We start from the raw sequence: 113,061 nt of genomic DNA, 5'->3' as shown, positions 1-113,061 counted from the left end.
TGCGATGGTTTCGGGAGCGTCCTCGACATCTCCGAGGAACACGCTGACGATCGGTTCGGTAAAGGAGACCGCGACCACGGCGACGAGGATCATCACCCCCGCGCCGGTCGTGGCCGCGAGGCGAACGGCACGCGCGGCGCGGTCCGCCCTGTCGGCACCCAGGTTCTGCCCGACGACGGTATCGATCGCTCGTCCGAGACCCATTGCCGGGAGAAAGACCAGCGAGATGAGCCGGTTGCCGAGCCCGTAGGCGGCGACCACGGGCGGCGAGAACGTGACGACCATCGCCGTCAGGGAGATCATCGCCAGTGCGCTCGTCGACTGCTCGACCATGCTCGGAACGCCGAGGCGAACGATATCCTCGATGAACTCGAAGTCGGGTCGAAGGTGATCGATCGAGACGGCGGGGCCGCGCGTCGTCGCGAACAGGATCCAGAGGCCGACGACGGTGGCCGCGCCGCGAGCGCCGATCGTTGCCAACGCGGCACCCTCGATTCCCCAACCGCTGAAGCCGGTCGCGGCGTAGAAAAAGGCCTCAGTACCGGCAAAGTCGAACGCCCCGATGATTGGCGTGGCCTCGAGCCAACCCGTGAGCGGGTTATCGTCGAACCCGAAGATGAACAGCGGGTCGAGGACAACGTTGACGACGACGGAGATGACCATCACGAGCATCGGCGTCCGGGTGTCGCCGTAGCCTCGCATGAGCGCCGAGAAGACGAAGAAGCCGAACATCAGCGGCATACCGAGGAAGATGATTTCCATGTAGTCGGCGGCCAGCGGCACGACCGACGCCGCGGTGTCGGGATCGCTGGGCAAAATCTCGAGCGCCGGTCGGGTGTAGAAGTAGCCGACGACGCCGATCACGACCGAAAGGAGGGAAACGAACGAGACCGTCTGGCCCGCGACCAGCCCAGCTGAACGACTCCCTTTCGCACCGATGTACTGGGCGACGAGGATCGCACCCGCGGTCGTGAACCCGCCGGCGACCGCGATCAGGAGGAAGATGAGCGGGAACGCGAGGCTGATAGCCCCGACCGCCTCCGCAGAGAGTCGACCGAGATAGAGCGTATCGACGACGTTGTAGGTGACCTGCAACAGCTGAATAACGACGATCGGCCAGGCCAGGTGAAACAGCGGCCCGATGAGCGACCCCTCCGTGATCGAACTAGACGGACTGAACGACACGCCCGAGTCGTCTTCGTCCGACTCCGAACTCGAGTCCGTCTCGCCTGAATCTACATCCGAGTCCTCGAGTGAATCATCTGCCGGGCCCGATGGAGGATCGTCCGACGGCGTCGAATCGCCAGTAGAAGCGTCATCGGGCGGAGGAGAGGCGCTATCTTCTCGCCGAGACGGACTATCGTCCGGCTCGCGGGGATCGTCAGACACTGTCCCGACCAAAGAGTGGCGAGGTGATCAATATTTTGAAGGGTCTTCGACGAGCAGAAAAAGAGAGCGGTTACTCCCGCCGCGGGACCTCGTGGCGGCCGAATCCGTACCGTAGTCGGCTCGCGAGCCGGCGCGAAAATCGACCGTCGTCAGCTCGGGAGCCGAACCGTTCGGAGAGCGCGGTGTAGATCAGCGGAACGGGCACTTCCTGCTCGAGTCCTTCCTGAACCGTCCACGTTCCCGTCGAGCCGCCCTCGACGCGGTCCGCCACGTCGCCCAGATCCGCTCCCTCCTCGCGGAACGCTTCCTCGCAGAGCTCGAGGAGCCACGAACGGATCACCGCGCCGTTGTTCCAGACCCGAGAGACTTCCTCGAGATCGAGGTCGTACCGGCCCTCGTGGAGGAGTTCGAATCCTTCTCCATAGGCCTGCATCAGTGCGTATTCGACGCCGTTGTGGACCATCTTGACGTAGTGGCCCGAGCCCGCTTGACCCATGTGCCCGTGGCCGTCGGGACCGGTCGCGACCGCGTCGAAGATCGGCTCGAGTTCCGCGTAGGCCTCGGTCGGGCCGCCGATCATTAGCGAGAAACCCAGTTCCGCACCCGCAGGGCCGCCGGAGGTGCCACAGTCGAGGTACGCGGCGGGACAGGATTCGGCGCGTCGAACCGAATCCTGAAACTTCGAGTTCCCGCCGTCGACGACGATATCGTCGCCGTCGAGGTTCGGCTCGAGTTCCTCGAGCGTTACGTCGACAGCTTCGCCCGCGGGAACCATCAGCCAGATTCGTTTCGTCTCGCCGAGTTGCTCGAGAAAGTCTGCGATCGAGTCGGCGGGCTCGGCACCCACATTGGCGGCCGCCGCGACCGCTTCCTCGTCGAGGTCGAAGGCCACGACATCGTGTCCGGCCTCAAGCACGCGGTCAACGACGATCTGTCCCATCCGTCCGAGTCCGATTACGCCCAGTTGCATACCAGTGGCTGGGCGGGCGGGTGAGGTAGTGGTTGTGATTCGCCGATGGCTCTCGAACGTGAGATTCTGGATACGGAAATCGGCCGGGAGAACTACCTTCGTCGGTAAATCGGGTTCAGCGAGCTACTGAATCGGTTCCTCGAGACGGGCCCAGCCGATCGCGTCGAGCACGACGATACGGCCCTTGTAGCGGACGTAGACGCCGTTGTATCCGCCGCGTCGTCCCTCGTGGTAGGGAAGCGACCCCCGGATCGCGTCGACGATCGACCAGGCGCCATCGCGTTCTAACGTGACGTGCTCCCATTCTTCGCGGGCATCGTTTCGAATCGCTCGGCGGATAGCCTTTCTCGCGCCCGGAATTTCGTGGAGCGATCGACTCGAGGCGTCGATAACGGTCGCATCGACGGGGACGTCCTCGACGACGCGCGCGCCGAGGTCGGCCTTCGAGCGCGCGCCGGTGGTTCTCGTCCGACCCGACCGAAATACGTAGCCTGCGACCGCAGCTGAGCCGACGACGAGTGCGGACAGTGCCACGTCTTTCCCCCTGATCATCATGAACCTACGTTATAGCAATCAACTAAGTATCTTTCGTCAAAATATCTCCGTTTGATACGTCTTCGGTCCGGAAAGCAGACATACGTCAGACAATAGTTAGCTCCCCGACCAATTTCGTGCTTATACGAGACCGACGAGGCCGCCGGAAAGCGCTCCGGCGACGACCAGAAGCGCCACGCCGACGACCGCCGCCCCGCGGAACAGCGGAAGCGCGTCTCGAGCGGGTTCTCGGAGTTTCTTCCCGTTGAGTCCCGCTTCGAATCGCTTGGTTGCGACTTCGACGAGCGCGGTCAGTACGAGCCAGAGCGCGACCATCAGCAGTACTAGCCGGCCGTTGAAGCTCGAAAAGAGGCTCTCGGAGGTGTAGGAAGTTCCCGCGAGGTGGCCACCCGACGCTAAAAGCACGAGCGAGCTCACGCGGGAGATCGTCGTCAGCTTGCCGGAAATCGTTTCCAGCGGCGACGTGGAGTTGAACGCGCCGTCTCGAGCCAGCGGAACGACGACGAACGCGACGAAAAAGACGCTTCCGGCCCAGAGTGCGGCGAAGATGAGATGGACCGTCGTCGCGACGAGATAATCGACCATACGAGAACGGTTAGACAGTGACCCTATCAGCGTTCCGACTCGCGTCTAGCCGTCGCAAGTAGATCACGGCTCACACGAGTTTCGAGAACGAGTTGATTTGATGGGCATCGGTTCTGTAGGAAGCAGTCTGTACCCTAACAGAGCTATAGTCACACACAGTGTACTGCCGACATGACACGAACTCCATCGTTCGAGGTACACACGAAAGACGACGCCGACGCCGGAACCGTGCTCCTCGGTGGTATCGCCGACATCGGTGCTGCGGGACTCACGGGAATCGATTACCTCGTCGATCACCTCGAGACCACGCAGATCGGGTGGGTCAGCACGCGCAACCTTCCCGTCGTCGCCCCGGTCTCGGACGGAGAACCGCGCCATCCGATCCGACTGTACTCCGTCAACGACACGGGGATCACGATCCTTCTCAGCGAACTATTCGTCCCCGTTCCGGTCGCGGCCCCGTTCGTCGACGCAGTCCTCGAGTGGACGAATGCCAACGGAATCGGCGAAATAACGCTAGTGCAAGGAACACCGTTTCCACACAGTGAGGATGAACACCTGGTCTTTCACGTCGGCACCGAAGCATATCGCCGGACACACTTCACAAACGAGAGCACTGCCGATATCGAGGCGCTTCCGGGCGGTGTCCTCGACGGAGTCCACGCCCAGATTCTCGTTCGCAGTCTCGAGGAAACTGACCCGTCGGTCGGCGTACTCACCACACCCTCGCATCCACCGGGACCCGACATCGACGCTGCGCTCAGACTTTTAGACGCATTGGCGCGGCTGTACGAAATCGACGTCGACGAGCAGGAACTACAGGCACGCTCCGAAGAGATGCACCGCTACTACGAAGAACTCGCCGCTCGATTGAACGTCCTTCAACAGAACGAACAGTCAGTCGAAAACCGAGATTTCCCGGAAAATCGGATGTACATGTAAAACCCATGTAAGCTTCTCGAGACGGAATCAAACGATCCGTCAGTCACCGAACAAAAAAGCGTCGTGTCGAGTACCTCGTGGTCGACAGTCGCTTCGGTCGTCCTCGTTAGGGCTCTTTGCTCACCTTCGATGGGTCCCCGTCGGGCCGGTCGGATGGCGTCGGATCAGATGTCGTTGGATCGGATTCACCGTCCGTGTACTCCCGAAGACGCGACTGCCGGCTGGGAGGTCGATTGCCAGAGAGCACGTACGGAAGGAGGACGTGTGCGGCGTTGATCACGAGGATAAGCAGGATTGGGAGCAAAAAGAGACCGTAGAAGCCGAACACGACCGGTCCGACGATGTAGGAAACCAGCAACATCCCGGTGTGGGTCTGGTCGCCGCTGATATGCGCCCTGATGAAGAAATCGGGGATAAAGTCGACGAGAACGGCGCTGACGACGAGCAACACGCCGACGGGAACCAAAAGCGAGAGACCACCAGTGAGCCACGCGGTAACCGCCAGTAAGGCGGTTACCGGGAGGTAGACGAGTTTGATGCCGACGACCGGAATGAGACTGCCGATTCCGGCCAGCGCACCGATCAGTGCCGGAAACGGAACCTGAACGGCGGCGGGCGCGAACAGATTGTACGTGTAAAACGTCGCGATGCCGACAATAGCCGTGACGAACACGTTGACGATATTTCCAAAGAGTGTCATCGACAGTTCGGGATCTACGGCCCGAACGTACTCGTCCATCACCCCGGACTCGTCGAATGTTTCGAGGAGCCACGAGACGAACCGCGGTCCGTCGACGAGCATGTAGTAGGTCAGGACAACGAGGATCAGCAACTGAACGAACATACTGCTGAGTAGATTGATCGTTCCGAGGAGGGTCACCCCGAGGACGCCGAGCGATGCCTGTGAGACCGCTCCGGAGAGAAGATTCTGGAATTCCTCGAAATCGGCGATGCCGGCTTCATCAAGGATCTGATCGATCATCTGTCCCTGAACGTCGTAAGCTTCGAGAAGCGTCTGCGTTTCCAGCGCGATGATCGCGATGGTGTACGCGACCAGGATGATGAAGGGCACCCCGAAGAGCACCAGCGCGAGTCCCGCTCTGACTCGCCGCGGGAGCCCGAACCGCTCGAGAAACCTGTGGATAGGCCGAACCGCGTAGTACAGAAAGACCGCAAAGACGAGCACTGCGATGAACCGAACGGCGACGTACGCGACGAGCGCGAAGAGCGCGAGGACTACCAACCCGACGACGAACCGGCGGGCAAAGGTGCGGTCGTACTCCATCTACCCATTGATAGACAGGTGAACTATTTCACTCTCCCGACCGCTCCTCGAGTTGGACAGTCGATAGAACGTGATTCGAAACGAAAGAGAACAGCTACCGATTCGCTCACGACCGTGTGCGAACACGCTCGAGATCCAGTCGACCGTAATGCCAGAGCGTTCCCGTGAGCCCCGACTCGGCGATCCTTCGGCCGGAACTCTCGACGAGCACCTGCGAGCAGTAGCCCGTGGGATAGGAGCGAGCGAGTCGACGACTGAACGCCGTATCCTCGTTGGCTACGTCGGGGAACCCGCCAACGTCGTGGAAGGCCCGTCGGTGGACGAAACAGTTGAATCCGGGAAGAATTGGATACTCGAGTCTGGGAAAGACGTGGTTGATCGTCGCTTCCATCAGCTTCGCCCGTAGGGGACCCGTGATTCGACAGGCGGAACTCGCCCCGGCCAGCCCGTTCGCCTCGACGACTCCGAGCATCGCCGTGAGGTAGTTCGCCCGGACTCTCGTGTCGGCGTCGATAAACGCCAGCCACTCGCCGTCGGCGTGTTCAGCGCCCAGCGTCCGCGCGGCACCGATTCCGGCTCCGCCGTCGGAAACAACCGTTGTGTCGTAGTCGCGTGCGATGTCGACCGTTCCATCGGTCGAGCCGCCGTCGACGACGATCACCTCGTACTCGTAGGCGGTATCCAACGCGGCGATACTCGAGAGGGTGCCTCGAAGGTAGTCGGCCTCGTTTCGCGCCGGGATAACGAAACTGGCGACCGGAGCTCCCAACCCGTTTGGGGAATCCGAACCGACAGTCGACTCGCTCGCAGTCATTCGGTCGACAGTTTAGCGGCACGCGTTGTAACTATGACGACCTGACTAGTGCCTTATGACGAGTTGAACTAGTGGCTCGCTCGAGGTGGCGACACTGCGATCGAAGAAACGGAACGGCCGGTCGCTCGAAACGACCGTGTGCATTGTTTTCACGCCACTTCGCGGCCAGAATTGGTTTATCATGAACTTTTATGGTGGTCGACTCTGTAGGGGTGAGTACAGATGTCGGTCGTACACGTAGCACGGTGAAAACGCCGCCCCCAGACGATTCTCGAGCCAACGTATCGATTCCCGCAGGGTTTCACCGACTGAAGCCGCGGACACCATCCATCACCCGACCGACATGAGCACACAAAATCTACACTCCCAGACGACGCGAACGCCGAACCGAACGCCAACCACACCTGATTATCAGCCGACTCGAGATCGACGGAATCCATCCCAGCGCGTTCAACAGACGTTTTCGACACAGCAGACGAACCGACTCGAGAACCTGATCGACGAGTGTAACTCCGCGTTCGTCACCGGCAATTCGAAGCCATCGTCCGACTGAATCTCCGGAATCCTGTCGTCGTCTGTGACCCGAACGGACGACCGACCTCGCTGGCTGGCGATCCGAACTGACTTTTCGACGGAGGCTGTAGGCTCGAGTGGCCGATGACGATGCCTCCGCTCCGAGCCGGTCTCGGCAACCGGTTGTGACGAGCCCTATGAGTGCCGAGGCCATCGATTTACATGTACCAACCAGACAGTGATCTCTCGAGAGAAAGAAGCTCACTCAGAAGTAAAGGGATGCTCTTTCCCGTGGCACGATACACAAAGCGATTCCAGATTATCGATCGAGTCCGCTTCCTCTGGTTCTTCAAACTCGGCTACATCGTCGATGTGATGGACGTTTAATCCAACACCGAACTGCTCTTGATGTGTCCCCTCATCCATTCCGCAGCGCTGGCATTGATAGCCATCTCTTTCGAGAGCTTTTTTCCGTAATTGCTGCCATCTCGAGCTCGCATAGTGTCGATTCTTTGGATCTCGTGTTGATGGTATCGAGGGGTCCTGACCGTTGATGTGAGCTTTTTTTAGGGCAGCAGACCAGCTTCCGAACCGATATTGGTACGCCTGTAGGCTGAAATCTCCATATTGATCCATCATTCGGGATGATGGTTTTCCGGTCAGTTCGTATAGCCTCCAGATACCATTGATGAGTTCCCATTCACTGTACTGATTTGAGCCATCTGCCTCATGATTGTACTCCTCTGGATCAATCGAAGATACACCAGCAAGTACGGCAGCACCCATCAAAGAGCCAAATTCATCAACATAATCCTCTTCATCGTAGTGCTCTAATTTGTCAAGCTCTGCTCGGTATGGTAAATACCCGAGATTGTTGTAGAGGTTTTGATACTGGTTTAACATCCATTGTCGCTTCGGAATATCGGTTGGTATAGAGTCTGACTCTTCGGAGATCTCACCGGTTCTAGAGCTATTAGAGTCTATTTGGTTAGATCCATCCATTGTCCCTTGTACAATCCTTTTTCTGGCCTCAATTCTTGAGAGGCCATGTTGGTCAGATAAGTGAGTTACAAGTCCATCCGATCCTGAGAACTGGTCTGAACATTCAGGACACCCGATCATTATGTAATTCCTTATTTCGCATCTATGTTAACTCTCCGCCTAGTTCCTCCCAAAATACAGTATAGGAGTTCTGTGACACCAATAAATCACAATACGGCTTTCAATACCAAATGTAACCATGTTTTATACTTCACCCGATATTTGATTTCATATGGGAGACGGAAGACGTCTCACGACAGACCGTTATTTTGGGGACCTTGATACTCGTCTCAGCAACCTAGAAGTCGCTCTCGAGTACATTGGGGACAATTACCCATCTGAAAAGGAGCTAACAGAGTGGATTTTGGAGACAACAAACGCTCAGAACCAAACCGGTGTAGAGCGTCGATTGCGTTTTCTCGAGACGATCGATCTCTTGGAAAGGGTTTCTGAACACTATTCGCTAACCACACGGGCTGAAGAGTTCCTCCAAACAAGTGATACGCGAGTCATTTTCGAAGGGCTTCAAGAGAACGTCAAGGGGTTCAAACAGCTTCTCAATGCCCTCCTCGAGCAGCCACTTTCTGAAGAAGAATTTCGGGAAGTCCTCGCTCGGAACGAAGAATTTGAAGGGGGTACAGGGGTTGCTGGCCGCCACCGTGAGTGGTTACAGATGCTCGGCTTCGTAACAGAGGCTGAAGACGATCGCTATCAGCTAACCGAGCAGGGCTATGAATTAGCCGCTGAAATCGTCGGTGATGAAGATGATTCCGCCCTTAAAGAGTCAAATAACCCTCAAACCAACCTCACCTCTTCTGCCAGTAGTTGGCGTGATGTTATTCGAGGGGAAATTGTTCGATACTGTGATGAAAACGAGACAACGAAATTCGACCTGAAACATTTTTTAGAGTTTTCTAACGAAAGCCTCACGAATAAATTCCCTGAAAACGATACTAGAGAGGCATCTACTCGACGAACACTCCAAGAACTACGGGACAATAGTGAAATAGAGTTCCTTGGTGACGGTCGTTACCGAAGAAAAGCACTGAATTTCAGCAATAGACCGATCGATTTGCCAGTTCCTCATTCCACACTTAATGAGAAGATTCGATACGCGCTAACTCACTACGAGGAAGCAAAATCTGAGAGCAATTGGGATCATCCCGTTGTGTCCCTGATCAATTCCGAACTACCAGAGGAACTCCGACCCCGATTAGACCATAAAAATACAGACTCTTACGGGATTCAGCCTGAGCATTTGAATATCCAAGGGTCGACCGGGAAAGGTCGAATGGCGAATATCCCCTGGATTGGTGTTTTTGACACTCGAATTGCTAATAACCCACAAGATGGACTGTATGTTGTATATCTATTCGACACGGTTGAGGATCGGCTTTTCCTGACACTCAATCAGGGGATGACCGAACTCAAGGAGAACTATGGTCTTGAGCGTACGAAGGAAATTCTCTCAAGACGGGCAAAGATACTTAGAACGCAAATTGACCTCAAACGTTTTGAAATGGAGGCGATCGACCTCCCAAGCCGACTATTGACAGGGAGAAGCAAGTACTACGGCGACTCAACAATTTGTTATCGTTCCTATGATGCTAGCCAATTCCCCGGTGAAAACGACCTTATTACCGACCTCAGTGAGCTCGTAGCAGCCTATCAAAATATTGTGGACACCGGATTCTACGATTTAATGCTGTCTGCCTTCGATGACGAGAACATTGTCCAACGAGACCCTGATTCAGCCCATGCCGGGGACGATTCTGACGAATTCGAAGCTAATAGAGAGGATAGAGAGAAGATTAGCTCTAATCCAACAGTTTGGATCGAGAAAACGCAGACGCAAAATCGCCCCTATAAACAGGAGGGTGAATTTAGGTTGGGGAAAGCACTCATGTCGCCCAGTCGGGATCAGGGTGGTAGGAAGCGGTATGAGACGATGCGTGAAGCAGAGGTTGGAGATATTGTCATCCACCTCCTACAGGATCAGCACCAATTTGCCAGCGTCTCGGTAATCGACTCAGAGCTGCACGAGGATTTTGAGGGGCCGCCAGATGATCGCTGGACTGAGGAACAACAAGAGCAGGGGGGATACCTACGATGGCTCAGAGAGTACGAAGGCATCGAGCCCCAGATACATGTCTATGATGACCTTCTCGAAAAACCGGAGTACCAGGAGCGACTACGCCAGAGTCGTGAAGACAGCGAGAAGATCTTCTACGATAAGCGGCTATCGCTCAATCAAGGACACTACTTCACTCAGTGTCCCGACAAACTCGTAGAAATCCTGGCTGAGGAGTCTCCATATCTTGCTGAACTACTGGAGGAACGTGGGTACGAATTCGAATCATCGATCGGGCTACCACCTGCAGACACCTACGATGGTATTGAGGAAGCCACGGAAGACATTCAGGCCCGGCTCGAGCAAACTGATGAGGTCGACACGTGGCCCACGATAGACGTAGCGAGGTCGATTATTCGAGATTGGACCAGAGCTCTTGACCGGGCCGATCTCATAGAGGGGGATGTCTCCTCTACGGATCGAGTAAAATTCGATCAGATCGTCCAGCTTTACGAAGAGAACGCTGATCGACTCGAGGAGATCGCTGATTCAGTCGAGTCGGGGACAATCGAGAATTCGGATCTCACAGCCGGACAGATTGTATTCGTCGCATCACTCCGAGGACTACAGGAAGAGAGTGGTGTCACTCCGAATCTCGACCATGGGAAGTTCAGACAGCTACTGAGAGGAGTCCACAATGGGCGAGGTGGCGATGAACTGGTAACACCCGATGAGCGACCAAGAGATGCTGAGACGATCGAACGACAGCTCCAAAACACGGGCCAACTCGTGTTTTACGGCCCGCCAGGAACCGGGAAGACGTATACTGCTCAGCGTTTCGCCCGTTGGTGGCTTAACCAACAACCGGGATACACACCCTCATCGAATCAGCTCGAGACTGTTACGTTCCACCCTTCGTTCTCGTACGAAGACTTCCTCGAGGGATTGACCGCCGAAGCTGAGGACGGGGCAGTCGAATACAATATCAAAGACGGCGTATTCAAGCGGATCTGCACTCGGGCGGAGCGAGCATATCACCACGCCCAACAAAACGAGGACGTCGATGAGCCGCCTCGCTTCGTACTGATAATCGACGAGATCAACCGCGGGAACCTCGCTCAGATCTTCGGAGAAACGATTACGCTACTCGAGAGCGATAAACGGCTCGGAGAAGAAGACGAAGTCGAAATTACGTTAGCGCACTCCGGAGAGTCGTTTTCCGTTCCACCGAACCTCTACGTTATCGGAACGATGAACACGGCAGACCGATCGATCGCGCTCGTAGATGCGGCTCTCCGACGCCGATTCCGATTCGTTTCGTTCCCGCCGAACTACACAGCTCTCATCGACTATTATGATGACTTCGAGGACCTCGAGGATGTACGCGAAACAGCTCGAACTGAACCGGATCTTCACCGAAGCTTAGTCGCCCTCTCGATTTTGGCCCTTCGCGAACTCAATGACCAGATCGTAGATACGCCAGACCTCGGAAAAGGGAAGCAGATCGGCCATTCGTACCTAATGGGTCTCGAGGACGTCCCAGATGTTCTGGATGCCTGGAAGTACGAGATCCTTCCGCTACTCGAGGAGTACTACTTCGGGCAGTTCGATCGGATTCGAGAGGAACTCTTCAGGGGCAGCGGTGATCGCCTGTTCCACTGGGATATGGAAGAGATCGCAGATTTCACAGCTGACGATCTCCGTCGAACTCTCGCAAATCTCGAGGGGATCTCACTCGCAGAGCCTGAAACAGAAACGGAAGAAGACACACAGAACACGCTCAATCTACTCCTAGACAAAAAAGTAGTAGATCCCGGTGATCAGCTCGTTTTCGACGAATCGAAGGTACCGGCTGAGGCGGATCAGCCATACGATTCATCCGAACGCTTCTGGCGGTGTGAGATTACGGGTAAGACCGGTCAAAGCGATGGTGTCAGATGGCTCTATAATGATGAGGAGTATTCGTTCTCGGGCCTTGCTCAAACGATTCTCGAGCAGGTCTCAGAGCACACTGGACCCGTAAATGGGCCCGATTATTGGTGCCATCCCGACTTCGGTGATAAGCGATTAGCAGACCTACGAACCGAGATCCAAACAGGGGAACTTGCATTCGAGGAACAGACTACGGACTAATGAGTCAGTCTATACCATCTCCGCTGTTCGATTCCGACCGCTCGAACAGTGTCGATCTGACTCTGAACGAGTACGAGTCAACCGATCCGTTGGACCTCAGCGAACTGGATCTTCGGATGATCAAGTCGGAGGTGAACGAGGGAGCGGAACGACTAGACCTGACCTTCGATCGGAATGGAATGGCGACCCTTCGAGCGACACAGTATGTCGGGATCATCTCACTCCCAGACGGGCCAACACTCCAGATCCGACCGAAAGCTGGACAGACCAACCTCCTCACTCTCCTCCGATATGCTCAGGGCGTACAGTCTGAGACGATCGAAGAGGAAACATCAATCTCCGCCGGCAGAACGTTTATCGAGGCGCTCGCAGCGCTGTTTGAAGCCGAACTCGAGGCAGTAATTCGTCAGGGACTCCATCGCGACTATCGGCGAGTAGAGGAAGTCGAGAACAATCTGCGGGGCCGGCTGAACGTACAAAAACAGATCCAGCGCCAGGGAATTACACCTACTCAGTTTGAATGCACCTATGACGAACTCACCTACGACACAATTCCTAACAAAGCCGCCCTCTTCGCAGCAACACATCTTACTCGGTTTGTTCGAGATCAAACCCTCGAGCGGGCACTCGAGAAGCATTGCCATCGATTACGTCAACGAGTATCCCTCGAGCCAGTACGACCGGCAGAATTAGATCAGGTTGAGCTAACACGGCTCAACGATCACTACTCGGACTTGATACGGCTGACAAAGCTCGTTCTGAGAAGTATCTACGTCCGTGAGTTCACTACCGGTACTCAGCGTTCCTTCGCTCTTCTTATCGACATGAATCAGATTTTTGAACGAACAGTTGAACGGGCAGTCACTGAAGTATTTGACGACTATGGATCCTGTACCGTTAAATCTCAAACAACAACTCGAAATCTTGTCACTGATGGAAAGCATACGATTTCGATCCGACCGGATATCCTGGTGCGAAACGAAGAGCGAAATCCGATACTCGTTGGAGATGCAAAATGGAAGCTTGGACGCCCAGCTAATGCGGATTTCTATCAAATGACCTCATACCAATTCGCTCACGATGTACCGGGAGTTCTGATTTACCCAGAGCAGCGAGAAGAGATAGCTAGTCAGTATACCGTCGTTGATCAGCATCCTCTTAGCCTGATTGAACTGCCGACTCCGAAGCCGACGGAGAAATTCCACAGCTATACTCGGAGACTTCGTAGTGAGCTAGAAGAGAAGTTGTTCTCTCTATTAGGCCATGGCCTCATCGGCACTGTCTAGTTTAGCACCTCGTCAGCTGGCGTCTTTCCATCGAGCGATTGATGCGGTCTCTGATGGTTGTAGTAATGCACAAACTTGCTCAATCCATTTGCGGGCACTCCGCCGACTGCCCACCCACGAGTTATGGAAACAGTCAACTCGCATTTTGAAGGTGTGAAACCACTTTTCGATCAGGTTTCGATCGGTATAGTCAACCCGGCCGTTCAATCCTAATCGAGCAAGTGCAGTCCGGTACCCAAATTGATCGACGAGAAACACTGCTTCGGAGAAATCGTGTTTCTCGCGGAGTCCATGCAGGAACGCAGCCGCCGGATCAGTGCCGTGGCGTCCGAACAACTGGGCGTCGAGAATTAACTTTGTATCGAGGTCTATTGCAGCGTACAACCAAGACCATTTGACGTTGATTTTGACAGCGGTCTCGTCAACCGCGACCCGCGAGGGCTTCGCCCTCGGCGGGTCGGGAACGCTGTCAGCCAGCCGATGTACCCAATTCCAAACCGCTCCATGAGAGCGTTCAACGCCTAATTCAGCGAGAATCGTTGTTGTCTCCCGAAGCGAACAACCGGTGGCGTGGAGCCGGACGGCGAACGCCCTGGCGGGCGTCGCCGTCCGCTCGTTCTCCCAAGCTTCTTCTAAATCCGCGTCGTAGCTCTTGCTAAGCAGGTCTGCGAGCTTCATTCCAAATTAACTCAACGGCCTGCTCACTTCTCAAACTGACTCAACTAGACAGTGCCTTCTCACTCTATTGGATCGAAGAGACATCAGGTAGCCGTTCAGTCAGCCTGTGGTTTCGATCTCGATCAGTTCAGTAGTATTCTGATTGGTCCCCGCGGAAGACATGATATACCGATTTAGACGGTTCTGGTGTAAGTATTATTCAGCTAAGTTTATAATAGAATGTACATCGTCAGTGCTCGTCCGCGTATATGGCCTCGGAGATCCCCATATGATAAATAGAGAAGAACGTCTTCTTACCAAAATATTTAATATCTTAAATAGAATTCTCTAAGGGGTATAGATGGGATGGGCTAATGACAAATATCCCTCAAATTGGAATTCTATCCGAAAACGAGTTCTCAAACGGGACGGATATCAGTGTACAGACTGTGGCACGAGTAACAGACAGCTACACGTCCACCACATCAAACCAATTTCTAAAGGCGGATCACATCATCTAAGGAATTTGCGAACGGTGTGTCATCCATGTCATGAAAAAATACATGGACATCCAATACCAACTACGGGATCATCCCGCTCTTCAAGCAGGTCTGGTGTTTCGTGGACTGCTCTCGGATTGCAAAATCTCGAGAATTATATTGATGAAGATAACATCGAGAATGATGGGGACGAATTCTTTAAGCGGGAAAATTGTGAGTCTCCTGGGGACTGGATAGGTCGGATAATTGGTGGGATTGCGGGTGGATTAGTTCTCTTTTCACCAATGATATGGATGATCCATCAAGAAGGTTTATCCGGCATCTTTCCTGGGATAATGGGACAAGCAATCCTGTTGATGATTCTTGGGATTCCAATGTTTATTTTGTCAATGATTGCAGGGGGGATCGTATGGATTGCCGCTTGGATGATCACAGATGGAATATTCTTGGTCTGGAAAAGAATTCATAGGAAAAGTTATGAATCAACCTTTGGAGAGGAAGTTGAGGTGGCTTTGGACCGGAAACAGCCGAGAGCTGACGAAAAAGGTTCGACCGATCGAACTAGAGGAGTGAAAGTCAACCGCTCGGCCGAGAAGGAATCAGTCGATCGAACTAAGCGAGCGAAAATCGATCACTCAGCTGAAAAAGAGAAAGAAACGTTTCAGGGAAAGGAATCGACAGAGTTGGGTGCTGATGTTGACGATCTTGTAAAACGATTATAACTAAAGCAGATCACTGTTCGTGAAGCAGGTAGATTGATCTCTGAACTGGAATAGCAAGTACTACTCGACTTGATTGAGGCGTATTGTTTCCGTTCTTCTGCATCAAGGCTCTATCGCTTCTGGACGTGATCGATCAAATCATCTAACGAGTTCATTACAATGCTCCCGCCCAAGTTAGATATACTAAGCCAGCAACTGGGAGGGAAGAGTAAGCCCATGCCAACGTATAGTACCAACTAAGAAGTGACTCCTCCGTAGCGTACGTGAAAAATGCGAGGAGTGCGACGACAATTCCGATATTCGCATACCAGACGAGCAATTTTCGACTGCGAGATAGTCAAAGAGATGGACGTTTACTGCTGCGACATTTGCCCAGATTGCAGGTCTGCTGATGTACCTTTTTTCTACTAACAGCCCAAGCGCGATGAGGGCAATCACTTCCAGGTTTTCGATCACTACTGCCGGAAGGACTTCGATCCACATTATAGGGAGGATATGATAACAGTATTAAAAATTGTTCACCATCCAAAGTGAAAGTGAAGATGAGAACGTAAGCAATACTCGAAGTCAGTACTCTACACTAACCGGGATTTCACCATCATTTCGATGCCATCGAGCTTCTTGGATTAGATCGTAGATATACTGGCTGAGACTGCAGCCCTGTTCTTCAGCCTCTTTCATCCATTCGCCCTTGTGCTGACGATGGCAATACACCTCGAGACTGGTCGTGTCTTCGGCTGAATTTCTGACCTCGTCACTTGCTCGCCGTGGTGCCGGTGGGACTTCGGACATACGAAAACACCATATAGATAGGCGCTATATCAGATAATAATGATACCGACAAGTGGATTACTGCTATCGGTTCTTTTTAGATAATATCGTGTACTGGTAAGTCGTTCCTGTTCGAGTGCCGAGGCCATCGATTTACCCGTACTGAACTCTGCGTCCACAATACGATACCGTCCGGTAATGCCAGTAAATAGTCTCAGAAATTCGATGAATATGGCATTTGATCGATCGAGTCCTGTGTGAGAAAGACAGAAGCAGCGCCCAGTTAGTGTGCTCTGTACTAGGTTTATCTCTCCTGGCGTAGTGGGATTTGTATCTCAGATAGTGGAAATTTTTCGCGGGAGTACAAGATCATCAGACCGGAGCGAGGCGTCGCGCTGAAAGAGGCCGGGGATCCGGAAATGACGTTGAACGAATTTGGAACGCACGGGTGGAAGCTTACCGAAACAATCGACTACGTCGGCGGTGGGACGAAGTATCTGGTATTCAAGCGTCGACGGGGTGTGACGAGTGAGTGATCGCTCGAGAGAGACAGCTGATACGATGCGTGATCGGGCCAACGAAAGTTCGCTGAAAATATGGCTTCTGTTGGTCGCAAACCGACTACTCGTCACGATGTTCCTCGCGGGCATCGTCTTCGCCGTGTTCGTACTGATCGGCTCGATTAACCCGGCCGTCGCCGTGCTTCTCGGGGAGCGCAGCGTTATCGAAAGCATCTTCGGAACGATGATCAGCGCGTTGATCTTGGGGGTGACGCTCGTCGTCGCAATCAATCAGCTGATCATCTCGCAGGAAAACGGACCGCTCGGGGACCAACACGAACGAATGAGTAACGCGATGACCGTCCGGGGATTCGTCTCGGAACTCACTGGGAAACCGTTGCCGGCAGAACCGGCCGAATTTTCTCGCGATATCATCATCGCGACCGAATCGAGGGCGGAGACGGTTCGTCGAACGATCGACGCGACCAACGAGCCGGAGCTCGAGTCGGCGGTCGAAGACTTTCTCGACAGTGTACTCGAGAACACCGAACACGTGAAACAAAAACTAGACGGCGCAGAGTTCGGAACGTTCGAAGTGGTGTCTGCGCTCCTGGATTACAACTATTCCTGGAAGATCGTCCAGACCGAACATCTCAAGCACGAATACGCCGATGTATTGAACGACGACCAGCTCACGGCATTGGACGAGTTGAAACAGGCGTTCGTTATATTCGGGCCCGTGCGCGAACATATTAAGACGCTGTACTTCCAGTGGCAGTTAATCAACCTGTCACGGCTCATCCTCTACACTGCAGTCCCCGGAATCGTCATATCCACGGTAACGCTGGCGTTCGTCGATTCGACGACGGTTACCGGACAGACGATGATGGTCGAAAATCTCGTCTGGGTCATCGGAGCCGCTTTTACACTTTCGCTCGTCCCGTTCCTGCTGTTGACCGTATACATCCTCCGGATCGCCACGGTCGCGAAGCGAACGCTGGCGATCGATCCGCTCATCCTCCGAAACGTCTAGGACGGGACACCAGTCGTTCCTGTTCGAGTGCCGAGGCCATTGATTTAGAACACAACTGACGACGCACCAGCAGTCGTGGTTGGGGCCAAACATCGCGGATATCATCACCGCAGTGTTTGAGCGGGCAGCGCAATCGCGAGCCCTAGACAGTTACTCCGGCAGTTCGTACGTTCGCGTATGGAAATCGGGATCATCGGCGCGGGTGCGGCAAGCGCGGCCGCGGCGTATGCCATCCAGCAGGACGCACCGAACGCGCAGTGTACGGTACTCGAGAAGTCAGGTGGCGTCTGCGGGCGGGCGGCGACGCGACGCACGGACGGTCGGTACTACGACTACGGGGCGAACTACCTGAAAGACGACGACGAGCGTGTGCTCTCGCTCGTAACTGAGCACCTCGAGACCGACGGGCTCGTGTCCGTTTCGGGGCCGATACACGTCTTCGACGAGGACGGCACGGTCAGCGAAGGGCGCTCAGAGACCGAACGGAAGTTGACCTATCGGACGGGTATCACACAGCTCGCGAAGCGACTGTTCGGAGCGACGGACGCGACGGTACACCGGAACACACGAATCACGGCGATACGCCGTGACGGCGAGCACTGGAACCTAACCGACGGCGACGGCGACCGGTGGGGACCGTACGATCGGCTCCTTTGCAATCCGCCGGCACCGCAGACTGCGAACCTCCTCCGCGAGGCCGACTGGGAGAGCGAGCGTCGCGACGCGCTCCTCGAGGCCGCTCGAGCGGTCGAGTACCGAACCGTCCTGACCGCCGTCCTCGGCTACGAGTTCGAACTCGAGGTCCCCTACTACGCGCTCGTCAATACCGACAAGCACCACGAGGTCGGCTGGATCGCGCGAGAGGAGTGCAAACCCGGTCACGTTCCCGACGGCGAGTCGGTCCTGATCGTTCAGGCGAACGATTCGTGGTCGGTCGAACGGGACGACGACGATCCGACCGAGACCGTCGCGGAACTGGCTCGACTGACTGCCAACGTCGTCGGCGACGACCGCCTCAAGGAGCCGGCGTGGACGGATTACCACGGATGGCGCTACGCACAACCGGAACGCGGTGTCGACCGGAGCGCGGTCGAATCGGCCGAACGCGAGGGACTGTACTGTCTCGGTGACTGGGTCGCTGGCGAGGGACGGCTCCACGCCGCGCTCCGTAACGGACTCGAAACCGGCGAACGGGTCGCTGGCTCAGTTTCGAACGGTAACTGAACGACACCCGCTACGAGACGGACCACCCGAGCGGCAATCGTGGCCTACTCGTCACCACGAGCCGCCTCGAACATGTCGATAGCCGCCTCGCGACGCTTCGCGTGGTCGACGATCGGGTCCGGATACTCCGGTGCGACGCTCGCTCGCTCATCGGGCTCGAGGGCAACCCAATCGTGGATCGTTTCGGCGGGGACTTCCTCGAGTTCCGGGACGTAGTTTCGGATGTACTCGGCGTCGGGGTCGTGGCGCTCGCCCTGGGTCATCGGGTTGAATATCCGGAAGTACGGTTGTGCGTCGGTGCCGGTTCCGGACGCCCACTGCCAGCCGCCGACGTCGCTTGCGGTGTCGTGATCGGCGAGTTTCTCGCGGAACCAGGCGTACCCTTCACGCCAGTCGAACAGGAGGTCCTTCGTCAGGAACGACGCGACGATCATTCGCAGGCGATTGTGCATGAACGCCTCGGCTCGAAGCTGGCGCATTCCGGCGTCGACGATCGGATATCCCGTCTTCCCATCCTTCCAGGCCTGGAGTGCAACAGAATCGGTTCGCCACTGAATCGGGTTCTCGTAGGACCGGTAGTTTGTCCTGACGGTGTTCGGATTCGTGGCGAGCACGTGGGCGTAGAACTCTCTCCAGGCGAGTTGAGATTCGAACTCCTCGCAGGATTCAGCCGCCGCTTCGTCCGGTGTCTCCGTTTTCGCACGCTCTACCGCCTCGTACACCGTTCGGATGCCGACGGTCCCCCATTTGAGATGCGGCGAGAGACCGGAGGTGACGTCGGCCGCGGGGTCGTCCCGTTGGTCCGCGTACCGATAGATGGGATCAGCACAGAACGTCTCGAGCCGGCGGCGTGCGGCCTCCATCCCGCCGTCGGGAATATCCGCCTCGGGGTCGTCGAAGCCGAGGGCTTCCTGAGACGGAAGCGAGTCGCCGGAGACTGACGCCAGTTGCTCGCCGTTCGGTGCCGGGACGGGCGAATCCTTCTCGCGATCGCGCCACTTGCGCCAGAAGTACGAGTAGACGGCGTACGTCTCGCCTTGCTGGGTGGTGATCGAGCCGGGTTCGAACAGGATCGCATCGTCGGTAGACGTGGCCTCGAGTCCGGCGTCGGTCAGCGCCTCGCGGACCGCCTCGTCTCGCTCGCTGGCGAGCCCGGAGTAGTCTCGGTTCCACGACACGCGCTCTGTGCCGTACTCGCGGGCGATCCGCGGCAGTTCGTCTCGGGGATCGCCGATGGCGACGAGGAGGTCGCCGCCGCGCTCGCGATACCAGGCCCGGAGTTTCGACAGTGATTCGAGCATGAACGCCACCCTGGGCGGCGAGGCGAACTCGAGGACCGCCGGGTCGAAGACGAACGCGGGTATCACCGAACCCGTTTCCGCCGCGGCGTGAAGCGAGCGATTGTCCGCGGGTCGAAGGTCTCGGCGGTGCCAATGAACGTTCATGGCGCGGTGGGCTCGCCACGCGGAGTAGTAGTCATCTCGATGACCGTCTCGAGAGGGCCCGGTCGTGTTCCCTCGGACCGAGCTGTGCGTCTGTGGCTCATAGTGTGGCGTCTCCCGCTCGAGAGTTATCGATTGCCCCTAACAACCCAATTCACTAACGGGCCGACGCCGGTTCCATCACCGAGCCCGATCGACCTCGAGGAGCCCTGCTCGAAACTCCACAGGAGCGACTCGCCGATAATTCCGGAATCCGAAAATAGTGAGGTCGTTCGGGAGCAAATCCAGGTCGTTCCTGTTCGAGTACCGAGTCCGTCGACTCCCGCAATAGACCATGTATCGACACGGATTCGCGCTACTCACTTATCTCGAGATTTCCATGGGAACCTCAACCAGCGTTCCATGGAGCCGTCGAGACCGTTTCCCCACCGATCTACATCAAGCGAGACCAGATCGAGTTCTGCTCGACATCGTTTAGAACCGAGCGCATCTCCTCGAGAGTGACTTCTTCGAAATCTACAGACTCAGCTCCCGATTCTCGGTGCGGAGCGTGTCTGTCGTCTAACGCGACGAACGGCTCGAGCTCGAGTTCTTCGACCAGTTTCGGCGAAGCGATCGAAGCGATAAGCCTCAGGATCGACCTGTTGACGCCTTTCATGGCCCGTCTCATCTGTCGGAGGTCCGCTAACCGCTGTCTGGTCTCTTCGGAGAGATCCGCCTCGGTAACGGTCGCTCCCGGATCGACGTCGAGTTCCGAGGGATCGATAACGATGTGGACGTTGCCGACGTCATCGAAGTGAATCCGCTCTCTGTGGCGGCGCAACCGATTGACGCGGTCGATTGTATCGTACAATTCGAACAGGGAACGGCGGGTTTCGGGCGGGAGTCGAAGAAACATTCCGGAGTGTTTCAGCTGTTCGAACGCCGTCGTCGAAAGGGCGCTGGGAAAGGAGACGACGTACCGGATCTCGAGTTTCGTTCCGGGAGGGACCTCGAGGGGGAGGTCTACCTGCTGGCGCTGCAGGTCGCCAGTAAGTAGTTCGGCGAGGTCGCGCATCCGCTCGGTATTCTGCTCGAGTTCCGTCTGCATCGCTCGAAGCGATTGGATCTCTTGCCACTGATTGCGCAGATAGAACGTGAGAAAGACGGCGAACAGAGCAGTGACAGCTCCGGCGAAAATCGATACGACAGCACCCGTCTCAACCATGGGATAGTCGACGAGACCGAGGAACAAAGGCTTCGAGCCGTCGAGAAAGGGTCCGTCCGCAACAGCTATATTGTGCTTGGTTCTCTCTAGCAGGTATGGTCACGGAACGATATCGCTTCGAGTGTCACGATGTCGCAGACTGTGACGTCGTCGTCTACAGCGAGTTCGAGGAGTCGATATACGAGGCCGCGCGCTCTCACCTGCGGGACGTCCACGGACGAACCGTCTCCGATACGGACATCGCACCGTATATCGAAACGCTCGAGGTTACGTAGACGGCCACGGATCGGAGGGCCCCAATCAGCCCGGAAATCGTCCCGATTTTCCGATGTTCGAAACAGCCACTCAGATCCATATACGGGTGATGCTCGGCCGGATATCCCCATCTCGTATCCGGTTACGGGATTGTACCTGACAACCGCAATACTAGCTTAATACCGTCTGTCGCCTACTCGCATTCGAGGAAGAGACAATGACTATCGACGAAATGCGACACACTGCCGAGTCTCGAAAAGGGGAGCGAGCACACGGTCTCGACGCCGGCGAACACCTCGAGTTTATCGACTGGCTTGAGGCCAACCCGAAATCGGGAATGCTCGAATTTCGCGCCTCCGGCGTCACCGAAGAGGTCGCCAACCGCACGACCGCAACGATCGGCGACTGGGCGCTCGGCGGCAAAAAAATGGGGGCGGACCGTGAACACTCCCTCGAGTTCGGGCTTCCGCCGGAGCTAGAGGAGGCGATGGGGTACGTCGAACCGACCGACCGCTACGAGGCCATCGAAGGCGCGCTCGCTGGACTCACCGCGTGTATCAACGGAACGATCGTCTACAACGCGATTCGCGAGGGAATCGACGTCGAGGAGGTGACGACGACGGTTCGTGCGCCCGTCGACCTTCGAGTGCTGTTCGGCATCCACGACATGGATCGGGTACAGGACATGTACGGAGAACTCGAGATCGACGTCGCTGTAACCGGCGACCTGACCGCTGGGGAGCGGTCGATGGTTCGTGAGTTCCCGAGGCGGTCCCCGGTCTACAATCTCGTCACGTTCGAACACCCGAACAGACCCAGGGTCGAAATCAACTCGGCGGCCTAGCCGCCGGAACAAGCAAGATTTGTTTTCACAATCCGGAAACGGACGCGGACGCACAATATTTAGTCGCCACAGTCGGTGGGATAAGACATGGGAATCGATCGGACGGAGTTACGAAAGGGACTCTCGAGGACCTGGCCGTACCTCCTTTCGCACCATCACCCGTCCGAATGGTATCGATGTTACTCGCCGGTGATCTTCGGAAGACGAATCCACGTCTGTGCGCGATGTTTGGGTATTTATCCCGGAATACTCGCGGCGCTCGTCGTCTCCCTGTTCGCGGGTGGTCTCGCGCCTTCGTCGACAGCCGCCCTCGGTATCGTCCTCGTCTTTCCGCTCCCCGCACTCCTCGACTGGACGGCGACCACGTTTACCGGTCGCCGAGGTCACAACGGAGTGCGAACGGTGACCGGCTTTCTGCTCGGATACGGCTACGGCGTCGGTTTGGTGCGTCTCTTTTTCGCGTTTGATCTCCGCGTTGCGCTCGTGGGAATCGCCTACGGGGCGGTCGCCGGCGCACTCGTGTACGTGTCACAGAACGTGTCGGAATCATAGATACTAATTTAAGGCCGCTGTGTCAAGCATTGGTCAGCTTTCGCATGACTCATACCAATACCAGTGGGGAACAACGCAACGGCGATGCAGAAACCGACTCCGTTAGAGGGGCGATCGAACGACAGCGTTCGGGTGAGAGGAGATGAGTCACTCCGAGAACAGCAAATTCTGTCAGGAGTGTGGCGAACAAATAAACAAGAAAGCAGAAATCTGCCCAGAATGCGGCGTGAGACAGCCTTCCGCCGAGGGCGACACCAACTCGGATAAGATCGTCGCCGGTATTCTGGCTATTCTACTCGGGGGACTGGGCGCACACAAGTTCTACCAGGGGAACATCAAGTACGGCGTCCTCTACTTGTGTTTCTTCTGGACCGGCATTCCCGCCCTTTTCGGAATCATCGAGGGGATCATCATGCTGGTCTCGGACGATTCGGAGTACGAACGGAAATACGCGGACGGGAGCATTTTCGGGAAATTCTAAAGGACTCAGCGCGAGTTCCACGGGTCACCCGACCGGGGTCGTTTACCCCGGCCCGACCTGACCTTAGGAAGCACACTTCCATCGGCCGATATCCGTTCGTGATCGCACGCTCGAGAACGGTTTTTTACGGGTGTCTTCCGTGGCTTGATTGTACAGTTGTCGTTCCTTTTGAGCAGTGAGGCTATCGATTCGGCAGTTCCCTCGCATGCTTGCTCCCGCGACCTGCCGGAAACCCTACGATAGCGCCGGTGTCCGGGACCCCCCAATCCCGGCTCGAGACACTGCTCGAGTCCCAGCGTGGCACTCTCGAACTCCCTGTGACTTGAGTCTCCACGTGACAAGCCTCCACGCGTGACTTCAGTCGGCCCCACGCGTAGCTTCAGTCGGATCCCCGCTCGGCCTCCTCAACAACTATCCGATCGTGGAGTTGTTTATTCCCAAACGGGAACTAATCGTCGATTTTCTGAATCGAACGCCCTCTCTGTCGATATCAGTTTCGTCGATCGACGAAATCTCGATTGAAAGAATATGAGTTATCCGTGTGGAGTGCAGTCACGAAACTAGCTACTTCCAAAACCATGTCTGGCAAATACGACCTCGTCATCGTCGGCGGCGGTATCAGCGGTGCTTCCTTACTGTACACGACAGCGAAGTTCACCGACATCGATTCCATCGCACTGATCGAGAAAGAGCCCGAAATTGCCGCGATCAACTCACACGTCACGAACAACTCCCAGACGCTCCACTTCGGAGATATCGAGACGAACTACACGCTCGAGAAAGCCGAGGACGTCAAGGAGGGCGCGGAACTACTCGCGGGCTACCTCGAGGAGAACGATCCGGACCGTGAGATGCACTCGAAGCGTTCGAAGATGGTGCTTGCCGTCGGCGACGACGAGGTCGAGCAACTCGAGTACCGATACGACGAGGAAGGCTTCGGCGAACTCTTCCCGAAACTGCGCGCGATCGGCCGCGAGGAGATTGCCGAGATCGAACCGGCAGTCGTCGAGGGCCGCGATCCGTCGACGGAGATGCTCGCGCTCCAGACGCCGGACGGCTACGTCGTCGACTACGGCGAGACGACGAAGTCGTTCGTCGAAGACGCGAAAGAAGAGGCGAACGTCGATGTCTACACCGGAACGGAAGTCGAAGACATCACGGAGACGCTCGACGGGTACACCATCGGGACGAGCAACGGTCGATTCGACTGCGAGGCCACCGTCGTCGCCGCCGGCTCGCACAGTCTCCAGATCGCGAAGGAACTCGGCTACGGCGAGGACAAGGTCTTGCTCCCCATCGCCGGGAGCTTCTTCCTCGCGGACGACCTCCTCAACGGGAAGGTGTACACCCTCCAGATGAAGAAGTTACCCTTCGCCGCAGTCCACGGCGACGCTGACGTCCACGACGACAGCATCACGCGCTTCGGACCGACCGCGAAACTCGTCCCGACGCTCGAGCGTGGCCGAATCTCGACCGTGAAAGATTTCCTCGACGTGTTCGGCCTGAACGCGGCGGCGTTTCTCAGCTACGCCAACATCCTCTCGGATCGCGTCTTGCTTCCGTACGTGCTCCGAAACCTCGTCTACGATCTGCCCGAGGTCGGCCCTCGACAGTTCCTTCCCCACGTCCAGAAGGTCGTCCCGAGCGCCGAACTCGAGGATATCGAACGCGCCAAAGGCTACGGCGGCGTCCGGCCCCAGATCGTCGACACGAAAAACAAGTCCCTAGACATGGGCGAGGCGAAAATCGTCGGCGACGACATCGTCTTCAACATCACCCCCTCGCCGGGCGCATCGACCTGTCTGAAAAACGCCGTGCAGGACACCGAACGGGTGCTCGAGTTCCTCGACGGCGAGTACGAGTTCGACGAGACCGCACTCCGCGAGGAGACGATCGGGAACTTCCCGCGCATTGACGAATCCGATTCAGACGCAGCACCCGAAGCGCGTGCCGATGCGGTTGCAACCGCCGCCGACGACGACGACTAATCGGCTCGATAAACGGGGTTGACAACAGCCGTTCGGACGCCGAAGCTGATCGACCGAAGGTGATCTACTTATGATCGATCGCTCGGGTGGCGACGTGGCAAGTCAAAATCGGAACCGTACTCCACCGCTGACCAGCGCATCGACGATTTCTGCTCTCGGATACCCGCTCCCGTCCAAGCACCGATCACGCGGATACTGAACCCAGTCATCTCACCAGCGTTAAATGAGCGCACCATCAGTAGACGAAACATGCGAGAGAATCAGACTACCGACCGGGCGCTCAGGACCCACCCGGCGGCGGATATCGAGACGGTCGTCGCCGATCCCGAGGATATCATCGAGGCGTTCACACGAAACCACGAGGAGGAGAGGCTTCGAACACACGTCCTTCGACTCACGCCGCCGTTCGAGGGAGAAGTTCAGGCGGAGCCGTACGGACAGGAGGGGCCAAAGCGGTATCCGCCGGACAGGGAGCCGGAACCGATCCACCTCGATCCAGCAACGTTCGTCCGAAACGAAGCCGGCGTTCACCCGAACGAAACTCACCTCACGGTCCCGACGCGTAAAGCGGTCCGCGAGCGAGCGACAACAGATCACGGCGACGAACTCGACGAGGACGTTCTCGAGGAGGAGTACGAAGCGGCGCTCGAGGAGTGGGAGAGTCAGGTGCGAGACTCGTTGATCACCAGCATCCGGATCTACTTCGATCACAGGGATGCCGACGAAATCTGGACGAACGCCCGGTACGTCACGTCAGACGAGTGATACGGTTCCGGACAATTTGTTGTCGAGGCCGCGAAGAGGGATTCGGACTCAGTGGCTTTCGACCGCTCGAGGGAAGCTCGCGTCTCACGAAACGCCGATCTCGAATCGTGTACCGTCGAGATTTTACTGTTCGCGATTTCGATTTCCCAGTCGTGGGCCAACACGATCTGCTCGAGGGTCGTCGTTCCTAATCCGGTTCCGTTGTGTCTCTTTCGTCGAAAAGTATGCGTAAACGGCTGGGATCCGATCGATCAGTTACCAGTTTTCGCTCGCCTCTATCGTCCCGTCATCGATTATCTCGTAGCCGTCCCGCGTTATCCGAATCTGGTATCCGACGTACTCGAAGGTCAGTTCGAACGCTGAACCGGAGCCGTTGATCAGACTCTCTATCGGTTCAGGATCGATCGTCTCGTAAATTGGAGGGAGCTGGCTGGGTTCGACTCCCTTCGATTCCGCGACCGCATCGATGAGATCCCAGATACAGTTTGATGTCGTTGTTTGAGTGGAGCGTATCAAATCCATCTATCTACCGAACTCGTGGCCACTGGTCTAAAACTGTCGAAAATTCGCTAAACTTGATCGTTGAGTTAAAGTGTCATCAAATTATACCGAGATCAGTACCAAAATAGCATAATATATTGACATTCTCATTGACAGAGAGAACTGTAGTTTGTCGAAACGGCAACCGAATTCGGTCACTCCTATCCCTGAAAATCGACGTCGATGATTCCGAATCGGTACCTGAACAATCGCCGTCGGTGATGAACAGTCGCCGTCGGTGAATTCGATCGACCGGTCGCGAGCACGAGCGGTCCTCTCGAGGAATGACAACCCCACAGACACTCCCACCGCTCGAGGGTATCGTGCTGAATATGTACCGCTAGAGACGGTGAGACGGACAAAACACGGACCCTGTCGTTATGGTAATCCAATACGTTCATATGCTGTCAGGAAGACACGAAGATATGAAAGACAGGCCGGACCTCTTCATGGTGGCAGAGGCGTTCGTTTTGGGACTACTCGCCACGGCCGGAATTCTCTACGCGACGTTGGGTAGCCCGCTCGCGGAGTCTTTTCCAGCAATTTCCGGGATGGGAGTAGTGGCCTGGGCGGTCGGTCTCATCGGTGGAACGATACTGCTCGCCGAGTGGCGGCATCTCACAACGGGAGCGCTGCTCGGCGGCGAACTACTGGGACTTTTCGCCGGCCTCTGGGTGTTCGCGATGGTGGTTGGCTGGAGTTTCGTCATGTTCGCAATCGTTCCCATCGGGATCACAGCGGTCGTAACCGGCTCGTGGGTCGCCTACGAACGGGAACAACAGTACGGCAACCCTCGAGAACCGCCGGTCGGGACCTGGCGACATGTGTTCGCGATCCTGATCCTCCTCCCGTCGGTCTTTCTGGGTTTGTTGCTGTTCGCCTGATCAGTTGGTGCTATCCGGCCGACTCGGCGAAACTTCTGAGGGGCATTTCCGGCGTCAGTCATCACCAGCGATCGCCCCGTTCGATCGACCGGTAGGCGGGCCTCGAGCGGTTTCGACCGCTCCCTCGAATCCGTCCGCACACACCGAGAGCGTCAGCGTGTCTAGTGCGTTAGCATACACCGTACAGTGATTCCCGTCGGCGACGGGACGAATTTCGGCGGTGACGAGCCCGGCGTCCTCGAGCCGATTTAGCCGACGATAGGCGGTCACTCGAGAGATATCACAGCGGTCGACGACCTCGGCCGCGGAACGTTTCGTCTCGTCGAGCGACTGGAGAATCTCTCGGGCGTGGTCATCGGCCAGTAACTCGATCGTCTCGGTGAGGTCGATCGGTTGGGTCGCCGTCGGATCGCCGCGACACGATGTCCGTTGCATGTGCTCCCGGCTGATACTGGAACAGTGATAAACCCCTCCGGGATTTTGGCGGCCGCAAAACGGGAGGAAGAGGGGGCGAGCGGTCGCCTCGAGACTCAAAGGGGGTTGCGGATCCATTCGAACCGGAGGTTCTCGAGGACATGGTTCGATCAAGCCAAGACGCGGTGTATCGCCGTGTCTCAAAACCGTCCCATCCGAAGCGTTCGGCGCTATCGGAGAGGGAACGTCCGAAACCTATTATACGATTTATACGTCAATACAACACGATGATTTCCCGCCGAAATCGTGCGATTCTCGAGTTGCTCGCGAGCCTGTTCGCACTCACGATATCGATCCGTCCCCTGCTGGAGCGTCGCGAAAACGGCGACCGAATCGGGCCGACCCCAGGGACGAGCGACGCGGCGATGCAACCACGGGACTCGAATGTGCCGACTCGAGACCCGGACCACCAACGGCCGGGAAACGCGTTCGTGGCAGGCGTCGCGGAGGGAACCCCCGACGATCCCCTCTCACCCCGATGGTTTCTGTGCGGGTTCGCAACTGCAGTCGGCTATCGACACCGCTACGATCACGACGTGGGGTCGATCCGACAGTCTCGAGCCCGACGGATCGGGTTCGGGGCGCTCGAGGTGCTTTCCGGTCTTCTCCTGGCGCGCTACGACGAAAACGCGTCCCACAGCTTCGGCGTCGGTAGCTGTGCTGGAGCGGTCGTCTATCGCGTGAAATACGGACTTCTCAACGAACCGCCTGGGGAGTAAGGGGTGCTCGAGAAGATCGAAGAGCGGTCAGGTCCGCAACAATCCATAGAAGAGCAGACATTAGTTTGAGAGTATCTTCCGGAGAATCCCCTCGAGTTCCTTCTCCAGTTCCGCTGCTTGCAAGATTGTTACCGGGTTTTCGGCCTGTTCCTCGAGCGATGCCGTTTCATCATCGAGATCTTGGACGACCAAGAGACCGTTCCAGCCCGAACCGAAGTAATCCTCGGCCATTTCGTCACGGCCGAAGACGAACTCCTCGTTAACCCGAAGGAAAGCGAGATACTCCAGCGTTTCTTTGATTCCACGGCGGATCGTATCCACCTTAGTGCTGTTTTTGACTTCCACGATTAGGTACTCGTGTTGGTCTTGCTCCGGCGAAATAATCTCGAGAACGATGACATCGGGACGGCCAGTGTGGTTTCGAAAGTCTTGACCGAAGTAGTCACTCGCAACGTCTTGAGCCGTCCGCTGGACCTCGTCAGTTCGTGAGAGGTTTTCTTCTTCGTCGGGGACCGCGACAAACGACAGGTTTCGATCGGGTGCAGAATTGTCGTGATAGAGAACGATCTCCTTGTCGTCTTCGAATCTGGCCACTTCCTGTCGCCCGGTTGCGATCGTCTTGAACTCCGGCTGTGTCTCACGCAATCGTTCGAGCGTTGAGACGAATCGGAAAAGAACGAATAATTCGAAGAGTGTGTCCTGATCATCGGGGGCAATTGCCGTTTCCTCAAGGAGTGCACGGATTTCGTCAGCTTCGCCACGAATCAGTCGTTCTCGAGACCGAAGAAGCGAAGCGGCTTTACGATACACTTCGTGGCGCGAGTTCTCTGCCGTCGTCAGCATCCGTTCGGTTGGTTCGTACGTATCGGGGTCGCGAATTCGGCGAACGTGGACGTTTCGCTCGACGATATGCTGTAATTCGTCGATCAGGTTTTCACTGCCCTTCCACGTTTCTTGGACCCACTCGTACTCGCCCCGAAGATACTGTTCGGCCTCACGGATAGTCGTGTGGATAACGGATATCAACCGTTTGAGGACGATGTTTTCGGGGATATCGTAATCCTCTGACCGGTTCTCGCACACGAATATCGACGAGTCCCGAGGATGTTCGCTGTATCGAGTTTTGATCGTCTCTCCCCAGTTGATCCGTCCGTCGACGGTTCCACGACGCTTCCGTGTGGTCGTTCGCGTTTCAGTTCGTACGCTCCGCAAGTGGTTCGGTAGCTCTCGGACAAAGTCGACGACATCCGATTTGAGGATGAAGTGAAGATCGAGCAGTAGTTCGTACTCTTCGAACCGCTCGTCGAGTTGCTCTGGTTTGATTGATTGTGCTAGCTCACGTTCGGGAAACGACCCTCGCATTACATGAGCGAGGACGTCCTCGGTCAGTTGATCGAGGAGTTGGTCTCTATTCATGCTCGGCGATGGTTATCTGAAGCATCTCTCGAGATGCATCCTCGAGCAAGGATTCGTCAATTTCTCGGACGGCCGCTATCTCGCGGACGATCTGACGGCGTTTCGGAACACCCTCTAACTGTGGAAGAACGTAGCTAACCACCGCTTGCGTGAGGTGGTACTCGAGTTCGTCTTCGGGATGATGAGTGACGTATCGAAGAACATCCTCGACTATCGCTGGTCCGATCGAGCGTTCCTCGACGGCGTGGTTGGTTTCTCGCCAGACGCGACCGACTGCCATCGCTACGTCACGATCGAGGTCGAGCCCCCATGCATCTGCATAGTTGTGGACGATCTCCTCGAGGCGCTCTTCCTCCGCTCGAGAATCGGGAAGTGAAGGCGCTGGAACGCGAACAAACGCGAACCGACGCATGAACGCGTAGCTCATCTCGTAGAGCGACGTTTTGTCGTAGGTATTCATCGTCGCGAAGATTCGCCACGAGTCCGGAACGAGGTACTGGTGTTCGGCGACCCGCCCCGAGTGATCGCCAGTCGTCGTAATCTCGACCTCGTGGCCATCTCTGGTATATGGGAGCTGAACCGACTGTCCCGAAAGCAGTGTAAAAAGTTGGCCGAAGGCTTTGTCGATGTCAGCGCGGTTCAGTTCGTCGATAATCAGCAATTCGTTGGACTGTGACCCCGTTTGCGTCTGTTTAAGGCGGTTGAGAACGAGACCGGGTTTGAACGAGAGATTATCCCCGTTCTCGCTCGATTCGTTCGGCATGTATCCACCAACGGTGTCGAACGTCGACCAGTCAGCAGTCGCCGTCGTCGTCTCGAAGCCCGAATACAGGTGCGGCGAGGTTTCGGCGAGATGCGCACAGACCTGGCGAGCGATTTCCGTCTTTCCGGTGCCCGGTGGTCCCGTCAGGAGAACGTGTTTGTCCGCCTGAAGCGCCGTCGAAATCTGTTCGATAATCCGCTCACCGCCGTCATCCGGGAAGTAGAGCCCGTCGAGGACGCCAGACTGGATCGAGCCCTGATACGAAGTCGAGACACTAACCGACGGTGCCTCACGAAGATCGTCCACGAAGGCATCAATAAGTACAACTGGTCGATCATAATCCACTGAGCCGTCTGTGGATCGAAACGTTGCGAACCGGGACTGCACTGGAAACTCCGTTCCCGATATCTCAGCACAAATTTCGTTGGCATCCGAGATCGGAAGACGGTTCGCCGTGAGGGCGTCACACTCTCGGTCGATTTCGCTCGCTGTCTTCTCGGTGATCGATTTTGAGGAGTCAATCTCCTCGAGTCTTCCAGAAACGAAGAGGCGATCAAACGTTGCAACCAGTGGGTACGACTCACCCTTCTCGTGTTCGTCTCGCCACCACGGCTCAGCCTTCTCGAATGTCTGCCCGAGGATACCGACGCCGATAAGTCCGGCCGGTTGCTCAGTGAACGCGTCATCGGAAGGTTGTGTACGCGAGTGAAATAGCACTACGTCGCCCTTCGCGAGCCCTTCCCAGTCCTCTCGGTCTTCGCTCTCAAAGCAAATCGAGTTGTACTCGAGGCTCGTTATCCAGAAATCCGGCGGTGCAGTGAACTTGTAGACCGTAGACGTTGTCGATTGAATATGTTCGACCACCGGATGTTCGATATCGGATGCCAATCGTAGCTTCTCAGTGGTCGTGTCCGTCTCGATTGTATAGGAGTCGTGGAGAATACTATTGAGTCGGGGCTGACTGAGCACGCCGCCGGAGAGACTCAGTCGATCTTGAACGAGACGAACCCAACACAGAAAGAGCGTCTTGGCTGGAGAAAACGCTCCGAGCGAGCCGATATCCAGTTCGGAGGCTGTTCGCTCGAGTTCTGGTTCGAGTCGTTCGTAGATATCCCGTAGTTGATCGAACTGGTTGGCGGTGTCCGCCGAAACATCGTCGGACGGACGGAAACCATCGAGAGCACTCGTCCAATCGGCGATGAGCGCTTCCCCGAACCGTTCGGTGAGCCACTCCGTTTCCGTCGACGAGTCGGTGAGTCGTCGCCGAACGTCGTCTCTCGCCGCCTCGAGGCCGTCGTAATCGTTGTTGCTATCCGTTCGAGAGATTGGCTGTCCCGTAATCTGGTCGATAAACGCGCTAACAGAATCGTACTCGTCAAAAAAGCTCGAGCCGTCTCGTTCGAAATTGATTCGACTGTAGGTATCGTTCGGCCAGCCTTTGAACCCGATCGTCTCCCAGAATTGCCCGCGGTCGAGCGTCGTCTCGTAGATGGGGGCGAGGAACATCACGTGCTGATACGATTTATCCGATCCATCTCCCCAGCCCACTCGCTGGGTGAATTTCGAAGCGGTGTCGTCGTCGAGAACGATCGCGTGAGCGATCCGTGCCAACAGCGTATACTCCCCGCCGCGGCGACCATCGCGATCAGCGAACAGGAGGAAATCACCTTCGTCCGCGGACTCGTCGGCTGTATTTCCCCAGACAGATAGCGTCTCGTGGTCGAGAGGGATATTACAGGGGTCTTCCAATCGGTCTCGAGAAACGCCTTCGATGACGGTTCGATCAAAGTTCGTGCGGATCGGCCCGTCGCCAGTTTTCACGGGAACCTGATATACGGTCGGATCGTCCGTGCTTGAATCCGTGTCCTCCCCGATCACGTCGTCCCCATCTGGTCCCGTCTTCATTGGTGAGAAGCAGACAGTATCAGCCTATAAAACCTGTCACAAACGGAGGTTGATAATGTCTACGGACCAAGAGAAACTCGAGAGAGGCACTGAATACACAGACCAACGAACTATTCAGGGCGCAGCAGCGTCGACACCGCCGCTCGAATCCGCGAACGGGATATCGATCTCGATGCCGTCGTACCCGAGCGGCGGTGTCTTCGCCTGTTCGGATCCGCCGCCGTCGAACTCGAGAACGCCGATATCCTCGAGTTCGGAGAGGTCCCGGTGGACCTGCTTGTAGTCTCGGTCGACGAGGTCAGCGGCTTCCCGGATACTCTCGGGTTCGTGTTCGGCGATCGTCTCGAGCAACTCGAGGATCCGGGTTACGAAGCAGACTGAGCTTCGCGTACGAATCGCCGTTCAGAAGCGTCCTCGAGTTCGCCGCGCTCCCGAGTACGACCGGCAAATCAGTACATATTGCAGTTACCGCGCATGTACCCGTGCAGTCGGATCGAGCAGGAGAGGGTGCTGAGACGGAGCACTCAAGAGACTCTCGGCCATAGGCGAGAGCAGTGAGTCAGGACGCTCTCGCGGTACTGTTCGGCGATCCGTTCGCCGTTATGAACACGATCGGTCTGGTTGCGTTCGCACTCGTCGGGTCGTCGAAGGCGATCCACGAGGAGTTCGACTTGTTCGGAATTGCCATCGTCGGATTGGCGATGGCGTTTGCCGGTGGCGCAACGCGCGATCTCCTCGTGACGCGAGTGCCATTAGCGCTCCAGTCACCGATCGAAATCAGTCTGGGGCTCCTCGGAGTCGGCTTGGCGATCGCGCTGAGCATCGTTCTGTCGTCTCCAGAAAGACATCCGGTCACGCTCGTCTCCGACGCTATCGGACTCGCCGCCTTTACGACGACCGGTGCGATCGTCGCGACTGAAGCGGGCGTTTCGGCGTTCGGTATCGTTGCTATTGCGACGATCAACGCCGTCGGGGGCGGTGCGTTCGCAGATATTCTTCTCGACCGCTCCCCGTTCATCCTCTTCGAGGATTTCTACGCGAGTTGTGCGGTCCTCGGCGGAAGCGCGTACTGGCTGGTTGGTACGGTCGGAGGTGGCGGGAGTACGGCCGCTGTGGTGTGTGCGGCAGTGACCGTGGTGACTCGGCTCGCTGCAGTTACTTACGGGTGGAATCTTCCGACGGTACAGCATTTGGATTATTAAGAGGTGTGCCTTGGTATCCGTTCGGTCGCGCAGGTACTCGAGGATGGCTCTATCGACCGGCGTCATCCACTCGGCTAACCGCGGTCGCATTTCGTCGAGATAAAACGGGCCGTGGTTCACGAGGACTGTCATCACGTCGTCGCCAGAATATGTTCGCTTCGACATCTCGAGATCGGGCCTACTGAAATTCCTCTGGCAGTGATTTTCCAGGGACGTTCGTTTCGGGATCGATGCCGAGTTCCCGGAGTTCTGCGTCTGTTGGCTCTCGACCCTCGCCGTTGTAGCCAGCGACCGCTTCGTCGAGGTTTTCGAGCGCCTCGGTTCGCGTCTTCCCCTGACTAGTGACGCCGATCGCTTCGTCCGTTGCGACCTACCACCCGCTTTCCTCGGTGAGCGTGATTGTCGTCTCGGACTCAGGGGTACCGTTCGAGCCAGTATCAGTGCTCATGTGCTGTGATATGCTCGGTAGGTGGTTAGGCGTTCGGCACGTGCGAGTCGTTCAGTGCCTCGAGAACCACTCGCCACTAACTAACAAGTTCGGGAGGATCATTCGAACTGTTGGGTAATAGTTGACAGTAGCGCCTTTCTTTATTCAGGAGGTCACGCAAAACTCACGTTCAGACAATCTCGTTTGGCTCACGAGCGCGGGGTTCGTGGTCGGCATTTCCCCGTTCGTCGTCTTCATCGCGTACGTACTCCGGCCGCGACCGTCGCGAAGCAGGCGCTGGCGATAGGGCCGTTCATCCTTCATAGGGTCGGTTGTAACTGTTTACCGGTCATTCGCCAGAGCGGGGTGGCGAATAACCGGAAATGACTTACAACCGACCCTATCAGGAGACCGAACGTGGGATCGATCTGGGGGGAATGAAACAGTCAGCTGAAAGTCATTTCCGGAGCAACCCCGAACCGTCTTGTGGTTGCTCCGTACACAGTTACTCCGACCCCTCGTTCTTTCGTACTTCGGTGACGATCACGTCCCAGTCCGGATGGTCGGCACCGTTCCGACAGTTCCACCCACCTTCGACGTCAACCCCGTTGCTGTACGCCCGACGAAGGAGCGCTTTCAGTTCGTCATTTAATTCCGCTCGAGTCGTGAGCGTCGTCTTTTCGGAGGTCATTTGTGAGGGACGCCCTCGTTCAGGTCGTCGATTCGATTGTGTCCTGGTGGATCGATTGCGATCACACCGTAGCTGTAGACGGTTATCTCGTACTCCGCGACGGTAAACGTGACCGAGATATCTCCGTTCGTCGCGACCTGAAGGGAGACGAGCTCATCGAGCGCACCAGTGTCGACGGACGCGTGGAGCGGTTCCAGTTCGGTCGGATCGCTGTCCACCACGTCCGACAGCGCCGCAATGACGGCCATGCTTGCGGAGGTCTCATCTCGATCGTACTGGGCTCGGCACGTTTCTGACTCGCGATGGTACTCGATCGACTCCAACTCGGTACTGGCTAAGCTGGCTGCCATACTGTTCTACACCAATATAGCGGCCTGAACCGGTTGAACAGCTATACTGATTATACAGAAGGTATAAATAGGGGAACCGAGCGGTTCGGGCGAGCTTACGAAGTGATGAGCGTCCCGCCAATGAGCCGTCGGTGCCCGCGTCTGAGTCGAGACGAAAGCGACTGCTGGGTGATTCCGAGCTCCTCGGCAACATCTTCGAGCGACGCCTCGCGTGGGGAATCGAAGTAGCCGTGTTCGTAGGCCAATACCAGTGCCTCTCGCTGGGTGTCAGTCAACTCGTAGCCGTCTTCCTGTATCGCGAGCAATGCGTGCACAGCGGTAATTTCGATCGAAATATCGTACTCCTGAACGGTGGAGCGAAATTCGCTGATCTTCTTGTGACTCTCACCCCGGACCTCGAAGTCCCACCCGTCGTTCGTCCCGACCGCGGAGAGAACGACGACGTTGTCCTCGGCGAGGGCGTTCAAGATGCCAGCGTACTCCTGATCCCACTCCGCACGCATGAGATACTCGTCCTCGACGCTATCGATGAGATCGATACTGTTCACGCCAGGGTGGGCTTCGAAACAGGATTCGATATCCGCGGGTTGCCCGCCACGGACCCAGAAGTACGGGATTATCAGGCTCTCCTGTGGAAGAAGTCGCTCCATTTCGATCGTCACCTCCGGTAAATTTTCGAAAACCGTCCCCAGTGGAAACTCGGCTGCCGGCATCGTGAACTCCATCACGGTGGCCATATCGACTGATTGGTCACGAAGGCGGATAACCGACGTGGATGGTGTACAAGGGCTGATTACGATTGGCCCACACGCGGTGGATGGCGGGCCTGGTACGGGATAGCGGACGGGAATCGGCGTCAATTTCGCGCAGGCATGGTGTACCAAGCCGCTCCGTTTTGTACGGGCAGGGCCAACCATGGTGGCAAGAGCGAGTAATGAGCGTTATTGCTGAAGTTCGCATTCCATCCGCTGACTTCGAACTCGGACGGATTCTCCGCGTCGAGGGGGTAACGTCCATCGAACTCGAAAACCTCGTCCCGGTTGGTGATGCCACCGTTCCGCTTTTCTGGATCCACAACTCGACACGACAGTCGTTTCTCGAAATCGTCCAACGCCACCCGGCTGTCACCAATGCATCGGCGGTGGACGTGTTCGACGACCGGACACTCTTCACGCTCGATTGGGATGCGAACCAGGACCACGTCTTCCGCGGAATCAGCGAGAGCGAGGGGCAGCTACTGAGCGCCGTCGGTACACCCGACGCGTGGGACTTCGAGTTGCGATTTCCCAGCCACGGCGCTCTCAGCGAGTTCACGACGCACTGTGAGGATGCACAGGTCTCGGTCGAGACGACTCGTGTGTATAATCCAACGGAACCGGACGACGGTCCGTGGTACGGCTTGAGCGAGCCCCAGCGCGAAGCGATTCGTCTCGCCGTCCAGAAGGGGTACTACGATATCCCGAGAGGCTGTACAACCAAGGATCTCGCGGACGAACTCGGAATTTCCGATCAGGCCGTGACGGAACGACTCCGTCGTGCTATCGTGGCGCTCGTCACGCATACACTCATTCCCGCCGAGTCAGGGACGTGAACCGTGTACCCTTGTACACCATGCTAAAGGTTCACAGATCTTGCACGTTATTTAGTGAGTATGCACCGTAATCTGAGAGTGGAACGATTGGCCACCCGGGAAACCACATGACGGTCAGTGCCTTCGAGAGTGGGAAATCGATCCCACTCGATGTGGTTCTCTCGGCAGTCGCCAACGAACACCGACGGGCTGTCCTTCGATCACTGAACCAGACCGAGGGGGAGGCGATGCAGGTTAGCGCGCTCGTAGATCAGGTTGCCGAACGCATTCGAGATGAAGAACCACCGGACGACGACCATCGACAACGCGTCCACACTGCACTTCACCATATTCATCTTCCACAGCTGGAAGACTGCGGCATGATCGTCCACAATACCGAAACGAATCAGGTCCGGAACAGTACCGATGAACTGGACCAACAACCACTAGCGCTGATTGATATGTATGAAGCGTGCTGAACAATTGGAGCAGTGTCAAGACCCTCTCACGGGTGAGTGCTCGTGTCGAAGGTAGATGAGCGAACGAAAGTGGCTGCGAGGTGCTGTGAGTGTGGTGCGGTCTACTCAGCGTGGGTGCTTTCTGACAGTTCAATCCATGTTATTGGGCGGAAAGATGGGTGTCGGTGTGGGGAATCAGCGTTTCAAGCGATAGCAACGGGCGACGGTAGCGGTCCCTCATAGACGAGTGTTCTGTGCGGATGAATTCTCGTTGGAAGCGCTGGTCACCGTTGTCGTGGGCGTGCTTTTCGCCACAGAGCGCCTCGACGCGGGCTGCATCGAGGATCTCGACCACCGATTCGAGAAGTACCGATTCAATGTTCTTCTCGGGGACGAACTCAGCGAGAGGGCAGCGAGCAGTACAGGACAAGGAGTTATCGGAATCACCAAGATGAAACCCAATAACTGACAGAAATATGCTTCGAGATGTATAGAGCCACCAATATGACGAATGTAAAATATGTTGGAGAATACACATGGGGATTGGTGTGGTATATTGTAGCGTGAAAATCCAAGAACTCATCCACCTTCACGCGTTGCTCCTCGAAACACGTGAGTGCTTCGAACGGGAAGGAAACGTGCCATACGGGCCATTTAATCCCGACGATGCTCAACCGATTCGCCCATCACATATCCATCGCCAGAAAGACGCACACATGAACGCGATTGACCTGCTACTCGACGGCTTCGAACAAGCCGTTCAAACGCACCCTCCACCAGACAACGCACTACCGTTCTAAATACGAGATACTCCCTAAATATGACACCCACTATTGAAGAGGCATCTGACCGTTGTGATTTGGACGCTGTTGTAATAGACAACCCCCGCTCGGCCAACGAGTGCGTACTCTATCCATCGGACGCGACCGACGACGAACTCGAAACGATGTGGATTCTCGCCGCGGAGGGTGATTATACCCCTCTGGCGGATAGTCAATGATGAGTCCGCATCGAAGCACCACTCTTTGAAGTTCTACGTCGATTGGCAGTTCTCTCAGCGGTCAATACGCACCTGTAGTGTGCAAAACCTCCACGAGAATAAGTTTTTAAAATAGGATTCAACAGGACCGGGTACTACTCACTCACCTTCCTCGAGCGAATCCGCATCGAGATCCCCCTCGAGATACTGCCTTCCATCTTCTGCAATTTCGTAGTATTCACGCTCGACTCTGACAATAAATCCATAGTCGACGAGAATAGTAAGTCGACGATTCACGTGTACACGTGACTTGTCGATGTTCTTCGCGATCACTTGTGGCGAGAGAATCAGTCCTGACTCGAGGATCTCGAGAATCCGTTCATCAGTGGGCAATTGCATCCACTCGCCTGGTTTTCTCATCAATTTGTAGATTTCATTCGTCTACTCGTGTCGATTCAGTCGTTACTCGTGGTCAACGTCTAGCTCCCCGGGCTCGAGGTCCTCATCCAGATATCGGCGTCCAAGTTCAGTAAGCGAATAGTAGCCGTCGCTTCCGCGATCTAGTAGGCCGTGTTCAGCGAGGAGCCTGCAACGTTGTCCAGCGTAGTTTGGGTGAGAGTCAATGTTGCGTCCGATAACTGCTGGTGGAACTTCGCCTGCATCTCGCACGTATTCCAGAATAGCGTCGTCGGTTGGAACCATCCAGTCAGCGCGTTCTCGCATAGTAGAGATACCGTTTTATCGAAGAGATATCGGTCATACATACCGCGTAGCTACGTGATAGTATATGAAATCTCACTCGAGTTTGGGCGGATGGCTGTAGTATCCGTCCCGAAGCAAGAACGTCCAGCCACTCCAAAGCGCTCACTGTCGAATTTTGAAGCGGATCCACGGAGGGATTTATTCATTTGCCTCGAGCGAATCTGCGTCGAGATCACCCTCTAGATACCGCACACTATCCGTATCGATTTCGTAGTATCCCCGTTCAACTTGCACAGCAAGTCCGTATTCGACAAGAACCGAAAGCCGTCGGTTGATCTGTTCGCGGCTTTTATCGATGTTCTTTCCAATGACTGAGGGAGACAGAATGAGGCCCGACGAATGGAGGATCTCGAGAATCCGTTCATCAGTTGGTAATTGCATCCACTCGCCGGGTCGTCTCATGGCACACTCGAGTAAGCAATATGGCTATCGGTCACTCTGGGACTATTGATTATCATTTGCCTCATCAGACTCGAGTTCTTCCACATCCAGTTCACAAACTAAATACGCTCGGCCTCGATCAGGTAGCTGGTAAATGCCACCAGTTTCGTCGTAGTACTCGACAAGTCCGCGATCACGAAGTGTCATCAAGTGTTCTCTGACGGTCTGTCGGCTCCAGTCGCTGTTTTCTGCGAGCAATCGTGGTGAGAGCACGAGTTCGTGGGGACCACCCTCGTTGTGTAGTAACTCGAGGATGGCTCTATCGACCGGCGTCATCCACTCGGCTAACCGCGGTTGCATTTCCTCAGAGGACGAACGCTTCTTGTTTGACTATTTCCATCGGTGCCGAAAGAACGGCCGCCTTTTCAAGAGAATTTGGGTAGTGCGAGCCCACAGTTCGGCTGGTATCGGATATCCCGCTTTGTTGGAATCTGCAATCGCTGATAGACCTGATACAGTAAGCGATCAGTACCGGGAACTCACATGCTATTCGAGCTATGGGCTTATCTCACCAGAAGTCGAAGGAGAGCACCGTGTCTAACGAAGGAAACGACCAGATAGATTCGACTTGATTTGCGAAGATAGTGATCGCTCAATATGGTCGAAGTATGTAGCGAATCTTTCATCACCGTTCTTGCAGACCTTCCATGAACAAGTGATAAATCCAATAGACTGCGATTCCAGCAACTACGATTCCAATGAGACCAAATAATAGGTGTCCTCCGGTGAGAGCTTCCATTACCCCGGCAAGCCCCACAATCCCGGCTATTGCGAGTAGTGCACCAAGTATCGAGCGATGGATTGAAGCAATGAACTTCCCACCATCAGATTTGTTCTGGGTCATATGTAAAAGTTCTAACTCTATCTCCAATAAGTTTCCTGTCGTTCAGTACGCAGTTGTAGTGTGCGAAACCTCCACGAGAATAAGTGTCCAAAATAGATTCCAGTAGGACCGGATATCTCTCACTCGCCTTCCTCGATCGAATCCGCGTCGAGATCACCCTCGAGATACCGCACACCATCCGCATCGATTTCGTAATAACCGCGCTCAATCCTGACAACAAGTCCATACTCGACAAGAACAGAAAGACGTCGATTCACCTGTTCTCGGCTTTTGTCAATATTCTTTCCGATAACAGCAGGGGACAGAATCAGATCCGACGAATGAAGGACTTCGAGGATCCGCTCGTCAGTCGGCAATTGCATCCAGTTACCGGGCTTTCGCATTGATCGATTATCTTCGATTAGATGCTTACGCCTGTCGATACATCAGAATTGGGTCACTAATAACCAATCTATTGATCACTTTACAGTGATTAGATTTATCACAGATGACGACAGTGAGGTTACACAACGGGATGAACTGCTGGCTCTGATTACGCGTTGGATCCACCAGAAAGCAAACGGACCGGTGTTTGGCCACCGATCCGCGACAGCTCCCGTAAGACAGTACGGAAGCCATGTACGACGACGATTCACGGGGACTTGAAAGCCCCGACCGACCGCATGCACCGACGACGAACGCCGGGACTCGAGCCCTCCGCACCGACGGCGGCTCCACCCATCCGAGCGCCTTCGACCGTCTCGAGTTGATCGACAGACAGGCCGAAATCCTCCTCGAGCAACTCGAAGGCGACCAACCCGACACCCCAACCAACGAAGCCACGCGCCACGTCCGCGAAATTCGGGCGGAAGCCGAGTGGGCGCACCGACTCCTTCGCGAGCCCGGTTCCGAAACGGGCGAGGAGTCCACAGCGGGAGATTCCGAGATGGATGACGAATCCGCGACGAACGATGACGACTCAAGCGATAGCACCGCCGACGACGTCCCCATGCTCGTCGAACGCGGGGGCGGCGTGACGAGCGTGCTCGGCCCCGACCCGGTCGCCTACGATCGCTGGAGACGTGAAAACGAAAACCCGGAACGAGCAGATGACTCGAGACGAGCAGACGACACCGACTCGAACGAACCGGATTCCGGCCGGGAGACCACGTCCGAGGACGAATCCAGTGCCGACAGCCACGGCGAACCTGCCGACGACAACCACGGAGACGAAACCGATCAGCAACGAGGCGGTCGAGATGACTAGCGCTCCCTCCAACCAACTCAAGACGCAGGATCTCGCTCGAGCGCTCGAAACCCTCCGAACCCGAGTCGGCGAACTCACCGACCGCGTCGAGGACCTCGAATCCGATAACGAACGACTCGAATCCGAGAGCGCACAGCTCGAGTCCCAGAACCAACGGCTCGAGGCCGAAAACGAATCCCTCAGCGAACGGGTTCAGGAACTCGAACACAAGACCACACAACTCGAGGACGATACGACCACGCTCGAGGACGAAACGGACCACCTCGAGCAAGCGACCACCCGACTCGAGAACCGAACCACCGCCGCGATCAACCGCTCGGGAACGAACAAAGACCGCATCGCCGAACTCCAGGCTCGTGAACTCGAGAAGGGGGCCCACCTGCTCGAGATGACCGTCTCCCCGCGGGAGCTCGAGATCGAAGCCGATCACCTCGAGAAGATCCGCAAGGACGACGACCGAAGCTACTACCGACTGCCCGACTCCGAGGATCCCCTCGAGCGCGGCGGGAGCGTGTCGCTGGCCCACGCCGACCTGCTCCCGATTCAGCAACTCGCCCGCATGGACGAACCGATGCTTCGCTCGACGACGAGCACGCTCCCCTCGAGACTCGCGGCCGAGCTTTGGAAGGCTCGAGTCGATCCCGCGGTCGGGGATGATCCCTGGAAATCGGGGTGTAAGGGCGTTCGATCGTACGTCAAAGCCTCCGATCTGAAACATTGGATCCGCAGGCAGGAAGCGGGCGTCTCTGATTCCTACGCAAAGAAACTCGTCTCGAGAACCATCGACGCCCTGCTCGAGCTCTCGAAGAACCGACTGGCGGTCCGCAAGAAACGCCAGCGAAAGAACGGCCTCGAGTACACCGAACGTCGGGTCCTGCTGACAGCTGACGCCGAGATTCCGGGCGAGCGAAGCGGCGGGACTCGAGACCAGGCTCGGGATGGAACTCGAGGCGCGACGGAGGATACAGCCGCCTCGAGCACCGACGCCCCAGAGACAGCTGCCGTCACCGGCTCGCAGTGAATACGGGGACCGAGTGAGCCTCGAGTGCGGCTCTCTCGAGGAATCCCTCGAGAGAGCCGCCGATCACGACCCGAAGGAGACGATCCGCACGGACGGCTACAGAAATGTCCATCCTCACTCGGTCATCATCGGTCGTGCTCGAGAGCCACCTTGTCCGTATCGGCCGCGGACACCAGTTGTCCACGGCGGCTCGAGTCGCTTCCCAATCGTGGCACTGACACACCCTCTTGCACTGGCCGGTCATACGCTTTAGTCACCATGAGTAATGGTAACTCACATGCTCGTCCATCTTCAGCAGTACAAACACGAGGAAGTCCAGTTCGACGACAACAGAACGACTGGAGAGTCACAGACGGCGGACTCGATCGACAGGGAGTCCGAGGAATACTTCGGCGAAGATATCGACGAGTTCGACATCGCGACGTGGGAGACCGTCGAGCACGAGGGCGACCCGATCCAGCGCCGGGACGTTACGATTACGGAGGCGACCGCCGTCTCCGTTCCGGAACAGTCGACCGACGATGACGATCCCGACCTCCCGGGACGAACGCTCCAAATCCGGACGGGCGGAGACATCGAGCACCTCGAGCAGGCCGTGATCGTCGAGGTACAGGATGCGAACCCTGAGGAGTCAGCGTCCGGCGGTTAGTCCGAAAGCGCCGAGTTTCGTAGGAATTACGTTAAAGTGTCAAACTTCAACGTATCATAGTTGGCCGTGGACATGTATTACTCCCGAGAGTCGACAGTTCCTGTGAATCCTCGCGATAAGCCCGAAGAGGAGAACTCGAAAGCGGACCAGTCCACGGCAAGACTCGATGGACGAGGAATTATCGTCTCTCCGGAAAGTAGCGACTGGGAGTGTATCCCGGATTATTATACGAGGGGGCGCAGAAAATTCGACTCACCGGTGATCGTGGAGTTCGGATTTTGGACTCGAAACGGAAGGGGGATAGAGTACCACCTCTCCGTCACTGTAGATGAATACGGTGAACCCACAGCAGGTGAACCAGAGCCCCCCTCCGCACCGTTCAACCCCGTTTGACCGTTTAGCGAATAGTTCGTCCAATGCATCCGGATGAATACAGTCGTGTAACACTTCCCTCTCTTCCGGACTCCTATTCGATAGTTCCTCGATTACAAGCGGGAGAACGACGCTGAACGGCACTGATTGCTCCCAATCGTGATTCAGGTGAAACCCGCCTGTCTCAGAATTATAGGTAATTGTCGGAATCAATTTCCATCAGTATCCGTTACATATGGTAATTTTGTACGGTAATGTAATAGAGTTAGTGGTAAAGCCGTCAAAATGTCGAACATATCTTGTCAGTATACTATACACCGATACGAAGTTCGACGGGAGCTCCACACTCTAGTTCTCGAGTCGCTCTCGAGCCGCCGCGATAACCAGCGGCAGCGAAATCGTCGCGTCACCGTAAACGGACACGTTGCGAGCGTCCTTCTCGAGTTTGCCCCACGAGCGGGCTTCCTCGAGGGTCGCGCCCGAGAGCCCGCCAGTCTGTTTGGGGTCCATCGTTAGCTGGACGCCGTAGTCGTACGCCCCCGGCGTCACCAACATCGTCTGGAGGGTGAAGTTCTTCGGGACGCCGCCGCCGACGACGAACGCGCCGGCTTCCTCAGCGTCGTAAGCGATGTCGGTCAGCGCGGTCATGTCCGCGAGCGCGTCCAGCGAGAAGTCGCTCGTCTGGGAGTACATCCACGCCTGCAGCCCCAACACGGAGTCCTGAACCGCGGGGCAGTAGATTGGCACGTCGTTCTCGTAGGCCGCCGCGGCGATGCCGGGACCCTCCGCGATATCCTCTCGCTCGTTAATCTCCGAATTCGCCCGTCCGAGTTCTTCGGTGAGCCGTTCGATGGGGACAACGCCTTCGTCCTCGAGCGTTGGGAACACCTCCTCCCGGAGATGGGACTCGAACGTCGCGAAGAACTCCTGTGGCAGGTAGACGTTGTAGATCCGGTCGACGCCCTCGTCGCGCAGCGTTTCGTCGTGCTCGCGCTCGGTTTTCCCTTCGGCGGTCACGCAGCCGTGGTGGTGTTTCCCGCCGATGGCCTCGATGCTGTCGTGGGTCAGGTTCGCCCCCGTCGTCACGAGCGCGTCGATGTAGCCGTCACGAATGAGGTCGGCGACGATGCGGCGCATTCCCGTCGGAACCATCGCACCCGCGAGGCCGAAGAAAACGGTCACGTCGTCGTCGAACATCGCCTCCGTGATCGAGACTGCCTCGTGGATGTTCGCCGCGCCGACGCCCGCGTTGCCGTACTCGTCGGCCAGCTCGCCCACGGTCATCCCGGCTCGAGCCTCGGCGTGGCCGATCGGGTCATGGGAGAACGTCTCCCGGCCCTCGTCGGAACCGTGGGCGTGTTGGTCCGCATCGTCATGATCGTTCCCGCTTTCGTCCTCGTGTCCGTGATCGCTCTCGTGCTCGTCGGTCATACTCGCGGATGGGGTTCGAGGGTGTTCAACGCCGCGGTTCGTTTCTCGAGCGCTCGAACGAGCCAGTCGGTGCAGTCTTGTTGTGCAAGATCGTCCCAAACTGGTCTCCCGAAACCCCTCCATCTCCCGGTGGACTCTCTCCAACGAATCGTTCTCGGAGAGAGCGACTAGTGAATTCGGTTCCAGCGACAGATCGAGGAATTCGACACAAATGAGGATTCGGCGATTTCAGCGCCAGGATTCCGACGAACGCGGCAGCGATACTCGTCCTGGCAACACGGATTTCCACGTCATTCACGGGTCACTCCGTTCCCCGTTCGTGTTCCGAGATCCTCACTTCGTTCGGATCTCGCGCTCCCCGGTCGATTCGCTCGCTCTCTCATCCCTCGCGCATGATGGTGTCACGGTTAGGCGCTGACCGTGACACGGCGCGCGCCACCGCAGCGGTAGATCGACCAGCGGTAAGTCGGTGACTTCCCCGGCGGGAGGTCGGCTAGTCTCTCGGTGGGGGATGGCCAGATAGCAAGTCCGACTACAGCCCGGTCGGCACGTCCAGAGACGTCGTTTCGAGTCCCCAGTCCTCAACTAGTTCCTGCAACGAACGCACGCCAAAGGTCTCGGTCGCGTAGTGGCCCGCCAGCACGACGTGAACGCCGGCCTCCTGGGCTTCGTGGTAGACCTTCTGTTTCCCTTCGCCGGTGACGAGCGCGTCGACGCCCGCGTCGACGGCCTCCCCGAGCCAGTCGGTGCCGCTCCCGGTCACGATCGCGATCTCCGAAATCTCCTCGGGACCGAACTCGAGGCCCCGAACCTCCCGCCCACCCGTATCCAGTTCGGACTCGAGGCGATCACAGAGCGACTCGAGCGTGTAAGACTCGAGCGCGGTGCCTCGCTGACCGATGTACTCCGGCCCGAGTTCGCCGAACGGCGAGCGGTTCTCGAGTTCGAGCACGTCGGCGACGCCCGCCGCATTGCCGTGGTCCTGGTGGCCGTCCAGGGGAAGGTGGGAAACGTACAGCGCGAGGTCGTTCTCGATCAACGGCGCGATGCGGTCGTACTTTCGGCCCGTCACGCGATCGAAGCCGCCCCAGGAGATCCCGTGGTGGGTGACCAGCGCGTCGGCTCCCGCGTCGATCGCCCGCTCGAACGTCTCTGCGACGCCGTCGACGGCGAAGGCGACGTGCTCGAGTTCCCCTTCGTCGGGGCCGATCTGCAGTCCGTTCGCACTCGCATCCAGCTCTGCGTAGGCGTCGTGTCGAAGCTCCTCGTCGAGTCGAGTCGCGAATTCCGCGAGTTCCATACCGACTGATTCGAACTCCTGGGGCTTGTATCTGTACCACTCCTCGAGTGTCCCCCACCGCAGGAGCGACGACCTCCGCGGGAGCGACGGGCCACACCTGCCCGACTCTTGAGCGCCGAAACCGGTCCGATATTCCGATAGTCGGCTATTTACGTGCTCTCGCGTCGAATCGTGACGTATGGAACGACGCGCTGTTTCTGCGACCGACGGTGTCATCTACGATTTCACGCCAGATCTCGAGGCGATCCACAGCGTCGACGCCGACGCCGCGCTCACGATCGAGACGCTCGACAGCCTCGAGGGGGCGGTCCAGTCCGAAGACGACGTGGTCGAGTCGATCCCCGAGGAGGTAAACGCCGCGACGGGACCGATCGAAGTCGAAGCGGCTTCGCCGGGAGACGTACTTGCCGTCGAAATCGAGGAGATCCGAATCGTCGAAGACGCGGGCCGCGTGATCACGATCGAGGGGTTCGGCCTGCTCGCCGACGACGAGGACATCGAGGCCCCGCGATCGAAAATGACGCCCCTCGAGGAGTCGGGAACGGCGATCACCTTCGAGGGACTCGAGATCCCCGTCGATCCCGTCATCGGAACGATCGGCGTCGCCCCCGCCGAGGGATCCTACGACACGCTCGTCCCCCACGACCACGGCGGGAATCTGGATACGACGGACGTGACGGCCGGCAACACGATCTACTTCCCGGTGTTCCAAGAGGGCGCGATGCTCGCGATGGGCGACTGCAAAATCGCGATGGCCGACGGGGAGATGTGCGGCACCGGCGCGGAGGTCGCCACCGAAATCGACGTCTCCCTCGAGGTGATCGAAGAGCCCGCGTTCGACCTCGAGCGGCCACTGATCGAAACGCCCGACGCCTGGAAACCCATCGCCAGCGCGGAGTCAATGCTCGAGGCGTGCAAGATCGCGAACAAGGATGCCGTGGAACTGCTCGCGGCCGAACACGAGTTCGACGCCACCGAAGCCCACATGCTCTCGAGTCTCGTCGGCGGCCTCGAGATCAGCCAGGTCGTCGATCCGCTCGTGACGGTTCGGAACGCGATTCCGAAGGACTACCTCTCGGATCCGTTCGATCTCGAGTAACGGAGCGAGGGTTCGATCGGGCAGGTTCTGACGTCTCTTCTGCGAACCACTTGCGTATAGCTTCGTACCGAACTACATTTCGCTCCCAGAAAGCCTCCGACCCGCTTGCGTTGGCTGGCGAAGCGCGCTGCTCACGGTGGTTATCGACCGTCAGCGGCCGAAAAGACGAACTCCCGAAGGAGCTTTCCGGCCAGGGCCGCCGCCTGCCCGTCGTCGCGGTCGTTGACCTCGACCACGTCGAACCCGCTCGCCGCGGGCCCAACGGTTCGGACCACCGATCGGAGTTCCCGTGGCTCGAGGCCGAAGGGCTCCATCGTTCCCGTCCCCGGCGCGTAGGCGGGATCGGCACTATCGATGTCGACGCTCAGGTACGCATCCCGCCCGTCGAGCGTCGACTCGAGGGTTGGAGCGACTCCCTCGTCGCCCGAGCCGGGTCGCTCGAGCGCTTCGGGTCGAATCACGGTCACGTCGTCGGCCTCCGCCCGCTCCCACTCCTCTTCGCTTCCGGTTCTGGCACCGATAATTATCGCTTCCTCGACCGAATCGACGCTCTCGAGGATGTGCCGTGTCACGCAGGCGTGAGAAAGCTCGTTCCCGTCGTACTCCTCGCGCAGATCGAGGTGGGCGTCGAGACAGACGAACACCTCGGGTTCGACGGCACGGGCTCCCGCCAGCGAAACGGTGTGTTCGCCGCCGAGTACGAGCGGAACGGCGTCGTCCCAGACGACCTCCCGAATCGAACTCTCGAGGAACTCGAGGTACTCGGGCACGTCGTCCCAGGCGCGGACGTCGCCGTCGTCGAAGACGCGGAGCTCGGAAAAATGGTGGTTGGTCCGATTGTCGTAATCGTCGTAACTTTCGGAAAACGTTCGAATGCGTCGGGGACCGAATCGGGTCCCCGGCTGAAAGGTCGTCGAGGCGTCCAGGGGCGCGCCGACGACCACGAAGTCCGCGTCGGGCGCTCTGTCTGGCCCGTGCGTGTCGGCTCGTCGGTAGTCGGCCGCCCCGGGAAACATTAGACGATCTTTCGCTCGTCTTCCATCTCGAGGTATTCGATGTTCTCGTCGGGCGAGACGTCCTGATCCTCGGGGACGCGCATCGTGATGGTTTCGTAGGTTTCTAAGTCCATTACCTGCATATCGTTGCCGTCGACGGAGACGATCTGTCCCTGCTTTCGCTCAATAATCGGGACCCAGATCTTCGCGTCGACGGGCTGGGAGAGCGATCGCTTCTTCCCATCGAAGACCCCCTCGGCCTCGATACGGGCCTTGGCGCTGCCGTGTTTACCGGGCTTTGCCGTGCTGTAGGAGTTAATGTTACACGCCACATCGTCGATAACGACGTAGCTACCTTCCTGGAGATCGCGAACTTCTTGCTGCTTTTTCGCCATACGCCGGGATAATCAACCGAACGGCATAAACCGTTTGGATCGGCGGAGCACCCTGTCAGCGGTTCTGACGGGAAGTGATTTCTGCCGCGGAGACAGTTCGACGAAACGACTTTGCAAACTCCGGTCGATCTCGCGTCTATGGACGTGATCGGACCACTGGTTGCACTCGCCATCACGATACTCCTGCTGACACTATTCTGGCGACGGCGCGGCGGCTCGAGTACCGACGGTTCGACGGATGTCAGCAAAACCAATCGGCTCGCTCACCAACTCGAGAACGCCCTCGAGGACGACCACCCCGAAACCCGAACGCACCTCGAGTCGCCGCCGACGGTTCGGGACCTCTCCGTCGTCGGCGCGGGGGAGGAGGGCGAGCCGGTCTCCGTTCCGACCGTTCGGATCGATCTCGGAACGATCGACGCGCCGAAACTGAATTTCGTCTTCGAGTACGTCGCGAGCGTCCTCGAGACGATCCATCCGATACTCGAGGACGAGGAGGTCCGCGTTCGTCGATACGACGTCCAGTTTACGTTCGGTCCGGATGGCTTGCTCGTCTCCGGCGAGTGCCGAGAGGTGTCAGTTCCACCGTCGATGGCGACGCGGCTGCTCGAGGAGGACGGCTATCGAGCGCTCGAACTCCGGCGGGATGTCGAACGCGGCGACGACGGCACCGATCGCCACGGAGAGAACGACGGCTCGAGACCGGTGCTGTGGGGGGAATGCTAACGTTCGACGACTCACCACCCGAACCCGGCCCCCTCGCTCGGAATCTCAAGCGGACTCGCCGGCAACTGGTCTGCAATTTCGGGGACGTTGTACGCCCGCGGCGCGACATCGTTGGGCGTCTCCGGGTAGAACAACGAGGCTAGTGTCTGTATCTGCGTTCGGCCGACGCCGAGTTCGAACTGCCCGCCGCCGTACATCCGAATCTCCCGATCCTCGCAGAACGCGATCGTCTCGAGTACGGACTCGAGCGAGCCGAACCGTGAGGGCTTGATGTTGAGCCAATCTGGTTCCCACGGGAGGGCCTCGACGTCCTCGAGGCCGTGAATCGGGGCGTCCCAGGAGACTCGAGACCGGATAGCCGGATCCGCGAAGATGCCGTCGGTCTCCTCGGTCAGTGCGGGATCCTCGATCACCGCATCGGGGAACGCCTCGAGAACGCGTCGGTACAGCTCCGGATCCGCGGGTACGTCGACGTCGGTTCCCTCGTACTGTCCCTTCAGATCCAGGATCCGGACCGGGACCGTTTCTGCGACCGCCTCCACGACCGCATCGTCCCACTCCGGCGTCGGATCGAGTTTGAACTCGACGCCGGGAACGCGCTCTCGCAGTTTCTCGAGTCGGTCCGTCGACGGCGGATCGCCGAGTCTGGTGCTCGTGACGAATCGAACCGGATCGAACGAGCGCCCGAGTGCGCTCGCCAGATCCGTCTCCGCCTGTTGGAGCGCGAGATCGAGCGCGGCGCTCTCGAGGCCCCACTGTCGGTAGTTTCGAAACTCCTCGCGGTCGGGAGCCCCCGCGGGGAAGAGATCAACGTCGCCGAGTCGCGCCGAAAACGAATCGATCGTGTACTCGCCGGAAAGGGCTGGCAGTTCCGCGTCGACCAGCGCGCGGTGTTCCTCGGTTTCGTAGGTGACGTCTTCACCCTCTCCCGTACGAACCTGCCCGTTCTCGCCGGGCCCCGACAGCGAGAACAGCGTCGTCACGCGGGCGAAGTCACTCGTGGTATCGGCCTCGAGTTGACTCGTCGAAACCGATTCGATGGTGACCGGAAGGTCGGCGATTCGTTCGTAGTCCATAGACCCTACGTTGGGTCCCAACGAGTTATCGGTTTACCCCGATCGCCTCTCGAGCGGGTCGAAACCGAGTCCCAACCGACTGTCGAACCACCGGACGCAATCTTACGCTACGGGGTCCAGTTCTCGTGCCACAGGAGCCAGTTCTCGCGTACAGGGGATTTCTCTCGCCACGGGGTCAATATAGGCTCTTTCATAATTCTCTCCCGACGTAGATACTCCATCGCCGGTTTCGTCCCCCGAACCTCGTTCTCTGCTCAGGCGGGCTGAAAATAGGTATGAACGGCCCTATCAGTCGTCGCGCTGGCGCTGGCGAAGCCGCTTCTGTGCGAACTGCGGCTCCGCTCTGAGGCCGCGTCGCTTTCGGAAGGACCGATACAGTTGGATCGACATGGCCGCCGCGAAGACCACGGCAACGACTGACGCCTCCGGCGCATCCAGCGCGTAGAGGACCCCCATCGAAAAGAGCGACATCGTGAGCAACATCCCGTAGATGAGGCGTTTTGCCAGTGCGGCGAAGACGTCCTTTTCGTCCTCGACGCCGATTCGGACGTAGAGGTCGTCCCGCTCGAGACGGTCCAGCGTCCGCTCGACTTTCGGTGCCATCCGCGTCAGGGACTCGCCCGAGCGCCTGATCTGTTGGCCGGATTCGGCGAGGTACTTGCGGATCGACTCCTCGCGGTAGCCCTCTTCGGTGAGGTAGCCCGTCGCCGTCGAGATGAAGTCGAACTCGGAATCGAGGGTAAGACAGACCCCCTCGACGACCGTCGCCACTCGGAGGACGAGCGCGAGGTTTTTCGGCAACCGGAACGGGAACTCATAGATCGAATCCTCGATCTGGCCGACGATCTGCTGGACGCGATACTGTTCGACGGCCTCCCCGCGAGCGTTCTGGATCGCGAGTTCCATCACGTCGGCCATCACCGCGCGGTCAGCATCCGGACTCAGGGTTCCGATTTCGATCAGCGCGTCGAGTATCGCGTCGATATCCTGATTTGCGACCGCGATATAGAACTCGACGATCTTCTCCTGGACGAACTCGTCGACCTGACCCGACATCCCGAAGTCGTAGAAGACGACCCGTCCGTCGTCGGTCACCGCCAGATTCCCCGGATGCGGGTCGGCGTGGAACACGCCGTCGTCGATGATCATCTTGAGGTAGGCCCGCTGAAGGGTCTCCGCGACCTCGCTTCGATCGATTCCCTTCCGGTCGAGCTCTTCGACATCGTTGATCTTCGTTCCCTCGACGTGTTCCATCGTGAGCACGCGCGATCCCGAGTGACTCTCGAGCACCGCGGGCATTCGGATCTCCTCGTCGTCCGCGAAGTTCGACTTGATCTCGGTCAGCATCCGCGCCTCGCGTTCGTAGTCCATCTCCTCGCGAATCGTCTTCGAGAACTCCTCGGCTAAGTTCTCGAGAGAAAAGGATCGGGAGTCGTCGACAAAGTACAACAAGAACGGCATCGACCACCGGATCACCCGAAGGTCCGCCTCGACGAGTTCCTCGATTCCGGGGCGGCGAATCTTCACCGCGACATCCGTGTCGTCAGCCTTGGCGCGATAGACCTGCCCCAGACTCGCGCCGCTGATCGGGTCGGTGTCGAACTCCTCGTATCGCTCGTCGAGCGGCCCCAACTCCTCCTCGAGAACGACCTTCGCCTCGTCCCAGTCGGCCGGCGGGACCTCGTCCTGTAACGCCGAGAGGACGTCGATGTACTCCGGCGGAAGGACGTCTGGACGGGTCGACAACAGTTGCCCGAGTTTGATGAACGTCGGCCCGAGGGTTAGTAGCGACTCGAGCAAGACCTCCGCTCGGTGCCGGTGAGTTTCCGGATCGACTCGTCTCGAGCGACCGAACAGGAAGAACCGCCGTCGGTCGCGAGCGTAGGCGACCAACAGCGGAAGGAACTGCCACGCGACGACGACGAACCGTCGGTACGCGCGGAGAGTCGACAGATCAACCCACCTCGCGTTAGACGTCCTCCCCGGCGACGACATCGATCGTCGTTTCGTCCGCCGCCGCTCGCTTGGGCAGGGTCAACTCGAGGACGCCGCGCTCGACGGTTGCGGCCGCGCCGGTGTCGGTCGCATCCGTCGGCATGGGAAGCGTGATATCGAGAAACAGCGATCGGTTCTCCTCGACGTACCGGTACTCGTCGTCCATCGACTTCTCGCGGCTCGCGTCGATTTCGATCTGGCCGCCGTCGACGGTCACCTGGAGGGTTTCGGCTGAGACGCCCGGCACGTCGAGAACCAGGAGATACGACTCGTCACTCTCGAGCAAATCGAAGAAGACGTCGTCGGAAAGGTCTCCCAGCGCCTCGCGGAGCGTAGACATGCCTACACGTTGGCACGCGGATACGAAAAAGCCCGCGGTCGCGGATGCTATCGGCGAGGCTCAGTCGCTCGTCTGTGCGCCGTGTTGTGACTCGACCGTCTGCTGTGATTCCGTCGTCTCCGGTGCGGTGTTTCGACTGGCCCAGGCACCGCCTGCGGCGGCGACGCTCACGCCGAGGCCGCTCACGATCGAACTGACGATGAGACCGCCGAAGTCGATCGAGAGATCGGTCGCGACCGAGTAGAAAATCACGAACAGCAGTATGCTCACGGTAGTCCCGGCGAACACGGAAATCGCGCCGGCCAGATACGCCGTCTGGTCGTCCGTCTGGAGGTTCCAGCCGAGATAGACGCCGATGAAGACGGCGACTATCGCAGCAACGATCGGGAGGTCAACGCCGGGGAACGTGAGTGCACCTGCCGTGTTCGAGTCTATAATCGGTTGATCGACGACGTCTCGAAGAATAACGGTGAGTCCCGCTCCGACGCCAGCGAACGCAAACAGGATCGTGACGAACTTCGTCCACTGCTTGACGATCGGTTGCTGTGCGAGGTCGACAATCGACTCGTCGCCGCCGCCGTTGGATGGTACCCCATCGTTCCCCGTGCTGTCCACCTGGTCGTCTGCATTGTTGGATTGTTCCATGTCTATCCAGTCGACAGTCAGGGGTTTTGAACGTTCTGGATTGATTGATATTTTATTCTATCTGGTGATTCGTAATTCCGATCAAAAATGGCGACGAGAAAAGCGCACAGAACCGGTATTGGACGTGTTCTATGAGAATAGGCCGATGTTATTCCGCATGCGTTACCTGACAGGTCCCCTCGTAACTGACTTCCTCGATGGAGTCGATCGCACCCGTTTCGCCACAGACCGGACAGTCCGGGTTCTGACGTATTTCGACCGTCTCGAAGGACATGTCCATCGCGTCGTACATCAGCAAGCGCCCCTCGAGAAGGTCGCCCTTCCCGAGGAGGTACTTGACGACCTCAGTCGCCTGAATGCAGCCGACGGTGCCGGGAAGAACGCCGAGGACGCCGGTCGTCGCACAGTCCGGGACGGTGCCCGGTTCGGGCGCTTCGGGGAAGAGACAGCGATAGCACGGACTCGGTTCGCTGGAGTCGACGCCGGCATTGGATTCGTCGTTTGTGAACGTCGTGATCTGGCCCTCGAACCGGTAGATCGCGCCGTGTGACAGCGCCGTTCCGGTAAGCGCGCAGTAGTCGTTTAGCAGGTACCGAGTGGCGAAGTTGTCGCTTGCGTCCAGGATGATATCGTACCCATCGGCGATATCCTCGACCGTATCGGTCGTGAGCCGCGTTTCGTAGGTTTCCACGTCGATATCCGGATTGAGTGCGGTCACGTACGACGCCGCGCTCTCGACTTTCGGGATTCCCACGTCACCGTCGGCGTGGATAATCTGGCGTTGTAAGTTCGAGCGTTCGACGACGTCGTCGTCGACGATACCCAGGTGCCCGACGCCCGCGGCGGCGAGGTACTGAATCGCCGGCGAGCCTAACCCGCCGGCACCGACGACCAGCACGGATCCCTCGAGGAGCCGCTTTTGGCCCTCCGGGCCGACTTCGTCCATGATCACGTGTCTCGAGTATCGATCGAGTTGAGTCGCATCGAGGCGAAGGTCGCTCATAGTCGACTATTGGGGAACCCCGAAGAAAAGTACGTGGGTCCGGAGAGATCGAGTGACGCCGACAGCGACGGCTGGCGTCAACGAACTGCCGGCAGTCGGGAGGCGATGACCGGGAAAAAGAGACGCCTTGTGGCAGCGTTTTACGCAACCCATTGATTTAATAGCCTGGTGTGCCATACCATGACTATGGCAACCTCACCCAATGGTGCCGAGGACGAGATGTTCGATCAATTCCTTGCGGACCGCGGCCACGATGTCAACGAAGTAGGGTGGGAAAACACATATAACAAGAAACAGTGTCCCGAATGCGGCGGCATTCACGATACAGCAGCGACGAACTGTAGCGTCTGCGGGTGGGCCCCCCAGCTCTGAGGGTCTACCGGTATCCAGGTGACAATCCTCTTATCGAACGGTAATAGCTTCATATCGACCGAGGAGCCACGATTACACCCTGCCGACGGGAACCCATCGACTCACCGCAGCGAATTTTCGCTTCTAATTTCATTTGCTCCGATTGTTTTATCCACAAACAGTAGTAACAATTATATACAATACATTTCTAACACGAGTTGGAGATGCCCACCTGCCAGAACTGTCGATCGTTCGTCACAGAACGATACGCTCGAGTATTCACTCCGGAAGGGATTGACGAACCCCGAGTCTGTCCAAAGTGTCCCGACAAGATCCGTGACGGTGCCGAGATCAGGAATACGCGTTCGCCACGGAATTCCTGACGTACCCGAAATCGAACGCCTCGAACGGATTTTCTCGCCGACAATCCACGTGACTTATGGGTATTGCGCTCTTGAACAGGTACAATGAGCACCACGGAGACGAAGGTGACCCGGCTATTCGGCGGCCCGGGAAGCGGGAAGACGACAGCCCTCCTCGACCACGTTGAAGAAATCCTCGAGGCAGACGACGTGACGTTCCGAGATATCCTCGTCGTCTCGTACACGCGTGCAGCGGCACAGGAAGTTCGCGAACGACTCGCCGAACGACTCGACGAAAGCCCGCGGGCGTTACAGGGTAACGTCTGTACGATGCACGCCAAAGCCTACGATCTTCTGGATCTCTCTCGCGGCGACGTTATCGGCGAATCCGACAAGGAGGAGTTTTGTGACGACTTCGGCATCGAGTTCGAAGACGAGTACAGCGGTGCCGGCCGACGAACCGCGCGTTCGACGACCATCGGTAACAAGGTCATCGCAACCAGTCAGTGGCTCCAGCGGACTCGCCGCGACGTTTCGGACTGGTACGACGTTCCCTTCCAGTGGGACGTCGAAGAGGTTCGGCTCCCGCCGGATATCGACCCGAACGCCCAGGAAGGCAACAAGTACACGCCGACGTGGCCCTCCGACGACGACCGAATCGACGTGCCCGAAGTCATCCGCGCCTGGCGAAACTACAAGGGATCCGAAGAGAAGATTGGCTTCGCCGACATGTTAGAGCGTGTCAGACAACGCTCGCTCGTGCCGAACGTCGACTACCTAGTCATCGACGAGTTTCAGGATATTACGACCCTGCAGTACGACGTCTATCAGGAGTGGAAACCCTACGTCGATCAGGTCCTGATCGCCGGGGACGACGACCAGGTCGTCTACTCCTGGCAGGGAGCGGACCCCGCGCTCTTGCTCGAGGAGGACGTCGACGACGACGTCATCCTGCCGAACTCCTACCGACTGCCGTCAAACGTTCTCAACGCGGTCAACCAGGAGATCAGACACATCGATCAGCGCCAGGACAAGGACCTCAAACCGCGCAAAGAGGGCGGGGCCGTCGAGGCCCACCGAAACGCCTCGATGCTCGACGTTGTCAGGCTCGTCCGCCAGACGCTCGTCGAGGGAGAGGGGACGATCATGGTGCTGTTCCGTGCACGCTACCAGATGTTCCAGTTTATCGATGAGTTCATCACCGAAGGGGTCCCCTTCACCTCGCTGACCGACCAGCGGATGTGGACCGATCGGCTCACGCAGTACGTCCGCGCGGTCGAAGCGATCGACAAGGGCGACGACGTCACCGGATTGCAGGCCCGCCGACTCGCGGACATGTTACAGGATTCGGCGTTCGGAACCAACGAGCGCGACGAACTGTTCGACACGATCGACGACCGGCAAGAAGAAGCCGGCATCGACGACCTCGAGGAGCTCATGATCCCCGCGGAGGTAATCGCCGATCACACGCCGTTCATGCCCGGCCCGGAATCGGCCTCGGACATGCTCCGGAAAGTGACGAACTTCCAGAAAAAGAGCGTCAAGTCGTACTTCGGTATCGGGACCTACCAGAAGATGGACACCGATCGCGTCCGCGTCGGAACGATCCACTCCGCGAAGGGCCGCGAAGCCGACCACGTCATCGTCGGAACGGACCTCACCGAGAAGGTCGTCGAGCAGATGGTCGCGACCATCGAGGACCGATCGACGGGAGACCTCAAGACCGAATCGGGCGGGATTACGGACATCCCCGGTTGCGAGGAGTTCACCAAGACGACCTCCCCGGTTCCTGTTCTCACCGACAACGAGCGACGCGTCTTCTACGTCGGGATGTCCCGCGCCAGAGAACGGCTGGTCTTGCTCGAGAATCTCGTCGACGGCGCGCCGACGCTCCCCGTCGACGTCCTGCTCAATAACCGACTGACCGACACGAGCCTGGAAGAACTCGTCGAGCAGGCCCAGGACCCGGACGTCGACGGATCCGAACCCGAGGTCGAAGCGGAAGCGCCGTGATCGGAGCGGAGCCCCCGACCGCGCTGCTCGAGTCCGACCTATCCTCGCGTGACGCCGGCGCGTTCGTTCACGTCGGTTCCGCCCGAGTGCCAGCTATCCGATACTGTCTCACAGAATCCGATTCGGAGAGCCGTCCCCGGGGCCTCGATGCCGTCGAGACGATTCACGCTATCGGTTTTGACGGCTCGAGCTGGCACCACTCTCAGGGTCGAAAAATCGGCAATGGGCAATCCGGAACCCATCCGGCTGACGACCTCGCGACCAGACTCGCCGACGAGGGGGTCTCCGGAACAGTACTGACGCCGGCGACGATTCCCCACGACGCCGCTCTCTTCCTCGAGCAGGCCGGATTCGAACTCGCCTCGAGCGACGTGCTGAGTCGCGCCCGTCGGTCGAAATCCAACGACGAGCGCGTGCGGATCGAGCGGGCCCAGAAGGCGGGCGCGGACGGCACGAGGCGAGCGGCGACGGTGCTGGCCGAGACCGATGTCGACGACGAAGCGCTCGTCTTCGACGGAAAGCCACTCACGAACGATCGACTCCGGACCGCGGTCGACGGAGCAATCGTGGCGGCAGGCGCGCTTTCCGACGGGCTTACGAGGATTACCTCGACGACGGACGGCGCGGCCCTCCGCGCGGGCGAACCGATCGTCATCGAACTATCCCCTCGAGGACTCGAGGGGTACCACGGCGGGCTGACTCGAACGTTCGTCGTCGAGAGCGACGGCGGCGGACACCGACGCGCCCACGTCGCGCTGACGCGGGCGTTTCGATCCGTCCGGTCGAAGCTGACCGACGCGACGCACTCGGTGACGGCCGTCGAAGCCGACCTCGAGGCCGAGATCCGTGCGTTCGGCTTTGGTGATGCCGATGACATCGAAACACGAGTGACGGGCGTCGGCCTCGAGCCGCGAGAAGCGCCCACGGCCGCCGACGCCGACGTCGGACCGGAAACGGTGGTCCGAATCGAGGCGGCGGTTCGCGTCGACGACGAACGTTCGGTTCGACTCGCCGACCTCCTCGTTCCCGGCGAGCCCGCTCGGTGGCTCGAGTCGCCGTCTCGATCGCTCGACCCCGCGGCCTACGACCGATTTTCGGTCGCGTGACGCTGAATCGAATCCATATATCTGCACTCTAGAAAAGATATATGATCTGTTCCCCCGAAGAGGAAACTATGACAGACCAATCAGACTCCTCAAACGATCCGTCGAGACGGTGGGAAACGGATCGAACGACGTTCCAACGTGTCTACGATATTCTCGTCGGCACGACCGATTCCGTTCCTGCACAGCAGTTCGCAGAGTGGGCACACTGCTCCGAGAACGGTGCTCGTCAAGCGCTCGAACAACTTGTCGAAATGGGGATCGCGGAACAAACAGGGGACCGACCGACGCTGTATCAGCGTAACCCATCGTACTTTCAGTGGAAGCGTGTCGAAACACTTGCACGCGAACAGAGTGCAGGTGAGCTTCGTACTCGCCTGGAAGAGCTCATCGAGACAGACCAGGAGCTACAGGAAACGTATGGGGTCCCAGAACCGGATGCTGTCGTCGTTTCCGATGATCCCCGCGAAAATCACGATGTGATCCACGACCGGTGGGACGACCTCACAGAATGGCGGACGATTCGGCGAGACATTACGATCTTGAAACGCGCCGTTCAACGTGCCGAGTCAACAAACAATGGTCGAATCCAGTCGAACACGTGACGGGGCGAGACGAAGTTCCAAGCGGTCCCCTCGATGTCCCGACCCTCGAACTACTTGCACAGCGTGCAACAACGCATCCGCTCGTTTCAACGTGGGAATTTCGGCCCGATACGATTTCTCCACGTGTTCTCGAACTACAGATAGATAGAACGCAGTACCCGCTTACTGTAAACGAGGTTCGAATGGACATTCGATGGTTTGTCGGAAGCGACTACACAATACACTATCTCGAGAGCCGCGAGGAAGAGACCTGGCAATGTCGTTGGGATCGACACCCCAAACCAGCGGCACCTCGAGAGCATTACCATCCGCCGCCAAACGCGTCCGCAGATGTAGAGCAGTCCCCACTCGAGTGTGAACATCATTTGGATGTTCTCTTCGACGTGCTGGAGTGGATTGAAGATCGGGTTCAGGCATTTCACGCCTAGATAGCCCGTACTAAAATAGATTTCACGAGTCGAACTGAAGAAAGAAATTGTACTACTACCTACTGTTAGGAGTTCCGAGCGAAGGTCCGGCGCTTCGAGAGGTAGTACGCCAGCACGACGAATCCGACCGCTGGCAAGAGCACGCCCACGTCGTATCGTTCCATCGGCTCGAGGTCGAACCGCCTCGAGTCGAGGTAGACGAACGCCGCGGCCGGGTACTGGATAGCGAGCGAACCGAGGAAGACGTAGAGGGCGAGATCCGACATACGGACGAGTGTCTCCACGAAACACTGAATCTTCCGAAAAAGTCAATAAGTCGGTCCCTGACTCGAAACGGCCTCGCTTTCGGAATCGGACTCGAACGCGGCGTTCGAATCTCCGCGCTCAGAACCGATCCAGCGAAAACATATCAATGTCGTGTTCGGTTTCGCCCTTGAGCGCGAGGTCCGCGAGCACCTCGCCGATCACGGTGGCGAACTTGAAGCCGTGGCCGGAGAAGCCGGCACCGACGGTGACCTGTGGGTGTTCTGTGAGCGTGTCGAGAACGAAATCGTCGTCCGGCGTGTTCGTGAACAGACACGTATTCAGCCGCATCGTCGGCCCAGCTCCCTCCGGGAAGTACTCCTCGGCGAACTCGCGAAGGAGGCGTTCGTCGGCCTGGGTCGGCTCGCGCTCGAAAGCGTCGGGCTTGACGTCGTTCTCCCGGTGATTGTACCGGCCGAACTTGAACCCGGGAACGCCATGGACTGGGAAGCCGTAGTAGCGGCCCTCGGGCACTTCGAGGTTCCAGACGGGATGGTTCTGGGGTTCGAAGTAGGCCGGCGTTTCGGGCTGGAGCCACGCCAACACCTGCCGTTCGGGGACGGCGACGCCCTCGAGCTCGTCGACGAACTTCGAGGCCCACGCGCCGGCCGTAATGACGAGGTTGTCCGCCTCGTAGGTGGTGTGGTCCGTCGCGACCGTCACGCCGCCGTCGTCAGTTGGTCGCCAGTCGACGACGCGCTCTCGAGCCCGGATCGTCGCCCCCTCGCTGTGGGCCCGGTCGACGTGTGCGACGGTACACTGTTCGGGGACGAGAAAACCGCCGTCGGGCTGGTATACGGCTTCATATCCCTCGGGGAGCTGATAGCCCGGATAGCGCTCGGTGAGCTCCGCACTCGAGAGCACTTCGTGTTCGAGGCCGTGGTTCTTGCAGGAACGTCTCGAGCCTTCGACCAGATCGCTTCCAGCCGGACCGGCGTCGATCGAACCCGTCTGGTACAATAACTGTCGATTGTGATCGTCCTCAAGGTCTCGCCAGAGGTCGTACGCCCGTCGGAGCAGCGGAACGTAAGTTGGGTCCTCGTAGTATGCGAGCCGGATAATGCGCGTGATACCGTGGGACGAACCGTACCCGTGCGGAACGTCGTAGCGCTCGAGTCCGAGCACGTCCACCCCCCGTTCGGCGAGGTGAGAAACCGTCGCAGCTCCCATCCCACCCACGCCGAGGACGATAACGTCGTACCGATCGGTCATGCACCGACCTATCACGTGGCGAACGAAAACGTTTCGTACTTATGGGCGTCGGTCACCCGTCCGTTGGGCCCGTGTCCTGCTCGTCGCCGACAGTCTGTTGATCGTCCGCCGCACGTTCGCGCAAACGACGTTTCTGGCGACGTTCGCTTACGTGATCGAGGCCGTCGGCTAACTCCTCGCGAACCTCTCCTTCGAATCGGTCTACTTCCTCGAGGAACTCCGCCGAGAACTCTTCGACGAGTTCGAACGTCCACTGGTCGCTCACCGCTCCCGCCGGGAGATGCTGATTCTGGAGTTCGTCGGCCCACGACCCGTGCCCGGCCGTTCGAAGGTTGTCTTCCGCGGCGGCCATTCGATCCATCGCGTGGCCGAGTTCGTGATGAAAAGAGAGCAACGTTCCGTAGGCTCGGTGAACGTACTCGATCCCCAACTGCAGATCGTGAAGTGCCTCTAGTTCGGCGTCGCTCAACTCGAGGTCGTCGGCATCCGGACTCGAAGTCCCGTCTGAATCGGTCATCGTAGGCATTCGACAACGAGACCCGGGAAAACAGTTTCAGGCGCGAGAGCAGGCCGACCCGCTTCGATCGGGTGAATACTGATGGCGATTGACGTGAATATCCGCGTATGGACGAACGGAACGAAGTATCAACGGCTTTCCCGGATCGGTATTTTCCGGATCGGTCGCCGACGTGGACGGAGGTCGGCCTCGCAGTCCTCGTCATCGTCGGCTTCGCTCCTCGAGTGCTCTTCGACTCGCTGTCGTGGCCGGCCGTGATCGTCGGGTTCGTCGGGTTCGCCGCGGCTATCGGGCCGGGGGCCAACACCGCCCTCGGAAGACGAATCGGGCAGTGGTTTCAGCAGATCGGCTTTGCCGGCCGCGCTACCGTCATTAGTCTGTTCGCGGTCGTCGTCGTTGGGACGGCTCGAGTGGAGTCGATACCGAACGATCTACTCGCCGACGTTGGGGTCGGTGGCGTGTTCGCATGCGTGCTGTTTCTGGTCGTGTATATCGCCAGGGCCGGAGAGATATCCGGCTGGTGGACCGATCGGCGGTGAGCGCGCGAGTGTTGATCGGCGAACACGACGGAGGCCGGCGAAGGTACGACACGAGGCCGAAAGACTATCGGCAGTCGACTAGAGAGAATCCTCCGAGAAGCTGATGGCGATACTCGACGATCTCTCGGGCTATGAGTTCGAGGACCTGATGGAGGACGTGTTCAGACACCTTGGATACGAGAACGTTCGCGTCTCTGCACGCAGTGCGGACGAAGGTCGAGATATCCTGATGGAAGAGGTCGTCGACGGACGACGCCGGGCGGTCGTCGTCGAGTGCAAACACACCGACACAGTAAGCCGGCCCGTCGTCCAGAAGCTGCACTCGGCGGTCGCGACCTACGACTACGACGGCCCCAAACGCGGCATGGTGGCGACGACCGGCCGATTTACCGGCCCCGCTCGAGAGTACGCCGAAAACCTGGGGGCGAATCGCGACGGTGGCGTCGCGCTCCTCGATGGAAGCGACCTCCGCGAGATCGGCGACGAGATCGGAATGGACCTCTACAACGGCCGAATCGAAATCCTCTGTGAGGAAACCCTCCGCCCGACTCACCCCACCGCCGGCCGAGATGCACCCGTCTTCGAGGCCACACAGGAGGTCGAGAACCTCGATCCGACGAGGATTCCCTCACCTCGGACGACCGTCGACCTCGAGCCAATGGTCACCGTCAGCACACGAACAAGTGCAACGTTCGAGACCGGCGTCGGTGTGATTCACTCGCTCGATGAGACGAACGATCTGGTCTTGCACGCGAACCGCGGGCATCCACGAGTCGCAGAGGGAGCCGTTCGCGAACTCGTCGCGAACCGATCCGCACCTCGGATCGACCTCGAGGAAACGCCTCTCGAGAATCGATTCGATGCCGTCTCTCGCGAGCGATACGGCCAGACGGAGACGGAGTACAAGGAATGGGCCGTCGACCAGATCCAGCAACGACAGACGACGACGGTACACTACACCGGCGACAACAACGTCGACTATCAGAAGACGTGCACGCCGAATCGATCCGACGTCAGCGTTCTCGATATCGATTCGGTCTACCTTCCGCACGTCCGATCCCGTCTCTCGCTCGGCGAATATGCCTACGCCTACGAATACTACGCCGCCGGCCCCTCTCGAGCGACGACTGCGAACGATCTCCACCAGTGCGTTCACTGCGGGGCGGTCGACGGAACGCACACCTACTGTGAAAACTGCGGGAGCATCAACTGCGAGGATCACATCAAAACCGAACGCCTCGAGGACGAGCCTATTTGTACCGGCTGTGCCGTCACCGAACGGTTCGCGCTGAAGACGAAGTACTTCTCCGACGAGGAAAACCTCGAAACGTTCCGCCGGCGGTACGACGAGATGCCGATTCACAAGAAAGCACGGGAGAACGTCGCGCTGGCCGTCGGAGTCGTCTTCGCCTCCCTGTTCGTCGCGTTCATACTGTTGAGCAGCGCCGGCGTCCTTTGAAATTGTCTGCTGTAGCGAGTTACCGGTGCAACCCTGGGTCCTGCGGCTCACCGGAAATGACCGACAGCAGTCCGTATGAACGGCCGTGTCGATGGACTCGGCTCCCGACTGTGAGGGAGTATATTATCGACAGTGAGGGAGTAGATTCCCGACAGTAACGGAGTATATATGCGTTCTGGGCCGTAGTGGCGGGCACAATGAACACAAGTTCTGAATCGGAACTCTACGGAGCCCCGCGAACGGACGTCTCCCAGGATCAGGGATCGTTCAGAATCCACTTTAACTTTCCCGGCCGGAATCACCCCGACCACGACGACCACGGGTACGGACCGCTCGCGGCCGTCGTCGAGTCGTTCATGGATCCGGAGACGCTGATTTCGATGCACCCCCACCGGAACGACGAGATCGTCTCCTGGGTTCCGTCCGGCGTAATGCGTCACAACGACCGAGAGGAGAACGCGCTGGTCACGGACGCCGACCACCTGCTGGTGATGAACTCGGGAAGCGGCTTTTGGCACGAGGAACGGACGCTCGCAGACGACCCGCCGTTACGGATGTTGCAAATCTTCGTCCGACCGCACAGTCTCGATCTCACGCCGGAGATCCAACACGGACCCGTCCCGGATCCCGTCGCCAACGAGTGGCGACACCTCTTCGGTCCCGACGGATCTGATGCGCCCTTCTTTGTGCGCAACGACGTCAACTTCTACGACGCTCGACTCGAGGAGGGAGCCAGCGTTGCGCTTCCCGAGATCGAGGGGTGGGATACGTACTTCTACGTCTTCGAGGGCGCAGTCGATGCTAACAACGTCTCCTTCGGGGAGGCAGAAAGCGGGCTACTCGTCGGCGATGATTCCCTGACGGTCACCGCGCGGGAACAAACGGTGTTGGTCGCCTTTCTGGTCAATCCCGACGCGCCGATCACCCGGCGGGGAACCATCGGGCGGTGAATCTCGAGAGAGAGGTCGGTTACGTCGCTCGAGTTGAAACCAGTTCCTCGAACTCGATCGCGAAGGTTTCGACGTCCTCCCAGTCTGTATACTCGTAATCGTGGTCGGTGTCGGTATCCAACCCCTCCGTTCCGGCAATTCGTTTCATGACGAACCGCGTGAGAAAGCCGTACTCGCTGTATTTGAGCGCGCCGGCGACGGCGTGGGTCAGGTCCGGTTCCCAGTCGGTCTCCGCCACGAACTCGCGGAGATAGCCGTCGGATTCGGACCGAGCTTCCGGGCTGGATTTCGCGGCGCTAAGACTGACTGAAAAAAAGGCGGAGGGGACCCGGTTCAGGCCGTCGACGTACTCGCGAACGAATTCCTCGACGTATCCCTGGTGGCTGCCTTTGTGAATCGACGCGCCGATGACGACGCCGTCGTAGGCGAACTCGCTCGAGGTCAACGCACTCGGCGGATACTTCGCCGTCGATAGCACGACGTCGTGACTCGCCTCGCTGAGAACGTCACCGATGTGGTCGGCTATCTTTGCGGTCTGTCCCTCGCTCGAGCCGTAGCAAACGAGTACTCGAGCCACTAACGATCACCGTCGCCGGCTCTCGATCGCGGGTTCGGGTTCGACATAGTCGCTCGACGACGGCGAGACCCATCAAACGCGACCCTGCCTCGTTATCAAACGCGGCTCCCTCGCCATCAAACGCAACCCTCACTCGAGAAGATTGTCTGCCACTCAGTCCGCACTGGTCCACGTATCGCCAACCACGGGTGCGCTCGCGTCGAATCCGCTGTCGGCCAGTTCCGACGCAAACGCCTCGCATCGGTCGCCGTGGACGACGAGAACCTCGGTCTCTCGGTAGGACTCGAGGAACTCGAGGACGCCGCCTCGATCCGCGTGGGCCGAGAAGTCATACGCCTCGACCTGCGCGCTGACCGGCATCATCCGCCCGTCGAGTTCGGCGCTTCCCGTCTCGAGGAGGTCGCGGCCCGGCGTTCCCTCGACCTGGTAGCCCGTCATGGCGATCTTGTTCACCGGGTGGCTCCGGACCTCGGGGACGTAGGTCATCGCTGGACCGCCGTGGAGCATCCCGCTCGTGGTGACGATAACCGTGTTCTTTTCGGCGATTCGCTTTCGTTGGCCGTCCCTGCCGGTGACGAATCGAGCGTTCCCTTTCGCACGGCGGAGCAGATCCGGATCCCGGAGAAACTCCCGGTTTCGCTCCCGCAAAAACAGTTCAGTCACGCGCTTTCCCATCCCGTCGACGTAGCACTCGAGGTCGTGTTGCTCGCAGAGACAGAGCAGTTCCTGCGTGCGTCCGATCGCGAATGCGGGGACGACGACGGTGCCGCCCTCCCAGATCGTCCCCTCAACGCTCTCGACGAACGAGTCTTCGATCGTCCCACGGGGCGCTCGCGTCGTGTCCGAGTAAGTGCTCTCGCAGACGACGATATCGGCGTCGGGCCGAGCGGTCGTCCGCTCGACCAGTTGCTGGTCTTCCGCCTGGAAATCGCCCGTGTAGAGGAGTCTGGTCTCCCCGTCGTCGATCAGCACGTGTGCGCTGCCGACGATGTGGCCCGCGTCGAAGAACGTGACCTCGTAGCCGGCGACCTCGAAGGGCTCGCGGTAGCCGTGGGTTTCCGACACCTGACTTACCCGCGCGACTTCGGCCTCGGTAAACGGACAGTCGTAGGTTCCACCCCGCTGAGTCGGCCCGTTCGAGGAGACGCCGTGGAGTTTCAGCGTGTCTCGAGCGAGCACCATCGCGAGGTCCCGCGTCGGCGGGGTCCAGTGGATCTCCGGGCGGGCGTCCCCCGAAAGCAGCGAGGGGAGCGAACCGACGTGATCGAGGTGGCCGTGGCTGACGACGATAGCCTCGGGATCGACGTCGCCGACGGGAAACGACGGCGGATTCCCCGAATCCATCCCGAAATCCACCAACAGCGTCTCGTCGATAAGGAGTGCGCTCCGGCCGACTTCGCCGGCACCGCCACGAAACTCGAGTTCCATCTGGCGATCCTAGCCGTTCGAGTGGTTTTCCTCCATCGATTCGCTCGGGCCGGCGACTTCGGTCAGCCTGATGAGATAGACGTCGAGCAAACAGATCAGCAAAACCGCGAGCGGAACGGCGACGTCAGTGTAGGTGACCGACTCGATCTGGAGCGCCGTCACGACGAACGGCTCGCCGGGCTCGAAAGCACCCGACAGCGTGCGTGCGCTCAAAAACGCTAGCGCGAGAACGTAGAGACCGAACCAGGCGACCCCGCGACGCCACTCGCCGAGATAGCAGTGCCCGAGCCCCGCGACGAGTGCGGTAAATAGGTACGCTGGCCAGTAGGGCCGGCTGTACTCACTCATTGGAGACGAGTACGCCGTCGAACGGAATTCGTGTTGCCCTCTCGAGTCGCTCTCGAGGGCGAGGATCAGCACGTTCGGTTCGTCCTTCCTCCGGGCGATCCGATGGGGACCTACCCGTTTGTCTCGGGGTAACTGAACCGGAGTCGTCACCGCTACCGGCGTCGGTTTCGGTCGTGCGGGCGAGCGTACCCGCCGCACCAGCGGACTGTTCGACCGTGTAAACGGTTTCGAGCGCGGTGCGTGCGTACTCGAGTTCGCGCTCGATCGGTTCCGAATAATTCAGCTCTCTCCCGGTCCCCGTCGCTAATTCGTCGGGACTCGCCGTCGGAGGGCCGCCGGGAATGTCGCTCGCGGTTCGGCTCGAAAGAACGCGAATCGCGATCGAATGGGGACTCTCGTCAGACGAACTCGACGACTCGAGAGACGCTATCGCGAGCGCCCGCGAGAGCGAGTAGCCGTAGGTTCGGATAGATTCACGGACGGTTTCGGTCGCGTCGACTGCCGTCGCGCCGAGTTCGGCGGCGATGCCCGCGAGTATCGCATCCGGCGCGGAGACAGCAGGGACGCTCTCTGACAGCTGAGATTCCGCCCGTCGGTATCGATCGATCCCCGAGTTCTCGAGGCCGCTACTCGGCTCGAGATACGCCCGTGAAAGCGCGTTCGAGCCGCTTGTGAAGACGCGAAACAGCTCGAGTTGTTGGGCATCGTCGGCGGACAAATCGCCGATCGATGCGTGTGCGAACGCGTGTAAGTAATCTCCTGCGAGGATGGCCGCGTCTCGGTCGGCCGAACTCGTGTATCGGTCGTGTTCGAGCAACTGGCTCCGAAGCTGAACGTAACCCTGGAGTGCCTCTATCGCGACCGTAATCGCTTCGAGCATCTGCTCGGGGGGACGTTCGCTCGAGGCGGCCGCGGCGGTCGTTTGACAGAGCGCAACCGGAAGCGAGTGATCGACCGGTTCGAGCGCATCGAACGCGATCGTCCGGACGGCCGGGGAGAGGGCGGGCATTGTTCGATCGAAACGATCGGCAACTGTTTCTGAAGCGGATGTGGAGGTGTGTTCGGTCATTTTCGATCACCAGCTACTGTCACCGGACGTCGTGGGTGCGGACGAGTTCGAGACGGCGTTCGAAACGTCTCCTCGGCAACGGGGAACGAACACTCACTGGTTCCGTGCGCTCGCCGCACCACGAGTCGCGTCGGGGCGGTCGAAGACCGTCCGCCGCCGGCGAGGTATCCGCTTCGAACGACTGACCGGCGGAGCTGACGTTCGGACGTGCGCCGTGAATGGTTACTGAGTTCGTTCATCGCGTTCGTCGCCGGTGGATTGATCGGTACTCGTCGATTCGCTCTGCTGTTCGTCGTCCCGCGATCCAGTTACCTGTTCGTTGTCCAACTCGTTTGTAACTTCTGCTCCGAGTTCGAACGTTTCTAGTTGTTCGTCCGGTCCGAGCGGATCTTCGGCACGCGATTCTGTCGGGAACTCGACGCCCTCAGCGAGAATATCGTCGATGATCCGGTCGACGGCCGCCGATCTGACCTTCTCGAGGTAGCTGTTCCCCTCGATCGTAATCTGACGGATACGAGCGCCGTCGAAGGAAGCGACCAGCAACGCGGCGACCGCTTCGTGATCGTGATCGACGAACTCGCCGGATTCGATCCCGTCCACGAGAATCCGCTCGAGGGTGGTCCGGAGTCGTTCGTCGCTCTTCTGGAGTTGCTCGAGGTACGTGTCGTTGTACGGTGCCTGCGCTCGCAATTCGAGCATCGCCGTATGAAAGGACGTACGCTCGTCGTCGTCGTCGGGACCGTACAGGAAAAGGTCGATGAACGTCGCCAATCGATCGACTGCTGGACGCGACGAAGCGGCCTCAACGCGCTTGTCGTGGCGCTCGAGCAGGTAATCGATGAAATCCGCGACGAGGTCCTCCTTGGAATCGTAATGGTAGAACAGGAGGGATTTGCTCTTGTCAGTTCGGTCTGCGATATCCTGTGCCGTCAGATCGGTATACCCGTGGGTACACAACGCGTCGTACGTTGCGGCCATGATCGCTTCGCGAACGTCCGGATCAGTCACTAACTGACTAGTTAGTCAGATACGCTCAAAGAGGTTTCGCTTCCATCGGACGGTAGAGGCGTCTTACCGCCGATACCGACGGATCAAAAACTGCTCGTAGCCGCCGAAGGCGACCTCGAGCGAGCCGATCCACCAGTTCCAGCGCTCAGCGGGGGTGCCATCGGGGGCGTCCGAGAGTTCGTCGATCACCAGGTCGGTGGTCAGCTCGAGGTCGGTATCCGCTTCGTACCGGCCGGAATCGGCGAGGTCGACGGCTTGACGGGCAACGACGCGGGACTCCGCCGTCGTTCCGTCGAAGTGCTCGAGGAGACGGTCCTCGAGCGAATCAGGGCCGATTACCATAGGGAGAGAAACGACGGGCTGATACTTGACTCGACCGACGGGGCGCAACGAGAAGGTCGATCGACGTATTTTTGACTGCAGGACGTTTTCCATCGGGCATGGCAAGTTTCACTGTCGTTGTCGGCGACCCGGACTCCGGGCTCGCACACCAACTCGAGGCGGACGGACAGGACGCAAATCGATTCCTCGGTAAGTCGATCGGCGACGAAGTCGACGGCTCCGCGGTCGGTCTTGAGGGCTACACGCTCGAGATTACCGGCGGCTCGGACGATGCGGGACGACCGCTGAACAAGACCGTCGCCGGAGCGGATCTGCAGGAAGTGCTGATGGAAGGAAAGCAGACGGGCTACAATCCGAATCGAGACGGCGAGCGCCGTCGTATCACGGTCCGTGGCCGCGAAGTTTCGGACGCCGTCGCACAGATCAACGCCTCGGTCGTCGAATCCGGCGACACCGCTGTCGAGGAACTGCTCGCCGAGGACGAGTAACGACAGCACATCCAGTTTTATGGCAGATCGACTTTCGAGTGATCACCCGTCGATTCGTACCGTCAGAGCGACGCTTTCGGAGACGACAACGGGTGTCAGATTGGAGATACCGGGCGAGGAGAGCGACGGCTTTTCGGTCGACGAACTGGTCCGAATCACGATCGAGGGAACCGAACGTTTCGCACAGATCGAACGAGCGCTCACCGGAGACGAACTTACGATCGAGGGCATCTACGAGACGGCGGAGGGCGCTCGCGATCCGCGCGAGGGAACCGACATTTTGCCCGACTGGTGTGGCGACCACACGGTTCGAGACGGCGGGTCGATCCTCATCGACATCATCGAACCCGGGTTCGCCTACGGCCTTCGAAGCCCCGGCGAAACGAACTACTACGACGCCTCGGAGCCGCCAAAGAGCAGCCTGTCCGATATCGCGAACGATATCGAAGAGTCGTAGCGGCTCGCTGAACCGTGTAACTCGGTTGCACCGGTGCGGTGACGAGCGCTCTATTCTCGCCGGTGATCGGTCTGTTACGCACGGTGGTTTTGGCCTCGAGAGCGGCGAGAAATTCAAGAGCGGTGGCTCGAGAGCGTATACGCGTGCCATCGACGACCACGGCCGGTCGAATTAGAGTCGATAGAGAAACGCGTACAACAGCAGCCCGAACGCCAGATGCTGGACCATCGTTTCCTCGACGCTCGACCGAACGTGGTCGTCGTCCGCGATTGCGTACTCCTTCGTTCGAATTTTCGAGTGCATCGAGAGGATCTCTTCGTCCTCGAGGTCGTGCAGCCGCGGATAGACGGTTCCGGGACTCAGTTCCGTCTCGAACAACGAATCCAGATCCGAAAGGAGCTCCTTCCCGTGTGTTTCACCATGTAACGAAATGAGCATGAGCAAGATGTCATCGAGGTTCTCTTTGATCATCGCGTCCTCGAAGTGGACGCCATCGGTCTGGAGCACGTCGTCGACTTGCGCCATCAGTTCCTCGAATTCGTGCTCGACATCGACGGGCTCTTCGGGTTCGTTCAGTGGTGTTTCGTGCGATTCCGACGTCTTGTTCGTAGCAATCACTCTCGATAATTTTGCGAAAAGGGACATGCTATCAGGTGGTTCCTCACGCATTCTCGATCACCATTGTGGGGGTTCCGTGGTTCGGTCAATCCACCACCGACCACACATCGCCGATGGCAGTCAGGATTGGAACGTAACCACGACTACTGAGTTCGAGGAACGGCCTCATTATAAACGACAGGGAACTGACCATCGTATCTTTTGATAATTTAAGTGTTCTTGACCACCATAATAATGTGAAGACGGTTCGTGAAGAGAGTGCGAACAAGGTCGGTACGGTCTAAGAAGACGGGAAGCGGCAGTATATGTTAAATAACCAGCTCGGATCCGTCAGACCGCTGAATCGAAACCGAACCGGTTCCCGTATCAACGGTTATCGATCGTCCGATCGCACCACCAGTATCCGTCGACGTGATCGGTATTGCACGAGCCTCGAGCGCGGTCCGTGCGGCGATGAGGTTCTGTTTCCCGATCGACTGACCGTTTTTCTCGAAATCCATCATCTTCGCACCGCCCGCGAGTTTGGCTTCCATCGTCGAAACCGCACCGCCGACCTTCTTGATCGAGTCAATCATCGCTTCGATGCCCGAATCTCCGAACTTCGCCGGATTCGGACCCGAATTGGAGATTTTCTCGACCGATGGGAGCATAAAGTGCAACAGTCCGGTGACGGCCGCCGATTCGTCATGAACAACGACACCGATGCACGATCCGAACCCGCTCGAGCGAAGCGACCGGTACTCGCTTTGGGCCGTCAGTGCGTACTCGGCGATGCCGACTTTGAACGCCGATTTCGCGACGCTTTCATCCGGACCGGGAACCACGGCGGGAGCTTCGACCCGTGCCGCCTGATGGATCGTTACCGGGTCGTCCGCCTGCGGTGTCACCCGTCTCGAGGCGGGTTTCCTCGACTCGAACGATCGACTCGCGCTCGACCGATCGTTCGACGGTGATCGGGACAGAGTCGCACCCGTTTGACTGACGCGCCCTTCGCGCGATTCCGACGTACCAAACCCATCAACAAAATTATCAGTCATATGAATCGTATTTCTGGACGTGTGACCGAGCGGCGAGTAGTAGTGAATTCTTGTTGCCAGCCGGCAAAAGGACTCTGGCCATTCTTCTGACACATATCCATGCCTGCGCCGATCGGACCCTCGAGAACGGCCCCATGAGTCACGGCGGGGCCGCGAGAATTAAGTAGGTGTCTCGGAAACAGTTCGAGACGAGAACGGTTTCAACAGCGGTTGAAATCGGGGGCGAATGTAACGTATGGCAGCACAAGAGTACGATCAAGACGGCGTTGGAGAAGGTATCGAGGAGTCGGACGACCAGGAAACGGTAGAGGTACTGGAGTTCGAACTCGGTACTGACGGGTTTTGCGTCGAAATCGGGTATATCGCGGAGATCGTCAACTGCGGTGAGTTGACTTCCCTTCCGAGTACGCCATCGCACATCGAGGGGGTCCTCAACCTGAGAGACGAGGCGGTAAAGGTAGTGAATCTCAAACAGTTACTCGACGTTGGGGACACCTACAACGACGAAAAGCTGATCGTTTTCAAGCGAAAAGACGGTGCAGACAGCCGCCTCGGATGGCTTGTCGACGGCGTCAGAGGAGTTCACTCGTTTGCCCCGAACGACGTGGAAGCGGGGGGAGACGCACCCGGCGTCGAGGGTGTTATTCGACAGGACGAGGACTTCGTCATCTGGCTCGATCCGGCCCAGATGCGTATTTAAGGACGACCGAGCCACGGCGATAGCAGACCGAACGATATCGATTTTGCGTCAGTTTCGGACGCACCGAAACGAGACTCTCCAACCGGCTCCGTCACGATTCAGATTCACTCGTCGACAGAACTTCTCAAAAGAGATTGCTCGAGAGTATTGCTCGACTTATACTGTCAGTTGTACCTCTGTGAAGATTCTCGCACCCTCCCCCCAGGCGACGAAAATGTGAACGACGTACAGTTGACAGTATCAGTTCTCGTCAGTACAGAGATCGACGATTGCCTCCGGAATATCCTCGATCGCGAGAACCTGTTCGATCGAGCCGGTTTCGATCGCCGCTTTGGGCATTCCGAAGATTCGAGACGTTTCCTCGTCCTGTGCGATCGTTCGACCGCCAGCGTCCGCGACCGACTGGATTCCAACCGCTCCGTCCTGTCCCATTCCGGTCAGAATAACGCCGATCACGTGATCGTCGATGACGTCCGCCGCCGTCCGCATCATGGCGTCGACGGCCGGCCTGACGTTGTTTATTTTCGGCGCTTTCGAGAGATCGATGTCGATTCTCCCCCGTCGATACCCCGTCACCTCGAGGTGGTACCCCCCCTTCGCGAGGACGGCCTCGCCGGCCGTAATCGTCTCGTCGGCACCGGCCTCGCGAAACTCAAACTCCGTCGCCGCGTCGAGGCGGTCCGCGAACGAACCGGTCAGGGCATCCGTCATGTGCTGGACGACGATGACGCGGAGATCGAGCCCGGTCGGGAGATTCGCAAGCAGCGTTTCCACCGTCTCGGGGCCGCCTGTCGAGGACCCGATGAGTAACGTCGTCGTTCGCGTGGAGTCGACGGCGGTCGTGGATGACGAACTCGCTCGCGTCGAGGATCCGATCGACGAGCGATCCGACGCGGTCGACGCCGATGAACGGGTGCTCGTTCCGGTCTCGGCGTTCGACCCTCGAGCCGACCCGGCCGACGTCGACATCGACGAACTCGCTCGAGAACTGGACTGCGATGCGCCGGCGATCCGCTCGACGACTTCGTCGGCCCGGTCCCAGAGGGAAACCGATCGCTCCTTTCCGCCGGGCTTTCGAATGATATCGACGACACCACGTTCCATCAACTCGAGCGCCTCGTCGGCGTCCTCGTGGACGTGGGCGCTCAGGACGACGATCGGAACCGGATGGCGTTCCATGATCTTATCGACCGCCCAGTGGCCCCCCTGTCCCGGCATCGAGATATCCATCGTGATGACTTCGACATCGGTCGATTCGACGAGTTCGACGGCGGATTCACCGTCGCTCGCCTCCCCGACGACGTCGTGTCCGCGTTGTTCGAGAATCTCGGTGAGAATATTCCGCATGAATGCCGAGTCATCCACGATTCCAACAGTAACCATATAAATAACGTATCAGGGCGGGTACTAATACTCTTTCAGTGTTTCCATCAGTGCCGAAAAATCAACCAGAGGCACCTGAGCTTGCTCGTCGGCGCGATAGCCATGGATGATTCCCTCGAGATACGATTCGTCGATTGTTACGAGGTCCATCTCCGAGATATCGTAGATCGGGGTGATATCCGATTCGGCCGCCGATTCGACGTGGCTGATGTCGTCGACGCGAACCCCGAGTCGATGTTCGTCTTCGATTTCCTCCTGGACAATAATGTAGTCCCCGCCCGCGCCGTCTTCGTGGCTCGCGTTTGAAAGATCGACGATCACTTTCGGGTTTAGGACGGCGATGATCTTCCCTCGCATATCCGTTACACCGTCGATCGGTGCCGGTGAACGCGGGTAGCGAGTCAATCCCGACAGCTCCTCGACGGAGCTAATGCTCTCGAGCGGAGCGGCGAACAATTCGTCGTTGAGTTCGAAGTACAGCAGCTTCGTCTTCTCCGTTTCTTTCGTTTCGGCCTCGTCGCCCGTCACGAAGTCGATTTCCGTTTTGGTGACGGCCATTCGTTCGCCGGTAGCGACACTGCCTAGCCCGGCCGTCGGTCCGCTGGCGGGTTCGTCAGTGCCCGGTTCGGCCGCCGGCTGTTGATCGTCGAGAGATGCCTCAGGTTCGTGTTCGAGTTCCGAATTCATGTCGTTGTATTCGTATACCGTCCCCGAATCGGAGCCGGTATCCACGGATCCGCCCGATGACGGAGGGGATTGCTCGGTCGAATCGTCGTCACCGGTGGTAGAATCCGTACCGGCACCAGCGGTGGATCCGTCGTCGGTTCCGGCGGCTTCGCTGGATTCTTCATCGGATGACGGTGTCGTCGACGCGCTCGGAGAGACGCCGAGTTTCTCGGCCTTCTTCTGTTCTTCCGCCGAAAGCTTCTCTCGAGTTCGAGAGCCAACGTCGGAGAGCTGATCCTCGAACTCGTCGTCTGGATCTGATGGGTCTTCGCTCATGCGTTTACCTCCTGTTCGTGGTTCCGTTCTCGACGACGGCGGATGCCGTCGATCGAGAGCTGTTTCGCCGCCTCGACATCGATTCCGAGCGTCGGCGGGTCCGTTTGTGCCATAACGAGTTGGACGAGCCTGTCGTAGGTTTCGAGTTCCGCGTTGGATAAGGACTCCTCGTAGGCATAGAGCGACTGCTGGTTCTTTTTCGCTCTCGCGAAAGCGGCCCGGTGGTCCGTGACGACGCCTTTCTCCGCGAAGGTCTCCTCGAACCAGGAGACGATCCGCTGGTGTTCGTTGGTCATCTTCGTCGAGTTGACCGTCATCACCGAAGCGAGATACTCGATATCGAGATCGTGCATCATCTCGAGGACGTCGTACTGATCGAAAAGCAGGTCGACGGAGTGGGGCATTTCCGTCTCCGGAATCATTGGGATGACGATCTTCTCGCCGGCCGTAACCGCGTTCTTCGCGTACGGGGAGAAATCCGGCGGACAGTCACAGATAATATAGTGGTAGTCATCCTCGAACTGATCGAGAAGACGTCCGAAACGATTCTCACCGGCGTCAGCCGCGTCGAGTGGCGTTTTGTTCCCGTTGTACGATTGGTTCGCTGGAATCAGGTCGAACTCCTCGTGATCGGTTTCTACCAGTTCGGTGACTTGATCCCACTTCGAGGGGTCGAGTAATACCTCATCCAGCGAGAGCGTATCGAGATCGAAGTACTGCTCGCGTTTGCCGAGGTTCGCCGTCAGCGTTCCCTGCGGGTCGAAATCGACCAAAAGAACGTCGAACCCGCGCGCTGATAGCCCCCCTGCGAGATTCATGGCGGTGAACGTTTTTCCGGTCCCGCCCTTCTGGAGCGACACGGCGATCACCTCCGGCGTCTCGTCGTCCATAGTCATCCTGACATTTCCCCCATCTGGTTGCGTGATAGAATCGTACTGTTATAGTGGTTCGTCATAAACCGACTCCCTCGGACACTGCTATTTGTATTCCCTCCGTAATACGAAGTTCGTGTACTGTTACACGAGAACTGTCAAACGCAATCCGGATAACTGTTCTGGCCCCCTCTGTAGAGGATACCTGAGCGTTCCGCGGAGACGGAAGTTCGAAGTCAGACTCCAGTTCAATATTGTTCAATTCATCTGACGAGTCGTGGATAGAAACGACACCGCAATTGGCTCCAGAGGCGGATTGTCAGGTCCTGTAACGAGCGTGAGCAACCGATACCGAAACCCCATTGATCTGGTAATTCAGCCAACAAGCCTAAATCATTGGTATTCAACGTACTACGTATCAAGGTATGAGTGACGTTTTTGATACATTCATTCGCGAAAGTCAGGACGACCTTCTCCAACTCAATAACTCGCTGTTGGCTCTCGAGGACAATCCGAGTGATGCAGAAGCCATCGATGCGGTATTCAGGGTGAGTCACAACCTCAAAGGGAACTTCGGGGCGATGGGATTCGAAGCGCCGTCGAATCTCGCACACGCGCTCGAGGATCTCTTGGACGAAGTCCGTGAGGGAAAGATGGCGGTGACGAACGATCGGATGAACCTCCTGTTCGAGGCGGTCGATTCGCTCGACGAGATGGTCACGCAGATCGACGAATCGGGCGAGGTTCAACTGGATCCAAGCGCGACGGTCAATCAGCTCCGAGCCGAAATCGACGGGAGCGACGGTGCGGAAGTCGCCAGTGACTCCGAATCCGGAACTGCGGCCGACTCCGATACTGAACCGGGGGCGGCGTCAATCGACATTCCCTTCGATACGCTCGAAGAGACGGATGCGGCCGAAGCCGATTCGGTCTTTCACCTCGATCTCGCCATCGGCGATGGGGAGTCGAATCTCGTCGATGCAATGTTCATTCTCGGGGACATTCAGGATGGGTACACCGTTCACGCGGGAGAGCCACCGATAACCGATATCGAATCCGGCGAGTTCGACGACGGATTCGAGTTGTACGTCTCTCCGGACAAACCGGCTGACGCCGATGCGATCTTCGAGGAGTACGACGGTCATCGCTACCTGGAATCGGTCGACGTCGTCGACGTGACCGACGACGTACGCGGTGGGCTCACGGACGAAGAACCCAGTGACGACGATTCGTCGGCCGACGAAAGCGGTGGATCGGTTCTGGATAACCACGATACGGAGATCGAATCGATTCGGGTCGACGTTACGACCATCGACGAACTGTACAACCAGGTCGAAGAGATGGTCACGAGTCGGATCAAACTCCGGAACACGATCGAGGATCTGGGGGTCTCCGAGGTCGAAAAGGAACTCAGCGAGCACGACAAGATTACGTCCAGAATTCAGGATACCGTTCTCGAGATGCGGTTGGTTCCCGTCAGGACCATCGCGGGCCACTTCCCGCGGCTTGTTCGGGATATCGCACAGGAACAGGGCAAGGAGATCAGCTTCGAGATGACCGGCGTCGACATCGAGATGGACCGCTCGATCTTGAACGAGATGCGCGATCCGCTCGTTCACCTCATCCGAAACGCGATCGACCACGGGATCGAGAAACCAGATGTTCGGGAAGCGAAGGGGAAATCGAGAGGGGGGACCATCGAGCTTCGCGGAACGCGCGAACGAGATACGGTGACGCTGGCGATCGAAGACGACGGAGCGGGTCTTGATCCGGAGCGACTTCGCAAGAAAGCCATCGAAAAGGACGTGATGAGCCCCGCGAAAGTCCAGTCGCTCGAGCGCTCGGAGGTCTACGAGCTAATTTTCCATCCGGGGTTCTCGACGAACGACGAGGTGACCGATATCAGCGGCCGCGGCGTGGGGATGGACGTCGTCAATCGCGTCGTTCAAAGCGTCGACGGCGATATCGACGTCGAGAGCGAGCCCGGAGAGGGGACGTGTGTCACGCTAACCCTGCCCGTCAGCGTCGCAATCGAACGGGTGCTGTTCATCGAAACGGGCGAGGAAGCGTACGGAATCCCGATCAAGAACGTCGACGACATCTCCGTCATCTCTGATCTGGACATTCAGTCGTTCGACGACTCGAAGATCCTCAGCCACGATTCGAAGACCTACCCGATTATCGATCTCGGCGAGTCCCTCAACGTCCCGGAAACCGAAAAGCAAGACGACGACCTGATCGTTCGGGTCAAAGACGGCATCCGAAAAGTTGCACTGCGATGTGACGGGATGAACGGCCAGGAGGAAGTCGTCATCAAACCGTTCCACGGCTCGCTCAGTAGCACCGAGGGGATCAGCGGCGCGTCCGTCCTCGGGGAAGGCGATGTCGTGATGATCCTCGACGTCGAATCGTTGTAGCCGATTCGTCACGGAAGCGATACTCTCGAGCGACCCGGTTTTTTGGAACCCAGTGCAAATTCTCGGAGCGCCGTGTGCGAACGAGCACGGCGCTCGAGCGTGCTAGGGGCCAGTAAACCTAAACCCCGATAGCGAGGAAATATACCAATTACTACCCACATGAACGAGGATTCATATCAAACAGATGGCGGGACTGTGGCCGGGGTGGACCAACTCGATAAACTCGGCATCGGGGGCCAATCGCTGGCGTGGCAAAAGGAGTTCACGCGATTCGACGAGAGCGATCGAAAACGACTCGAGGAAATTTCGTCGGTTATCCGATCGGAGTCCGACCGCATCTCCCAAACCCTCGCAGATCACTCGATCGAGATGGGAACCATCGACTCGGCCGGCGCCGAGAGACTTCGACAGCAAACAGACGGCTACGTGGACGAGATGGCGGCCGCATCGTACGGTCAGCAGTATTACGAGGAGCGGGCGAAGGCCGGTGAGCGCTACGAGCAAATGGGAGTCGAGCCGAGTATCGTCATCGGAGCCTACACAGTGTACTTCGAGGCACTGGTCGAAGGAATCGCAACCGATGTGCTCGAGGAGATCGGTGTCGCGAACGCGGATCCCGATGCCGACGTTGCTGCTGGTGCCGTCCAAGACGGTGTCGAAACGATGGTCCAGCGGATCGTATCGATGGGGAAGTTACTGAACTTAGACCAGCAGGTCGCGGTCGACCAGTACATCAAGTCCTACGCCAACCTCGAGGAGGATATCGAACGTCGCGAATCGATCGCCCAGAACACTCAGGAAATGATCGCGGAACTCCGAGACGCAACTGAAGCGGTCCAGGAGGCGACCACCGAGATCGATTCCATGACCACGAACCAGTCCGAATCGATCTCGACGGTCACAAGCGAGGTCTCGACGGTCTCTGCGACCGTCGAGGAGGTCGCCTCGAACGCACAAGAGGTTAGTTCGACGAGCGCCGAGAGCGCCGAGTTCGTCGAGGATTCCCTCGAGAACGGCGAACAGGCGATCGAGAGCATGGAAAGCGTCGAGCAAGCGACGGAGCAGGTCTCAAAAGACGTCGAAGCCCTGCGAGAGGGGGTCGAAGAGATCGACGAGGTCGTCGAGGTAATCAACGACATCGCCGACCAGACGAACCTCCTGGCCGTCAACGCATCCATCGAAGCCGCAGATAGCGGCCAGACGGGAGACAGATTCGCCGTCGTCGCGAACGAAGTGAAGTCCCTGGCCGAAAATTCGAAAGAGGAGGCGAAGAATATCGAGCGGACGGTAAACCAGATCCAGCAGGATACCGAACACACCGCAACGAGCCTCGAAACGGCAATAGAAGAACTCGACGAGAGCGTTCGGCGAGTCCAGGAGACGGTCGATAATCTCTCGCAGATCGAGGATCTGGTGAGCGATACGTCCGAAGGGATCAATCAGGTCGCGGAGGCGACGGACGATCAGGCGGCGAGCATCGAGGAGGTTGCAAGTATGACAGAAGAGGCAAATCGTCAGACTGAAGAAGTATCCTCGAAATCCGAGGAGATCTCCGGTATCGCGGACGAGCAGTTCGAACTTATGGACGATATCGAAGCGGAGGCAAAACGGCTAACAGAGGACGTCTGAGGCGAATAAGTTCGGTTCGTATTCCCTCCCAGAGAGCAATCAGTTGCGTCTTTAGAGACATGATCCGTTGGAATAGCAAGTGGATTTATATACGTAACAGAGAATTACAAACGTGTTATTATGACCGGCGATGGGAGCGAGTATAAAATCTCTGATGGAGACAGGAGGAACGTAATCGGGTCGCAGTTGACTGCGGAACTCGACATCGACGCGGACCGAATCGAGTGGCGAAAAGAGTACACGCGGTTCGATCGGGAGGACGCCGCCCGCCTCGAGTCGATGTCGGGCCTGTTCGACGATATTGCGGACGATCTCGTCGACGAATTCTACGCGCATCTGCAGTCTCACGAGGAGACGGTCGCGATAATAGACTCCTCGAGCAAGCAGGTCGAGAGCCTCAAACGAACGCAGGCGGAGTATCTCAGAGACCTCGGCCGAGGAGAGTACGGCAAAGAGTACGTCGACCGGCGTGCCAAGATCGGGAAGCTTCACGATATGCTCGATCTCGGTCCGGAAATCTATCTGGGGGCGTATTCGATCTACTACGAGGGGATTCTCGGCGAAATCGGTACCGAAGCGAAAGAGCGACCGGAGCTGTCCGAAGCCGATTCGGATTCGGTCCCGGACGGCGCCACGACCGCCGCGGGGACACAGCACGATGAACCGATGCTCACCGCGAGCGAGGCTCAGGAGGCGGTTGACGACGCCGTCGACGAGGTCGTCGACCGAGCGCTCTCGGCGCTCAAACTTATCAACCTCGACCAGCAGGTCGTTATGGACACGTACATTCACTCCTATGCGGATATCGAGGAGGAACTCGAGCGGCGAGAACGAGTGACCGAAAGTGTCGAGGAGAGGGTTTCAGAACTCCGTGATTCGGCCGACAGCGCCGTGGCACAGTCGAACGAAGTCGGTCAGCTCGCCGAGGACCAGGTCGAATCGATGTCGCAGGTTTCAGGCGAAGTCTCGAGTCTCTCGGCCACCGTCGAGGAGATCGCCTCGAACGCGGAGGAGGTCAGCTCGACGAGCGAGACCGCAAAGGACATCGCCGACAACGCCTCCGATACCGCCGAAGACGCCCTCGAGAAGATGGAGAGCCTCGAGGCGGCCGCGGCGGAGGTTTCGGACGACGTCGAGAAGCTCAGGGAGCGAGTTGAGCGCATCGACGAGATCGTCAAAGTCATCAACACGATCGCGGACCAGACGAATCTGCTGGCGGTCAACGCGTCGATTGAAGCGGCGACCGCGGGCGAAGCCGGGGACAGTTTCGCCGTCGTCGCCGACGAGGTCAAGTCCCTCGCCGAAGAGTCTCAGGAGGAGGCCAAGAACATCGAGCAGATGGTCGATCAGATTCAGAAAGATACCGAAAACACCGTCGAAAGCATCGATCGGGCGGGAACGGAGACGGACGATGCGGTCGATCTCGTCGAGGACGCGGTCGAGGACCTGAATCGGATCGAAAACTCGGTTCGAGAGGCCACGACGGGCATTCAGGAGGTCGCCGACGCCACGGACGATCAGGCCGCGAGTACCGAGGAAGTCGCCAGCATGACCGACTCCTCGATGGGGAAAGCCGAAGAAATCTCCGCTGCAAGCGAACAGATCGCGAGGGCCAACGAACAGCAGGCCGAACTCGCAAAGGAGATCGAGGACGAAGTCGACCGGCTGCGCGACAACGAGTACTGATCGGCTGGTTCCGATCAACTTCTCACTCTCACCATTTTCATCGATCGACTTCTCCCACCGTTGTCCTCGGTCAGTCATCGGTCAGGATATCCGCCGAGAGCCCCTGTGCCATCTCGATCTCTTTCGAGTTGTTGAGCGTGAACGCGGTCCGTTCGGTGACGGCCTCGATGGCCTCTCGAGCGCTCGGATAGCCGTTCCCCGACTTCTTCACGCCGCCGAAGGGGAGGTGGACTTCCGCGCCGATACACGGCAGGTTCGCGTAGGCCAGTCCGACCTCGCCGTCGTCGCGAAAGCGGTGAATCTTCCGGTAATCCTCGCTGACGATCGCCCCGGCGAGCCCGTAATTCGTGTCGTTGTGAATCTCGAGCGCTCGATCGATATCGCCCGAGTATTCGATCAGGGCGACGTGCGGGCCGAAACACTCCTCTTGTAGACACCGCAGGTCGGAGTCGTACTCGAGTTCGTAGACGAACGGGCCGACCCAATGACCGTTCGCGAAGCTCCCGCTTCGTTCACCATCGGCGGCAGTAGCCGCCCCCTCTTCATGTCCGTCGGGTATCTCCTCGTCCTCGAGTTCGAAGCGATCGACGAGCACCTCGGCTCCTTCCTGTCGGGCCAGTTCGTTGTGTTTCGCGATCTTTTCGACGTGCTGGGATTCGATGGCGGGACCCATAAAGGTCTCTTCGGCCAGCGGGTCGCCGACCGAGATACTCTTTGCGACCTCGACGAAGCGGTCTTTGAACTCGTCGTAGATCTCCTCGTGAACGATCAGGCGCTCGCTCGAGACGCAGCGCTGGCCGGTCGTCTTGAAACTCGACATGATCGCCGAGTGGATCGCGATGTCCATGTCGGCGTCCTCAGCGATGATGATCCCGTTTTTGCCGCCCATCTCGCAGGCCGCGAGTTTGCCGGGTTCGGCACCGACCTTGCCGGCGATCTCGTGGCCGACCTCCGCTGAGCCGGTAAAGAGGACGGTATCGACGCGCTCGTCGTCCGTGATGGCCGCGCCGGCGTCGCCGAAGCCCTGTACCATGTTGAAGACGCCGTCGGGGATGCCCGCGTCCTCGAACATCTCGGCGATGATCTGGCCGCACCATGGGGTCTGTTCGGCGGGTTTCCAGACGATCGTGTTCCCCTCGACCAGCGCGATGGCCATGTGCCAGAAGGGGATCGCGACGGGGAAGTTCCAGGGGGTGATACAGCCGACGATACCCCGGGGCTTTCGACGCATGTAGGCGTCCTTCGAGGCGATTTCGCTGGGAACGACGTCGCCGTGGGGATGGCGGGCGTTGGCGGCGGCCCACTCGACCATGTGATAGGCTTCGATGACATCGGCTCGCCCCTCAGAGATCTCCTTGCCACACTCTTTCGTGACGATTTCGCCGAGTTCGTCCGTCCGCTCGCGCAGTTCGTGATAGATGTCCCAGAGGTACTCCGCCCGGTCGATGTAGGAGAGTGCTCGCCACTCCTCGGCGGCCTCATCGGCCGCCTCCAGTGCGGCGTCGACATCCGACTCGGTCCCCCGTTCGAACGTCGCGAGCGCCTCTCCCGTAGCCGGGTTCTCGCTCTCGAACGTTTCTCCTCCGTCGCCGTCGGACCACCCGCCCGCAATGTAGTGGTTGTACACGTCGTCGGCAGATTGTTGAGCCATGGATATTCATCGTTCCTCCGAAGAATAGTAGGCTCCCCTCCCATGGTCGGGACAGAGGTTTAAACGAGTGTGTGATACTAGCTGACAATGGCGACGACAGAGATAACGGACGACTATCCAACGGGGGGTGCTCGTCTCACACTCGAGATCTGGCATCCGGACTGCTGGACGCTCGAGGTAACGGAGGCGACCGACGCCAGTCTTCTCGCACACACCGTCTACAACGCGACCGACGGCCGGGTCAAGGGACACTTCACGGCGTACGGAGACTCGCTCGAGGAAACAAACGAATTGATTCAGGAGACCCGAAACTCGCGACTGACGGACTCCGTCGTCGTGATGCAACGTCGGTACGGGTTCGACGAGGCAAAGTCCGTTCCGGGCAACACCGCACGCGAGCTGTTCGTCGAGTACGACCCGACCCACACGATCAGCGACGCGCTCGCGTCGGAGGGATTCATCCAGGAATCGGCGGTCCGGATCCGCGACGGCACCGAATTCTGGTCCGTCTTCGTCGGCGACACCGATCGCGACCGACTTCACGAGCGCCTCGAGGCCGTCAGGGAGAAGGGGTCGGCCGAGATTACGGTCACGAAAATCACCACGAACGACGCGTTCAGCGACGAAAGCCCTGGCCGCGTTGCCCTGCTTTCGACGCGCCAGCGCGAAATCTTCGAGCTCGCGTGCGAACACAACTACTACGCCTGGCCGCGAGAGATTACGACTCGAGAGCTCGCAGAAAAGGCGGACGTTTCGAAAACGACGTTGCTCGAACACCTCCGGAAGGCCGAGGCGAAGCTACTCGACCCGGCTATCGAGGAAGTGACCGATCCGCTGTGACCGTCCGAGAAATCGCCTATTGGACACGATAATTTCTGTAAGATGTTATTGAATTATTTGGTCGGTGTTGTGGTTAAGAGTCCCCGCTTTCTAGATCCGACTAGATGATTCCACCGATCGCCAGTCGGTTCGTCGCCGGCGAGTCGCCACCCGAAGCGCTCGAGCACGTCCAACAGCTCAACGACGACGGCGTCGGGGCGATCCTCAATTTGCTTGGCGAACACCACGACGACCCCGACGTAGTCGCCGACGATACCGACGCGTACTGCTCGCTCGTCGAGTCGATTGCGATGTCGGGCTTCGACGTCTGTATCTCGGTCAAACCATCGCAGATCGGCCTCGATATCGGACCGGAAGCGTTCGAATCGAACCTCGAGCGGATCGTCTCCCACGCGGCCGAACGAGACGTTTTCGTTTGGGTAGACATGGAAAACCACACGACGACGGACGCGACGCTCGAGGCCTACGAACGGCTCGCTCGAGAGTACGCCTCTGTGGAGACGGCCGAATCGATGGAATCAGCGGAGCTCGAGGTTGTCGAAACCGTCGAAGGCGGAACGGGCTCCGAAGGAGTAGCGCTCGAAGACGATGTGGCGCTCGAAAACCGAGCGGCCGTCGAAGGAGCCGTCGGACTCTGTCTGCAGGCGAACCTGAAACGCACGCGTGAGGATCTCGAGCGGCTGAACGACGTTCCCGGCAAGGTCCGGCTCGTCAAGGGAGCCTATGATGAGCCGAAATCGATCGCCTACAAGGACAAAGACCGGGTCGACAAGGCGTACCGAACCCTGCTCGAGGACGCCTTCCAGAACCGCGACGGCGGCATCGCGGTCGGAAGCCACGACCCGGCGATGATCGCGTACGCTCGAGAACTCCACGAGGAGTACGGAACGCCCTACGAAGTCCAGATGCTGATGGGCGTTCGGGAGGACGCCCAGCGCGAGCTGGCGGCCGAGGGCGTGACCGTCTATCAGTACGTTCCCTACGGTTCTCGCTGGTTGTTGTACTTCTACCGGCGAGTCCGCGAGCGCAAGGAGAACCTGTTATTCGCCGCTCGAGCGATCCTGTCGTGAGTGAGGGTTTGGGCTCGAGCGATCGGTGTTGACGAACAGCCAGACGGTACACGCGAAGGCGATCACTCCAGCGACGGTTGCGATTCCGAAGGCTAGCTGGTAGCCGGTCTCCGTGTAGACCCGGACGCCGCCGACGAGTTCTCCCGTCCAGTAGGCGTCGAGCGCCCAACCCATCACCGTCGGGAGCATCGCGGCGCCGAAGAACGACGCGCCGTTTATCGTCCCCGTCGAGATGCCGCTCGCGCTGCTGGGATGCCTGTCCTTGACGATCGCGTACCCGAGCAGGAACGAGCCGAACAACACTCCGGTGAGGAAGAAAGCGATGCCGACGACAGGGAGCGGCGGATCGCCGGCAACGGCGATCACCGCGAGCGTGATCGCGAAACAGGCTCCGCCACCGATCATCAACTCGACGCGGCGCTCGAGGCGGTCCGAAAGCCAGCCGAACGCGGGCGGGCCGACCATCACGCCGAGACCGCCGAGCAGGGTGAACACCGAGGCGTAGGTCACCGAGACGTCGTACAGTTGCACGACGTAGGGAACGCCCCACAGTCCGAAGATGGTGAGATTGACGCCGTTCGCACAGAACAGCATGATGCTCACGACCCAGATCCAGCGGTCCCGGAGGATGGCCGAGAGATGGGTTCGAAGTTCGGCGTTCGTGAGCGTCGACTGACCCGGAACGCCGTCGATCTGTTGGAAACCGGCCGCCTCGGGCGTATCCCGCACGAAGACGAACACGGCGACGGCACAGAGGAGCCCGAGAACACCGAGCCAGCCGATCGAGGCGCGCCAGCCGGTCGCGTCGACGGCGACTGCGAGCGGCGTCGTCGCGAGTACGCCCCCGACGCCGGAGACCGCGAAGCTCAGGCCGCTCACCGTCGCGAACTCGTCAGCGCGGAACCAGTTCGCACAGAATCGGAGGATGCAGACGAAGATGACGCTCCCACCGAGGCCGACGAGCCCGCGGGCGACGCCGGCCGCGAGGTAGCTGTCAGCGAGCGCAAACCAGATTGCGCCGACGTTCATTACCACCCCGCCGGCGGCCGCCGTAAGTCGCGGGCCGACGCGGTCCGCGAGAATCCCCGTCGGGATCTGCATGAACGCATAAACCCAGAAGAAGACAGCATGGAGCGTCCCGAGTTGCGCCCCAGAGGTTCCGAAGGCGACCATGAGATCTTCGGCTAACACCGCAGAGGAGAGTCGGTTGACGTTGACCAGGAGGAAGGTTACGCCGAGCGTGCCCCAAAGTAACCAGCGGCGTCGGAGCGGATCCTGCCAGAGTCGCATTCGGTTGCACTCTCCCTCCGAACACCGAAAATCTCTCGAAAGCGAACTCGATCCCGTCACCGTCTCTCACCGAGCGGACGGTACCGACTCCACTGCGGTAGATGGATTACCCTCGCCCTCACAGCAGTACCCATGCGCGAACTCGACGGCGCGGACGCCGGCGGTCAGTTCCTCCGAACGGCGCTGTCGCTCTCGGCCCTCGAAAGCGAACCGATCCGGATCGAGAACGTCCGAGGGGACCGGTCGACGCCCGGCCTTCGACCGCAACACCTCGCCGTCCTCGAGACCATGGAAGCGATCTGCGACGCCGACGTTTCCGGTGCTGACGTCGGCTCGCGGACGGTGACGTTCGAACCGAACGACGGGTTCGAACCGAACAGCGATTGTCGGGTGTCCAACCAAAACGGGATTTCCGGCGGAAGCTACGCAGTCGACATCGACACTGCGGGGAGCATCACGCTCCTTTTCGACGCCGTTTTGCCGCTGGCGACCGCCCTCGAAGGGCCCCTCTCGATTACCGTCACCGGGGGAACTGACGTCGCGTGGTCGCCGGCGATCGAGTACTCGAGGGAGGTCAAATTCCCGACGCTCCGAAACTTCGGACTCGAGGCGTGCGTCGACGTGGATCGGCGCGGGTTCTATCCAGACGGCGGCGGGAAGGCGACGCTCCACGTGGCTCCCTCGAGCCTCGAGCCGATCGACCTCGAGATGCGCGGGAGCGTCGACGGCGTTCGGTGTTACTCGACGGAGTCAGCATCGCTTTCAGACAGTGACGTCGCTTCGCGGCAGGTTTCGGGAGCGCTCGAGCGCCTGTCGGGGACGAACGAGTCCCTGGCGTCGAACCGGTCCGGCGACGCGGGCGAAGTGGGCCAGCACGAAGAACTCGAGGTTCGGACCCGGCGAGAGACGACCGCCGCGAGCGATTCTCCCGGCTCCGCTATCGTACTCCGGCTGGAACACGCCGGTGGATTGGCGGGCTTCAGCGCCCTCGGGGAGCGCGGGAAGCCGGCCGAGCGAGTCGGCGAAGACGCGGCCGACGCCGCGAATCGCTTCCTCGAATCGAGCGCCGCGGTCGACCGACACCTGGGCGATCAGTTGCTCGTCTTTCTCGCCCTCGCCGGTGGACGGGTTCGGATACCGACCGTGACCGAACACGTCGAGGCCAGCCTGGAACTGCTCGAGGAGTTCGGCTTCGATTTCGGTCGCGAGCCTGCGGACGACGCCGTTCTCGTGGGTCGAGCGTAGGCGGAGGACAGTCCCGCCGAACCCCTTCGAGAGATCAGTATACCTTTTATCACACCCCTTCGTTTTGCCAGACATGAGCGAATTACGGCGGACGGAACGACCGCTGGGAGGACCGGACCCGTGAGCGAACTCGTGACGTTCGGCGAGACCATGCTTCGACTCTCGCCGTCGGGAAGCGAACGGATCGAAACGGCGGGTGAGTTCGAGGTTCGCGCCGCCGGTGCCGAGAGCAACGTCGCGATCGCGGCCCAGCGTCTGGGCGCGTCGGCGACCTGGCTCTCGAAACTCCCCGAATCGCCGCTCGGCCGGCGCGTCGCCGCCGAACTCGATCAGTACGGTATCGACGCCGATCCGGTCTGGACCACAGAGGGGCGACAGGGCACCTACTACCTCGAGCAGGCGGGCAAACCCCGCGGAACGAACGTCATCTACGATCGCGAGAACGCGGCGGTGACGACCGCCGAGGCCGAGGAGTTCGACCTCGAGGTGATCCGAAACGCCGAGGTCTTTTTCACCTCGGGAATTACGCCCGCGCTCTCTGCGACGCTCGAGGAGACGACTGCGACGTTGCTCGAGATCGCGAGCCAAAACGGGACGACGACGGCGTTCGATCTTAACTATCGGCACAAGCTCTGGAGTCCGTCCGAGGCCAGAGAGACCCTGAAAACCCTTTTCGAGAATATCGACGTGCTCGTTGTCGCCGGACGAGACGCGCGTAACGTCCTCGATCTCGAGGGCGACGCTCGGGAGTTAGCGGAGACCCTCGGAAGCGAATACGACTTCGAGACCGTTGTCGTCACCCGCGGTGCGGAGGGTGCACTCGCCTGGCACGAGGGCGAGTTCCACGATCACGACGCCTACGAGACCGACACCGTCGATCCGATCGGGACCGGCGACGCCTTCACCGGCGCGTTCCTCGCTCGCCGAATCGACGGCGACGACGTTTCGAGCGCGCTCGAGTACGGCGCGGCGACGGCGGCGCTCAAGCGAACGATTCCGGGAGATATCGCGGTCGTAACGAAAGCGGAGGTCGAATCGGTTATCGGTGAGCAGACGTCGGACATTTCGCGCTAACCACCTCGAAGCGCGTTTTCCGACTTGGTGCGGTGTGCCGGAGGAGACACCGCCGCCGCAGGGTTGTGCGAGTGAATGCCGAACACTATTGGACGGTTTTGCCAGAAACTGCTTTAGGGTACCGTCGGAAGTCAGGACTGTCATGTCCAGAATAACGGCAATCGCACTCGTCGTACTGCTGACGACCGCGACGCTCTCAGTCGCCGCCGTCGGTGGGGCTGCGGGTGCAGGTGCACAGGAATCGACCCAGTCGGCCGACGCGGACGGCGAGGCGTACGTAGGGACGCACGTCGAATTCGAAACCTCGAGTAACGCCGTGACCGGTTACAGCGTTGGCGGCGAAGAGGTGTTCGAGAACGTCTCCGTTGAGTCCCAGAGCGACCACGACAGTGAAGCGGGAATCGGCGGGAGTACGGGACTCTCGGCCGTGACGAACATCTCCGGGCTCGGACTCGAGTTAGGCGCACAGACCGAGACGCGAGCCGAGATCGGAACCGAGGGATCCGCCTCCATGAGCGTCCACGATAGCGACCGCGGGATCCTCACCGTCAACGCCGGCGGGGAGTCACAGTACGTCGAAGCGACGCTCTCCGGAGAGAGCAACGCGACCGCAGAAAGCGACGGTGACGTCGTCGTCGTCGAGAGCGACAACCGAAGCGGTGCGTTCATGGTCGCCGGTAACGGCGAGGTCGACGTCAACGACAATGGCGACGTGACCGCCGAACTTGAGAGCGACTCGACGCTCGTCTACCGCTCGTACGACGACGGCGAACGCGACGATGCGGCCCAAGAGCAAGAACGGCTGATCGCCGACGGTACGGCGACCGCCGAAGTCTACGCCGACGAGCAGGACGGCGAACGGGTCGCCGACGTGGCCACGTACGGTCAGGATATCGCCGTCGAAACGCAGGCCGAGAGCGAAGACCGACTCGAGATGACCGCCGAACGCGCAGAGAGCGAGGGAACGGTCATCATTACGACGGTCTCCGAGGCGGCGCTCGCGGGTGCCGAATCGGCCGACGATCTCGAGGTGACTGTCGACGGCGAGGTCGCGGCCGAAGCGTCCTCCTACAGCGAACTCGAGGGTGCCATCGGCGGGGACGAATCCGCGTACATGGTCACCCAGTCGAGCGAAGCCGACGCGGCGGCTGACGTCCTGATCGGCATCAACCACTTCTCGGAGCGAGACGTGGCGGTCCAGAACGCGAGCGGCGACGACGATGGTGCACTCGGCGACAGCGTGCCCGGCTTCGGCGTCGGTGTCTCGATCGCGGCACTGCTCTCGGCCGCCGCCGCTCGAGTCGGTCTCTAATCGGGACGGTGAGTAGAAACGGGACTTCTATCGGGTAGTACGACTGTATATGGATATTTGCCAGTGCTTTCGGCTTCGTAGTTCTGCTGTGGCCACGACACAGGAATGCCTCTCCTCTTTTCTCTCACCCATTTCCCCACCGCTTCCAAGTCATTTCGTTCCCCGTCGGGCATAGTCTCGCCGACGTATCCTCACAGCGTTCGCGTCCACGCTACAAGCTGCGTGAACGCCACAAGCGTGCGGCATTCGGCCAGAAACACGGCTCGAGTATTTCGAGAGCCGTGTTTCCCGGGGAAGGGCAGGCTGAAAGCTGTTCCTGGCGTCCATGCGAGCAAAGCGAGTGTGGGCTCGGAAGTCGCAGCCCGCGCAGCGAAGCGAGCAGGAACGTCTTCAGGCAGACTGAAAGGGCGAAGCGGACGCAGTTCGGAGCGAGCGAAGCGAGTGAGAACCGCGATCGCGACCACGAGACCGTTGAGGGCTTTCTACTGGTTCTTTCTCAGTAAATTGGAAAGACTGGGGGAGGCACCAGCTACGTTTCGCAATGGGCGCGGAACGACTTTTTGTATCGCCCCGAAAGACGAGGTATGGTACACGTCGCGATCGTCGGTGCGTACGGGAGCGCGGGGGTCGCCGTCGCCGACGAACTGGTCGAACGCGCCGGCGAGGACGCTGAGTGTTCGATCTCCGATCTCGAGCTAACGCTAATCGACGACGGGGAGCCGGGCGGGGGGCTCTGCATTCTGAAGGGGTGTATGCCCTCGAAGGATGTCCTTTCGGCCGCACAGCACCGGTATCAGGTCAGACACGACGACCGACTCGAGGGGACTCCCGAGGTCGTTCCCGAGCGCGTAATCGACCAGAAAGACGAGCACATCCACGGATTCGCACAGCATCGTCGGGATCACGTCCACGAGTTGGCCGAGCGCGACAACGTCGAATTTATTCACGACACCGCCGAGTTCGTCGAGGAGCGCGTACTCGAGGTCGGTGATCGAACGCTCGAGCCCGACTACGTGGTGATCGCGACGGGCTCAGTGGTCAACGTCCCCGATCTGCCTGGCATCGAGGACGTTTCGTTTTCGACGAGTGCAGACGTGCTCGAGGCGGCCGAGTTTCCCGACAGCGCCATCGTGATGGGCTTTGGCTACATCGGCCTCGAGCTGGTGCCGTACCTCTCGGAAGTCAGCGGCGTCGATCTCACTGTCATCGAACACGACGAGCGGCCGCTGGACGAGATGGAGCCCGAGTACGGCGAGACGATTCTGGAGCTCTACCGGGAGCAGTTCGACGCGGAGATCCTAACACAGACCGACGAGAAGCGAATTGAATCTGCCGGAGACGAAACCAATGATGTCCGCATGATCGTCGAACGGGACGGAACCGAAGAGATTCTCGAGGCCGAGGAGCTCTACCTCTTTACCGGACGACGGCCCAACGTGGATGGGCTGGGACTCGAGAAGACGGCACTCGAGGTCGACGAGGGCTGGGTCGATTCGACCATGCAAGCCCGCGACGACGAGCGGGTCTTCGTGGTCGGCGACGTCAACGGCAGGGAACCGATTCTCCACGTCGCCAAAGAACAGGGGTTTGCCGCCGGCGAGAACGTCCTCCGGCACGCTCGAGGGGAGGAACTCGAGCCCTACACGAACGTCCCCCATCACGTCATCTTCTCGGGACTCGGCGTCTATCCGTTCGCCCGGATCGGGCACACGCCGGCGACGGCGAGTGCGAGCGAGATGAAGACAGTCGTCGTCTCGAGCGAGGCATCCTCCGAAGGCGTGTTCAAGTCGAAGAATCACCCGGAAGGACGGGCGACGCTCGTGGTCAACGCCGAAGACGGCTCCGTGTTGGGGTATCAGGGATTGCACCTTCACGCGGACGTGATGGCCAAGACGATGCAACTGGCCGTGGAGATGGCGTTGGACGTTCGCGAGATTCCGAGCCGCGCCTATCATCCCACGACGCCTGAAATCCTCGATGGTCTCCTGCGGGAGGCCTGTTCCGAACTCGCGGCGCGTTCTGACTGCGTCGCGACCGATCCGCCGTCGGGTTTCCAGCGCTCCGAGTAACGCTCGATCACCGTCTCGGCGTTCTGTCGGTGCGATAGAACGTAGCCGTACGTCTTAAGCAACCGGACTTTCTCCGTTCGGATAATGTCGCGTTCATCGAACGGTGGGGGTCGAGAGCGTGGTGCCCGCTCAAGCGCTGTGGCCGTACTTCTTGTGATATCGCTCGCGCTCGCGACCGGTCCGGCGGCCGTTGCAGGAGGGGGCGCGGCGGGCTATGTCGGGGGAACAGGGGCCGATACACACCAATTCAACACGACTTTCTCGGAAGACGGTTCGAGCCAGACGCCACTCGAGTCGAGTCAATTAGTGGTGAACGAAGGCCAATTAGCGGCGGATGTCGATCAATCACCGGTAAATTCGAGTCCGCCGGTGATCGATCCGAACCTCGAGAACGCATCCGGCAACCAGTCCGTTCTCGTTGGATTCGATGATTCTTCCGGAGAGACGAATCGACTGGACGAAGACTCGATATCGAGTCAACGGGGCGACGCCGAGACGGCCCAGGAGCCGCTCGAAGCGTACGCGAACACGACTGACGGCGTCGACTTCAAAAAGGGGTTCTGGATCGCGAACGCGGCGACGATGACGGTTGATTCCGATCGGGCGGAAATAGCGGACGTGACTCGTGAGATCGCCGAAATAGACGGCGTCGCAGAGATCCGCGCCGAGGACGAGATACCCGTTCAGGCGTCAACGGACAAGCAGTCACAGACCGACGAAGCCGCTCTCGTTTCGTCAGGCGGCGATTCGGCACCGTACAACCTCGAGCAAACTAACGTGACAGACGTCTGGGACGGGTTCCACACGAAAGGCGAGGGGTCCACGGTCGCTGTCCTCGATTCGGGCGTCGACGACGACCATCCAGACATCGACCTCGAGGCGTGGAAGGATTTCACGACCGATCCGTCGGACGAACCGACCGTCTACGACGAGCACGGGACCCTCGTCTCGGGCGTCGCGACGGGCGCCAACGAGAGCGGGACGCCGATCGGCGTCGCACCGGAGGCGAATCTCATGCACGGTGCCGTCGTTTCCGACTGCGATGGCGGCACGTGTACAACGTCCGAATCTGCGGTTCTCTCGGGGATCGAGTGGGCCGTCGAGAACGATGCGGACGCGGTCAGCATCAGCCTCGGCTGGTATCGCTACAGTGGCTCGTTCATCAGCGCGGTCGAAACCGCGAACGACGCCGGAACAGTCGTCGTCGGCGCGAGCGGCAATCAGGGGGCCGATTCCTCGCTCACCCCGGGGAACGTCTACGACGCGCTAAGCGTCGGAGCCGCGAACGAATCTGCGGGCGTGGCGTCGTTCTCGAGTGGGGAGGAAATCGACACCGGCGAGGCGTGGGGGTCGGACGCGCCGAAGCACTGGCCCGAAACATACACCACGCCAGACATCGTCGCGCCGGGCGTCGGCGTGGAGAGTACGATTCCCGACGGCGAGTACCGAACGGCAAGCGGGACCAGCATCGCGACGCCACACGTCGCCGGCGCGGTCGCACTCGTTCAGTCGGCGACGGCGGCGGAACTTGAGGCGGCTGAAATCACGGATGCGCTCCGAGAGACGGCCTGGAAACCCGACGATGCGTGTCCGCTCGAGGATAAGTCGTCGAGCGACCGGGACGGATCGCCGAGCGGCGGGGACGAAAACACGGGCGACTGCCTCAAGGAGAGCGACACGCGGTACGGGAACGGCATTGTCGACGTGTACGCCGCCATCGACGAAGTGGGAACCCACGCCACCGTCGACGGAACGGTCACTGATCGAGAAACGAACGAAGCGGTCCCGAACGCGACGGTCCTCCTCAGCGCCGAGGACGACACGGAGTTCGAAACTGAGACGGGAACAGATGGAGCCTTCGCGTACACCGGGCTCCCGGGCGAGCAGAAGTACACCGTTTCCCTCGAGGCGGACGGCTACGACGGCGTCAGCGAGACGAGCGACGTTCCCGCCGACGAGACGACGACGATCGATTCTGCACTGAGCGGCGACGGTGACGCCGAAATCGAACTCACGGACGATCACTTCGATACCGGAATCGGCGGGGGAACCGTCGAACTCGTCGGAGACCGTGGAACGTACGCCGCGAGTCACGTGGAAAACGGGACCTACACCGCCGTGAACGTGCCGAGCCTCGCCGAGTACGAACTGCGCGTTGACGCCGACGGATACGCGAACGAGGACAGCGTCGTCAGCCTCGAGTCGGCGGGCGATCGAATCAACGAGTCGTACGCGCTCGAAGGAGATGCAATCCTCGAGATTACCGCAGAAACGGGCGACGGCGAACCGGTCGACGGTGCGACGCTTTCTATTTCGGTCGAGTCGGGCGACTCGTTCGAACCGGCGAACCGGACCGACGAGAACGGGATGCTCGAGGTTACGGTTCCCGGAACGGGTGACCGGTACACCCTCGAGGCGACGGATCCCGAGGCCGGGTCGGGAACCGCCGAGAGCGATCCCGTCGAGAGTCAGTCGACCGAAACGGTGACCGTCGAACTTTCCGACGACCTGCTCCCGACGCCAGGGTTCGGGATCGCAACGGCGGTGATAGCGGTGCTTGCGATACTCGGAACTGCGACGGCCCGAAACCGGCGGGCGAGATAGCGGAAAACGACTTCGACACGACCGGAGCCGAATCGCGTACTACGACGCCTTCGGGGCGGTGGTTCCCGCCCCGACCGTCTCGAGTTCGAAACGGGCGAGGCGGGTCTCCATTTCGACGGCCATCTCGTCGATCGTTTCCGAAATATCTGCCATCCGGTCGATCGTCTCCGTCTGCTGGTCGATGTTCGTGGCGACGGCCGCCATCCGATCGTCGATCTCCGCGCTCCGTTCGGAGAGGTCGCTTACGACGTCCTGGACGGCCTGTGCATCCGAGGCCTGATCTTCTGCCGCTCGAGCGATGTTCTGAATCCCTCGGTCCGTTTCCTGGACCGCGTCGTCGATTTCATCGATGTGATCAACGACACCATCGACAGCCTCGGCGCTCGTCTCGACCGTGTGATTGCTCCGTTCGATCGTTTCGACGGTCTCTTCGACGTCCGACTGGATCCCCTCGAGGTCTTTCGAGATCGTCTCGGCGGTGTCTTTTGACTCGTCCGCCAGGCGCTTGATCTCCTGTGCGACGACCGCGAACCGATCGCCGGAGCCGTCGGCTCGAGCCGCTTCGATATTGGCGTTGACCGCCAGCAGGTTCGTCTGGTCGGCGATCTCGCTGACGAGTTCCGCCATCTCCCCGATCGTGCTCATCTGCTTTTGGAGCGTCTGGACCTGCGTCACCGTTTTCCCGGACGCGTCCATCGACTCGTCCATTCGCTCGAGTGCGGTTTCGGCCTCCGTCGCACCCTGATCGGTCCGATTACTGGCCTCGGCGGCTCGTTGCTCGATCGTGCCCGCGTTCGCCGTGATCTCCTCGATCGCCGCCGAAAGGTTCGAGACGTTTTCCTCGGCGACTGCGGCCTGTTCCGCCTGTTCGCTCGTCTTCGAATCGACGGCTTCGCTCGCCCGCTCGATCTCTGCGGTCGCGCTGGAGGTTTCTTCGGCCGCGTCGACGAGATCGTCGCTGATCTGGGCCAACTGCTCGGAGTTGTGTCGCACTTCCGCGAGCGCATCGTGAATGGTGTCGATCGCGCTCGAGAGATCCTCGGCCATCGTCGAAAAGCGGTCGTAGGCGTCCTGCACTTCCTCGAAGTCACCCTCCGGCTCCGGAACCTCCGGCTCGATCGTGAAATCGCCGCCGCTGAGTCTGTCCATCCACCCCTGGAAGGATTCGACGACGTCCTGCTGGTAGGCCTGGTACTGCTCTAAGGTCTCCTGACGGTTGACCGCCTCGACGCGTTCGGAAACGTCGCGATTGATCTCGATCGCACCGGTGAGCTCTCCTGCGGCGTCGAACAGCGGGAAAAACGTTCGGCTGACGTGAATCGTTTCGCCGTCCACCTCGACGACGCCCTCGAGGTTCTGGATGGACTCTTCGGTCTCGAGGACTTCCTTCATGACGGAGTTATCGGCCTCGTCGAGGTTGAAGAGGTTCTTCTCGAGTAGTTCGCCGGGAACGCGCCCGAAGAGGTCGCGACACTCCGCGTTCGAGTGGGTAAAGTTTCCGTCCGAGTCGATAACGAAGATGGGATCGCTCGAGCCTCGAAGGTAGCTGACGATGATCGATTCCGCGGTGGCCTCTCCGAACGGCGTTTCCGTCGAAACGCGTTCGACATCGCCGGCGGGGTCGACCAACGCACCATCGGTCGTTTCCCACTCGTCGGTGAGACCGAACGACTCCGACGCGGCGGTCTCACCGGATGCTGGCGTAGATTCCGTAGAGGTCCCCTCCGGTTCTTCCGGATTGGTAAGTCCAACCAATCCCGTCAACGAGTTGCGCATGTGAAGCGTTATGTAGAGCCATTATTTAAATCGGATGGCGGATTTCCACCGACAATCGGAACTCTTGGGAACATATCGCACAGTCTTTTCCAATTCATCGGCTCCGTTCAAGAGCGTCGGATGAACAGCCGAGGTGACGGCTGGTGGTGGTTCGAGACGAACTCCCACGTCACCGCATTCTCGAATCTCGTTTCCGGTTTTATGCTCTTTTCATATTCATGTTGGTATTTTTATAACGGTATCTTTTTCGCAGTGATAGTCGCCCAGTCACCGAATGCGTTGGTAACACAGGGGATACCTGATAACAATAACATCAGCAAACATATATGTCGGTTCGGAGCCGAACGTGGTTACGTAATGCAACTACAATACGGAGCGATGGATGGTTGGACGAAGCCGAACGACGCTGTCGCCGAACCGCGGGTGAGCAACTGATGGTGCTCGAGAATTCCATGAGCGGAGAACTGCTGTTAGTCGGTCGAATACTGTTCGGTCTGGTTATCGCGTTTACCGGCCTCAATCACTTCCTCGACATGGAAGGGATGGTCGGGTACGCCGAAGCGAAAGGCGTTCCTGCGGCGTCGGTCGCGATTCCGGTATCGGGTGCGATGTTGCTCTTTAGTGGACTAGGGATCGCCCTCGGCGTCTTCCCGATCCTTGCCGCGGGAGCACTCGTCGTCTTCTTCGTCGTCGTCACGCCGAAGATGCACGACTTCTGGAACGCCCCTGAGGAGCAAAAACAAGGTGAAGTGAACAGCTTTCTGAAGAACGTCGGGCTGCTCGGTGCGTCACTCGTATTCCTCGCGCTCGGCGCTACTTCGTGGCCGTACGCGGTCAATCTCGGTCTCTTCTGATCGTCGGTCGAAGCCGATCGCCCCCGAGCGTTCCGAATCACCGGTTAGTATCACTTAGCTCGTGCGACGTTCTGACTCGAGATTCGAGTCTACCGTTCGAATCCGCAGACGGCGTTTCGTCGTCAGTAACCTTCCCACACCACCACAACTTGTTTATCAGTTCCCGGCGATACTTGAGCCGAAATGCCACAAGTTAGACCAGTGACACTCGAGGACGTTTCGGCTATTCGTCGGATAGCCCGCGATAGCTGGCACGCGGCCTACGATGAAATACTCGGCTCCGAAGCGATCGAAGCGCTGATCGACAAATGGTACACCGAGAGCGCCCTCGAAGAAAGCATCCAGCGAACGGCTCGTCGTGAAACGGATGTCTTCCTGATCGGAACCCTCGAGAAGACCGCTCCGAGCGGGGTCAAAACGGTAGTCGAGCCCAGTGAAGACGACAGGTCAATGTCGCCAGTCGGCTTCGCCCAGGCAACTCCTGCAGACAGCGGAGACGACACAACCCGACATGCGGAGACGACCGCCGAACTCAATCGGATCTACGTCGATCCTGACGCGTGGGACAACAGCGTCGGGTCGACGTTACTCGAGGGTGTCGAGCGAGAACTCGAAGAGTCGTTCGAGCGGCTCAGGTTGAACGTCCTCGCGGGCAACACGGTCGGCATCTCGTTCTACGAATCGATCGGTTTCGAACGTATCGAGACCAAAGCGAGTGGCCTCGACGAGATTATCGATGACAGGGGCTCGATCGATGACCCAGTCGAGGAGCACGTCTACGAAAAACCGCTGTCAGAGAGCGCGTCTGGGAAAGCCCCCTCAAAATAGCCCGCCTCGAGAATAGACTACTTCAAGAATCGGACCCTCTCAGAGCGTGTTTTCGGCCTCGCTTTCCTCGACGACTTCGATGCCGCGGTTGTTGACCGCGGTCGGATCGAGGCCGACTTCCTGCAGGAACGTCTTGTACTCGCGTTCGCACTGTTCGGCGTCTTTCTGCCTATCGCTGGCTCGGTCACAGAGGGCCACGAGGTTCTCGGGCACGTCGTTCTGGTAGACGATCCAGTGATTGATCAGATCCGACAGCCGCCGGATGGGACTCGTGAAGTGGCCGTAAATCTCGAAGTTCAGCGCGTGATGACCGCCGAAGGGATCGTTCATGTACCGGGCGCGGGGCATGACCTTCATCACCGCCCACTGGATCTTGTCGAGTTGGCGACCCGGGGCGTCCTCGAGCGTCGCATTGACCGCCATTCGCGGGTCCTCCCACTTGTCGCCGGGGATCGAAACGCCGTCGAGATCCTGAATCTCCTGGAGCGCCTTCGACCACTCGTCGGGGCTGGGCTGTGGGTGAACCCGATACATCGCTTCGACGCCGCGAGACCACATGAGCTCGTGTGTGACGGCTTTGTTCGCCTTCAGCATGCACTCCTCGATGATGGTGTGGGCGCGATCCCGGCTCGGATTGAGCACGAGCGAGCCGTCTTCCTTGCGGATCTCGTGCATCCGGTCGGCGAGCTTGTGGACCAGTTTGTTCTCCTCGTGCAACGGCGCGTCGGGATCCTCGAGTCGGTTTTCGGCCTGCGAGTAGGTGAGTCGCTCGTCGGATTCGATGACCGATTTGTAGATGTCGATCGTCTCGTAGGAAAGGTTCTCCTTGTCGAGGTGCATCTCGACCGTGTGGGCGAAGCGCTCCTCGTCGGGAACGAGCGAGCAAACCGATTCGGCCAGAACCGGTGGCAACATGTGGATGGTGTACGCCGGGAGATAGACCGTATTCCCGCGCTCGACGGCCTCGTCCCACATCGCCGTTTCCGGGTTGACGTAGTGGGTAACGTCGGCGATGTGAACCCAGAGGACGTACTCTTCTTCGCGCTCTTCGACTGAAATCGCGTCGTCGAAGTCCTGGGCGTCGATCGGGTCGGTCGTCCAGGTCGTCAGGTCGCGAAGATCCTCCCGGTCGTCGATCTCGTCGCTGATCTCTGCCTGAACGTTCTGCGTGCGTTCCTCGGCCTCATCGAGGACCTCCTGTGGAAACTCGTCGCGGATCTCGAACTTCTCGAATAACTCCTCGCGCTTGTTCTCGAGGTGACGGGCGAGATCCTCAGAGATCTCGACCGGGCCCTGCCCTTCGGCCGTGCCTGCGTCGGCCTGTGTCTCGTCGCTCATACGGATGCGTACGGACGTGTCCCTGAAAGCCGTGTCGGGACGACTTCCTCCTTACTTCGAAACTCGAACGCTCCAACCAGCTTCGCTCACCGCTCCTCGAGCGGGCCGTACCGATCCTCGACGGTCGCAACGTAGCGAGTCAGAAACTCGAGCTGGGAGTGTCCCCCCGCCTCGATATCGACCAACAAGTCCTCGAGTTCGGCTCGAGCGTGATGACAGAGTTCGTCGTGACAAGACGTACAGAAGTACTCGAAGCACTTCCCATCGCGCTCCCAGCGGTTGCCGTACTTATCGTACTCTCGAGCCATCTCACGTTCGACGGTCTCGCCGCAGGCGACGCAGGTGACCGTCTCGGTATCGGAGCTGACGGACCACATACCCACCGGGTGGGTGCGAGAGTACTTAGCGATTACCACACCCGTTGATGACGGCGATTGTCCGCCGGGGCGAGCAATCGAACGATCCACAGCGCCGATGAATCCGGCCCCGAGAACGGTCGTTTTATACACGAACCACCCGTGCACACGAGCATGGAGGTTAAATCTCGACACCATCTCCGCAGCGATGTCGTCTCTGATCTCGAGACGACGCTTGCCAACCAGCTCGGCATCGAACTCGACGGCGACGCCTACGAACGCGTCGAGTTCGAAGCGGTCGACTGGGAGGTTATCCTCGTCGACGGGGAACCCAGAATCGCGTACTTCGACGAAGAGCCGTTTCTTACGGTTCGCGGGGCAAACGTCTACGAGCCCGAAAAGCGGCTGGTAACCGTCGACTCCGGCGCGATCTCGTTCGTCAGCGACGGCGCAGATGTCATGCGTCCCGGCATCACGGAGGCGTCTGGAGACATCGACGACGGCGATCTCGTCGTCATCGCCGAGGAGTCACACGGAAAGATACTCGCGGTCGGTCGTGCCCGCGTCGACGGCACGCAGATGGTGGGTGAGGAAGGGAAAGTCGTCGACTCGCTTCATCACGTCGGCGACGATCTCTACGAATTCTCCGGATAACGTCGAAAATAGCGCGTAATTATCCGCTCTCGTATTTTCCCTTCTTACTCGTGAATGCCCATCGCTTCGATCTGCTCTTGATACCGATTTCGAATCGTGACCTCGGTGACCTGTGCAACGTCGGCAACTTCGCGCTGGGTCTTTTTCTGGTTACACAGTAACGAGCTAGCGTAGATCGCGGCGGCGGCGTAGCCCGTTGGCGACTTACCCGAGAGCAGTCCTTTCTCCGTCGTCGTATCGATGATCTCGTTCGCTTTCCCCTGGACTTCCTCCGAGAGCTCGAGTTCCGAGCAAAAGCGCGGAACGTACTTTTTCGGGTTGACCGGCTCCATTTTCAGCGACAGTTCCTGTGCGATGTACCGGTAGGTTCGACCGATTTCCTTGCGGTCGACGCGGGAGACGGCGGCAACTTCCTCGAGCGACCGCGGAATCCCCTCCATCCGACAGGCCGCGTACAACGTACTCGTTGCGACGCCCTCGATCGATCGGCCGCGAATGAGGTTTTCGTCGAGCGCGCGGCGATACATCACACAGGCGACTTCCCGAACGGAACGGGGGATCGCCAGCGCGGAAGCCATCCGATCGGTTTCCGACAGCGCAAACTGCAGGTTTCGTTCGCCGGCGTCCTTGGTCCGGATTCGTTCCTGCCACTTGCGGAGCCGTCGCATCTGACTGCGCTTGTCCGCCGAAAGCGAGCGGCCGTAGGCGTCCTGATTCTTCCAGTCGATCGACGTCGTCAGTCCCTTATCGTGCATCGTTTTCGTCGTCGGCGCGCCGACGCGGGACTTGTTCTGGCGTTCCGAATGATTGAACGCGCGCCACTCCGGGCCGCGATCGATGTTTGTCTCTTCGGCGATCAATCCGCAGTGATCGCAGACGAGTTCGCCCTGATCGTCGCTGTTGACGAGTGTTCCGGATTCACATTCAGCACACACCCGTTCTCCATCCGACTCGTGCGCTTCCTGCTCCGGTTCGGTTTCACGCTCGCGCTGACGGGTGGGACTTTCCATTTCGTATTGGTACTCGCTTCCTGGTACCTTAACACCTCCCCACCGCGAGACCCGTGATTCGACCGTCCTCGAGAACGACGGGGATCGATTCGTCTGCTGTTTCAAGCCCATTTCGAAGGCATTCGATCCTATAATATGTCAACATAGAATATTATACTCGACCCGGGCGCTTTCGGCTCGCGGCAAACTTGGCCTCGGCGAATTGTTCTCGTCGCCGTTGTTCGTTCAATCCAGACGGTGTCTGACGTAAGAACTATACTCACGGCGAGGCTGGATTTTGTCAATGGGACTTATGACCAAAATTCTCGGCGGGGACCAGTCCCGATCCGCTGAGGATTACGTCGAGTTGAATCTCGACGACGTTACCGACAACACGACCGAAGCGGCGATGCAGGTACACGTGGCAGAGGTCGACGGACAGGAGGCCGCCATCGACATCAAAGATACCGTCTACGACGGCGATATCGTTATCGCCGATATCACGCGATTACGCACCAACGACAAGACGGTCGAACACATCGTCGACGAACTTCGACAGGTCGCGAACGAAGTCGACGGCGACATCGTTCGGAAAGGTGACGACCAGATCATCATCACTCCGACCGGCGTGAAAATCGGCCGCGAGAAACTCGGTCGATAGCACCGCGTTCGGCCGATCCGGCTTCGATACATTCGCTCTCGAGATGACGCGTCGTTCGGGGCGGCGCTCTCGGCCGGTCGTAATCGGGACCACGCGTTCCGTTGTTAGGGGATTCGACGGGTTCCGGACGTTCGACAGTTACTTGGGGGCCGTCGAACGACCGATAGCCATGACCCGTTTCGATTCGGTTCCGGACTATCTCTGGCAGGCGGCCATCTTATTGGCCGCAATTCTCATCTTCCAGATAGCCATTCGCGGCGAATTCACGCTATCTATCGCCGTCATCGCCGTGATCGGATTTGTCCTCGTCTCGTGGGCTGTCGAATCCATTCGGGACGAGTGATGAATCGCTCGACGAGTTTCTGATTTACGTTCGTATATTTTCCGCGCGATTAACTCGGACAATAGTTCTATTTATAGTAAAATCGTCGAAATCGATATATTCACGAAAATTTCGGTGTTCCACCCAGTAACCGGAACATCGCCCGCATTCGGCCGTGACAGCGGACAAACGACAATACTTTTCCATCGGGGTCCGAAACGACAGGTATGGCAGACGACCTCAAGAAAGGGCTGGAGGGAGTGTTGGTCGCAGAGTCAGGACTCAGCTCCATCGACGGCGACGAGGGTCGCCTGGTTTATCGCGGGTACACCATCGAAGACCTCGCCCGCGGGGCGAGCTACGAAGAAGTCGCGTATCTTCTCTGGCACGGCCAACTTCCGAACGAGGAGGTACTTGCCGAGTTTTCCAGCGCGATGGCCGCAGAACGTGCCGTCGACGACAACATTCTCGAGACGGTCGAGGCGCTGGCCGATGCCGGCGAGCAACCGATGGCGGCGATGCGCACCGGCGTCTCGATGCTTTCTGCCTCCGAACCCGAACCCGACGCAGATCCGGCGGATCGCGAGGCGTCACTCCGAAAGGGTCGCCGGATCACGGCCAAGATCCCGACGATCCTCGCGGCGTTCGAACGGTATCGGCAGGGCGAAACGCCCGTCGATCCCGACCCTGACCTCGGCCTCGCGGCGAATTTCCTCTATATGATGACCGGCGAACAGCCGGACGAGGTCGCCGCCGAAACGTTCGATCAAGCGCTGATCCTCCACGCCGATCACGGCCTCAACGCCTCGACGTTCACCTCGATGGTCATCGGCTCGACCATGGCCGACATCTACTCCGCAGTCACCGGCGGCATCGGTGCCCTCTCGGGGCCGCTCCACGGCGGCGCGAATCAGGACGTCATGGAAGTGCTCATCGAGATCGACGAGAGCGGCCTCGATCCCCTCGAGTGGGTCGAACAGGCGACCGAGGAAGGTCGGCGCATTCCCGGCTGGGGACACCGCGTCTACAACGTCAAGGACCCGCGGGCGAAAATCCTGCAGGAGCGAAGCCGCGAACTCGCCGAAACCGGCAACTCGAAGTGGGACGACATCACGAACACGATCGAGGACTACCTCACCGATAATAAGGGACTCGTCGGGAAGGGGATCGCCCCGAACGTCGACTTCTACTCCGGCTCGGTCTACTATCAGCTTGGCATCCCGATCGATATGTACACCCCGATCTTCGCGATGAGCCGCTCGAGCGGCTGGATCGCACACGTCCTCGAGTACCAGGAGGACAACCGACTCATCCGACCACGCGCACGCTACACCGGTCCCGAGGATCAGGACCTCATCTCAGTCGACGAGCGATAGGACGAACTTCGAGCTGATTTTTGCGAGTACGAGCGGGTTACGAGGCGACACGAGCAAGGAGTTCGAGAGTGAGACAAGAATGTATGCACGTCTTCGTTTACGGAACCCTCACGAACGCCGCACGAGCCGAGGCAGTACTCAACGAAACGACTCGAGGAGTCGGAACGACCGATTCGATTGAATACGAGTTCGCCGGCGACGCGACCCTCGAGGGCCTCCACCGCGTCGACGGGGAGTACCCGACGCTCGTTCCCGGCGGAAGCGTCGACGGGCAAGTGCTCGAGGCACTCGACACCTACGAAGGAGTCGACCACGGGCTGTATGTTCGCGCGGGAGTGCCCTGGATCGACGGTCCCGAGAGCGCAGTGACAGCGGACGAGAAATCCGCCGAAGAGAATGCGATCGCTGTCTGTGATCACGAGGCGTCACCGAGCTCCGACTCCGACAGCGGTAGCGCGCGGGAAACGGGCTCTCAAAACGTCGTCTGGACCTATATCGGTGATCCTGACCGACTCGACGTTGAGAGTGTACGGGATGACAACCAGTATTGGCCCGAAACCGGACCGTTCCGTGATCAGGTTCGTCGGCATCTAGAGGGGAGTACCGTCGGCGTGCGCATGACCGAATGACGATCGTCTGCTCAGTGTCAGACATCAATTTCACCACGCTTCCTGCTTGCGATTACACTTCCGCCTCGGAGGCATGAGATTTATATGTTCCCGGTCCCCCTGTATAGTCGCACGTCACACGCCGTGCATTCCCTGTATTCCCGTAGTGCTGTTCTTTTGACGGCACTACCTTCCCACAATTCTGTCGAGCAATGCATATCAAGCAGCCGGCGATAGACAGTATCCGACAGCAATCCTTACACTTCGTCCCGAGTACTCGTGTATATGCTCGGATTGGACGCTATTCTCGACGCCCGGCCGCGAGTAAGAGAGACGGCGCGACACACGCCGTGTGAGTACTCACACACGTTTTCCGCGATGACCGATGCCGAGATACATCTCAAACTCGAGAACTTGCAGCGAACGGGAGCCTTCAAGATCAGGGGCGCGACGAACCGAATCGCGACGCTCTCGCAGGCACAGAAGGATGCCGGCGTCGTCACCGCGAGTGCGGGAAATCACGCCCAGGGAGTCGCCCTCGCCGCTACGCGGACGGCCGTCGATTCGAAGATCGTGATGCCCGAAAACGCGCCGATCGCGAAGGTCAAAGCGACCAAAAACTACGGAGCGTCGGTCGTCCTCCACGGCGTCGACTACAGCGAGGCCGCCGAACGCGCCCACGAGATCGAACGCGAGGAAGACAGGACCTACCTCCACGCCTTCGACGATCCGGACGTGATGGCGGGACAGGGGACGATCGGCCTCGAGATCCTCGAAGACTGTCCCGACGTCGACACCGTCGTCGTCCCCATCGGCGGTGGGGGGCTCATCAGCGGCATCGCGACGGCGATCAAAGGACAGCGCCCGGACGTTCGCGTCATCGGCGTGCAAGCAGAAGGTGCCTCGAGCGCGGCCAGTTCGCTCGAGAAAGGAGAGCTCGTCACTATCGATTCGGTTGACACCGTCGCGGACGGAATCGCAACCCGGAGCATCGGCGAGCAGACGTTCCCGATTATCCAAGAGCGCGTCGACGAAGTGGTCACGGTCTCCGATCCGCAGATCGCGACGGCGCTTGTGCAGTTGCTCGAGCGCTCGAAGATTCTGGTCGAGGGAGCGGGCGCTGTGCCGCTGGCCGCCGTGCTCTTCGAGCAGTTCGACTACGATGAGGACGAGGTCATCGTCCCCGCACTCTGTGGCGGCAATATCGATATGAATATGCTCTCGACGGTCATCGTCCGCGGGCTGGTCGAAACGGGACGATACCTCAAGATCCGCACCGTTCTCAAGGACCGCCCCGGGGCGCTCGAGGATCTGCTTGATATCTTCTCGGCTCATCGAGCGAACATCTACGGCATCCAGCACGACCGAACCTCTCGGGACATTAGTATGAGTGACACCGAAGTCGAGATCGACCTCGAAATGCGCGGCCACGACCACGTCGCGACGTTTCTCGAAGATCTCCGATCGGAGGGGTACGAGGTCGACGTGCTGGTGTGAGCGAGACTGGAGCCGGCACGCACCTGGGTTGCCTTCGGTACGTTTACGTCGACCCCGCCGTATCGATCGATCGAGTGAATCCACGAATCAAATCAGCCGTACTCTGGGGTGCGGTCGGCGTGATGGCGTTTCTCGTGTTGATTCAGGGGTACGCGCTGGCTCGAGGGCCATTGCTTTCGATCACCCAAGCGGTTCCCGTTGCGGTGCTCGTCGGCTGTGGGACGACCGCGCTTACCTACGCGCTCGAGTATCGCGTCGCCGAGTGGTCGGCGGCGCGTGCAGGAGAGTAACCGACTCGAGCGAGTTCTGAAGCGCCAAACTCGTTAATCGGCTCTTAGTAAGACTGTCCGGTGATGCCAACACCCGCCACACTGACCGCGGTGGGGCGGACGATTCTCCGATCGTAGTCTTTAAACGACCGACCCGGTTATCTACGAGTGAGCCAGGATGGCCGAATGGTAAGGCGCACGCCTGGAAAGCGTGTTCCCTTTGGGATTCAGGGTTCAAATCCCTGTCCTGGCGTTTTTGTCGAAATCAACCGACGAGCAAAGCGTAGCTGAGCGAGTCACGATTTCGACAAAAACCCGAAGAGGGGATTTGAATGAGAGAAGTCGCAGCGCACGCAGTGAACGAAGTGAACGAGTAAGAACGTCTTCGCGTGGTTCAAATCCCTGTCTTGGCGTTCTGATTGTTGTAACATGTTCTCGAGAGAGAGAAGGTACTCCCACCCGCCTATCGAGCCGCTCAATTCTCGGTCACTGTTTGATTTCGAGCGGCGAGTCTGTCGCGATCCAGCAGTCGGGGTCGTCTCGGTCGCGTAGTTCGAGCAGCCCGTCCTCACACACCACGAGTTCGTATCGATCGTCCATAGCAATCGTCGATCCACCGAGATCGATTATGGTAACGGGGCACCTACCCGCCGATCTCGAGGGGGTACGGACCCCATACCGTTTCGAGAAATCGTTTTAGGAACGAAAATTGGGCGGGGACAACTCGCCGACGTCCGGCGATGAAAGGTCCTTATCGGTGTAGCCCGTAGCTATGGGTATGTGTGGCCGCTACACGCTGTTCGTCGATCAGGACGACCTCGAGGATCGGTTCGACGCCCGCTTTTCGGAACCGTTTGGGCCGCGATACAACATGGCTCCGGGTCAGCGACTTCCCGTTATCACGAACGAGGAGCCGGAATCGATCCGGTCCCTCGAGTGGGGCCTGGTTCCGTCGTGGGCCGACGACGATAGGGACGGGCTGATTAACGCGCGTGCGGAGACGCTCGACGAGAAGCCGAGTTTTCGCGATGCGTACGAAAATCGTCGGGCGCTGGTTCTCGCGGACGGCTTCTACGAATGGGTTGAGGCCGACGACGGCCGGAAACAACCGTACAGGGTCGCCTTCGAGGACGATCGACCGTTCGCGATGGCGGGGCTCTGGGAACGCTGGGAGCCGTCGACGACCCAGACCGGACTCGAGGCGTTCGGGGGCGGGAGCCAGGACGTCGAGAACGGCGGCGAAGCCGGACCGCTCGAGACCTTTACGATTATCACGACGACGACGAACGATCTCGTCGGAGACCTTCACCACCGGATGGCGGCAATTCTCGAGCGCGACAGCGAACGAGAGTGGCTGGGCGGCGAGGAGTCTCCGTCGGCGCTCGGGCCCCGTTCCGACGAGGAGATGGTCGCCTATCCGGTTTCGACCGCGGTGAACAGCCCGGCGACCGACGACCCGTCGCTGGTCGAACCGGTTTGACCGACGTTCCGGGAAAAGGGATATAAAAGTAGGACGGAAACGGAGATGCGGATTTCCACAAACTCGTGTCACAGACACACATGATCAGCGAATAGGGTTATCGTTGTACTGCGGTTTCGAGGGGGAGCTGGACGGCTCACGAACGCGGGCCGGTATCGTAGAGAGATAAGATTTATATAGAAGGACAAACATAGAATCAGCTGACTATGAGTCAGCGAATGCAACAGGGACAGCCGATGATCGTGATGAGCGAGGACTCCCAGCGCGTCAAAGACCAGGACGCGCAGGACTACAATATCAGCGCCGCTCGATCGGTCGCAGAGGCCGTTCGCTCGACACTCGGCCCGAAGGGAATGGACAAGATGCTCGTCGATTCGATGGGATCGGTAACCATCACGAACGACGGCGTCACCATCCTCAAAGAGATGGATATCGACAACCCGACGGCCGAGATGATCATCGAGGTCGCCGAAACCCAGGAAGACGAAGCCGGCGACGGTACCACGACCGCCGTCGCGATCGCGGGCGAGCTCCTCAAGAACGCCGAGGACCTTCTCGAGCAGGACATTCACCCGACGGCCATCATCAAAGGATTCCACATGGCCGCAGAGCAGGCTCGAGCTGAAGTCGACGACATCGCCGAGGATATCGACCCGAGCGACGAAGAGCTCATCCGGAAAACGGCCGAAACCTCGATGACCGGCAAAGGTGCGGAAGTCAACAAAGAGCACCTCGCCGAGCTCATCGTCGACGCCGTCTCCGGCGTCACCGTCGAGACACAGGACGGCGAGAACGTCGTCGATCTCGAGTTCCTCAACATCGAGACCCAGACCGGCCGCGCAGTCGGCGAATCCGACCTTCTCGAAGGCGGCATCATCGACAAGGAGCCGGTCCACGACAACATGCCGACCGAGGCCGAGGACGCGGACATCCTCCTCCTGAACGACCCGATCGAGATCGAGGAAACCGACGTCGACACCGAAGTCTCGGTGACGGACCCCGATCAGCTACAGCAGTTCCTCGACCGCGAAGAAGAACAGCTCAAGGAGAAGGTACAGCAGATCGTCGACCTCGACGCCGACGTCGTCTTCTGTCAGAAAGGGATCGACGACCTCGCACAGCACTACCTCGCGAAGGAAGGCATTCTCGCCATCCGCCGCGCCAAGAAAAGCGACCTCGAGTTCCTCTCGGAAGTCGTCGATGCCGCGGTCGTCTCGGACCTCGCAAGCGCGACCGAGGCCGACCTTGGCTTCGGTGACGTTACCCGCGACGAAGAAGACGAACTGTTCTACGTCGAAGGAGAGGACGCACACGGCGTCACCCTCCTCCTTCGGGGCTCGACCGACCACGTCGTCGACGAACTCGAGCGCGGCGTCAACGACGCACTCGATGTCGTCGCACAGACCGTCTCCGACGGCCGCGTCCTGGCCGGCGGCGGCGCAATCGAGGTCGAACTCGCATCGCGTCTGCGCGACTACGCTGACTCCGTTTCCGGACGCGAACAGCTCGCCGTCGAAGCCTTCGCCGACTCCCTCGAGCTCGTCCCGCGCGTGCTCGCCGAGAACGCCGGCCTCGACAGCATCGACACGCTCGTCGACCTCCGTGCGGCTCACGAGGACGGCGACGTACAGGCCGGTCTGAACGTGTTCTCGAGCGAAGTCGAGAACACGTTCGACGCCGGTGTCGTCGAACCGGCCCACGCCAAAGAGCAGGCCGTGACCTCCGCGAGCGAGGCCGCGAACCTCGTTCTCAAGATCGACGACATCATCTCCGCCGGCGACCTCTCGACCGATAAGGGCGACGACGAGGGTGGCGCACCCGGCGGCGCAGGCGGCATGGGCGGCATGGGCGGTGGCATGGGCGGCATGATGTAGATTCGGCCGTAAACACATCCAACCCGACCGCTCGGATAGCCCAGAAACGATGACTTCGACCGCGTTTTTTTATTACCTGTGTAAGGATCAGCGATCGCGTTCGATAATCGAGCAGGGACAGCGTTCTTTATTCGTGGCCCACGAACGAAGCGTATGACCTACCAAACCACGATCGGCTGGTCGCTGTTCTCCTCGGGACTCGTCACGCTCTTGCTGTTCGTCCTTCCCGGCGATTCCCTGTGGTGGGGTATCGGCCTCCTCGTACTCGGATTGGTCATCCTGTACGTGCGGTGAGCAATGGGCCGAGCGAATCCTCTCGAAGCGGATCACCAATGGTAATGAGAACCGCATCTGGTTTACGTTTCGAAACGGTACGCCGTTCATAGTGAGTACCCACGACGACGAGACGCCGTTCGACGCCTACCGCGAGGAGGTCGACAGACCGCTCTCGAGGCTGTTCCTCGAGTACACGCCAGGCCGCGCCGGCTGGTTTTCGGCGGGGATGGTCGCGAACTTCGTCGCCCGGATGGCGAGTCTCGTCCCGCCGTTGTTGTTGGGTGTCGCGATCGACGCGCTGTTCACCAACGAGGGGCCGTTCGAACTGCCGCTCGTTCCCGACGCGTGGCTCCCGGCGGGGGAAGCGGAGCAGTTCTGGTTCACCGTTATCGCGATCGCCGGCTCCTTTCTGATCGTCGCGCTCTTTACCTGGATCTACGGCGTCACGGCGAACATGTTCGCCCACGGCGTGATGCACGCGGTGCGGGTCGATTCGTTCGAGAAGATGCAACAACTGGACATGACGTTTTTCGACGACAAGCAGACGGGCGAGGTCATGGCGGTGTTGAACAACGACACCCAGAACCTCGAGATGTTCCTGGACAACGCCCTCATGAACTCCGCGCGCCTGGTCGTGATGGTCGGGGGTATCACGGCCGTGTTGTTCTACCTGAACTGGCAACTCGCGTTCGTCACGCTGTTTGCGATTCCGGCGATGGTTGTCTTTACGGTCTGGTTCATGCACGTGGTCGAACCGCGCTACGTTCGCGAGCGATCGGCCGTCGGCCGACTGAACACCCGCCTCGAGAACGCTATCGCAGGAATGGGTCTGACCAAGACGACCTCGAGCGAGGAGTACGAAGTCGGTCGCGTTCGAAAGTCCTCGCGAAACTTGTTCGAGAAGACGATGGACGTGCTCAAGATGAGCTACCTCTATCGGCCGGGAATGGAGCTCCTGGCCGGCGTTGCGTTCGCCGCAACCTTCCTCGTCGGCGGCCTCTGGCTCGTCAACGACGCCGCCCCGGGGCCGCTCACCGGGACCCTCTCCGTGGGAGACTTCGTCGTCTTCTTGATGTTGACCCAACGAATCGTCGACCCGCTCGCGGAGGTTTCGAACATCGTCGATCAGTACCAGAACGCCAAGGCCTCGAGCGAGCGCGTCTTCGGGCTGATGGACATCCCTGTCCACGTCGAGGACCCCGACGACCCGATTCCCCTCGAGAACCCGAAGGGCCGCGTCGAGTACGACGACGTCACCTTCGGCTACGTCGACAACGAGTTGCGGGGCGCGGGCGACTCAACGGCGAGTGAAGACGACGAACAGGAACTCGAAGAGACGGTCCTCGAGAACGTCTCCTTCGAAGCCGATCCCGGCGAAACGGTCGCGTTCGTCGGTCCGACCGGGGCAGGGAAGTCGACGGCGCTGAAGCTCCTGCTTCGGTTGTACGACGTTCAGGAGGGAGCGGTCCGTCTCGACGGCCACGACGTTCGAGACGTGACACTCTCTGACCTCCGGTCGACGGTCGGCTACGTGAGTCAGGATACGTTCCTCTTCGACGGAACGATCGCCGACAACATCCAATACGGTCGGTTCGAGGCTGACGACGAAGCCGTCCGAGACGCCGCGAAGGCGGCACAGGCTCACGAGTTCATCGAGGACCTCTCGGAGGGGTACGAGACGCGCGTCGGCGAACGCGGCGTCAAGCTCTCGGGCGGTCAGCGCCAGCGGATCGCCCTCGCGCGGGCCGTTCTAATCGATCCCGAGGTGTTGATCCTCGACGAGGCGACGAGCGCGGTCGATACGAAGACCGAACTCCTGATCCAGCGATCGATCGACCGGTTGACCGAAGACCGGACGACGCTCGTTATCGCACACCGGCTCTCGACGGTCAAAGACGCCGACGCGATCCTCGTTCTGGAGGACGGCCGAATTGTCGAACGAGGTACGCACGAGGAACTACTCGAGGCGGAGGGCAGATACGAAATGCTCTGGGGCGCACAAGCCGGTGACCGCGAAACGGCGGCGGATACGCTCGTCGAGTAAGAGAAAAACCGCACGGAGTCAGAACGCGATTACGCGTCTTCGTCGACTTCGAGCTCGAACTGTTCGTTTTCCGAAACCGAGTTGAGCACGACGCTCGTGTTCGAGGCTTTGATATCCGGGTCGGTAAGCAATGCTTTGATCTGGTCGTTCATCCCGTCGGTGTCGACGAACTTGCCGATGGCGATCACATCGTAGTCGCCGGTGACCTCGTAGACGCTGGTCATCTGCTTGTGATCGCGCAGCGTTTCCGTGATATCGGGAAGCGCGTTCCCCTCGACTTTGAGCTGAATAACTGCCGTCACATCGTATCCAACCGCGTCGTAGTCGACGCGCGGCGTGTAGCCATCGATTACGTCCTGATCCTCGAGATCCGAAAGGTGGTTCGAAACGGTCGTTACAGACACGTCGAGCTCTTCGGCAAGACTTCGCAGACTTGCTCGGCCATCGCCGAGCAGTGCATTCACCAACTTTGCATCGAGATTTTCGTACGTCATCACATCAACCCACTCGCCCATCACATTAGAACTTTACGAATATCCAATTTCCTCGGGAGAGTAG

112 protein-coding genes, 1 tRNA gene and 5 pseudogenes (1 of these 118 cut by a window edge) are annotated in these 113,061 nt (G+C 59.0%); 61 read left to right on the top strand and 57 right to left on the bottom strand.

Features of this window, described 5'->3' with window-relative positions; genetic code table 11:
• The 4 genes from QNM96_RS10460 to QNM96_RS10445 all read right to left on the bottom strand — a co-directional run.
• Nucleotides 1-1,389, bottom strand: the 5' portion of a protein-coding gene (locus QNM96_RS10460) for an MATE family efflux transporter (protein ID WP_345782530.1). It extends 327 nt beyond the left edge of the window; 1,389 of the gene's 1,716 nt are visible here — the first part of the coding sequence; its start codon is at nucleotides 1,387-1,389; its stop codon lies off the left edge, out of view.
• 70 nt (nucleotides 1,390-1,459) lie between these two features.
• Nucleotides 1,460-2,359: a phosphogluconate dehydrogenase (NAD(+)-dependent, decarboxylating) gene (gene gnd / locus QNM96_RS10455; RefSeq protein WP_283836170.1), complete on the bottom strand. Its 900-nt coding sequence runs from the start codon at nucleotides 2,357-2,359 to the stop codon at nucleotides 1,460-1,462.
• 123 nt (nucleotides 2,360-2,482) lie between these two features.
• Nucleotides 2,483-2,914, bottom strand: coding sequence for a hypothetical protein (locus QNM96_RS10450; RefSeq protein WP_283836169.1), 432 nt, complete (start codon nucleotides 2,912-2,914; stop codon nucleotides 2,483-2,485).
• A 120-nt stretch (nucleotides 2,915-3,034) separates the two neighbouring features.
• On the bottom strand, nucleotides 3,035-3,499 hold the full coding sequence (locus QNM96_RS10445) for a copper resistance protein CopD (protein ID WP_283836167.1): 465 nt from the start codon (nucleotides 3,497-3,499) through the stop codon (nucleotides 3,035-3,037).
• 171 nt (nucleotides 3,500-3,670) lie between these two features.
• On the opposite strand from QNM96_RS10445, the gene QNM96_RS10440 reads away from it, so the two are divergent.
• Nucleotides 3,671-4,441: a PAC2 family protein gene (locus QNM96_RS10440; protein WP_283836166.1), complete on the top strand. Its 771-nt coding sequence runs from the start codon at nucleotides 3,671-3,673 to the stop codon at nucleotides 4,439-4,441.
• A 106-nt stretch (nucleotides 4,442-4,547) separates the two neighbouring features.
• On the opposite strand, the gene QNM96_RS10435 is transcribed toward QNM96_RS10440, so the two are convergent.
• The gene (locus QNM96_RS10435; RefSeq protein ID WP_283836164.1) at nucleotides 4,548-5,726 is read right to left on the bottom strand and encodes an AI-2E family transporter; all 1,179 of its coding nucleotides are present in this window, start codon (nucleotides 5,724-5,726) and stop codon (nucleotides 4,548-4,550) included.
• A 106-nt stretch (nucleotides 5,727-5,832) separates the two neighbouring features.
• Nucleotides 5,833-6,540: a glycosyltransferase gene (locus tag QNM96_RS10430; protein ID WP_283836163.1), complete on the bottom strand. Its 708-nt coding sequence runs from the start codon at nucleotides 6,538-6,540 to the stop codon at nucleotides 5,833-5,835.
• A 343-nt stretch (nucleotides 6,541-6,883) separates the two neighbouring features.
• On the opposite strand from QNM96_RS10430, the gene QNM96_RS10425 reads away from it, so the two are divergent.
• Nucleotides 6,884-7,093: a hypothetical protein gene (locus QNM96_RS10425; RefSeq protein WP_283836162.1), complete on the top strand. Its 210-nt coding sequence runs from the start codon at nucleotides 6,884-6,886 to the stop codon at nucleotides 7,091-7,093.
• A gap of 221 nt (nucleotides 7,094-7,314) precedes the next feature.
• Here the strand turns inward: QNM96_RS10425 and QNM96_RS10420 are convergent, their stop codons facing one another.
• Nucleotides 7,315-8,055: an HNH endonuclease gene (locus QNM96_RS10420; RefSeq protein WP_283836161.1), complete on the bottom strand. Its 741-nt coding sequence runs from the start codon at nucleotides 8,053-8,055 to the stop codon at nucleotides 7,315-7,317.
• 271 nt (nucleotides 8,056-8,326) lie between these two features.
• Between QNM96_RS10420 and QNM96_RS10415 the strand changes: the two genes are divergently transcribed.
• Nucleotides 8,327-12,298, top strand: coding sequence for a DUF3578 domain-containing protein (locus tag QNM96_RS10415; protein WP_283836160.1), 3,972 nt, complete (start codon nucleotides 8,327-8,329; stop codon nucleotides 12,296-12,298).
• The gene (locus QNM96_RS10410; protein WP_283836159.1) at nucleotides 12,298-13,584 is read left to right on the top strand and encodes a hypothetical protein; all 1,287 of its coding nucleotides are present in this window, start codon (nucleotides 12,298-12,300) and stop codon (nucleotides 13,582-13,584) included. The genes QNM96_RS10415 and QNM96_RS10410 overlap by 1 nt, the downstream gene beginning before the upstream one ends.
• Here QNM96_RS10410 and QNM96_RS10405 read toward each other — a convergent pair.
• Nucleotides 13,581-14,262: pseudogene (locus QNM96_RS10405) on the bottom strand (IS6 family transposase). The gene QNM96_RS10410 and the pseudogene QNM96_RS10405 overlap by 4 nt on opposite strands.
• 616 nt (nucleotides 14,263-14,878) lie before the next feature.
• Between QNM96_RS10405 and QNM96_RS10400 the strand changes: the two are divergent.
• The 4 genes from QNM96_RS10400 (at nucleotide 14,879) to QNM96_RS10385 (ending at nucleotide 18,991) form a co-directional block, all read left to right on the top strand.
• On the top strand, nucleotides 14,879-15,463 hold the full coding sequence (locus QNM96_RS10400; RefSeq protein WP_283836158.1) for a hypothetical protein: 585 nt from the start codon (nucleotides 14,879-14,881) through the stop codon (nucleotides 15,461-15,463).
• Nucleotides 15,464-16,566: 1,103 nt separating this feature from the next.
• Nucleotides 16,567-16,770, top strand: coding sequence for a hypothetical protein (locus QNM96_RS10395; RefSeq protein ID WP_283836378.1), 204 nt, complete (start codon nucleotides 16,567-16,569; stop codon nucleotides 16,768-16,770).
• 25 nt (nucleotides 16,771-16,795) lie between these two features.
• Nucleotides 16,796-17,767 carry a hypothetical protein gene (locus QNM96_RS10390; RefSeq protein WP_283836157.1) on the top strand — a complete coding sequence of 324 codons (972 nt, stop codon included), beginning with the start codon at nucleotides 16,796-16,798 and terminating at the stop codon, nucleotides 17,765-17,767.
• A gap of 177 nt (nucleotides 17,768-17,944) precedes the next feature.
• On the top strand, nucleotides 17,945-18,991 hold the full coding sequence (locus QNM96_RS10385) for an FAD-dependent oxidoreductase (protein WP_283836156.1): 1,047 nt from the start codon (nucleotides 17,945-17,947) through the stop codon (nucleotides 18,989-18,991).
• A gap of 44 nt (nucleotides 18,992-19,035) precedes the next feature.
• On the opposite strand, the gene QNM96_RS10380 is transcribed toward QNM96_RS10385, so the two are convergent.
• Both QNM96_RS10380 and QNM96_RS10375 read right to left on the bottom strand, forming a co-directional pair.
• Nucleotides 19,036-20,436 (bottom strand): deoxyribodipyrimidine photo-lyase, encoded by a 1,401-nt coding sequence (locus QNM96_RS10380; protein WP_283836155.1) that lies wholly within the window; start codon nucleotides 20,434-20,436, stop codon nucleotides 19,036-19,038.
• 430 nt (nucleotides 20,437-20,866) lie between these two features.
• Nucleotides 20,867-21,640, bottom strand: coding sequence for a hypothetical protein (locus tag QNM96_RS10375; protein WP_283836154.1), 774 nt, complete (start codon nucleotides 21,638-21,640; stop codon nucleotides 20,867-20,869).
• 95 nt (nucleotides 21,641-21,735) lie between these two features.
• Between QNM96_RS10375 and QNM96_RS10370 the strand changes: the two genes are divergently transcribed.
• The 6 genes from QNM96_RS10370 (at nucleotide 21,736) to QNM96_RS10345 (ending at nucleotide 26,525) form a co-directional block, all read left to right on the top strand.
• On the top strand, nucleotides 21,736-21,915 hold the full coding sequence (locus QNM96_RS10370; RefSeq protein WP_283836153.1) for a DUF1059 domain-containing protein: 180 nt from the start codon (nucleotides 21,736-21,738) through the stop codon (nucleotides 21,913-21,915).
• Nucleotides 21,916-22,112: 197 nt separating this feature from the next.
• Nucleotides 22,113-22,739, top strand: coding sequence for an OsmC family protein (locus QNM96_RS10365; protein WP_283836152.1), 627 nt, complete (start codon nucleotides 22,113-22,115; stop codon nucleotides 22,737-22,739).
• Between the two features lie 87 nt (nucleotides 22,740-22,826).
• Entirely contained in the window at nucleotides 22,827-23,291 is a 465-nt protein-coding gene (locus tag QNM96_RS10360; protein ID WP_283836151.1) for a DUF2085 domain-containing protein, read from the top strand.
• A 142-nt stretch (nucleotides 23,292-23,433) separates the two neighbouring features.
• Nucleotides 23,434-23,772, top strand: coding sequence for a TM2 domain-containing protein (locus tag QNM96_RS10355; protein ID WP_283836150.1), 339 nt, complete (start codon nucleotides 23,434-23,436; stop codon nucleotides 23,770-23,772).
• A 578-nt stretch (nucleotides 23,773-24,350) separates the two neighbouring features.
• Complete coding sequence (locus tag QNM96_RS10350) at nucleotides 24,351-25,760, top strand: FAD-dependent oxidoreductase (RefSeq protein WP_283836149.1); 1,410 nt, start codon at nucleotides 24,351-24,353, stop codon at nucleotides 25,758-25,760.
• 249 nt (nucleotides 25,761-26,009) lie between these two features.
• Nucleotides 26,010-26,525: a hypothetical protein gene (locus tag QNM96_RS10345; protein WP_283836148.1), complete on the top strand. Its 516-nt coding sequence runs from the start codon at nucleotides 26,010-26,012 to the stop codon at nucleotides 26,523-26,525.
• 255 nt (nucleotides 26,526-26,780) lie between these two features.
• Here the strand turns inward: QNM96_RS10345 and QNM96_RS10340 are convergent, their stop codons facing one another.
• Nucleotides 26,781-27,047 (bottom strand): HalOD1 output domain-containing protein, encoded by a 267-nt coding sequence (locus QNM96_RS10340; RefSeq protein WP_283836147.1) that lies wholly within the window; start codon nucleotides 27,045-27,047, stop codon nucleotides 26,781-26,783.
• Nucleotides 27,048-27,490: 443 nt separating this feature from the next.
• Between QNM96_RS10340 and QNM96_RS10335 the strand changes: the two genes are divergently transcribed.
• Nucleotides 27,491-27,949 (top strand): hypothetical protein, encoded by a 459-nt coding sequence (locus QNM96_RS10335; protein ID WP_283836146.1) that lies wholly within the window; start codon nucleotides 27,491-27,493, stop codon nucleotides 27,947-27,949.
• A gap of 54 nt (nucleotides 27,950-28,003) precedes the next feature.
• Here QNM96_RS10335 and QNM96_RS10330 read toward each other — a convergent pair whose 3' ends face one another.
• Complete coding sequence (locus QNM96_RS10330; protein ID WP_283836145.1) at nucleotides 28,004-28,384, bottom strand: winged helix-turn-helix domain-containing protein; 381 nt, start codon at nucleotides 28,382-28,384, stop codon at nucleotides 28,004-28,006.
• 266 nt (nucleotides 28,385-28,650) lie between these two features.
• On the opposite strand from QNM96_RS10330, the gene QNM96_RS10325 reads away from it, so the two are divergent.
• The gene (locus tag QNM96_RS10325; RefSeq protein ID WP_283836144.1) at nucleotides 28,651-29,142 is read left to right on the top strand and encodes a hypothetical protein; all 492 of its coding nucleotides are present in this window, start codon (nucleotides 28,651-28,653) and stop codon (nucleotides 29,140-29,142) included.
• A gap of 60 nt (nucleotides 29,143-29,202) precedes the next feature.
• On the opposite strand, the gene QNM96_RS10320 is transcribed toward QNM96_RS10325, so the two are convergent.
• The 3 genes and pseudogenes from QNM96_RS10320 to QNM96_RS10310 all read right to left on the bottom strand — a co-directional run.
• A complete protein-coding gene (locus tag QNM96_RS10320; RefSeq protein ID WP_283836143.1) occupies nucleotides 29,203-30,558 on the bottom strand; it encodes a hypothetical protein in 1,356 nt (451 codons plus the stop codon).
• Complete coding sequence (locus tag QNM96_RS10315) at nucleotides 30,551-33,226, bottom strand: AAA family ATPase (protein ID WP_283836142.1); 2,676 nt, start codon at nucleotides 33,224-33,226, stop codon at nucleotides 30,551-30,553. Before QNM96_RS10315 ends, QNM96_RS10320 begins: the two co-directional genes overlap by 8 nt.
• A gap of 114 nt (nucleotides 33,227-33,340) precedes the next feature.
• Nucleotides 33,341-33,647: pseudogene (locus QNM96_RS10310) on the bottom strand (transcriptional regulator); the annotation flags it as partial.
• A 133-nt stretch (nucleotides 33,648-33,780) separates the two neighbouring features.
• Here QNM96_RS10310 and QNM96_RS10305 point away from each other — a divergent pair.
• Nucleotides 33,781-34,428: a TRIC cation channel family protein gene (locus tag QNM96_RS10305; RefSeq protein WP_283836139.1), complete on the top strand. Its 648-nt coding sequence runs from the start codon at nucleotides 33,781-33,783 to the stop codon at nucleotides 34,426-34,428.
• A gap of 178 nt (nucleotides 34,429-34,606) precedes the next feature.
• Here the strand turns inward: QNM96_RS10305 and QNM96_RS22925 are convergent.
• Nucleotides 34,607-34,876 (bottom strand): annotated as a pseudogene (locus QNM96_RS22925) (type II toxin-antitoxin system HicB family antitoxin).
• Nucleotides 34,877-35,048: 172 nt separating this feature from the next.
• Between QNM96_RS22925 and QNM96_RS10300 the strand changes: the two are divergent.
• Nucleotides 35,049-35,242, top strand: a pseudogene (locus QNM96_RS10300) (hypothetical protein); the annotation flags it as partial.
• A gap of 118 nt (nucleotides 35,243-35,360) precedes the next feature.
• Here the strand turns inward: QNM96_RS10300 and QNM96_RS10295 are convergent.
• The 3 genes from QNM96_RS10295 to QNM96_RS10285 all read right to left on the bottom strand — a co-directional run bounded on the left by QNM96_RS10295 (nucleotide 35,361) and on the right by QNM96_RS10285 (nucleotide 36,633).
• Nucleotides 35,361-35,546 carry a hypothetical protein gene (locus QNM96_RS10295; protein WP_283836138.1) on the bottom strand — a complete coding sequence of 62 codons (186 nt, stop codon included), beginning with the start codon at nucleotides 35,544-35,546 and terminating at the stop codon, nucleotides 35,361-35,363.
• Nucleotides 35,543-35,896 carry a HalOD1 output domain-containing protein gene (locus tag QNM96_RS10290; RefSeq protein ID WP_283836136.1) on the bottom strand — a complete coding sequence of 118 codons (354 nt, stop codon included), beginning with the start codon at nucleotides 35,894-35,896 and terminating at the stop codon, nucleotides 35,543-35,545. Before QNM96_RS10290 ends, QNM96_RS10295 begins: the two co-directional genes overlap by 4 nt.
• Before the next feature lie 95 nt (nucleotides 35,897-35,991).
• Nucleotides 35,992-36,633, bottom strand: coding sequence for a helix-turn-helix domain-containing protein (locus tag QNM96_RS10285; RefSeq protein ID WP_283836134.1), 642 nt, complete (start codon nucleotides 36,631-36,633; stop codon nucleotides 35,992-35,994).
• A 197-nt stretch (nucleotides 36,634-36,830) separates the two neighbouring features.
• Here QNM96_RS10285 and QNM96_RS10280 point away from each other — a divergent pair, with 197 nt between their 5' ends.
• Complete coding sequence (locus QNM96_RS10280) at nucleotides 36,831-37,487, top strand: helix-turn-helix domain-containing protein (RefSeq protein WP_283836133.1); 657 nt, start codon at nucleotides 36,831-36,833, stop codon at nucleotides 37,485-37,487.
• Nucleotides 37,488-37,594: 107 nt separating this feature from the next.
• Nucleotides 37,595-37,945 (top strand): hypothetical protein, encoded by a 351-nt coding sequence (locus QNM96_RS10275; RefSeq protein ID WP_283836132.1) that lies wholly within the window; start codon nucleotides 37,595-37,597, stop codon nucleotides 37,943-37,945.
• Between the two features lie 247 nt (nucleotides 37,946-38,192).
• Here the strand turns inward: QNM96_RS10275 and QNM96_RS10265 are convergent.
• Nucleotides 38,193-38,402 (bottom strand): annotated as a pseudogene (locus QNM96_RS10265) (ISH6 family transposase); the annotation flags it as partial.
• 58 nt (nucleotides 38,403-38,460) lie between these two features.
• Here QNM96_RS10265 and QNM96_RS10260 point away from each other — a divergent pair.
• Nucleotides 38,461-38,724, top strand: coding sequence for a UPF0058 family protein (locus QNM96_RS10260; protein WP_283836129.1), 264 nt, complete (start codon nucleotides 38,461-38,463; stop codon nucleotides 38,722-38,724).
• 338 nt (nucleotides 38,725-39,062) lie between these two features.
• Here QNM96_RS10260 and QNM96_RS10255 read toward each other — a convergent pair whose 3' ends face one another.
• The 6 genes from QNM96_RS10255 to QNM96_RS10230 form a co-directional block, all read right to left on the bottom strand.
• Entirely contained in the window at nucleotides 39,063-39,323 is a 261-nt protein-coding gene (locus tag QNM96_RS10255) for a transcriptional regulator (RefSeq protein ID WP_283836127.1), read from the bottom strand.
• Nucleotides 39,324-39,365: 42 nt separating this feature from the next.
• Nucleotides 39,366-39,626, bottom strand: a complete 261-nt coding sequence (locus QNM96_RS10250) for a hypothetical protein (RefSeq protein WP_283836125.1) — start codon at nucleotides 39,624-39,626, stop codon at nucleotides 39,366-39,368.
• A 177-nt stretch (nucleotides 39,627-39,803) separates the two neighbouring features.
• Complete coding sequence (locus QNM96_RS10245) at nucleotides 39,804-40,067, bottom strand: transcriptional regulator (protein ID WP_283836123.1); 264 nt, start codon at nucleotides 40,065-40,067, stop codon at nucleotides 39,804-39,806.
• A 42-nt stretch (nucleotides 40,068-40,109) separates the two neighbouring features.
• Nucleotides 40,110-40,406, bottom strand: a complete 297-nt coding sequence (locus QNM96_RS10240; RefSeq protein ID WP_283836121.1) for a winged helix-turn-helix domain-containing protein — start codon at nucleotides 40,404-40,406, stop codon at nucleotides 40,110-40,112.
• A gap of 325 nt (nucleotides 40,407-40,731) precedes the next feature.
• Complete coding sequence (locus tag QNM96_RS10235; RefSeq protein WP_283836120.1) at nucleotides 40,732-40,950, bottom strand: hypothetical protein; 219 nt, start codon at nucleotides 40,948-40,950, stop codon at nucleotides 40,732-40,734.
• A 119-nt stretch (nucleotides 40,951-41,069) separates the two neighbouring features.
• Complete coding sequence (locus tag QNM96_RS10230; protein ID WP_283836119.1) at nucleotides 41,070-41,333, bottom strand: transcriptional regulator; 264 nt, start codon at nucleotides 41,331-41,333, stop codon at nucleotides 41,070-41,072.
• Between the two features lie 233 nt (nucleotides 41,334-41,566).
• Here QNM96_RS10230 and QNM96_RS10225 point away from each other — a divergent pair, with 233 nt between their 5' ends.
• Nucleotides 41,567-42,196: a hypothetical protein gene (locus QNM96_RS10225; protein WP_283836118.1), complete on the top strand. Its 630-nt coding sequence runs from the start codon at nucleotides 41,567-41,569 to the stop codon at nucleotides 42,194-42,196.
• Complete coding sequence (locus QNM96_RS10220) at nucleotides 42,189-43,217, top strand: hypothetical protein (RefSeq protein ID WP_283836376.1); 1,029 nt, start codon at nucleotides 42,189-42,191, stop codon at nucleotides 43,215-43,217. The genes QNM96_RS10225 and QNM96_RS10220 overlap by 8 nt, the downstream gene beginning before the upstream one ends.
• Here QNM96_RS10220 and QNM96_RS10215 read toward each other — a convergent pair.
• The gene (locus QNM96_RS10215) at nucleotides 43,201-43,329 is read right to left on the bottom strand and encodes a hypothetical protein (RefSeq protein ID WP_283836117.1); all 129 of its coding nucleotides are present in this window, start codon (nucleotides 43,327-43,329) and stop codon (nucleotides 43,201-43,203) included. The two genes, QNM96_RS10220 and QNM96_RS10215, sit on opposite strands and share 17 nt — an antisense overlap.
• A gap of 165 nt (nucleotides 43,330-43,494) precedes the next feature.
• On the opposite strand from QNM96_RS10215, the gene QNM96_RS10210 reads away from it, so the two are divergent.
• The gene (locus QNM96_RS10210) at nucleotides 43,495-43,866 is read left to right on the top strand and encodes a hypothetical protein (RefSeq protein ID WP_283836115.1); all 372 of its coding nucleotides are present in this window, start codon (nucleotides 43,495-43,497) and stop codon (nucleotides 43,864-43,866) included.
• A 60-nt stretch (nucleotides 43,867-43,926) separates the two neighbouring features.
• Nucleotides 43,927-44,259 carry a hypothetical protein gene (locus tag QNM96_RS10205; RefSeq protein ID WP_283836114.1) on the top strand — a complete coding sequence of 111 codons (333 nt, stop codon included), beginning with the start codon at nucleotides 43,927-43,929 and terminating at the stop codon, nucleotides 44,257-44,259.
• 327 nt (nucleotides 44,260-44,586) lie between these two features.
• Here QNM96_RS10205 and QNM96_RS10200 read toward each other — a convergent pair whose 3' ends face one another.
• Together QNM96_RS10200 and QNM96_RS10195 are read right to left on the bottom strand one after the other, a co-directional pair.
• A complete protein-coding gene (locus QNM96_RS10200) occupies nucleotides 44,587-45,669 on the bottom strand; it encodes a deoxyhypusine synthase (protein WP_283836113.1) in 1,083 nt (360 codons plus the stop codon).
• A gap of 532 nt (nucleotides 45,670-46,201) precedes the next feature.
• The gene (locus QNM96_RS10195) at nucleotides 46,202-46,969 is read right to left on the bottom strand and encodes a Nif3-like dinuclear metal center hexameric protein (protein ID WP_283836112.1); all 768 of its coding nucleotides are present in this window, start codon (nucleotides 46,967-46,969) and stop codon (nucleotides 46,202-46,204) included.
• Nucleotides 46,970-47,147: 178 nt separating this feature from the next.
• Here QNM96_RS10195 and QNM96_RS10190 point away from each other — a divergent pair, with 178 nt between their 5' ends.
• Complete coding sequence (locus QNM96_RS10190; RefSeq protein WP_283836111.1) at nucleotides 47,148-48,068, top strand: acetamidase/formamidase family protein; 921 nt, start codon at nucleotides 47,148-47,150, stop codon at nucleotides 48,066-48,068.
• A gap of 140 nt (nucleotides 48,069-48,208) precedes the next feature.
• Here the strand turns inward: QNM96_RS10190 and speB are convergent, their stop codons facing one another.
• Both speB and QNM96_RS10180 read right to left on the bottom strand, forming a co-directional pair.
• The gene (gene speB, locus QNM96_RS10185; RefSeq protein WP_283836110.1) at nucleotides 48,209-49,084 is read right to left on the bottom strand and encodes an agmatinase; all 876 of its coding nucleotides are present in this window, start codon (nucleotides 49,082-49,084) and stop codon (nucleotides 48,209-48,211) included.
• Nucleotides 49,084-49,458, bottom strand: a complete 375-nt coding sequence (locus tag QNM96_RS10180) for a translation initiation factor IF-5A (RefSeq protein ID WP_283836109.1) — start codon at nucleotides 49,456-49,458, stop codon at nucleotides 49,084-49,086. Before QNM96_RS10180 ends, speB begins: the two co-directional genes overlap by 1 nt.
• Nucleotides 49,459-49,596: 138 nt before the next feature.
• On the opposite strand from QNM96_RS10180, the gene QNM96_RS10175 reads away from it, so the two are divergent.
• A complete protein-coding gene (locus QNM96_RS10175; RefSeq protein WP_283836107.1) occupies nucleotides 49,597-50,184 on the top strand; it encodes a hypothetical protein in 588 nt (195 codons plus the stop codon).
• Between the two features lie 11 nt (nucleotides 50,185-50,195).
• Here the strand turns inward: QNM96_RS10175 and QNM96_RS10170 are convergent, their stop codons facing one another.
• The 5 genes from QNM96_RS10170 to moeB all read right to left on the bottom strand — a co-directional run bounded on the left by QNM96_RS10170 (nucleotide 50,196) and on the right by moeB (nucleotide 55,243).
• Nucleotides 50,196-51,260 carry a hypothetical protein gene (locus QNM96_RS10170; RefSeq protein WP_283836106.1) on the bottom strand — a complete coding sequence of 355 codons (1,065 nt, stop codon included), beginning with the start codon at nucleotides 51,258-51,260 and terminating at the stop codon, nucleotides 50,196-50,198.
• 288 nt (nucleotides 51,261-51,548) lie between these two features.
• Nucleotides 51,549-53,153: an AarF/ABC1/UbiB kinase family protein gene (locus QNM96_RS10165; protein ID WP_283836374.1), complete on the bottom strand. Its 1,605-nt coding sequence runs from the start codon at nucleotides 53,151-53,153 to the stop codon at nucleotides 51,549-51,551.
• Nucleotides 53,154-53,229: 76 nt separating this feature from the next.
• Nucleotides 53,230-53,595 (bottom strand): Hsp20/alpha crystallin family protein, encoded by a 366-nt coding sequence (locus QNM96_RS10160; RefSeq protein WP_283836105.1) that lies wholly within the window; start codon nucleotides 53,593-53,595, stop codon nucleotides 53,230-53,232.
• Nucleotides 53,596-53,655: 60 nt separating this feature from the next.
• A complete protein-coding gene (locus tag QNM96_RS10155; protein ID WP_283836104.1) occupies nucleotides 53,656-54,240 on the bottom strand; it encodes a hypothetical protein in 585 nt (194 codons plus the stop codon).
• Nucleotides 54,241-54,388: 148 nt separating this feature from the next.
• On the bottom strand, nucleotides 54,389-55,243 hold the full coding sequence (moeB, locus tag QNM96_RS10150; RefSeq protein WP_283836103.1) for a molybdopterin-synthase adenylyltransferase MoeB: 855 nt from the start codon (nucleotides 55,241-55,243) through the stop codon (nucleotides 54,389-54,391).
• Nucleotides 55,244-55,429: 186 nt separating this feature from the next.
• On the opposite strand from moeB, the gene QNM96_RS10145 reads away from it, so the two are divergent.
• From QNM96_RS10145 to QNM96_RS10130, 4 genes are all read left to right on the top strand, one after another.
• A complete protein-coding gene (locus QNM96_RS10145; RefSeq protein ID WP_283836102.1) occupies nucleotides 55,430-55,615 on the top strand; it encodes an HVO_0416 family zinc finger protein in 186 nt (61 codons plus the stop codon).
• A gap of 446 nt (nucleotides 55,616-56,061) precedes the next feature.
• A complete protein-coding gene (locus QNM96_RS10140; RefSeq protein WP_283836101.1) occupies nucleotides 56,062-57,969 on the top strand; it encodes an ATP-dependent helicase in 1,908 nt (635 codons plus the stop codon).
• Entirely contained in the window at nucleotides 57,966-59,075 is a 1,110-nt protein-coding gene (locus tag QNM96_RS10135; protein ID WP_283836100.1) for a M24 family metallopeptidase, read from the top strand. The genes QNM96_RS10140 and QNM96_RS10135 overlap by 4 nt, the downstream gene beginning before the upstream one ends.
• A gap of 68 nt (nucleotides 59,076-59,143) precedes the next feature.
• On the top strand, nucleotides 59,144-59,677 hold the full coding sequence (locus QNM96_RS10130; RefSeq protein ID WP_283836099.1) for a hypothetical protein: 534 nt from the start codon (nucleotides 59,144-59,146) through the stop codon (nucleotides 59,675-59,677).
• 493 nt (nucleotides 59,678-60,170) lie between these two features.
• Here QNM96_RS10130 and QNM96_RS10125 read toward each other — a convergent pair whose 3' ends face one another.
• The 3 genes from QNM96_RS10125 to QNM96_RS10115 all read right to left on the bottom strand — a co-directional run bounded on the left by QNM96_RS10125 (nucleotide 60,171) and on the right by QNM96_RS10115 (nucleotide 62,137).
• The gene (locus QNM96_RS10125) at nucleotides 60,171-60,371 is read right to left on the bottom strand and encodes a hypothetical protein (RefSeq protein WP_283836097.1); all 201 of its coding nucleotides are present in this window, start codon (nucleotides 60,369-60,371) and stop codon (nucleotides 60,171-60,173) included.
• Nucleotides 60,372-60,489: 118 nt separating this feature from the next.
• Nucleotides 60,490-61,620: an N-methyl-L-tryptophan oxidase gene (solA, locus tag QNM96_RS10120; protein ID WP_283836095.1), complete on the bottom strand. Its 1,131-nt coding sequence runs from the start codon at nucleotides 61,618-61,620 to the stop codon at nucleotides 60,490-60,492.
• 52 nt (nucleotides 61,621-61,672) lie between these two features.
• Nucleotides 61,673-62,137, bottom strand: coding sequence for a hypothetical protein (locus tag QNM96_RS10115; RefSeq protein WP_283836094.1), 465 nt, complete (start codon nucleotides 62,135-62,137; stop codon nucleotides 61,673-61,675).
• 107 nt (nucleotides 62,138-62,244) lie between these two features.
• Between QNM96_RS10115 and QNM96_RS10110 the strand changes: the two genes are divergently transcribed.
• The 3 genes from QNM96_RS10110 (at nucleotide 62,245) to QNM96_RS10100 (ending at nucleotide 65,085) form a co-directional block, all read left to right on the top strand.
• Nucleotides 62,245-62,676, top strand: a complete 432-nt coding sequence (locus QNM96_RS10110; RefSeq protein ID WP_283836093.1) for a hypothetical protein — start codon at nucleotides 62,245-62,247, stop codon at nucleotides 62,674-62,676.
• 103 nt (nucleotides 62,677-62,779) lie between these two features.
• The gene (locus QNM96_RS10105; RefSeq protein ID WP_283836092.1) at nucleotides 62,780-64,135 is read left to right on the top strand and encodes a restriction endonuclease; all 1,356 of its coding nucleotides are present in this window, start codon (nucleotides 62,780-62,782) and stop codon (nucleotides 64,133-64,135) included.
• 197 nt (nucleotides 64,136-64,332) lie between these two features.
• Complete coding sequence (locus QNM96_RS10100) at nucleotides 64,333-65,085, top strand: pirin family protein (RefSeq protein WP_283836090.1); 753 nt, start codon at nucleotides 64,333-64,335, stop codon at nucleotides 65,083-65,085.
• Between the two features lie 19 nt (nucleotides 65,086-65,104).
• Here the strand turns inward: QNM96_RS10100 and QNM96_RS10095 are convergent, their stop codons facing one another.
• From QNM96_RS10095 to QNM96_RS10070, 6 genes are all read right to left on the bottom strand, one after another.
• Entirely contained in the window at nucleotides 65,105-65,662 is a 558-nt protein-coding gene (locus tag QNM96_RS10095) for a flavodoxin domain-containing protein (protein WP_283836088.1), read from the bottom strand.
• A 153-nt stretch (nucleotides 65,663-65,815) separates the two neighbouring features.
• Nucleotides 65,816-67,090, bottom strand: coding sequence for an MBL fold metallo-hydrolase (locus QNM96_RS10090; protein WP_283836086.1), 1,275 nt, complete (start codon nucleotides 67,088-67,090; stop codon nucleotides 65,816-65,818).
• Nucleotides 67,091-67,099: 9 nt separating this feature from the next.
• On the bottom strand, nucleotides 67,100-67,438 hold the full coding sequence (locus QNM96_RS10085; protein WP_283836085.1) for a hypothetical protein: 339 nt from the start codon (nucleotides 67,436-67,438) through the stop codon (nucleotides 67,100-67,102).
• Complete coding sequence (locus tag QNM96_RS10080) at nucleotides 67,431-68,507, bottom strand: hypothetical protein (RefSeq protein ID WP_283836084.1); 1,077 nt, start codon at nucleotides 68,505-68,507, stop codon at nucleotides 67,431-67,433. The genes QNM96_RS10085 and QNM96_RS10080 overlap by 8 nt, the downstream gene beginning before the upstream one ends.
• 222 nt (nucleotides 68,508-68,729) lie before the next feature.
• Nucleotides 68,730-69,515: a TetR/AcrR family transcriptional regulator gene (locus QNM96_RS10075; RefSeq protein ID WP_283836082.1), complete on the bottom strand. Its 786-nt coding sequence runs from the start codon at nucleotides 69,513-69,515 to the stop codon at nucleotides 68,730-68,732.
• 63 nt (nucleotides 69,516-69,578) lie between these two features.
• A complete protein-coding gene (locus QNM96_RS10070; RefSeq protein ID WP_283836081.1) occupies nucleotides 69,579-69,857 on the bottom strand; it encodes a hypothetical protein in 279 nt (92 codons plus the stop codon).
• Nucleotides 69,858-69,955: 98 nt separating this feature from the next.
• Here QNM96_RS10070 and QNM96_RS10065 point away from each other — a divergent pair, with 98 nt between their 5' ends.
• Together QNM96_RS10065 and QNM96_RS10060 are read left to right on the top strand one after the other, a co-directional pair.
• Complete coding sequence (locus QNM96_RS10065; RefSeq protein ID WP_283836079.1) at nucleotides 69,956-70,345, top strand: 30S ribosomal protein S6e; 390 nt, start codon at nucleotides 69,956-69,958, stop codon at nucleotides 70,343-70,345.
• Between the two features lie 19 nt (nucleotides 70,346-70,364).
• A complete protein-coding gene (locus QNM96_RS10060) occupies nucleotides 70,365-70,802 on the top strand; it encodes a hypothetical protein (RefSeq protein WP_283836077.1) in 438 nt (145 codons plus the stop codon).
• A 171-nt stretch (nucleotides 70,803-70,973) separates the two neighbouring features.
• Here QNM96_RS10060 and QNM96_RS10055 read toward each other — a convergent pair whose 3' ends face one another.
• Nucleotides 70,974-71,471, bottom strand: coding sequence for a helix-turn-helix transcriptional regulator (locus QNM96_RS10055; RefSeq protein ID WP_283836075.1), 498 nt, complete (start codon nucleotides 71,469-71,471; stop codon nucleotides 70,974-70,976).
• A gap of 257 nt (nucleotides 71,472-71,728) precedes the next feature.
• A complete protein-coding gene (locus QNM96_RS10050) occupies nucleotides 71,729-72,307 on the bottom strand; it encodes a chemotaxis protein CheD (protein ID WP_283836073.1) in 579 nt (192 codons plus the stop codon).
• A 385-nt stretch (nucleotides 72,308-72,692) separates the two neighbouring features.
• On the opposite strand from QNM96_RS10050, the gene QNM96_RS10045 reads away from it, so the two are divergent.
• Nucleotides 72,693-73,157 (top strand): chemotaxis protein CheW, encoded by a 465-nt coding sequence (locus QNM96_RS10045; protein WP_283836071.1) that lies wholly within the window; start codon nucleotides 72,693-72,695, stop codon nucleotides 73,155-73,157.
• 240 nt (nucleotides 73,158-73,397) lie between these two features.
• Here QNM96_RS10045 and cheB read toward each other — a convergent pair whose 3' ends face one another.
• The 3 genes from cheB to QNM96_RS10030 are packed head-to-tail and all read right to left on the bottom strand — an operon-like array spanning nucleotide 73,398 to nucleotide 76,438.
• The gene (gene cheB / locus QNM96_RS10040; RefSeq protein ID WP_283836069.1) at nucleotides 73,398-74,540 is read right to left on the bottom strand and encodes a chemotaxis-specific protein-glutamate methyltransferase CheB; all 1,143 of its coding nucleotides are present in this window, start codon (nucleotides 74,538-74,540) and stop codon (nucleotides 73,398-73,400) included.
• Nucleotides 74,541-74,564: 24 nt separating this feature from the next.
• A complete protein-coding gene (locus QNM96_RS10035; RefSeq protein ID WP_283836067.1) occupies nucleotides 74,565-75,542 on the bottom strand; it encodes a chemotaxis protein CheW in 978 nt (325 codons plus the stop codon).
• The gene (locus tag QNM96_RS10030; RefSeq protein ID WP_283836065.1) at nucleotides 75,539-76,438 is read right to left on the bottom strand and encodes a ParA family protein; all 900 of its coding nucleotides are present in this window, start codon (nucleotides 76,436-76,438) and stop codon (nucleotides 75,539-75,541) included. Before QNM96_RS10030 ends, QNM96_RS10035 begins: the two co-directional genes overlap by 4 nt.
• Nucleotides 76,439-76,839: 401 nt before the next feature.
• Between QNM96_RS10030 and QNM96_RS10025 the strand changes: the two genes are divergently transcribed.
• The 3 genes from QNM96_RS10025 to QNM96_RS10015 all read left to right on the top strand — a co-directional run bounded on the left by QNM96_RS10025 (nucleotide 76,840) and on the right by QNM96_RS10015 (nucleotide 82,146).
• The gene (locus QNM96_RS10025) at nucleotides 76,840-78,831 is read left to right on the top strand and encodes a chemotaxis protein CheA (RefSeq protein WP_283836063.1); all 1,992 of its coding nucleotides are present in this window, start codon (nucleotides 76,840-76,842) and stop codon (nucleotides 78,829-78,831) included.
• A 159-nt stretch (nucleotides 78,832-78,990) separates the two neighbouring features.
• A complete protein-coding gene (locus tag QNM96_RS10020) occupies nucleotides 78,991-80,460 on the top strand; it encodes a globin-coupled sensor protein (RefSeq protein WP_283836062.1) in 1,470 nt (489 codons plus the stop codon).
• A gap of 120 nt (nucleotides 80,461-80,580) precedes the next feature.
• Nucleotides 80,581-82,146: a globin-coupled sensor protein gene (locus QNM96_RS10015; RefSeq protein ID WP_283836061.1), complete on the top strand. Its 1,566-nt coding sequence runs from the start codon at nucleotides 80,581-80,583 to the stop codon at nucleotides 82,144-82,146.
• Between the two features lie 70 nt (nucleotides 82,147-82,216).
• On the opposite strand, the gene QNM96_RS10010 is transcribed toward QNM96_RS10015, so the two are convergent.
• Nucleotides 82,217-83,797, bottom strand: a complete 1,581-nt coding sequence (locus QNM96_RS10010; protein WP_283836059.1) for an aldehyde dehydrogenase family protein — start codon at nucleotides 83,795-83,797, stop codon at nucleotides 82,217-82,219.
• Between the two features lie 87 nt (nucleotides 83,798-83,884).
• Between QNM96_RS10010 and QNM96_RS10005 the strand changes: the two genes are divergently transcribed.
• Complete coding sequence (locus QNM96_RS10005; RefSeq protein ID WP_283836057.1) at nucleotides 83,885-84,637, top strand: helix-turn-helix domain-containing protein; 753 nt, start codon at nucleotides 83,885-83,887, stop codon at nucleotides 84,635-84,637.
• A 104-nt stretch (nucleotides 84,638-84,741) separates the two neighbouring features.
• The gene (locus QNM96_RS10000; protein WP_283836055.1) at nucleotides 84,742-85,707 is read left to right on the top strand and encodes a proline dehydrogenase family protein; all 966 of its coding nucleotides are present in this window, start codon (nucleotides 84,742-84,744) and stop codon (nucleotides 85,705-85,707) included.
• Here QNM96_RS10000 and QNM96_RS09995 read toward each other — a convergent pair.
• Nucleotides 85,678-86,997, bottom strand: a complete 1,320-nt coding sequence (locus tag QNM96_RS09995) for an MFS transporter (RefSeq protein WP_283836053.1) — start codon at nucleotides 86,995-86,997, stop codon at nucleotides 85,678-85,680. The genes QNM96_RS10000 and QNM96_RS09995 overlap by 30 nt on opposite strands.
• 132 nt (nucleotides 86,998-87,129) lie before the next feature.
• Between QNM96_RS09995 and rtcA the strand changes: the two genes are divergently transcribed.
• The 5 genes from rtcA (at nucleotide 87,130) to QNM96_RS09970 (ending at nucleotide 95,301) form a co-directional block, all read left to right on the top strand.
• Nucleotides 87,130-88,242 (top strand): RNA 3'-terminal phosphate cyclase, encoded by a 1,113-nt coding sequence (gene rtcA, locus QNM96_RS09990; RefSeq protein WP_283836051.1) that lies wholly within the window; start codon nucleotides 87,130-87,132, stop codon nucleotides 88,240-88,242.
• 120 nt (nucleotides 88,243-88,362) lie between these two features.
• Nucleotides 88,363-89,316: a bifunctional 2-dehydro-3-deoxygluconokinase/2-dehydro-3-deoxygalactonokinase gene (gene kdgK1, locus QNM96_RS09985; protein ID WP_283836049.1), complete on the top strand. Its 954-nt coding sequence runs from the start codon at nucleotides 88,363-88,365 to the stop codon at nucleotides 89,314-89,316.
• 142 nt (nucleotides 89,317-89,458) lie between these two features.
• Nucleotides 89,459-90,628, top strand: coding sequence for a hypothetical protein (locus QNM96_RS09980; protein WP_283836048.1), 1,170 nt, complete (start codon nucleotides 89,459-89,461; stop codon nucleotides 90,626-90,628).
• A gap of 584 nt (nucleotides 90,629-91,212) precedes the next feature.
• Nucleotides 91,213-92,697, top strand: a complete 1,485-nt coding sequence (locus QNM96_RS09975; RefSeq protein WP_283836047.1) for an NAD(P)/FAD-dependent oxidoreductase — start codon at nucleotides 91,213-91,215, stop codon at nucleotides 92,695-92,697.
• Between the two features lie 138 nt (nucleotides 92,698-92,835).
• Nucleotides 92,836-95,301 carry a S8 family serine peptidase gene (locus QNM96_RS09970; protein ID WP_283836046.1) on the top strand — a complete coding sequence of 822 codons (2,466 nt, stop codon included), beginning with the start codon at nucleotides 92,836-92,838 and terminating at the stop codon, nucleotides 95,299-95,301.
• A 39-nt stretch (nucleotides 95,302-95,340) separates the two neighbouring features.
• Here the strand turns inward: QNM96_RS09970 and QNM96_RS09965 are convergent, their stop codons facing one another.
• Entirely contained in the window at nucleotides 95,341-97,077 is a 1,737-nt protein-coding gene (locus QNM96_RS09965; RefSeq protein WP_283836045.1) for a methyl-accepting chemotaxis protein, read from the bottom strand.
• Between the two features lie 434 nt (nucleotides 97,078-97,511).
• Between QNM96_RS09965 and QNM96_RS09960 the strand changes: the two genes are divergently transcribed.
• Together QNM96_RS09960 and QNM96_RS09955 are read left to right on the top strand one after the other, a co-directional pair.
• On the top strand, nucleotides 97,512-97,931 hold the full coding sequence (locus tag QNM96_RS09960; RefSeq protein ID WP_283836044.1) for a DoxX family protein: 420 nt from the start codon (nucleotides 97,512-97,514) through the stop codon (nucleotides 97,929-97,931).
• 183 nt (nucleotides 97,932-98,114) lie between these two features.
• Nucleotides 98,115-98,759 (top strand): GNAT family N-acetyltransferase, encoded by a 645-nt coding sequence (locus QNM96_RS09955; protein ID WP_283836042.1) that lies wholly within the window; start codon nucleotides 98,115-98,117, stop codon nucleotides 98,757-98,759.
• A gap of 39 nt (nucleotides 98,760-98,798) precedes the next feature.
• On the opposite strand, the gene QNM96_RS09950 is transcribed toward QNM96_RS09955, so the two are convergent.
• Together QNM96_RS09950 and QNM96_RS09945 are read right to left on the bottom strand one after the other, a co-directional pair.
• Nucleotides 98,799-100,097, bottom strand: a complete 1,299-nt coding sequence (locus QNM96_RS09950; protein WP_283836041.1) for a ribonuclease R — start codon at nucleotides 100,095-100,097, stop codon at nucleotides 98,799-98,801.
• Nucleotides 100,098-100,183: 86 nt separating this feature from the next.
• Nucleotides 100,184-100,474: a hypothetical protein gene (locus QNM96_RS09945; protein WP_283836040.1), complete on the bottom strand. Its 291-nt coding sequence runs from the start codon at nucleotides 100,472-100,474 to the stop codon at nucleotides 100,184-100,186.
• A gap of 153 nt (nucleotides 100,475-100,627) precedes the next feature.
• Here QNM96_RS09945 and QNM96_RS09940 point away from each other — a divergent pair, with 153 nt between their 5' ends.
• Entirely contained in the window at nucleotides 100,628-101,107 is a 480-nt protein-coding gene (locus tag QNM96_RS09940) for an RNA-binding protein (RefSeq protein ID WP_283836038.1), read from the top strand.
• 44 nt (nucleotides 101,108-101,151) lie between these two features.
• Here QNM96_RS09940 and QNM96_RS09935 read toward each other — a convergent pair whose 3' ends face one another.
• Nucleotides 101,152-102,117 (bottom strand): transcription initiation factor IIB, encoded by a 966-nt coding sequence (locus tag QNM96_RS09935; RefSeq protein ID WP_283836037.1) that lies wholly within the window; start codon nucleotides 102,115-102,117, stop codon nucleotides 101,152-101,154.
• 283 nt (nucleotides 102,118-102,400) lie between these two features.
• On the opposite strand from QNM96_RS09935, the gene sepF reads away from it, so the two are divergent.
• From sepF to QNM96_RS09880, 11 genes are all read left to right on the top strand, one after another.
• Entirely contained in the window at nucleotides 102,401-102,757 is a 357-nt protein-coding gene (gene sepF / locus QNM96_RS09930; RefSeq protein WP_283836036.1) for a cell division protein SepF, read from the top strand.
• A 169-nt stretch (nucleotides 102,758-102,926) separates the two neighbouring features.
• Nucleotides 102,927-103,100 (top strand): hypothetical protein, encoded by a 174-nt coding sequence (locus QNM96_RS09925; RefSeq protein ID WP_283836035.1) that lies wholly within the window; start codon nucleotides 102,927-102,929, stop codon nucleotides 103,098-103,100.
• Nucleotides 103,101-103,306: 206 nt separating this feature from the next.
• The gene (gene citZ, locus QNM96_RS09920; protein WP_283836034.1) at nucleotides 103,307-104,455 is read left to right on the top strand and encodes a citrate synthase; all 1,149 of its coding nucleotides are present in this window, start codon (nucleotides 103,307-103,309) and stop codon (nucleotides 104,453-104,455) included.
• An 83-nt stretch (nucleotides 104,456-104,538) separates the two neighbouring features.
• Nucleotides 104,539-105,084 carry a gamma-glutamylcyclotransferase family protein gene (locus tag QNM96_RS09915; protein WP_283836033.1) on the top strand — a complete coding sequence of 182 codons (546 nt, stop codon included), beginning with the start codon at nucleotides 104,539-104,541 and terminating at the stop codon, nucleotides 105,082-105,084.
• Between the two features lie 264 nt (nucleotides 105,085-105,348).
• Nucleotides 105,349-106,560: a threonine ammonia-lyase gene (gene ilvA / locus QNM96_RS09910; RefSeq protein WP_283836032.1), complete on the top strand. Its 1,212-nt coding sequence runs from the start codon at nucleotides 105,349-105,351 to the stop codon at nucleotides 106,558-106,560.
• 74 nt (nucleotides 106,561-106,634) lie between these two features.
• Nucleotides 106,635-106,850: a hypothetical protein gene (locus QNM96_RS09905; protein WP_283836373.1), complete on the top strand. Its 216-nt coding sequence runs from the start codon at nucleotides 106,635-106,637 to the stop codon at nucleotides 106,848-106,850.
• 151 nt (nucleotides 106,851-107,001) lie between these two features.
• Nucleotides 107,002-107,082, top strand: a tRNA-Ser gene (locus QNM96_RS09900).
• A 525-nt stretch (nucleotides 107,083-107,607) separates the two neighbouring features.
• Entirely contained in the window at nucleotides 107,608-108,309 is a 702-nt protein-coding gene (locus QNM96_RS09895; RefSeq protein ID WP_283836031.1) for an SOS response-associated peptidase, read from the top strand.
• 218 nt (nucleotides 108,310-108,527) lie between these two features.
• Complete coding sequence (gene thsB / locus QNM96_RS09890; protein WP_283836372.1) at nucleotides 108,528-110,183, top strand: thermosome subunit beta; 1,656 nt, start codon at nucleotides 108,528-108,530, stop codon at nucleotides 110,181-110,183.
• 153 nt (nucleotides 110,184-110,336) lie between these two features.
• Complete coding sequence (locus tag QNM96_RS09885; RefSeq protein WP_283836030.1) at nucleotides 110,337-110,477, top strand: hypothetical protein; 141 nt, start codon at nucleotides 110,337-110,339, stop codon at nucleotides 110,475-110,477.
• A 91-nt stretch (nucleotides 110,478-110,568) separates the two neighbouring features.
• Nucleotides 110,569-112,503, top strand: a complete 1,935-nt coding sequence (locus QNM96_RS09880) for an ABC transporter ATP-binding protein (protein WP_283836028.1) — start codon at nucleotides 110,569-110,571, stop codon at nucleotides 112,501-112,503.
• A gap of 29 nt (nucleotides 112,504-112,532) precedes the next feature.
• Here the strand turns inward: QNM96_RS09880 and lrp are convergent, their stop codons facing one another.
• Nucleotides 112,533-112,997: an HTH-type transcriptional regulator Lrp gene (gene lrp, locus QNM96_RS09875; RefSeq protein ID WP_283836026.1), complete on the bottom strand. Its 465-nt coding sequence runs from the start codon at nucleotides 112,995-112,997 to the stop codon at nucleotides 112,533-112,535.
• Nucleotides 112,998-113,061: the final 64 nt, after the last annotated feature.

The sequence above is a fragment of the Halostagnicola sp. A-GB9-2 genome (assembly GCF_030068615.1).
GTDB lineage: Archaea > Halobacteriota > Halobacteria > Halobacteriales > Natrialbaceae > Halostagnicola.
This window is presented reverse-complemented; position numbering and strand designations above follow the sequence as displayed.

Coding starts and splice junctions, on each gene's coding strand:
- gnd (WP_283836170.1), bottom strand. CDS start 2,359: ATGCAACTGGGCGTAATCGGACTCGGACGGATGGGACAGATCGTCGTT.
- QNM96_RS10450 (WP_283836169.1), bottom strand. CDS start 2,914: ATGATGATCAGGGGGAAAGACGTGGCACTGTCCGCACTCGTCGTCGGC.
- QNM96_RS10445 (WP_283836167.1), bottom strand. CDS start 3,499: ATGGTCGATTATCTCGTCGCGACGACGGTCCATCTCATCTTCGCCGCA.
- QNM96_RS10440 (WP_283836166.1), top strand. CDS start 3,671: ATGACACGAACTCCATCGTTCGAGGTACACACGAAAGACGACGCCGAC.
- QNM96_RS10435 (WP_283836164.1), bottom strand. CDS start 5,726: ATGGAGTACGACCGCACCTTTGCCCGCCGGTTCGTCGTCGGGTTGGTA.
- QNM96_RS10430 (WP_283836163.1), bottom strand. CDS start 6,540: ATGACTGCGAGCGAGTCGACTGTCGGTTCGGATTCCCCAAACGGGTTG.
- QNM96_RS10425 (WP_283836162.1), top strand. CDS start 6,884: ATGAGCACACAAAATCTACACTCCCAGACGACGCGAACGCCGAACCGA.
- QNM96_RS10420 (WP_283836161.1), bottom strand. CDS start 8,055: ATGGATGGATCTAACCAAATAGACTCTAATAGCTCTAGAACCGGTGAG.
- QNM96_RS10415 (WP_283836160.1), top strand. CDS start 8,327: ATGGGAGACGGAAGACGTCTCACGACAGACCGTTATTTTGGGGACCTT.
- QNM96_RS10410 (WP_283836159.1), top strand. CDS start 12,298: ATGAGTCAGTCTATACCATCTCCGCTGTTCGATTCCGACCGCTCGAAC.
- QNM96_RS10390 (WP_283836157.1), top strand. CDS start 16,796: ATGCGTGATCGGGCCAACGAAAGTTCGCTGAAAATATGGCTTCTGTTG.
- QNM96_RS10385 (WP_283836156.1), top strand. CDS start 17,945: ATGGAAATCGGGATCATCGGCGCGGGTGCGGCAAGCGCGGCCGCGGCG.
- QNM96_RS10380 (WP_283836155.1), bottom strand. CDS start 20,436: ATGAACGTTCATTGGCACCGCCGAGACCTTCGACCCGCGGACAATCGC.
- QNM96_RS10375 (WP_283836154.1), bottom strand. CDS start 21,640: ATGGTTGAGACGGGTGCTGTCGTATCGATTTTCGCCGGAGCTGTCACT.
- QNM96_RS10370 (WP_283836153.1), top strand. CDS start 21,736: ATGGTCACGGAACGATATCGCTTCGAGTGTCACGATGTCGCAGACTGT.
- QNM96_RS10365 (WP_283836152.1), top strand. CDS start 22,113: ATGACTATCGACGAAATGCGACACACTGCCGAGTCTCGAAAAGGGGAG.
- QNM96_RS10360 (WP_283836151.1), top strand. CDS start 22,827: ATGGGAATCGATCGGACGGAGTTACGAAAGGGACTCTCGAGGACCTGG.
- QNM96_RS10355 (WP_283836150.1), top strand. CDS start 23,434: ATGAGTCACTCCGAGAACAGCAAATTCTGTCAGGAGTGTGGCGAACAA.
- QNM96_RS10350 (WP_283836149.1), top strand. CDS start 24,351: ATGTCTGGCAAATACGACCTCGTCATCGTCGGCGGCGGTATCAGCGGT.
- QNM96_RS10345 (WP_283836148.1), top strand. CDS start 26,010: ATGCGAGAGAATCAGACTACCGACCGGGCGCTCAGGACCCACCCGGCG.
- QNM96_RS10340 (WP_283836147.1), bottom strand. CDS start 27,047: ATGGATTTGATACGCTCCACTCAAACAACGACATCAAACTGTATCTGG.
- QNM96_RS10335 (WP_283836146.1), top strand. CDS start 27,491: ATGAAAGACAGGCCGGACCTCTTCATGGTGGCAGAGGCGTTCGTTTTG.
- QNM96_RS10330 (WP_283836145.1), bottom strand. CDS start 28,384: ATGCAACGGACATCGTGTCGCGGCGATCCGACGGCGACCCAACCGATC.
- QNM96_RS10325 (WP_283836144.1), top strand. CDS start 28,651: ATGATTTCCCGCCGAAATCGTGCGATTCTCGAGTTGCTCGCGAGCCTG.
- QNM96_RS10320 (WP_283836143.1), bottom strand. CDS start 30,558: ATGAATAGAGACCAACTCCTCGATCAACTGACCGAGGACGTCCTCGCT.
- QNM96_RS10315 (WP_283836142.1), bottom strand. CDS start 33,226: ATGAAGACGGGACCAGATGGGGACGACGTGATCGGGGAGGACACGGAT.
- QNM96_RS10295 (WP_283836138.1), bottom strand. CDS start 35,546: ATGACCTCCGAAAAGACGACGCTCACGACTCGAGCGGAATTAAATGAC.
- QNM96_RS10290 (WP_283836136.1), bottom strand. CDS start 35,896: ATGGCAGCCAGCTTAGCCAGTACCGAGTTGGAGTCGATCGAGTACCAT.
- QNM96_RS10285 (WP_283836134.1), bottom strand. CDS start 36,633: ATGGCCACCGTGATGGAGTTCACGATGCCGGCAGCCGAGTTTCCACTG.
- QNM96_RS10280 (WP_283836133.1), top strand. CDS start 36,831: ATGAGCGTTATTGCTGAAGTTCGCATTCCATCCGCTGACTTCGAACTC.
- QNM96_RS10275 (WP_283836132.1), top strand. CDS start 37,595: ATGACGGTCAGTGCCTTCGAGAGTGGGAAATCGATCCCACTCGATGTG.
- QNM96_RS10260 (WP_283836129.1), top strand. CDS start 38,461: ATGGGGATTGGTGTGGTATATTGTAGCGTGAAAATCCAAGAACTCATC.
- QNM96_RS10255 (WP_283836127.1), bottom strand. CDS start 39,323: ATGAGAAAACCAGGCGAGTGGATGCAATTGCCCACTGATGAACGGATT.
- QNM96_RS10250 (WP_283836125.1), bottom strand. CDS start 39,626: ATGCGAGAACGCGCTGACTGGATGGTTCCAACCGACGACGCTATTCTG.
- QNM96_RS10245 (WP_283836123.1), bottom strand. CDS start 40,067: ATGAGACGACCCGGCGAGTGGATGCAATTACCAACTGATGAACGGATT.
- QNM96_RS10240 (WP_283836121.1), bottom strand. CDS start 40,406: ATGCAACCGCGGTTAGCCGAGTGGATGACGCCGGTCGATAGAGCCATC.
- QNM96_RS10235 (WP_283836120.1), bottom strand. CDS start 40,950: ATGACCCAGAACAAATCTGATGGTGGGAAGTTCATTGCTTCAATCCAT.
- QNM96_RS10230 (WP_283836119.1), bottom strand. CDS start 41,333: ATGCGAAAGCCCGGTAACTGGATGCAATTGCCGACTGACGAGCGGATC.
- QNM96_RS10225 (WP_283836118.1), top strand. CDS start 41,567: ATGTACGACGACGATTCACGGGGACTTGAAAGCCCCGACCGACCGCAT.
- QNM96_RS10220 (WP_283836376.1), top strand. CDS start 42,189: ATGACTAGCGCTCCCTCCAACCAACTCAAGACGCAGGATCTCGCTCGA.
- QNM96_RS10215 (WP_283836117.1), bottom strand. CDS start 43,329: ATGGACATTTCTGTAGCCGTCCGTGCGGATCGTCTCCTTCGGGTCGTG.
- QNM96_RS10210 (WP_283836115.1), top strand. CDS start 43,495: ATGCTCGTCCATCTTCAGCAGTACAAACACGAGGAAGTCCAGTTCGAC.
- QNM96_RS10200 (WP_283836113.1), bottom strand. CDS start 45,669: ATGACCGACGAGCACGAGAGCGATCACGGACACGAGGACGAAAGCGGG.
- QNM96_RS10195 (WP_283836112.1), bottom strand. CDS start 46,969: ATGGAACTCGCGGAATTCGCGACTCGACTCGACGAGGAGCTTCGACAC.
- QNM96_RS10190 (WP_283836111.1), top strand. CDS start 47,148: ATGGAACGACGCGCTGTTTCTGCGACCGACGGTGTCATCTACGATTTC.
- speB (WP_283836110.1), bottom strand. CDS start 49,084: ATGTTTCCCGGGGCGGCCGACTACCGACGAGCCGACACGCACGGGCCA.
- QNM96_RS10180 (WP_283836109.1), bottom strand. CDS start 49,458: ATGGCGAAAAAGCAGCAAGAAGTTCGCGATCTCCAGGAAGGTAGCTAC.
- QNM96_RS10175 (WP_283836107.1), top strand. CDS start 49,597: ATGGACGTGATCGGACCACTGGTTGCACTCGCCATCACGATACTCCTG.
- QNM96_RS10170 (WP_283836106.1), bottom strand. CDS start 51,260: ATGGACTACGAACGAATCGCCGACCTTCCGGTCACCATCGAATCGGTT.
- QNM96_RS10160 (WP_283836105.1), bottom strand. CDS start 53,595: ATGTCTACGCTCCGCGAGGCGCTGGGAGACCTTTCCGACGACGTCTTC.
- QNM96_RS10155 (WP_283836104.1), bottom strand. CDS start 54,240: ATGGAACAATCCAACAATGCAGACGACCAGGTGGACAGCACGGGGAAC.
- moeB (WP_283836103.1), bottom strand. CDS start 55,243: ATGAGCGACCTTCGCCTCGATGCGACTCAACTCGATCGATACTCGAGA.
- QNM96_RS10145 (WP_283836102.1), top strand. CDS start 55,430: ATGGCAACCTCACCCAATGGTGCCGAGGACGAGATGTTCGATCAATTC.
- QNM96_RS10140 (WP_283836101.1), top strand. CDS start 56,062: ATGAGCACCACGGAGACGAAGGTGACCCGGCTATTCGGCGGCCCGGGA.
- QNM96_RS10130 (WP_283836099.1), top strand. CDS start 59,144: ATGACAGACCAATCAGACTCCTCAAACGATCCGTCGAGACGGTGGGAA.
- QNM96_RS10125 (WP_283836097.1), bottom strand. CDS start 60,371: ATGTCGGATCTCGCCCTCTACGTCTTCCTCGGTTCGCTCGCTATCCAG.
- solA (WP_283836095.1), bottom strand. CDS start 61,620: ATGACCGATCGGTACGACGTTATCGTCCTCGGCGTGGGTGGGATGGGA.
- QNM96_RS10115 (WP_283836094.1), bottom strand. CDS start 62,137: ATGACCGATTCAGACGGGACTTCGAGTCCGGATGCCGACGACCTCGAG.
- QNM96_RS10110 (WP_283836093.1), top strand. CDS start 62,245: ATGGACGAACGGAACGAAGTATCAACGGCTTTCCCGGATCGGTATTTT.
- QNM96_RS10105 (WP_283836092.1), top strand. CDS start 62,780: ATGGCGATACTCGACGATCTCTCGGGCTATGAGTTCGAGGACCTGATG.
- QNM96_RS10100 (WP_283836090.1), top strand. CDS start 64,333: ATGAACACAAGTTCTGAATCGGAACTCTACGGAGCCCCGCGAACGGAC.
- QNM96_RS10090 (WP_283836086.1), bottom strand. CDS start 67,090: ATGGAACTCGAGTTTCGTGGCGGTGCCGGCGAAGTCGGCCGGAGCGCA.
- QNM96_RS10085 (WP_283836085.1), bottom strand. CDS start 67,438: ATGAGTGAGTACAGCCGGCCCTACTGGCCAGCGTACCTATTTACCGCA.
- QNM96_RS10080 (WP_283836084.1), bottom strand. CDS start 68,507: ATGACCGAACACACCTCCACATCCGCTTCAGAAACAGTTGCCGATCGT.
- QNM96_RS10070 (WP_283836081.1), bottom strand. CDS start 69,857: ATGGTAATCGGCCCTGATTCGCTCGAGGACCGTCTCCTCGAGCACTTC.
- QNM96_RS10065 (WP_283836079.1), top strand. CDS start 69,956: ATGGCAAGTTTCACTGTCGTTGTCGGCGACCCGGACTCCGGGCTCGCA.
- QNM96_RS10060 (WP_283836077.1), top strand. CDS start 70,365: ATGGCAGATCGACTTTCGAGTGATCACCCGTCGATTCGTACCGTCAGA.
- QNM96_RS10055 (WP_283836075.1), bottom strand. CDS start 71,471: ATGCGTGAGGAACCACCTGATAGCATGTCCCTTTTCGCAAAATTATCG.
- QNM96_RS10045 (WP_283836071.1), top strand. CDS start 72,693: ATGGCAGCACAAGAGTACGATCAAGACGGCGTTGGAGAAGGTATCGAG.
- cheB (WP_283836069.1), bottom strand. CDS start 74,540: ATGGTTACTGTTGGAATCGTGGATGACTCGGCATTCATGCGGAATATT.
- QNM96_RS10035 (WP_283836067.1), bottom strand. CDS start 75,542: ATGAGCGAAGACCCATCAGATCCAGACGACGAGTTCGAGGATCAGCTC.
- QNM96_RS10030 (WP_283836065.1), bottom strand. CDS start 76,438: ATGACTATGGACGACGAGACGCCGGAGGTGATCGCCGTGTCGCTCCAG.
- QNM96_RS10025 (WP_283836063.1), top strand. CDS start 76,840: ATGAGTGACGTTTTTGATACATTCATTCGCGAAAGTCAGGACGACCTT.
- QNM96_RS10020 (WP_283836062.1), top strand. CDS start 78,991: ATGAACGAGGATTCATATCAAACAGATGGCGGGACTGTGGCCGGGGTG.
- QNM96_RS10015 (WP_283836061.1), top strand. CDS start 80,581: ATGACCGGCGATGGGAGCGAGTATAAAATCTCTGATGGAGACAGGAGG.
- QNM96_RS10010 (WP_283836059.1), bottom strand. CDS start 83,797: ATGGCTCAACAATCTGCCGACGACGTGTACAACCACTACATTGCGGGC.
- QNM96_RS10005 (WP_283836057.1), top strand. CDS start 83,885: ATGGCGACGACAGAGATAACGGACGACTATCCAACGGGGGGTGCTCGT.
- QNM96_RS10000 (WP_283836055.1), top strand. CDS start 84,742: ATGATTCCACCGATCGCCAGTCGGTTCGTCGCCGGCGAGTCGCCACCC.
- QNM96_RS09995 (WP_283836053.1), bottom strand. CDS start 86,997: ATGCGACTCTGGCAGGATCCGCTCCGACGCCGCTGGTTACTTTGGGGC.
- rtcA (WP_283836051.1), top strand. CDS start 87,130: ATGCGCGAACTCGACGGCGCGGACGCCGGCGGTCAGTTCCTCCGAACG.
- QNM96_RS09980 (WP_283836048.1), top strand. CDS start 89,459: ATGTCCAGAATAACGGCAATCGCACTCGTCGTACTGCTGACGACCGCG.
- QNM96_RS09975 (WP_283836047.1), top strand. CDS start 91,213: ATGGTACACGTCGCGATCGTCGGTGCGTACGGGAGCGCGGGGGTCGCC.
- QNM96_RS09965 (WP_283836045.1), bottom strand. CDS start 97,077: ATGCGCAACTCGTTGACGGGATTGGTTGGACTTACCAATCCGGAAGAA.
- QNM96_RS09960 (WP_283836044.1), top strand. CDS start 97,512: ATGGTGCTCGAGAATTCCATGAGCGGAGAACTGCTGTTAGTCGGTCGA.
- QNM96_RS09955 (WP_283836042.1), top strand. CDS start 98,115: ATGCCACAAGTTAGACCAGTGACACTCGAGGACGTTTCGGCTATTCGT.
- QNM96_RS09950 (WP_283836041.1), bottom strand. CDS start 100,097: ATGAGCGACGAGACACAGGCCGACGCAGGCACGGCCGAAGGGCAGGGC.
- QNM96_RS09945 (WP_283836040.1), bottom strand. CDS start 100,474: ATGTGGTCCGTCAGCTCCGATACCGAGACGGTCACCTGCGTCGCCTGC.
- QNM96_RS09940 (WP_283836038.1), top strand. CDS start 100,628: ATGGAGGTTAAATCTCGACACCATCTCCGCAGCGATGTCGTCTCTGAT.
- QNM96_RS09935 (WP_283836037.1), bottom strand. CDS start 102,117: ATGGAAAGTCCCACCCGTCAGCGCGAGCGTGAAACCGAACCGGAGCAG.
- sepF (WP_283836036.1), top strand. CDS start 102,401: ATGGGACTTATGACCAAAATTCTCGGCGGGGACCAGTCCCGATCCGCT.
- QNM96_RS09925 (WP_283836035.1), top strand. CDS start 102,927: ATGACCCGTTTCGATTCGGTTCCGGACTATCTCTGGCAGGCGGCCATC.
- citZ (WP_283836034.1), top strand. CDS start 103,307: ATGGCAGACGACCTCAAGAAAGGGCTGGAGGGAGTGTTGGTCGCAGAG.
- QNM96_RS09915 (WP_283836033.1), top strand. CDS start 104,539: ATGCACGTCTTCGTTTACGGAACCCTCACGAACGCCGCACGAGCCGAG.
- ilvA (WP_283836032.1), top strand. CDS start 105,349: ATGCTCGGATTGGACGCTATTCTCGACGCCCGGCCGCGAGTAAGAGAG.
- QNM96_RS09895 (WP_283836031.1), top strand. CDS start 107,608: ATGTGTGGCCGCTACACGCTGTTCGTCGATCAGGACGACCTCGAGGAT.
- thsB (WP_283836372.1), top strand. CDS start 108,528: ATGCAACAGGGACAGCCGATGATCGTGATGAGCGAGGACTCCCAGCGC.
- QNM96_RS09885 (WP_283836030.1), top strand. CDS start 110,337: ATGACCTACCAAACCACGATCGGCTGGTCGCTGTTCTCCTCGGGACTC.
- lrp (WP_283836026.1), bottom strand. CDS start 112,997: ATGACGTACGAAAATCTCGATGCAAAGTTGGTGAATGCACTGCTCGGC.